This window comes from Rheinheimera sp., assembly GCF_037442345.1.
Lineage (GTDB): Bacteria > Pseudomonadota > Gammaproteobacteria > Enterobacterales > Alteromonadaceae > Pararheinheimera.
This window is the reverse complement of the sequence record NZ_JBBIQL010000003.1, coordinates 57,672-173,014: the sequence shown is the minus strand read 5'-3', so window position 1 is coordinate 173,014 and position 115,343 is coordinate 57,672. Positions and strand designations below refer to the sequence as shown.

Sequence of the window (115,343 nt, the reverse complement as noted above, 5' to 3'; positions counted from 1 at the left end):
ACCTGACTGTGTCTCAAAAATTCGCGGGCACTATCGACGTAGCTCAAGGCCGTAAAGCTTTTGTTTCTAGCACAAGCCTGCCTTTAGTGTTTAAAGCTTCTGAAGTAGCTTCCCTGGTTGCACCTGCAACTGTTACCAGCACTGTAGTTAAAGTGAACGCTGATTTGGGTGAGTTAACTACTGCTGCTGTTTCAGTATCAGGCGGTTCTCCAACTAAGGCGTATGACGCAACTAACAAAGTACTGACTCTGACCTACAACTCAGCTGTTACTACTGACCAAACTGTAACTATTACTCCTCCAACTGGTTCTGCTGCTAAAGTTCTGGTTGCTGGTGACTTCAAGCTGGCTGGTACAGTGAACTACGGTACTGCTTCAGCTGAATCAATTGGCTCTTCAATCGACGCCGGTGAGTGGACACTGAATGGTGCCATGGTTAACGTTCCTTACGTACCATTCGGTGCCAACGTAAGCCGTGTATTCACCGTAACGAACACTGGTTCTCTGGATGCAGACGTAACTCTGACAGCCATCGATGAGTCTGGTGTGACTTATGACGTTGGCACAATCGCTGTTGCTAAAGCTAACTCAGTAACTTCTCTGAGCGCTGCAGTTTTCGACGCGCTGAACGGTGCTGTTCCAGGTCTGAATGGCAAGAAACTGTCTTTGACATTTACTATCAATGCTGAAAACAAAGACGTTACTGTATATGCTATGTACAACGTTGGCGGTGCAGACCGTGCAACTGTTCCTACTTCTCAGTACAAAAACTAAGACGTAGTTATAGCTTGATAAAGGAAGCGGGTTTTGCCCGCTTTCTTTTTTACTTTTTTATGCGATGTGGTGACAAGGATGATAACTTTCAGGCAGCCTGCTGCGGTACTATTGGCATTTGCTTCTGTAGTTATAGTGGCGGTTTTTGTAGGGTATTTTCCTGGCCTCAGCGCACCGTTTTACCTAGATGACCGAGTGTCTATTGTCGAAAACCAGGCTTTTGCAAAGCATGATGTTTTGCTGTTATGGCAATTATTTGGTAGTCGTTTTATTGGTTACTTTAGTCTTTATTTGAATTACTTAGTTTCTCCAGAAAACACGGTTTTCTACCGCATTACAAACCTCATTATTCATTTTCTAAATGGCTTGCTATTGGGGCTGCTTTATAGGCGACTCTGTCAGTTTTTAAAAGTCAAAGCGCATTTATGGCTAGCTGTCGTCCTTATTGCACTTTGGTTAGTCCATCCGCTGCACAGTGCGGCCGTGACTTATATCGTGCAGCGCCTCGCTGCGCTTGTTACGTTCTTTGGTTTACTGACGTTGTATAGTTATATGCGATTTCGGAATGACCATAAAAAGACGTGGTTGATACTCGCGCTGCTTGCATTTGCAGCGGCAGTTATGACCAAACAAAATGCGGTTGTTTTACCCCTGATGATTTTTGTATTTGAATGGCTGTATGGCGGCAAACGACGTCAACTGAATTTCATTTTGGCCGGTTGTATCGCGTTAATCCTTATCTGTGGTTGGTTAGCTCCTGAGTTTAGTGAGTGGCTGGATGTACGTAGCAGAGAAACAACTTTGTATAGTCGTTGGGACTATTTCTCTGCACAAGGGTATGTGCTGCTGCTTTATTGGGCAAAATTGCTTTTTATCTATCCATTGCAGTTGGATATGACAATGCCCATTCAGTCTATCAGCATCGAAGTCAGATATAGCGCTCTTGTACTGCATGCGTTGTTGATGCTGCTGGCTGCCATTAGCTATAAAAGACTGCCATTATTTACATTAGGTGTCTTTTGGTTCTACTTATTGAATCTGGTTGAATCTGGTGTGATTCCTATTGTGGACCTTGCTTTTGAGCACCGAGCATATTTCCCTGATTGCGCACTGGTACTCGCACTGGTCGGGCTAATACCTTTAGGCTTTGGTGTTGTTCATCCGCGAATTTGGTTTCTGTTCGCTATTGGCACTTTAATCTTTAGCACAATTAAGCTTTATCAACGTAATGAGCTGTGGCAGCAGCCAGAACAATTTCATTTGCAAAATATATCTAACAATCCTACGGCAGCCAAAGCAATGGCGACCGTGGGAGCAATTTATGCCCGTGAAGGTAAGTTCACTCTCGCCAATGACTATATGACCAAATCTTTCGAATACCAGTTTGAGCAAGGGTCTATTTCCGTAGGCACCATCGTCAACATTATGAAGGTCAGATTTGAGATGAAAGAATATCAGTCAGGTGTTAATCTTGCTGTCTTAGGGCTGAAGAGTATAAATGAGCCAAGGTTGCGCAGTGACCTGCTTGCAGCAATGGCCGTAGGTTATATCAATATGGGCTACTGTGATTTTGCGAAAGGATTAATTCAAACCGCATTGAGTTTAAACCCATCAAACTCGCAAGCTTTGTTAATTAAAGATGTATGTAATTAATCAGGATATGCTGTTATGGACATAATGAATTCCGTTTTTCCTGTCATTTTATCTGGCGGCTCAGGCACAAGGTTGTGGCCTCTTTCTCGTAAACATTATCCTAAGCAGTTTTTAAAGCTGACCAGTGAACTCACCATGTTGCAAGAAACGGCATCCCGAGTGACTCACTTACAACCGCCAATTTTGGTCTGTAACGACAATCACCGTTTTATTGCTTCAGAGCAATTGCAACAAATAGGCGTGAAGCCAACGGCTACAATTCTTGAACCTATAGCTCGTAACACTGCACCTGCTATTTTACTGGCTGCTATTAAAGCGCAGCAATTAGATAAAGAGGCAATTTTAGTTGTATTGGCGGCAGACCATGTGATTCACGATAATCAACGCTTTCGCCAGGCCATGAACAAAGCGCTGCATGAAGCACAACAAGGTTACTTAGCAACATTTGGCGTAGTGCCAACGAAGCCTGAAGTTGGTTATGGTTATATTCAAGCCCGGGATATCAGTTCTGGTGTCAGTCCTATAGTGCGTTTTGTAGAAAAGCCAAATCTAGCAACCGCTGAAGAATATATCAGAGACGGCCAGTATTTGTGGAACAGCGGGATGTTTGTTTTCAAGGCGTCTGTTTTATTAGACGAAATGACAACTTTGGATCCTCAATTAGTAAGCAACGTTCAATTGGCTTTTGATGCAGCAAGCACAGATCTTGATTTTATCCGTGTTGACCAAGAGTTATTCGCACAATGCCCTGATATTTCCATTGATTATGCGTTAATGGAAAAAACTCAGAAGGGTGTTGTCGTCGCGCTTGATGCCGGCTGGAGTGATGTAGGTTCATTCGCTACCTTATGGGATGTCATGGATAAAGATTGCCAGGGGAATGTTTGCCTTGGGGATGTGAAAAATATCGAGAGCCGCGATTGTCTGGTGCAATCTGAAAATCAATTTATTGCCACTGTTGGCGTACGGGATTTAGTGGTGATTGGTACCAAAGATTCCATTCTGGTTGCGCATAAAGACAAAGTGCAGCAAGTGAAAGATGTCGTCACTTATTTGGCAAATACGGATCGCAATGAACATTTGCTGCACCGTGAAGTGCACCGTCCTTGGGGTAAATACGATTCGGTAGACAACGGTCAGCGCTATCAGGTAAAGCGCATTACTGTTAAGCCAGGCGCATCGTTGTCGAAACAAATGCATCACCACCGTGCAGAACATTGGATTGTTGTTTCCGGTACGGCAGTGGTCGAAATTGATGGCAAAGAAACCCTGCTCAGTGAGAATCAATCCATTTATATCCCTTTAGGGGCCGTACACCGCCTGACTAACCCCGGCAAAGTACAGCTTGAACTGATCGAAGTTCAAAGCGGAAGCTACCTGGGCGAAGATGATATTGTCCGGTTTGACGATGTGTATGGACGCTCTTAAGTTAATTCAGGAATTTCTTATATGTTGATGGTTAAAGCTGCCTGGGACTACAGGCACTTTATTATGTCGTCCATCAAGGCCGAAATGGGAGGTCGTTATGCACGCTCCCGCTTAGGTGCTTTGTGGTTTATTCTGCACCCTTTGGCCACCGCAGCAGTTTTGGCATTAGTACTTTCTCAATTTTTAGGGTCCAGGTTGCCCGGAATTGAAAGTAAATTTGCCTATGCTGTGTATCTGCTGTCGGGAATGGTTGGATGGAGTTTGTTTGCTGAGACAACTCAAGGTTGCATCACCATGTTCAGAGACAGAGCAAATCTGTTAAAAAAAGTCAGTTTCCCAAAAGTTTGTATTCCTCTGATAGTTGTCGGTTCCACTGTTCTCAATCATTTGTTGTTTATTCTGGTTGTTATTTTTCTGGTGTGGCTGCTTGGGGTAACTCCGTCTGTCAGTCTGCTGATGTTGCCAGTCTTTATTATGCTGTCATTAGGATTGGCCGTTGGCATCGGCCTTACGTTGTCTGTATTTGATGTGTTTAACCGCGATGTTGGCAATATCTGGCAGATAGTGATTCAGTTCTGGTTTTGGCTGACACCTATTGTCTATGTATTCAGTACCTTGAGTAACGACATTGCTGTTTTTATGCAATATAACCCAATGATGTGGGTGATTCAGGGCTATCAACAGGCTATTGCATACCAGACCATCAGCGCGTCGGTTGAATTGCTGTGGGTTGCTGGGTTGGCGCTCTGGTTTTTGGTCATTGGCTTTTGCTTTTTTATGCGGGCCAGCAGCGATATTGTGGACGAATTATGATACCGGTTATTCAGGTAGACAGCGTAACCAAGGAATACCGTAGTTACAGCAGTATGTGGAAACGCGTATTGGCTTGGTTTCGTGTTGGGAATCCAGCTAGTGTAAGTACCAGAGTACTGGATCAGGTTTCTTTTAGTGTGATGCCAGGCGAGGCTGTTGCACTGGTTGGTCAAAATGGAGCAGGGAAAAGTACCTTGCTTAAAATCATTACCGGGACTATTCAGCCGTCTGCAGGGCAAGTACATGTGCAAGGTAAAGTGTCTGCTATTCTGGAGCTCGGTTTAGGCTTTAATCCTGAAATGACAGGCAGACAGAATGTATACCTGGCTGGGGCAGTGATGGGGTACAAAACTGCAGAGCTCGATGGCTTTATTCCTTTTATTCTAGATTTTTCTGAGTTAGGCCATTACTTCGATCAACCGGTACGGACTTATTCAAGCGGTATGCAAATGCGACTGGCTTTCAGTATCGCTACTGCAAGTCGTCCTGAAGTGCTTATTGTGGATGAAGCTTTGGCTGTTGGTGATGTGGCCTTTCAGCGCAAGTGTTTTAGACGTATCGAATATTTTCAGGAAAACGGGACAAGTTTACTTTTTGTCAGCCATTCAACTGAAAGTGTAAAAAAACTTTGTGAGAGGGCGATTTACCTTCGTGGTGGGCAAGTGGTTATGGATGGGGCTTCCTACAGAGTATGTAATGAATATGAAAAGGCTCTTTTAACTAACGTTAAGGATACTGACTCGGACATCATTTCGGCAGCATCTTCCCCAGCCACATTTGATTTTAGCCTGATCCCAGTCAATGCGCTAAAGTACGGGAATGGCTATGCAGATATACAATCCTGTTGGATCGAAGACGAATCAGGTAATAAGATCAATGTCGTCGAAAGTAACCAAATGTTTGCTTGGTGTTACACAGTTAAATTTTTTAGGGATACAGAAAACCCTATTTATGCGATGAAAATGAAAACTGTAGAAGGGATATCTATTTACGGGACAGATACCAAATATGCTCATATAAATACTTCTGAAAGGAAATCAGGGGACGTCATCACTGTTAAATTTTTTTTGAAAAATAATTTGGCTCCTGCTGTTTATTATTTTAATTGTGGAGTTAAAGGCGATATCAATAATGAAGCAGAGTTTTATTCCAGACTAGTAGACTGTGCGATGTTGAAAGTTGTTTCTCATCGAGGTGCGACGTTAGGCGATGGTTTGATCGATTTAGATGCGCAGGTAAGTTTTTTGAGTTTTGTAGATTGATACTGAACTGCTTATTATATCTTTTTCTGTATCGTTTAGTGGGTGTAAGTATATGATTATCTCCGTTCACGTGCCTAAATGCGCAGGCTCGTCATTAAGAGCTTGGTATGAACAGCAGTTCTGCAACGGTCGCATCTTGTGGGATTATAATGATTTGCCAATGCAGCCGTGCTCACCGACCAACATGGATCCAGAGCGATTTCTCCATCAAATGGCGAAGCAGAATCGCAGTTATGATAACTATGACATCATTCATGGCCATTTTTGGGCAAAAAAATATTCACATATTTCCAACGCTAACTTGATTACATTTTTGCGTAATCCTATTAAGCGAGCCTTATCTAATTATTTTTTTTGGTTTCAAATTCCTCGTTCCGGAAATAGGTTGCATCAATATGTGATCGATAATCAACTCAGTTGGAAGGAGTTTGTAAGAATACCTGTTATTAGGAATCTTTACAGGGATATCTACTTTAGAGATGTGGATATGAGTTCGTTCAATTTTATTGGCAACTCTGATAATTTCAATTCCGAATTGAAGCGCCTTTCACATACACTTGGAAAGGATTTTCAAGTACATCATGAAAATAAAACGTCCGGTGAATACTGTAGCCGTGTAGAAGACATATTAAGTGAAAGTTCAAATGTTAACTTTTTGCTGAGTTGTTTTCATGATGATATGGTCTTCTTTGAAAGATATGTAAACGTATAAGACTGCCCAATGAAGAAAGATAATCGCCCAGTTTTTATCCATTCTCTTTTTCGGTCAGGAAGCACATACGTCTTTAATGTATTTAGGCGAAGTATTTCTGCCTATTGGTGCTACCAGGAATCCATCCATGAGATCGCTATTTTTGCTAAGGATGATAGTTCGATACTCCTTACAGATCATGGTCAAAAGAAAGTGGCGCAGTTACGCCACCCGGAAATGATGAAGGGCTATTTTCAAGAACTGTTGGATACATGGGAGTGCTGGCGGCATGTTATCACGGAACCCATGGTTTACGATGCGTATTTTGGTTCAACGGATGAGAGTGATTTGGGTGTACCGTACTGGAGAGCTCTAATTGAAGCAGCAAAAGAAAAGGGACGCCCCATTTTTCAAGAGTGTCGTACGAGTAATAGAATTGCCGATATTAAACAGAGTATTGATGCCCATCATATTTTTTTATGGCGTAACCCATGGGACCAGTGGTGGTCTTATAAAGTAGCTTCTTACTTTGACAGCGCGAATCAGTTGATTATTCACTCGAGTACTAGCCCTGATATTGTGAAAATACTTTGTTCTGAATTACAACTAGAAGCGTATCCAAATAGCGACATATCTGGAGCGTTTTATTTTTATTCAACCAGACCGCTGACTAGTGAACAAAGTTATTTGGTTTTTTATTTATTGTGGATTTTAGCTTTAAAACACGCTCTAGATCATGCCGACTTGATGATAAACATAGACCGTTTAAGTAGCTCAGCCGAATATAGGGATGAGATACTGTTGAAATTAAGACGTGACATTGGTGTTAGTGAGCTTAACTTTTCTGACTGCAAGATCCCGCAAGCTGATTATGTGTATAAAGACGAACAATTTTTCTTACCGCTTGAATCCCGAATTCACGAATTGCTGACTGCTAATGGCTGGGATGCTCATGAATTGGCCCAATTGCATCAATTGCGGAACGAGTTTGCGACAGTTTCTAGGCGTGATGCTGTTGAACCTGTGACTTTCACAGATATTGTTGATCAGTCAAGTCGAGCCAGAGAACTTGCTATTCGTTTTGAAACTGAGTTAGCGCTTAAAAGCCAAGCTTTGGCCGTCACTTTAGCACAGCAAAAGCATGTTGAGGCTCAGAAAGAGTTAGCATGGCAGCATGAGAGAGGCGAACTCCTCAATCATTTGGCTGGTCATGTGGAGCAAGCGCAAACTGCGAATTCGGAGTGTGAGCGATTAGAGGCTGAAATTAAGCGACTAGAAGCAGAATTGCACAGATTTGAAATAAGACAAGCGGAATCTATGACTGTGATCGCTTTAAAAGATGCATTTTTGAAACAGTTTGAAGTCAAAAACGAGCATCTTCAGCAACGACTGACCGATGTATCTGTGCTGCAAGGCGTCACTCTGGCAGAAAAGAGTTTGATTGAAGAGCAAAAAAGCAATCTCGACGCCAAACTTCTGTCCGCTGAGCATACAAGTCAGCTTCTTACCCGTGACAACCAGCGATTGGAGTTACAGTTACTGGCCCTCACAAAAGATAGTGAGATCAGTGAATTGCGCATGCAGCTGGCCAGGGAGAAGGATGCATTGGCTGCTGAGAGAATCAGTCAAAAACAGGCGGATGATTACCACAAACTAAAACAAGAATTTGACGCGCTTCAGAAAGCGCATCAAGTTCATTTACGAAATAAGCTTACTACGGACAACGACTTATTAGCTGCAGAGAAAATAAGTCAAAAGCAGACGGATGATTACCACAAGCTCAAACACGAGTTTGAAGAACTACTGCAAGTTAATCATATTCATTTTTCCCAGTTGCAAGCAGCTCAGGCTGAATTAGCTCAACTGCATGCAGCAAATCATCATCATTGGCTGCAGGCAGAACAGAGACTTAAGCAAATCCAGGCATTGTCGGATAGTTGGTCATGGCGTTTAACAGCACCTTTGCGGTATTTGGGCGGTGCCGTGCTCAGAGTCGGCACTTCTATGAAGGCTGCCTTGAAATGGCCTTTGGTGACATTAGGCAAAGTACTTATAAGTTTTATATTGGGGAAACCTGAATATGCTATCCGTCTCAATGGATGGCTAATCAAGTATTGCCCTTTCATTTACAGACATTTAAGGCAGTTTGCTTTACATCGCCAATTGATTGAGTGCTCCCTGAGCACTATACCGCCCAGATCAGACCTTAACAACGAGACTCTCATCGATGTGGTGGATCTTAAATTAGCTAACTTGAGCCCACAGGCCAGAGCAATTTATCGAGCTTTGCAGATTGCTATTGAAACAAATGAAGGTAAGCAGTAATGCGTATAGTGATTGATATGCAAGGCGCGCAGCAGGACTGGAACGACGATAGCGTTGGAGCAGTCCGTGCTTTGGTTCAGAGTTACGCTGAGCATGATGTGTTTTTGGCATTGAGCGGCTTACAGCCTGGTTCGATTGCTGCCATACGCAAAGCATTACAAGGCATATTATCTCAAGAGTTTATACGGGTTTGGCATGGCCTCGAAGAAAATGAAGCTTCAGGAAAAGCCCGAGACATTGCTAATCAGCTTATGTACGACGGATTTTTAGTAAGCCTCAAACCAGATGTGGTGCATTACACGCATGCTGGCTCGATTGATGACATCTTTATTGCTGCTCCTTTGAAAAACGAATATGTTCTGTCAGCGCATGTAACCCCGAAGTCGTTGTCATCTCTGCTATTGGACTGGCAAGGAGTTAAAACTTATGCGGTATTTTTTTGTGATCCAGCAGAATTCGAGCAGTGCGCTAAGTTACTGCACGAGTTTGGTTCAGAACATAAGCTTTGCAAGCTAAAGACTGATTGCTCATTTGGGGCAACTGAAATCCAACAGATGCTGAGTCTTTGTGAGCAACTAACGGCTCAATCAACAGCGGAGCGAAAAAAAGCGGGAAAAAAGCGTTTGGCGAATGTATCTCCTTTGCCTCCAATGCGTTCCGGTATTGCCGATTACTGTGCCGAACTATTGCCTGTTTTAGCTGAGTTTTATCAGATTGATGTGGTTGTTGATCAAGATGAAATCACGTCACCTTGGATTAAGCAACATTGCCGGATTTTAAGTATTGAAGAGTTCAAAGCCTCTGCTGCGCACTATGACAGGATCCTTTATCATGCCGGAAACAATCCTCTGCACGCACAAATGCTGGGGTTAGCTGAGCTCCATCCTGGCGTCGTAGTTTTGCATGATTTTTATCTTGGCGATGTGCAATGGCACCGTAGCAGCCGAGGAATGCGTAAAGACGGTTTTTGGAAGGAGCTTTATGGTTCCGGCGGATATTCAGCGGTAAAAATTTGTGCCGATAAAGGGGATATGGCCGCAATTTTACAATTTCCTTTAGCGTTCAGCCTGTTTGAAAATGCAAAAGGGATGATTTTTCACTCGGAGCACGCTGCAAAACTGGCTCGCGATTGGTATAGCCAGACGGATGACATTTCCGTATTGCCTTTGTTAAGACAGCCGGCTGAGTTAGTGGAACGCAGGGAAGCCCGACGCATTCTTGGATTTAACGAGGATGATTTTATTCTATGTAGTTTTGGGTTTCTTGGTTGGAATAAATTAAACCACCGTTTATTGGATGCTTGGGAAGACAGTCCTCTGCTTAACCAGGACCCGTGTTGCAAGCTTGTTTTCGTAGGTGAACATGGTGGTTTGGAGTATGGCCTTGAACTGGAAAAAAGGATCCGTCAGTCTCCTGCGTTGAACTCTGTCGAAATCAGTGGTTGGGTCGATGCCAGCAAATACAGGTTGTTTCTTAGTGCCGCTGATGCTGCCGTGCAACTGAGAACGCACTCCAGAGGTGAGACATCTGCAGCTGTTCTTGATTGTATGAACTACGGCTTGGCGACCATCATTAATGCGAATGGTGCTATGGAATATATTTCTGATGACTTAGTACTGAAGCTTGATGATGATTTTGCGTTAGCTCAATTAACAGCTGCGTTGGAATTATTAAGGCGCTCTCCAGCACAACGCAAGGCTTTGGGGAAAACAGCCCAAGATTACATCCGGGACATTCATGATCCAACGAACTGTGCCTCTATGTACTCTGAACATATTGAACGCTTTTACAGGGGGCTTAATTTTGACCAGCTGATCGGAAATTTAGCTGCGGAGTTAAATGGTCAAGTTGAACAGCTCAATCTATTATCACTATCCAAAAAGCTTTCACTAAACTTACCCAAGAAACAACCGTGCAAGACTTTGTTTTTAGACGTGTCAGCTGTTGCCCGAACTGACTTAAAAACGGGGATTCAGCGAGTCGTGCGTGCCATTTTGCTTGCCTTGTTTGAATCGCCGCCTACAGGTTACAGGATCGAGCCCGTTTACATTTCCGATGCTAACGGTGAATGGCATATGCGACATGCGCGTGACTACACACTTGGACTACTGAATTGTCCTAAAGGTTGGATCGAAGATGAAACTGTTGAACCTCAAGCTGGTGATATTTTTCTTGGATTAGACTTAGCCTGCGGTTATGTTATTGAAAGTGAAAAGAATACTCGCCTGTTTGAACAGATGATGAACCGAGGGGTTTATGTCTCATTTGTTGTGTACGATTTGCTGCCTGTTCAGTTTGAACAGTTTTTCCCTAGTGGAGCAAAGTCTGCCCACGAAAAATGGCTAAGCGTTGTGGCGACGGCAAATTCTGTTCTCTGTATTTCCAAGGCTGTAGCCACAGAATTTTCGGCGTGGGTGGCGAAAAACGCTCCTGCCCGCCAAGGGGAAATCGACGTAGGCTGGTTTCATCTCGGGGCAGATCTCGACACCTCATCTCCTAGCCAGGGATTTGCTGACAATGCCAAAGAGGTTATTAAGCAACTTAGCACAGTTCCCAGTTTCCTTATGGTAGGAACAATCGAACCTCGCAAAGGTTACGGTCAGGCATTGGATGCCTTCAGTCTGCTGTGGGCCGACAACATTGATGTGAATTTGGTCATGGTGGGCAAAGAAGGTTGGATGATGAGCTCATTTACCGAACAAATTAAACAGCATCCCGAATTTGGTAAGCGACTTTTCTGGTTAGAGGGGATTAGTGATGAGTATTTGCTAGAAGTTTATGCGAATGCATCCTGTCTTCTGATTGCATCAGTAGGCGAAGGGTTCGGTTTGCCATTGATTGAAGCTGCTCAGCATCAGATTCCGTTACTGGTACGTGACATTCCTGTATTCAGGGAAGTCGCAGGTAATTATGCATTTTACTTTGACGGTGCTACCCCAGTAGAACTTGCTCACTCGGTTCAACAATGGATCGCGCTCTACTCCAAAGGCATGCATCCGCGTTCAGATGATATGCCTTGGCTGACATGGAGTGACAGCGCTAAGCAACTGATCTCGGTACTAATAGAAAAAAACAAAATATCCAAGGCAAAAAGTGGTATCAAAAATTAAGGCGCTAGATATGTTTGAGCATTTATTACCTTTCGAGAAGCAGTTAAATGGAAAACGAATATTTGTCACAGGCCATTCCGGTTTTACCGGCAGTTGGGTGTCTCTGTGGTTGAAGGCTATAGGTGCCATAGTTGCTGGTTTTTCATTGAAACCGGATACTCAACCTGCGATGTTCGATGTGGTTGCTGCTGGCGAAGGTATGGAATCAGAGTTTGGTGATATCTGTGACTTCGAGCAGTTATTAGCCGCGGTTGAACGGTTTAAACCAGATCTTATTTTGCATTTGGCTGCTCAGCCTTTAGTGCGCAAATCTTATCAGGAACCACTCTCAACTTTTCTGATCAATGCGCAGGGCACAGCTCATGTCCTGGAGGCTGCCCGCCGCGTAAAGACTGTGAAGGGGGTGGTATGCGTTACCACGGACAAAGTGTACAAGAATAATGAATGGAGCTGGCCTTACAGAGAGAATGATCCGTTAGGTGGGAAAGACCCCTACAGTGCTTCAAAAGCAGCGGCGGAGATGATTATTCAAAGTTATGCTGCGTCTTACCCCTATCAGGATGGTCTGGGGCCAGCGATTGCGACTGCCCGTGGCGGTAATATCATTGGGGGAGGAGATTGGTCAGAGGATCGGTTAATTCCTGATTTTGTCAAAAGTGTGGTTGAGGGGAAAAGCCTAACGTTAAGATACCCTGATGCGACCAGACCCTGGCAGCACGTTTTAGCGTTGGTACATGGGTATCTTGTGCTGTTAGCTGGTCTTTGCTCAGAACAACCATCTTCCTATGCCAAAGCATGGAATCTCGGCCCGCACGATGCCAAGCAGTATTCTGTGCGCAGTGTTTTGGAGCTTATGAGTGATTTCTGGCAACGCCCAGCATTGGATTACATGAACAACCCGTTACCAGAGGCGCAGGCACTCGCTTTGGACAGTTCCATGGCTCGCAACCAGTTAAACTGGAGTCCGGTATGGGACACCGCCCGTGTCGTTCGGGAGACTGCTGCATGGTATCGTGACTACTACGCCAATCCTGAGTCTGCCCGAACCATTACTATGGCTCAAATTGGCGCTTGGCGCGGAGACATTCAATGACGTTTTATGTGATTGGCGGCCGTGGGCGTTTAGGCGCAGCTATTGCCAGCGAGTTCTGCGCAGAAGACATGGTGTTACCGCTCAGGAATGAATATGTGTCATGGTCTGAAGCTGGCGCTGCAGACCATGTTGTTCGTTATTTAGAGAAAAATAAAACGCCTGATGCGACCATTTTTGTTGCTTCGGGCATATTAGATCCGAATCAGGGCGATGAAGAACTTCGAAAGGTTAATTATTATCTACCGAAAAATATCATTGATGCCGCATGCACTTTGGGTATGAAGGTTGTGACCTTTGGTACTGTCATGGAGAGCTTGTCGTCCGCTCCTAATTTGTATGTGCAATCGAAGCTGGCTATTGCTGAACATGTTAGAAAAAAGGCTGCTGCAGGAGCTTCAGTTACCCATATTCAGTTACATACACTGTATGGTCGAGGTAACCCCAGCCCATTTATGTTTTTAGGTCAGGTACTGTCTTCACTCCGCTCAAAACAGATGTTTAAAATGACTTCAGGACAGCAATTGCGTGAATATCATCATTTTGACGACGATGTGAAGGCGATTCGGGCAATTATACAGGCAGGTGAGCACTCCGTTGTAAATCTCAGTCATGGTGAGCCTGTAAGCCTGAGACATTTAGCCGAAAGCATTTTTGATGCGTTTGATCTGAGAGACTTGTTAGAAATTGGAGCTTTAGCTTCTTCTGAGTATGAAAATTTCGACCGGATAATGCTACCGGATGGAGCCGTTCAAACTGTATCATTCCGTAACTCTGTTTCGGGAGTTGTTACCTATTTAAGGGATTGTTTTAGCCGAAGTGAGCTGCATGCTGATGAACATTAAAAGACCTCTGATTTCTATCTCAATTCCTGTTTTAAATGAAGAAGGTAATATAGAAAATCTTTATAAGCGTTTGGATGCACTGGGACACAAAATGCATGACCGGTGTGACTTGGAGTTTGTGTTTTCCGATAACCATTCAACTGATAGTACATGGCTAATGCTGAGCCAACTGGCTGCAAAAGATCCGAGAGTTAAGGCTATTCGGTTTTCTAAAAATTTCGGATTTCAGCGTTCGATATTGGCGAATTATTTGCACACGACTGGCGATGCCGTCATGCAGATTGACGCCGACTTACAAGACCCACCTGAATTGCTGGAAACATTTTTTGAGCAATGGCAAAACGGTGCCCAAGTCGTTTACGGTATAAGGAAAAAGCGACCTGAAAATGTGTTCCTGCATGCATTTAGGAAACTGGGGTATTGGGCGATAGATAAGATAAGTGAACACCCAATTCCCAGAGATGTAGGCGATTTTCGCCTTATTGACAGAAAAGTGGTTCAGTCGTTGGTTCAAATCAAAACCGCCAACCCTTATTTACGTGGGATGATTGCTGGCTTGGGGTTTAACCAAATTGGCGTGCCTTATGACAGGGATGCCAGAGTTGCTGGCGAAAGCAAATTTAATGTATCCCGACTACTGCGTTTAGGCTTAACCGCTGTTTTTAACCACTCGACGGTTCCGCTTCGTGCAGCCTCATTTTTAGGTAGCGTTATTTTAGCCGCAAGTATTGTAGGTGCGTTGTATTACGTAGCACTTAAATTACTTTATCCCGAAATTCCACAGGGTTTAGCCAGCATCCATATTCTTGTGTTGTTTGGTATTGGATTGAACTCCTTTTTGTTGGGAATTATTGGTGAGTATTTATTACGCATCTATCTGGTTCTTCGAGCTGAGCCGGTCGCTATTATTGCTCAAAGTCTGAATATTAAATCGTCCGAATTAAAACTATAAATGGAGTTTGCATGAAAGCTGTTATTCTTGCCGGTGGTTTGGGAACCCGGATTGCTGAAGAGTCAGATACAAAACCTAAGCCAATGGTTGAAGTTGGAGGTCGACCGCTGTTATGGCACATCATGAAAAATTATGCTCATCATGGCATTAATGATTTTGTGATTTGTTTAGGTTACAAAGGCTATATAATTAAAGAGTTTTTCTTTAATTATTATCGCCACATGTCTGACATGACCATTGATTTAAAAACGGGTGAGCATGTGATCCATAACAGTCAGGCAGAAGACTGGCGTATCACTCTGGTCGACACTGGACCAGAAACTATGACCGGGGGGCGATTGAAGCGCGTGGCGCCTTATCTTGGTAACGAAACCTTCTGTATGACCTACGGCGATGGTTTATCCAATATCAACATTGCTGCTGAAGTTGAGTTCCACAAACGTCATGGCAAATTGGCCACGGTTGCAGCGGTGCAACCGCCTGGCCGTTTTGGCGTTTTGAATATTACTACCTCCAATCAGGTGTCCAGTTTTGAAGAAAAACCCAGCGACGAAATTGGTTGGATTAACGGTGGTTTTTTTGTACTGGAACCAGAAGTGATTCCATATATCGATGCGGATTCGACTTCATGGGAGCGGGAGCCACTTTCTAATCTTGCTAAAGACGGACAACTGGTTGCTTTTCATCATACCGGATTTTGGCAGCCGTGCGACACACTCAGAGATAAACGTGAACTTGAAGCGTTGTGGGCCAGTGGACGCGCGCCTTGGCAAAGTTGGAGAAACTGATGGGCAAAACTGTTGGTTTTGCCCTGCAGGGAAAACTGAAGCATCTGCTGGGTTTCGGCATTACCCTTCTGTGCCTATTTGTGTTGTATAGACAAGTCAACATAGCTGACGTGATTCAGGCATTTGAAGGCTTTAACAGCCTGTACCTGATTGCCGGTGCGGTTTCGCTGGCTTTCGGGTATGCCATGCGGGTTCTGCGTTGGTCATTAATGTTAAAATCAGCGGGTGCCGGGCTCCGGTATTCGCAATGCATCGCCCCATTTTTAGGTTCTATTGCATTGAACAATGTGTTGCCGTTACGTCTGGGCGACGTTGTGCGTGCTCTGGTGTTCCCTGCCTCCATGGGAATCACTAAAGCCACGGCGACCAGCAGTCTGGTGATTGAACGTTTGGTTGATCTGGTGACACTGGTGTTTTGTCTGATGATAGGACTGGGTGTTATTCAAAGCTTTCAGATCCCTCCAAATTACCAAACTCTGGCAATGACCCTGGTCTCGCTTGGTAGCGGTTTGCTGTTGGCTGGGATTCTGTTTAGCGGTTCTTTAAGTCACTGGCTGCTGCATTGGTCTGCTCAGGCCAATCTATCCGAAACCAAAACAAAACTGTGCAAGGCTTTTGCTGAGTTTTTCTCAGGTTTAAACCAAATGTCCAGGCCCGGGATGCTGACAGCAGTGCTGGTTTTGTCGATGCTGATCTGGGCTGGAGAAGCCGGGCTGTTTTATTTCATCTTATTGGGGTTTGGCATTGATGTATCGCCGGCAGCGGCGTTATTGATTATGGCATTGGCGACATTGTCTACCTTAGTACCTTCATCGCCTGGTTATGTTGGTCCGTTTCATCTGGCAGCGTATACGGCTGTTTTAATGACGGGTGTATCTAATGCTGAGGCAGCGAGTTACGCCATTGTTGTGCATCTGGCGTTGTGGCTTTTGACCACAGTGGCTGGATTAGTCGCATTGCTGGCTCGCCCTGAGCTTTTCACTGCCGCAAAACTGCAGTCTGTGCAAAATTGAAGTATTCGTAGGATTGAGAATGAAAAAATATGATGTAGTGATTGTTGGTGGTGGTTTTACGGGGCTGACAGCTGCTTATGTACTGTCTAAGCAAGGAAAGTCAGTGCAGGTGATCGAAGCTGATGATGGCCCTGGTGGACTTGGCGGAACCTTTAGTTTCAATGACGGTGTGAAAGTAGAGAAGTTTTATCATCACTGGTTTAACAATGATTTATATGTGCCTGAGTTAGTAAAAGAGTTAGGGCTTGAAGGTGATGTCATCCTGCTACCAACCCGCACTGGGATGTATTTCAACGGTCGTATGTGGAAACTTTCTACACCGCTGGATTTGCTTCGGTTTAAAGCCTTATCTTTTATTGATCGTATTCGGCTAGGCTTATTGGTATTTCAGGTGCGTCGTATCAAGGACTGGAAAAGCATCGAGCACCTGAGTATTCGCGAGTGGTTGGAGCCATTATGCGGTAAGTCGGTGTATCGAACCGTCTGGGAACCTTTGATTACAGCCAAGTTTTCGGTTTTTGCCGAAGCGGTTAATGCTGTATGGATGTGGAAAAAACTGGTATTACGTGGCAGCACCAGAAATGACAAAGGTGGTGAAGAGCTGGCATACTTCAAAGGCGGATTTGGGCGTTTAGCAGACAAAATGGTGGAAGCTATTCGTCAGCTGGGTGGTGACGTGAGCTTTGGCCAAAGAGTGTCTGCTGTTGAAACGGCAGACAACAAAATCACCTCCGTTCTGACCAATGAAGGACGGGTGGAAGGTGACAAGTTTTTGTTCACAACTTCATTCCCTATCATCGCCGATATTTTGCAACAAAAAGCTGAACCTGCCTGGCTTGAATCTTTACGGCGGGTGAAATACCTAGGGAACGTCTGTCTGGTGCTGCGTTTAAAGCAGAGCCTGTCAGAAACCTATTGGTTAAATGTGAACGACCCTGGTTTCCCTTTTGTCGGGGTGATTGAACATACCAATTTTGATACACCAGACAACTATAAAGGGACTCATATTGCGTATCTGTCTAGATACCTCGCTGTTGAAGACCCAGTCTGGGAGTACTCAGATGAGGAGTATTATCAGTTTGCAATGGGACATTTAAAGCGAATGTTTCCAAATCTGGATGAATCTTGGGTGGTAGATTACAAAGTGTGGCGCGCTGAGTATGCGCAGCCTGTTACTGAGCGTGGTTATTCAGAGTACGTACCAGGTATCACTACTCCATTTGATAATGCTCTGATTTCTACAATGGCCCAGATCTATCCTGAAGATCGCGGAACCAACTATGCCATCCGAGAAGGCAGGGCTATTGCTGCCAAGTTAGGTGATTAATGTTGACTCGTGTATTAAGCAGTCTTTCACTTTATTGGCTGTATTTGCTGGTGTTTGCAGGGCTGGGAGGGGTATTTATTTACTTGTCCCAGCAGGCAGCCATTCGTGTTGGTGATGGTAGCGAATATTATGCGTTATATTATGCGTGGGCCGATACCTTTCGACCTTGGATGACTGACTCTGCTTTTGCTCACTATCAAGCGTTAGTTGACACCCACCTAGTTGAATATATGCCTTCTCTTCAGCACGTTATGGAGAAATTTCCAGAATTACGAATTGGAAAAACGGCTGATTTTAACCACTTTTGGTTTTATAGCTTTCTTGCATTTTTAGTCGCGTTACCTTTCAACGCTGTCGGATTGGGCTTGCAGGTACATCACAGTTTTCTGTTGTTGCACTTTGTGCTTTTGATGGCATTGTTTGTGGTGTTTATCCGCCTTTATGGAAGGCGAGGGCTGGCAGTGGCGTTCATTATGACGCTGTTGTCACCTATGTTATGGTACTTGGATAAGGTTCATACTGAACTTCTGACAGTTGTGCTCTGCATGTTAGCAGTGGCTTGTGTACATCGCAGATTTTATTTGGCAGGTTCGTTTTTTTTCGCGATGGCTTCAACCCAAAATCCATCCTTTGCCTTGGTGGCATTTCTTCCGTTTTGTTACCGGATACTTATTAAACGAAGGGAAGCTTTGACATTGTTTGAGGTCGTATTAACTCTCGGCACTGCAATTCTTGTCTTGCTTCATCCAACGTACTATTTCTTTCGATATGGTGTTGTCACACCACAACTATTGACAATGGGTGCAGATTTAGGCTTGAACCTATCAATATTTTATATATGGTTGCTTGACCCTGATGTGGGACTGTTACCCTTCTGGCCGATAGGAATGCTTATCCTAGGCTTGTGTTTTTATTTTAGGTTTATAGAGAAGCCTACAACAACAGAACAAGACAACCGTTTTTTCATTTTGTTTATGATGGCATTTCTTGCGATCAATTTATATGCTCATTCATCAACAGAGAATCTAAACTCCGGAGCCGGAGCTGGTCCTGCCCGTTACGCCCTGTGGTATTTGCCTCTTTTTGTGCCGTTGCTGGTTTATGTGCTGAAGCACTTGGATGGTCATCGGGTTTTGGCGCTGGTGTGTGTGGTGCTTTTAGGGGGTAATACTTGGTATAACTTTGCTGTGAGTGCACCGTCCAATAAGGAAAATTTACCCTATCCAAGTGCGTTTTCCACATTCGTGCAGTCGAACTTGAGCAGATGGTATTCGCCGCATCCTGAAATTTTTATCGAAAAATTCGGTGGTTACGGTGAGGAAATAGGCCAAGTGAACCCTCTGGCCATCATTGGACCTGATTGCGCAAAGACCTTGGTTATTCCCGGTGGTGGTCGAAATAGGGTGCTGGCGCCAGCTTCATGCTTTTTCGATCAGGGAAAAATTTCAGATGTGCTTCAAACCGTCGCTGCTAGTCGACAGGATACACAGCCTTATTATATTAGGTTGACAGGGCAACAGGTGGATGCGTCAGAACTGGAATTATCAGTTGGCGAGTATTTAGTGGGAATAGACCAACGGGGTAATGCAGGTTTGGCATCTGGTTGGAGCGGTATTGAAGCTACAGGAGTCTGGTCAATTGGTAGCAAAGCTGTTCTCAGTTTACCGTGTAGTGAGAAACAATTTTATTTCCAGCAGGATGTCCTGCGTATACGTTTGCAACTGACACCTTTTGGCCGTCAATCTATTGAAATTAAACATCAACAAAAGACCTTATATAAAGGGGATATTGAAGCTGCTGTGGATTTGGAAGTAGAGGTAGCTCCCGAACAATGCAGTAACAGTAGCATTGAATTGGAGCTCCACATAGCCGCTCCTAAATCGCCATTTGAAATGGGGATGTCTGAAGACCGCCGAAAACTAGGTATTTGGTTGAGTAGATATTCATTGCATTAAAATAGCATCATTCTAATTTGAGATGTTTAACGGATCTATGCAGATCAAGTATTTAGTGTAAAAAATAGAATTTAAACGAAAGGAACTGGTAGGAATGAAAGCGATTGTTACGGGAATTACTGGCCAAGATGGCGCATATCTGGCGGAGTTATTATTGGCAAAGGGCTATAAAGTGTATGGTACCTATCGCCGGACCGCGTCAGTAAATTTCTGGCGTATAGACGAATTAGGGATACGTAAGCACCCGAATTTGCATCTCGTTGAGTATGATTTGACGGATTTGTCTGCCAGCATTCGATTATTGCAGCAAACTGAAGCGACAGAAGTGTATAACCTGGCGGCGCAGAGTTTTGTCGGTGTCTCTTTTGAGCAGCCGTTAACCACTGCGGAGATTACGGGCATAGGGCCGGTAAATTTGCTTGAAGCCATTCGGATTGTGAATCCAAAAATCCGTTTCTATCAGGCCTCGACCTCTGAAATGTTTGGTAAAGTTCAGGCAATTCCTCAAATTGAAGACACCCCTTTTTATCCGCGCAGCCCTTACGGTGTTGCTAAGCTGTATGCTCATTGGATGACTATTAACTACCGTGAGTCCTACGGTATTTTTGGTACGAGCGGCATTCTGTTTAACCACGAATCCCCACTGCGCGGTCAGGAATTTGTGACCCGTAAAATCAGTGACTCCATTGCCAAAATTAAGTTGGGCAAATTAGATGTGCTGGAACTTGGTAACATGGATGCAAAACGTGACTGGGGTTATGCCAAGGATTATGTCGAAGGCATGTGGCGTATGTTGCAGGCTGACGAACCTGATACCTTTGTGTTAGCAACAAACCGCACTGAAACTGTCCGTGATTTTGTATCTTTGGCCTGTAAAGCGGCTGATATTGCTATTGAATGGCAGGGGAATGGTGAAGCTGAAAAAGCCATTGATGTATCCACTGGAAAAGTCATTGTTCAGGTCAATCCAAAGTTCTATCGCCCGGCAGAAGTTGATTTGTTGATTGGTAACCCAGCTAAAGCTAAAGCTGTTTTGGGTTGGGAGCCGAAAACCACTCTGGAAGAATTGTGCCAGATGATGGTAGAGGCCGATCTGCGTCGCAATACCATCGGATTTTCATTCTGATGCAAAAAACTATGCTGGTAACAGGAGCGACCGGTTTTACCGGTCGCTGGATAGCCCGCCAAGGAAAAGAGTTGGGAATTCGTTTAGTCGGTACCAGCTTTAGCAAAGCGGTGCCGGATGCTGATTATTCAGAACTCTATGCCTGTGATTTAACGGATAAATCCAGCATTGAGGCTATATTGGCACAAGTGAAACCAAATTATGTGCTTCATTTGGCCGCAATATCGTTCGTCGCTCATGGTTCGGTGCAGGATATATACCAGACGAATTTGGTTGGAACGGTAAATTTGCTGGACGCTATAAAAACAACATGTCCGGCAGTACAGAAAGTATTGGTAGCCAGTAGTGGTAATGTTTATGGCAACAGTGCAGAGTTGCCAATTACAGAGCGGACTCAGTTATCGCCAGTCAATGATTACGCCGTATCCAAAGTTGCAATGGAATACGCCTGTCGTAGTCGGATGGCTGACTTACCTATCATCATCACCAGGCCTTTTAATTACACAGGTGTAGGCCAGGCCGAACACTTTTTATTGCCTAAAATTGTTGCCGCATTTAAGCGGCAACAAGCAGTGCTAGAGCTTGGTAATCTGGATGTCGCCCGGGACTTTACGGATGTCCGTGACCTAGCTACCGCATACCTGAAATTAGTTGAATCCAATGTAGATTCAGAGGAGTTTAATCTTTGCTCAGGTAAACCTGTCAACCTGATGCAGGTCATCGAGATGATGCAGCGGATTACGGGATTCAAACTAGGTGTGCAAGTAAATCCTGCCTTTGTCCGGTCAAATGAAGTTAAGCAATTGTACGGGTCGGAGGACAAACTCCGGGCCGTGATCGGTGACTATCGACACTATACCGATTTAGAGGAAACTTTAGCCTGGATGTACTCGAGCAAATGAATGCTAAAGGGCTGAAACTGATTTTAGGGGCCGATCCTTTACTGGGACCATTGACCGGGATTGGGCACTATACCCGGTGTTTAGCGAAAGCTTTTGCAGTGAATGCTGAAGTAGCAGAATTAAAGCTATTTGCTTTTGGACGTTTTTTTGACCATTCGCTGTTAGATCAATCGGCAATTCAATCCTCTACAGAGCAGGTGAAGCAAGGTGCCTTCTCATTGATAAGACGTAAATTAGCTTCTTCCAGATCAGCAGTTTATTGCTATGAAAAAGCAATGCCCCTGATTGAAGCAATTCGACTGACGAAACATACTGATCACCTGTTTCATTCTCCTAACTTTTTTATCCCCAAATTTTCTGGTCAGAAAGTTGTGACTTTTCATGACTTATCTACAGTGCTTTATCCGCAGTTTCATCCTGCCACCCGCGTCGCGTTGTCCAACCGTCAAATGGATAAAGCCATAAGAAGTGATGCACACATCATTTGTGACTCAGATATTGTTGCTGCGCAGTTGATCCAACATTATGGCTTGAGTAACTCTCGAGTGAGCAGGGTCTATTTGGCAGCGGATGATGAGTTCAGACCGCGCGTTCAAACTGAATGTCTAGAAGCATTATCGTTGTTTGGAATTAGCTACAACAAATTCTTTTTATTTGTTTCCACAATTGAGCCGAGAAAAAATATCTTGAGGTTGCTAGACGGTTATGAAAAGTATGCATCGACAACTGCTTCCCCTTTCCCGCTAGTTATCGTCGGTAGTGAAGGCTGGAATTCCTCAGCAGAACATCAGCGTATTACTCAGTTACAACGCCGCGGTCTGGTATTGTATAAAGGGTATCTGAGTCAACGATATCTGGTGCAGTTGTATTCTGCGGCGACGGCTTTGCTGTATCCCTCTGTCTACGAAGGATTTGGACTACCGGTATTGGAAGCGATGCAAAGTGGAACCGCTGTCATGACGACTCTGGGAACGTCAATGCAGGAGTTTGCAGGAGAAGCGGCTTCGTATGTCGATGCTGAGGATTCTGACGCGATGAGCTACTGTATTAAGCGCTTATCTGAAGATGCAGAGTGGCGTCATAAATCCGAGTTAAAAGGTATTGAATTAAGCGCATCCTACTCATGGCAGCATTGCGCCAACGAAACCCTGGCGGTCTATAAAAAGGTGTTGATGGGACAACATTACGCAACCAAAAGTGCAGGTAAGTAGTGATATGTGACAATGACAGAGGAGTTTCGGGTCCACGTTGTTGAATAATGGCTACTCACAGTTCTCTGAATCTGGCCTCATGAAAATCCGCACCATTCTTTATGTTGTCAGTTCAACGGAGAGAACTAGCTTTTCATCAACCAATTAGGTTTGTCAGCGAAAGCGGTAGCCGTGATTCTTAGCGTTCTTCAATTCAGCACTGCCTGCAAACGGAGTTACAGCACTTGGCACGCCCCTCAGAGAGGAATCTGTGCAGTGTCCTTTGTTGGTATGCCAGCTCCCTGGCTCATAAAGCGTATTTTGGATCTTGCCTTAAGGAGCGGTTGCTCAATCAGGTGAATTGAGATGGTCGATATCATGATGACGAGCAGAATTGATAGCAACAAACTATAGAATCCCCTTTCACTGTATTCGTGGAAGGCCTCACCGTACAGGATGTAAGAAGCAATCAAGCCAACTTGCCAATGCATCAGGTAAATGGGGTAAGCGTAGTCGCCCAGTCGCTGATCAAGAGAAATGCTGAGCGGGGCAATTTGAGTTCCATTTGCTATGGTAAAAATCAGCAGTGCACAGAAAATTATGTTCAGATAGACACCGATTTCAGATAGCAGTGTTTGTCCAACAGGAGCCAAACAACTGAAGAAGATACCGTTGGTTAGCAGCAATAAAAAGCAAGGCCCGGCAGATAGCCTCCAGCGCAACATAAACTTACTGAGCTTTATATTTTTTGATAGAAAGTACGTCGCTGCACCCACTGAAAAAGGTAGCGAGGCTGCGGCTGCCGGGCCATAACGCGCATTCCACGGGGCTCCAACATAATAGGTATATCCCACATAAATCAGTGAAACTATCAGCCAAACTTTTACCCGAAAAAAGGTTTTGGAAATCCCGACAACTATCAGTAAGTACATGCAGATTTCTACTGTGATAGCCCAAGTTGGAGGTACTAATCTGGGATTGACGGAGGCTGGAAACCAAGCAATAAATGCAATGAAAATATTTTGCAAGTAACTTTCGAGTGAGTCTGGTAAATAGATGCTTGCATGATATCCACGCACGAGCTCGGATCCAAATCCCAAAATCAATAAGACTGTTAACAGAAGTGCGACCCAATACACTGGGTATAATCGAAGAGCCCTGTTAGCTAAAAAACAAGCCATACCACGCCAACTGTAACCATAGCTTTCATGCATGATACGGGTCATCAGAAATCCACTCATGACATAAAAGCCAAAAACACAATAAATTCCTAAGGCAGCCAAGCCAGAAAATAAATGCATGAACATCACAATGGATGCAAAAATTAAACGGAGTAAGCCAAGCATTGGATTTTCAATATAATCCTTGTCAGTAAATTTAGCTGCCAGAGAAATGGATGCGACAGAACAGAATCGAAGATATGTTAACAACCAACTGATTTGCTGTCATTAACTTTAGTTGTAGTGGTAATGAACAGATAGGTTAGAATATGTCATCAGCGCGTAAATGAAAGCGTCTGTTAGGGCCTGTGGGAGATATGCCTGATGCGGGTCTTTGGCGTTTTGTCATATAGTCATCATTTTTTCATAGGACCTATTTTGATTCAGTTAAATGCATTTAACATCCAATTTGGCACTAGTGGTGCCCGCGGTCTGGTTGTCGATTTTAGTTACGAGGCCTGTTGGGCTTACACCGCAGCATTTGTACAACTCTGCCACGAACAAGCTGACTGCACTGAGTTAGTGATAGCGATGGATTTACGGCCGAGCAGTCCAGTTATTTTGCAGCATATTTGCAGCGCTTTGCGTCATTTAGGGGTGGAGCCATTGTTCTGTGGCGTATTGCCGACTCCTGCGCTGGCTGCTTATGCCAAACAACTGAATTTGCCTGCAATTATGATTACCGGCAGCCACATTCCCTTTGATCGTAACGGTCTGAAGTTTTATACCCGTGATGGGGAAATCACCAAGCAGCATGAAGCCGCGATGATATCGGCGCACTTACCCGATGCGCCGATCGCTTCAGTTCAGAATGTGGTAGTAAGCGACCACGCCAGAGCCTGTTATCTCAAGCGCTATACCAATGTATTTTCTGCTGATTTATTCAGAGGAAAACGAATCGGGCTTTATCAGCATTCGGCGGCTGGCCGCGATCTTTACACTGATTTGTTTCAGCAACTCGGCGCTCAGGTGGTGGAATTAGGGCGTTCAGAAACTTTTGTGCCCATAGATACAGAAGCGGTTTCCGATGAAGACAAAGCCCGTGCCAAGACTTGGTGTGCGCAATACCAACTGGATTTGCTTTTTTCTACGGACGGCGACGGGGATAGGCCTCTGGTTGCGGATGAGCAAGGCAATTGGTTTCGAGGGGACGTCTTAGGCGCTTTTTGCGCAAAAGCGTTAAGGATCCGTCATTTGGCTGTTCCGGTAAGTTGCAACACTGCTATTGAACTTTCGGGTTGGTTTGAGACAGTGGTAAGAACCCGTATCGGCTCCCCCTATGTTATAGAACAGTTTGAAAAAATTCAGGGTAGTAAAGCTGGATTTGAAGCCAATGGTGGCTTTCTGCTCGGTTCTGACTTGCCTATGAATGGGCAAATATTGCCTGCATTGCCTACGCGAGACGCCGTGCTTCCTTTGTTGGCTATAGTCCAGCTTGCAGATGGGGCTCCGCTGTCTGAGCTCTACCAGCAGCTACCAGCACGTTTTACCAGTAGTGATCGTGTGCAAAATATTGCCACAGATCTGAGTCGGACGCTGATCGCTTCTTGCCAGCAGTCACCTGAACTTTTGTTAAAGGCGTTGGCGTTGGAAACCGCGGTTTGCTCGCTTAATACGACAGACGGATTACGAATCAGCCTGGTCAATGGTGACATCATTCACTTGCGTCCAAGTGGTAATGCCCCCGAACTTCGCTGCTATGCAGAATCGGACAGCCAAGCGAAAGCTGAGTTTTTGGTTGATACGACGCTGAACTGGTGTCGTCAGCAGGCGGCTGCGCAAGGCGGAAACTGACAGGGCGGTAATGATGAGCATCGGAACAAACCGCATTGCTGCACTCAGGGTACTGCACGTAGGTAAGTTTTTTCCGCCATTTTTAGGCGGCATCGAAAACTTTATGGCGGACTTGCTCAACGCCCAGAATTCGGCGGGTGTGAAGGCTGATGCCTTGGTTCACCAGCATTTGTATAGCTGGCGCTCTGATATTCACCAGCATAATCAATCGCTGATTTACCGGGCCGCCTGTTTTGGGCGGCTGGTGTTTGCTCCGGTAAGTCCCTGGTTTTTGCGTGATTATCAGCGTTGCGCTGCGCTTACTAAGCCACAGGTGTTGCATCTGCATATGCCCAATACTTCAGTATTCTGGCTGTTATTGTCCTATCAAGCGCGTAAGCTACCTTGGGTTGTGCATTGGCATTCTGACGTGTTGGGGGAGAAGGCGCCTTGGTATTTACGGTTGTTGTACCCTTTCTACCGACCATTTGAGAAGGCTGTTCTGTCGAAAGCTGCTGCCATCATATGCACCTCTGAAGCTTATGTTCAGTCGAGCAAAGTGTTGGCGAGTTTTCGGGATAAAGTTGAGGTTATCCCGCTGGGGCTACCAGACGTTCCTTGCCTGAGTTCGGAAATCCGGCGGCCCGGGCCTTTGCGTCTGTTGATGATCGGACGATTGACCTATTACAAAGGGCACCGGGTGTTACTGAACGCTTTATCTGCATTACCGCGCGACTTAGTGCAACTGACGGTTGTTGGAGAAGGCGAATTAGAAGACGAAATTAAACATCAGATCCATCAGTTGCAGCTTAACAATGTGTATATGGCTGGTCGGGTATCTGGTGAGGATATCAATCAACTCTTGGAGCAATGTGATCTGCTCGTGTTGCCTTCCATTGAAAAAACCGAAGCCTTTGGATTGGTGCTGCTTGAGGCAGCACGAAGAGCCAAACCTGCGTTAGTGACGAGTGTAGAGGGATCGGCTATGTCTTGGGTTGTCCAGCACAATCAGACTGGATGGGTTGTTGCTCCAGGCTTGGTAGAAGAGCTCAAAGGGCAGATCGAACGATTGATGGCGGCGCCAGAAATCTGTATTGCTTATGGGCAGGCAGCCAGGTTGCGTTTTCAAAGTTGCTTCGACATCTCAACTGTTGCAGAAAAAATAAATTGTCTCTACGCCAGACTGACAAGTTCATCCTGATAAAGATCGCCTTTTTTGTTCTGGCTGGTTAGAATCGATGGTTTGTACTTATAAAACAATGCCAAAAGTGTTCGGTCCTATCCTAATTGTTATTCCGGCTGTTAATGAAGAAGCAACTTTGTTTGATGTGATTAACCGCTGCTATGCCTCAGTAGATGCAACAGTATTGGTTGTCGATGATGGCAGTACTGACGGTACCTCTGATGTGGCGAAGGGGTCTGGTGCAATTGTTGTCAGGCATTTACGTCAAATGGGGGCATGGCGGGCCATGCAGACCGGATTTGTTTATGCTGCATCCCATGGCTACAACACTGTTATTACCATTGACGCCGATGGGCAGCATCATCCAGAAGTATTGCAAGAGTTGCTGAATTGTCGAAATACTGACGCTGAACTTATCATAGGTTCATGCCCGGGGCGAGGCAGCCTGTATCGCCAATTTGCCTGGTGGTTGCTGCGACAATTATCTGGTGTGCAAATTCGTGATTTAACTTCTGGGTTGCGTGTGTACAGCAAAGATGCCATTGGCTTGATGATACAAAAAGGGGCATCCTTACTGGAGTTCCAGGATCTCGGCGTTTTGATGTTATTGCAACAACAAGGTTTTAAGCTGGTTGAAAAAGAAGTTCAGATGTCACCCAGGACTAAGGGAAAATCGCGCATCTTCTTTTCTTGGTCAAGGGTATCCTATTACATGCTGACAACCTGTTTTCTGTGTATTAGCAAGTTAAATCTCAGAACAAGGAAAAGAACTTAAAATGGTCTCGAGTGTTCAATTGGTTGCTGCTCTTATCGGCGTTTCAGTGTCTGCCTTTATTTTTTATCTGGTTCGTAAAGATCACTTGGTAACAAAAGACGGGCTGATTTGGCTGTTGCTGTCCTTGTTTATACTCCTCTTGTCTCTGTTTACTGATATCGTTGATAAAATCGGGCTTAGCCTTGGGATCTCTTATCCTCCAATCTTATTGGTGTTGGTCGGTATTGCAGGAATTTTGATTAAGCTCGTATTAAATGACGTAGAAAAGACGCAAATTAAAGCGGACGTTGAAAGGTTGTTACAACACAATGCGCTGTTGGAGGCCGAAGTCGCAGCTCTGCGTAAAGTTAAAGAGCATGCTACAGATACCTCTCCGAGTATTGCTGACAATGTTGACTTACGTGGTTGATCAAATGAAATTCTGTCAGATCGATCTGGTCTGGCTAATTTGTCTATGATGTCCGTAATGAAAACGACACTCCATGAGTGTCTGAATTTGGATATCGACTTGGAGCTGACTGCCTGTTTTGGTAAACCCAGCCAAATGCAGCATGGGTATTTGTTCGGCGCAGCTTTTGATGACGATGAGCTTTTATCCACTCATAAACTTGAGAACTGCCTGAAGCAGGCTATTGAAAACCGTGCTTTACCGGAATTGCTTGCCCGCTTGAATGGTTTTTTCTCAATCATCTTTTTCTATCAGCAAAAGCTGTACCTCTGCGTTGATAAACTCAGAAGCAAGCCGTTGTTTTACTGCCAGTGGCAAGGGAGGCTGTTGGTATCGGATTCTGCGCAACATCTGGTGACGCTGCATCCAGAGTTAGCGGATTACGATGACTTGCATGTGGAGGAGTTTCGTCACACCGGTTATGTCACCGGAGCCGGGACTTTGCTTGCGTCTATCCGGCAAGTGCCGTCGTGCAGTTATGTCGAGCATGATGGACACGTCATCCGACAGCAGCATTATTTTGCTTTACCTGTTTTAGGTGCTGCTGACGCCAGTCAGCCAATGCATGAGTTGGAACTGTGTCTGGACGCTTTACTGGTGCGTTGTATCCAGCGCCTGCTTCAATATGCAGGCGGCAGACAGATAGTGTTACCGTTAAGTGGTGGTTATGACTCCAGAGCACTGGCATTGGCGCTGAAGAAGTCTGGTTACACTAATATATTTACCTTTTCTTTTGGCCGGGCAGGCAGTCCAGAGGTAGCCAAAGGTGAAATGGTTGCTAAAGCCCTGGGTTTAGCTTGGACGCCAATCATTTATAGCCGAAAGGACTGGCGAGTTTTTGCGGGTGAGCAAGAGTTTTCCCGCTTTTTGCAGTTTGGTCACCAATATGCTTCGGTGCCGCCAGTACAGGTTATATTGGCGCTGCATCAGTTGAGGCGAATGGGGGTAGTGCAGCCTGATGCCGTATTCGTGCCGGGTCACACCGCGGATTTTTTGAGTGGTGGCCACAGGCCAATATTGCCCTCGTCTGTTACAGAGCATGAGTGCCTTGAGGCAGCCTGTCAGGCGATCATTCGTAGCCATTATGCGTTGAGTGCTGAAACACTGAGTCAGCCTTTAAGAGCAAAGCTTTATTCAGAACTGGCGGCACTGATGGATCAAGGGCAGTACCAGGATGCTGCGACCTTGTGCGAAGTATGGAATTTCAAGGAACGCCAGGCCAAATTCATAGTGAATTCAAACCGCTACTATGACTTTTACGGGTATGACTGGTGGATGCCATTTTGGGACAATGAATTTATTGAGTATTGGCAAAGTGTTTCTGCGGAATCAAGGTTAAATAAGCAGCTTTGGATCCACTTTATTGAACAGCAGATGCAGGTATTCAGCATAGGCGGACCTGTCTCGGGAAATGCAGATGTGAAAACGACCAAATGGAGTGCAAGGTTGTATCGCTACAGTGAATATTGGACAGATTTGAATTTGTTGTATGTGCTGGTACCGTTTAAACGCTGGTTCTTCTGGCGTTATGGTGTGTCCAAAAAACCGGGCAGCCTGTTTGGCTGGTTATGCGAACAACTGTTACCACCACATCGTAAACACTGACTTCTAACACAGGTGGCTCTGAGTGCTGAGAACGCTATTCGCAAATAACATAGTGCGTCAGCTGTCGCTGTTGGTCTCTGGGACTGCAATTGGCCAGCTGATCAACTATGCCGCCATGTTGGTGATCTTACGCATCTATGGGCCACAGGCGTTCGGAGAGTTTGGCGCTTTTAACGCGGTGCTGCAACTGCTGCTGCCTTTAGCTGCCTTCTCCTTGCCAGCGGCGCTTCCGCTGACCACCAGTCGGATCGAATCAAAGGCATTGGTCAGTCTGTCCAACCTGGTCTCCTTGGGTTTTAGCTTGATGTTTTTTGTTTTTTTATGCGGGTTCACGCCGTATTTTCTTGAACTGTTTTCATTGGAGAGCAGTGCGAATTTGGTGTATTTACTGCCTGTCGCTTTGCTTTTTTCGGCAAGGTTGCAGCTTGCACAGCAAACACTGTTGAAGCTTCAACAATTCACTGTTGTAGTGAAAGCGGAATTGATTCAAGCGATTGGGCTTAATGTGCTTCGTATCCTGGTTGGATACTGTTGGTCCGTTTCAGCGGTGTTGATAACCCTGACGAGCGTAGCGGGCTGGACACACAAAAGGTTACTGAGCTCTGTCGCCGGTGACCCCCTGCGCGATGCATGGCAACCGTTAGTTTTTCGTCCGCGTAGCTTTCGCTATTGGCGCAGGCTCAAACGGACTCTAAGCCACTATCGTGCTTTTCCTCTGTTTCAAACACCGCAACAGTTGTTGAATGGGGCAGCGCAAAGTGTGCCAGTACTGATTCTGGCTGCTTTGTTTGGAAGCAGTACCGTTGGCTTTTATGTGCTGGCCAAGACCTTGCTCGAGTTGCCAGCGATGCTGCTGAACCGGGCCATTGGCGACGCGTTTTACAGCCATTTTGCCATCGCTTACCGACAGCAGGGCGACAACAGCCATCTTTTGATCAAAGCTACGCTAGGGTTGGCATTGGCAGGGGTGGTGCCCTTTGGTGTTGTCGCTGTTTGGGGGGAGGCGTTGGTTGGCTGGCTTTTTGGTGCTGAGTGGCGTCAGTCCGGAGAGTACGCCGGGTGGATGGCGGTCTGGTTGTACTTTGCGTTCATTAATATACCCAGCGTAAAAGCGGTGATGGTATTGCAAATACAACACTGGGCCATTCTACTCAACCTCTTGACGCTAGGTCTCAGAGTGTCGGCGCTCTATTGGATGGCGTCCGTCACCGGTAACCCAGTGCATGCTGTTGCGGCTTTTGCCTTGGTGGGGGCGGCACATTGCCTGGTTTTTACCGCCATGGCGATTAGCGTCAGTAAATTGCGCGCTAATTTGACTCAAGTTGTAGATGCATAGGTTGGTAAAGAGTGAGAAAAATTAAAGCATTAGTGCCTCTGTCAGTCAAAACTGGCGTCAAGCAGCTCAAGGGATCCATCAGCTTGTTTTTCTCCAGACTGGCGGCCCGGTCAAACCTGACTGCGGGTTTGTATTATTTGTTCAGCTCACAGTTCTACCGTGAGCAGCGAGCCGTTTTGTCGGGGCGATTGGCCTATCAACAGCGCCTGCATCTGATAGGGCAAAGCAGCGCCTTGTTGCGCCGTAATATTCACCGGCTGGAAAAAGGCCTGATTATGCAGCCGCGCCGGGCCAGTTTTGCCTCCGACTATATTATGGAAACTGTGGTGATCTTCGAGCGGGCTGTGCAGCAGAAAAGCATATGTTCTGCAGAGCTCAAATGGGCCGCTGATGTGCTGAATAGTTATTTTGACTTTGTCACAGATACGGCAGAAATTGCGAAAGCCAGGAGCCTGTTTGGTCAAGTGTGGCAACAGCTTAGCCGGGAGCTAACTGAACAGGTTGGAGACGCAACTGAACCAGGCGCCAGCTCGGTTCCTTATCCCGCCAGTGCATTGCCTGATTGCCCCATAGTGTTTGCTGATCTGTACACTTTGTACCAGCGACGACGTTCTGTGCGTTGGTTTACCAAACAACAGGTAGACCCTGCGTTGATCCGTCAGGCGGTCAATGCGGCCAGCCTGGCACCTTCCGCCTGCAACCGTCAGCCGTACCGTTTTGATTTATTGCCCCGGCCTGAGGATGCCGCAAAAGTGGCTGATTTGGCGATGGGCACCACGGGCTTTGCCGGACAAATTCCCAGTCTGATTGTGGTGATTGGGGATTTAAGCTGTTATCCGGCCGAACGGGACCGTCATGTGATTTACATCGATGCCTCGCTGGCTACTATGCAGTTAATGCTGGCGCTGGAAACGCTTGGCCTCTCCACCTGCCCAATCAACTGGCCTGATATTGAAAGCCGGGAAAAAGCCATTGCCCAGACCTTGGGGTTGGAGCCTTATCAGAGGGTGGTGATGCTGCTGGCGATAGGCTATGCCGATCCGCAAGGTGGCATTGCGTTTTCTCAGAAGAAAACCGATGCACTGTTGGTGCGTGAGGTGACGTTATAAGCAGCTGTGTGTGTTTTTGTTCAGTAACAGGCTGGCTGGTTCAGGCCATAAACAAGGAATAATGTGACTTTTATAGAAATTCGTGGCGTGCAGTTTGTGAACAAGGGGGCAGAGCTGATGTTGCATGCCGTGTTGCAGCAGCTTCAGCAGTGTTGGCCACAAGCCCAGGTGGTGCTGCAAACAGGAGCGAACTCGCCTTATCAGGCCAGAGCCCTGTTAGGCGCTTATCAAAAGGCAGGTTTGCGGCTGTTTGGCATTGAAATAAATGCCTACAGCCACTATCTGCCAAAAAAGCTGCGGCAATGGCTAATCCGCCAATTCGGTATTGTCACGGAAGCGGATATTGATGTGGTGCTGGATGCCAGTGGTTTTGCCTATGGCGACCAATGGCCGGAAGCGCATGGTTTGTACCTGGCCGATGAATTAAAACGTTTTGCCAGACGCGGCAAGGCCTATGTGTTTTTGCCCCAGGCCTTTGGGCCCTTTAGCCGGGAAAAAGAACGGCGTGCTCTGGCAGAGGCGCTGCCTTTAGCACGGCTGGTGCTCGCCAGAGACCCACAAAGCCTGCAGCATTTGCGTGAGCTTTGCCCGCAAGGCAAGGTTCGGCAAGCGCCGGATTTTACCAATTTGGTGCAGGGGGAGTCGCTGGTGCCCGTCTTGCCTGCCAATACCCTGACGATGATCCCGAATTATCAGATGCTGAGCCCACGTAATTCGGATCAACGTTGGCAGAACAGTTATTTGCCGATGCTCACCCATCTGATGTTAAGGGCGTTGGAGCAGGGAATGCAGGTTCTGGTGCTGAACCACGAAGGCAAAAAAGACCAGCAATTGTGCGACGCGTTGGTCGCTGCCAGTCAGGGCCGGGCGATACTGCGTCAGGAAGCCGATCCTTTAGTGGTGAAAGCCTTGATTGGTCAAAGCAAAGCCGTGATCTGCTCGCGTTTTCATGGCTGTGTCAGTGCCTTGTCGCAGGGCATACCTTGTATTGGTACCAGCTGGAGCCATAAATACCAGGCCTTGTTCGCTGATTATCAGCAACAGCGGTTTTTGCTTGACCCAGGGCTGTCAGAGAATGAGTTGGCTGAATTAATGGATGAACTGCTGGCCTTACCGGCAGAACCACTATTGCAGGCCTCCGCGTTGCTCAAGCAGCAGTCAGAACAAATGTGGAACCTGGTGATGCAATCCTTGTCAGACCAACGGGACCTTGGTGCGGTGAATGGCTGAAGCCTTTGATTTCACCGCATTTACTGAAACCAGCTCTTGCCGCGAGGTTGTTTTTTCTCTATCCTGTGGGAGCTTTTTAAAAAGGGATGATAGTCATGACTAAATTAAATGCGTTATTAGCCGCCGCTCTGCTGGTTGCTGGTACTGCTTCTGCTCAGGAAGAAGCTGCTGCCGGTTCAGCTGCTGCTGCCAGCACTATTGGTGGTATCTCCACTGGTTATGTGGTTGCAGGTGCTGTCGCCGCTGGTGTGCTGGCCGCCATTATCAGCAACTCAGACAGTGATACTGTACCACCACCACCACCACCACCGGTTCCAACCTGTAATGGTTCAGACCCGCTGGTGAATGGTTCTTGTGTGGGTACAGCTGTGACTGTAACTGGTACCGGCACCGGCACTGCTACTACCACAGTAGCTGTTACTTTCACTTACGCACCAACACTGCAGTAATTGAACTGGTAATGAGAAAGCCGCCTTCTGGCGGCTTTTTATTCGCTGCGATCCCAAGAGTGACTGCTTATGATGATTTTCAGGTCTTGCCTGCTGGTATTGACGTTCAGCACTTTACTTTCCTGCTCCGCTACTTACTACAACTATGCCTATACCCTTGAACAAGCGTTCAGCCCAGACGTTGGTGTGACTTTATCCAAAGAAGATATTGCAGCGCAAAAATACGATGTGCTTTATATCACGCCAGGCAACAGATCCCGGGCCTTGGTGGTGCTTGCTTATATTGAGCACGGCGAGCGTAAATGGCTGTCACAGGACCACGCCATGCTGAACACCCGCAATGGTCGTTTGGTGAAAACTTCGGGGTTTGGCACAGATTTACTTTTTAGCCAGGAAGACACGCCAGACCCGCTGCAAAACCAGGCACAAGACATACGGCAGGGGTTAAGCTGGAGCAGCCGGACTGACTGGTCGAATAATGAAAGCTCAGTGCAAACCCAGTACCGCATCAGCGCTGTGCAAAACGAACAAATTGATATTGCCGGCATGACCCTGAACACCCGTAAAGTGACGGAGCAGGTTACATTTGGCAATGGTCAGACCGCAGAGAACCTGTTCTGGCTGGACCCGGCTTCAGGCCAGGTGTTGAAAAGTCTGCAACATATTGCGCCGTTTTTCCCACCCCTATTGATTGAACATGTGACTGCAGCTGGCCGCTTAAGCGGGCTGATCACCAAAGGAGCTGTCTGATGAGGTTATGGGCCAGCCTGCTTGGCTTGTGTTGTTTGCCGCTCTGGGCGGCAGAACCTGTTGTGCTGGTGGAATGGCAGGGCCAGTACCGGGGTTATTTTGAGTCGCCGCGGTTGGATGCTGTGCTGCAGCAGGCCAGCCAACCAGAGACGTATTGGCCTGCAGTGCGTTTGTACAAAACAGATGCGGACTCGTTAATGCAGGCAGAGCAACAAAAAATCCGGGTTCTGCAGTTATTGGAGCAGGCCCGCCAGCACTACCTGAAACAACAGGATGAGGCCGAAGCGCAGGCCATCGCCCGTTTGGCAGCCGAGATCCTGCAATGGCGCGTGGCATTACCTGTGCCGGGCAGCATGGACCTTGACAAGGTCAGAACCAAAGCGGTGTTGAACCCCAAACTGCCGCCCGGGCACTACAGACTGGTGGCCGGGAAAAGGCCACAAACATTACCACTGACAGGCTTCACTTCTGTTACTGAATGGCCTCTGACACAGGGCCTGACCTCCAGCCAGTTGAAGCCTGAATTCACTGCGGCAGCAGACAGGGATTATCTGTATCTGGTTACACAGGCCGAAGTACGTAAGGCAGGGGTTCGCTTCTGGAATGCCGAAACTGTACCGGTGTCTCCCTGGATGACAGCGCTGGTAGGTCTGGACACAGATGAACTGCCGGACGAGCTGGCAGAAATTAATACAGAGCTGGTGGCCTTGGTACGTTACAGGATAATGGAATGAAGAAGTTGAATTACTTGACGCTGAGCCTGTTGGCCTGTTCGGTTCAGCAGGCGCTGGCAGCTGATTATTTCTGGCAGTCGCCGGCAGGCTCTTCGCAAATGGCGCAAGGCGGCACCGGTCTGATCCAGATGCCGACCGCCCGGCACAGCACCGAAGGTGATTTTTATCTGAATTACAGCGACAGCCAGGAATACAGGTTCTGGTCAGCCTCTTTGCAGCTTTACCCCTGGCTTGAGACCACCATTCGTTATACCGATGTTCGCACCCAGCTCTACAGCGAAGACCCAAGTTTCAGCGGTAACCAGACCTACAAGGATAAAGGCATCGATGTAAAGCTGCGGTTGTGGCAGGAATCTTTGTATTTGCCGGAGCTGTCCGTTGGGGTGCGTGACTTTGGTGGGACCGGCTTGTTTGAAAGTGAGTTTATTGCCGCCAGCAAACGTTTTGGGCCGGTCGATGTACACCTGGGTTTAGGCTGGGGTTATCTGGGACGGCGCGACAATATCTCCAACCCCTTTTGCGATTTGAGCGACCGTTTCTGTGAACGGCCTGGTGGCGTGTCGGGTTCAGGTGGCAAGGTGGAATATAAAAAGTTCTTCCGGGGCCCGACGTCTCTGTATGCCGGTATTGAGTACCAAACGCCCTGGCAGCCGCTGCGGTTAAAAGCCGAATACGATGGCAATACCTATCAGCAGGACTTTGCCGGCGTATTGAAGCAGGACTCAGATTTTAACGTCGCCGCCGTCTATGCACTCAATGATGCTTTTGATCTGACCGTCAATTACCAGCGGGGCAATACCTTTGGTTTTGGTGTCAGCTACAAGCTGAATTTCAACAGTATCAGCCAGGTCAAGTTGGACCTGCCTCCTCCGGAAGTTTCAGAGAAACGTGCCGTTGACCGCATTGAGCTGATTGATAAGGCGGCTTTAGCCAGTGATCTCTACCACCATGCTGGTTTTGTGGTGAACAATTACAAGCTGACAGACGACGAGCTGGTACTGACCGGCCGTCAGGTAGCGTTTCGTCATGAAGATGTGGCGATGGAGCGGGTTGGCCGGGTGCTGGCCAAGTACTTGCCTGGATCGGTAAAAAGTTATCGGATTGTGATTGAATCGGCGCGTTTACCTGTTGTCGAAACGCATATTGACGCAGAACAGTTTATTGCGGCAAGCACTGCACAACAGCCTGGATTGAAGGTAACAGACTCATTTACACGTGAGAACCCGCAGCCGCACCAGTGGCAGACCGAGCAGGATTACACCGGATTAGGGCTTGGCAGCAACTTCTTCTGGATCCAGTCCTTTGGTAACCCGGAATCTTTTTATATGTATCAGGCCGGTTTGCTGGCCAATGCATCCTATAAATTAACGCCAAATTTTGGAGTGTTCGGCACGGCCAAAATTAACCTGCTAACCAACTTTGATGATTTCAACTACAAAGTGGATTCTTTTGACACCGGTGTACCCAGGGTTCGTACTTATGTTCGAGAGTATGTGACCCGCAGTGATGTAACCATGGAAAACTTGTTTACCCAATGGGCAGATGAATTGAGCCCCGATTGGTATGGTCAGCTGTATGCCGGTTATCTGGAAACCATGTTTGGTGGTGTGGGTGGCGAAGTGTTGTACCGGCCGGTGGATTCAAGTCTGGCTTTTGGTCTGGACCTGAACTATGTCAAACAACGTTCGTATGAGAAAGAACTGGCATTTTTTGACTACAAAACTGTGACCGGGCATTTATCGGCTTATTGGCAACCGCAATACAGCTGGCTGAAGGATTCTTTGGTGACGGTCAGTGTGGGCCAGTATCTGGCGAAGGACAAAGGGGTCACCCTGGAGTTCGCCCGCCGTTTTGACAGCGGTATTATTGTTGGGGCCTATGGCGCTTTTACCGATATGTCTGCTGAGCAGTATGGAGAAGGCAGCTTTACCAAAGGGTTTTATGTGTCCATACCGTTCGACCTGTTCTCATTAAAATCATCCACAGGGCGTGGCCGTTTGCCTTGGGTACCTATTTCACGTGATGGTGGTCAGGCCTTACACAGACCAGTGCGGTTAATGGACATCACAGAAGCCCGGGCTCCCTTTTATCGGTAAGGTCCGTACCACATGAAAATAAGTGCGTTACAGGGTTCAGAGCTGTTGGTATGTGAACCTGAATTACTCACAGACCCGCGAGGCTTGTTTGCTGAAGCCTGGCGGGAGTCTTTATTAAACGAAGCGGTCGGCCATTCTGTGCATTTTGTGCAGGAATCATTTTCCGTCTCCAGACAGTATGTGATCCGTGGGCTGCACTATCAGCTGAACCCGCCGCAGGCAAAATTGATCCGGGTGATCAGCGGTGAAATTTTTGATGTGGCGGTCGATTTGCGGCCGGATTCAACTCATTTTGGCCGCAGTTATGCTGTACCTTTACAGGCCAAAGACCGGCAATTGCTGTTTATTCCAGCCGGTTTTGCCCATGGTTTTCAGGTACTTTCCGCTGAAGCTGAGGTGCAGTACAAGGTTTCGGCTTATTATGACGCGCCATCGGATAGGGCCTTGCTGTGGAACGACCCGCAACTGGCGATTGCCTGGCCTTATCCGGCACAGGCTATCTTGTCGGATAAAGACAAAAATGCGCCGACTCTGGTGCAGGCTGAACTGTTTGGCGCTGGCTTATGAAGGTGCTGGTGCTGGGTGAACATGGTCAACTGGCGCAGGCGCTGGCCTATAGCCAGCCTGCACAGCTGAAGGTGACTTATCTGGGGCGTTCTGGCCTGGTTCCTCTGAACCAGGCACAGCTGAACTCTCAGCTGGATGCAGCGGCGCCGGACCTGATTATCAATGCAGCGGCCTGGACAGACGTTGATCTGGCCGAACTTGCCACTGAGCAGTGCTCGTTGCTGAATACCCAACTGGTGCGCTGGCTGGTGCAATGGGCCTCAGCGCTGGGGACACCCCTGATCCATATTTCCACCGATTACGTCTTTAATGGTCTGTCGACCGAGCCCTATACAGAAGAAGTCAGAGTGTCGCCTCTGAACCAGTATGGGGCCAGTAAACTGGCGGCAGAACAGCACTTGCTGCTTAGCTATGCACAGCATTCATTGATCCTGCGGACCTCATGGCTTTATTCTGGCTTTGGCAGTAATTTTCTGGTAAAACTGCTCGCTATTTTGCAGAAGGAACCGCAGCAAAAAGTATCGATGGTGACGGACCAGTGGGGCAGTCCGACGTCGGCTTTGGATTTCGCTGAGCGGATCTGGCAACTGGTGTTGCAGCCTTTTCGGCCTGGTTTGTATCACTATGCCGGGCCACAGTGTGTCAGCCGGTTTGAATTTGCGACATTCATAGTGCAACGGGCTCTGCATGCCGGGTTACTGGCCGGTAAGGTGGAGTTCAGTCCTGTCCGGCTGAATTCTTTTGCTGCGACTGCAAAGCGGCCATTGTATTCCTGTCTCGACTCGTCGTTGTTGTTGGGAATTCAAGGCTGGTCTCAGCTGGGGTTATCCGCAGATATTGATCGTGAATTGCAAGTGCTTTGCAGGCCAGAGTAACAGTTCATGCTGGCTTCAGCCAGAATACGCTTTACTCTCAGGCTGGATATACAAAAGCCTGTAAACAGGCTTGGTGTTGGAATACGACCTGAACGGATTCAAATAAAGAGGTCTTCGGCAAAAATAGAGCCTGTGTGGCAGCGTCGTCTGTTCGCCGATGTAGAAAGATGGGATGAATAAATGAAGAAAGTATTAGTGACAGGTGGTGCCGGCTATATTGGCAGCCACACTATTTTGGCGTTATTAAAAGCAGGTTATCAGGTGGTCAGTCTGGATAACTACTGCAACTCAAGCCCGGAAGCCTTGCTGCGGGTTAAAACCTTAGCCGGGGTGGATGACAGTAACCTGGCCATAGAACAAGGCGACATTCTCGATGCCAACAGGTTAAAGGAGGTCTTCTTTGCACACCGGCCTGCGGCGGTCATCCATTTTGCCGGCTTAAAGGCAGTAGGGGAATCGGTGCGTTTACCGCTGAATTATTACCAGACCAATGTGGCCGGTACTCTGACCCTGTGTCAGGTGATGCAGGAATTTAACTGCACAGATTTAGTGTTCAGCTCGTCGGCGACAGTGTACAGGCCTGAGCAGCAGATGCCGTTGTCAGAAGAAAAAGATCGCTTCGCTGTGAACCCTTATGGCCAGTCCAAACTGATGGTGGAGTACATTCTGGAGGATTTTGCGAAAGTCAACCCAGACTGGAATATTGCACTGTTGCGTTACTTCAACCCGGTAGGCGCAGACAGCAGTGGTCAGATTGGTGAAGATCCGAACGGGCTGCCGAATAATCTGATGCCATTTATCTCGCAGGTGGCCGTGGGCAAGTTAGCGCAGCTGAGTATTTTTGGAGGCGATTACCCGACACCGGACGGCACCGGCGTGCGTGATTATATTCATGTCAGCGATTTGGCGGACGGCCATTTGGCCGCGATGCGCTATCTGGAACGCAAGCCTGGCCTGGAAGCCTTTAATCTGGGCTCGGGTTCCGGCCATTCTGTGCTGGAAATTGTGAAAACTTTTGAGCAGGTGAATCAGGTTGCTGTGCCTTATCAAATTGTGGAGCGCCGCCCAGGGGATGCCCCCGTCAGTTATGCCTGCCCTGAAAAATCACAGCGGTTATTGGGCTGGAAAACAGAGAAAACGCTGACCGATATGGTGCGTGACAGCTGGAACTGGCAAAAACAGAACCCGGACGGTTATCCGTCATAGTCTTGTCTCTGCGGACACAGGCACTTCAACTGAAGTGCCTTTTTTATATCATCTGTTCAATTTGTTTACGGATGTACTGGTAACGCTTGCGCTGATCTTTTGGCAGCTCAGCTTCCTGCTCAATCACATTCATGCATTTATGCGCCAGAAACAATAAGTCTTCGTTCAGGCGGCCACGCTGACTGATGGCCTGCAACAGGTTCAAGGCAATATTGACATTGGCTGGCATGGCTTTTTGCGCTTCAATAAAATAGCTGATCGCTTCTGAGTACGAGCCTTGGCTATATGCCTCAATACCGGCGTTATGGCTCGACAGCATGGTACTGCGCTTTTGCGAGTACTTCTGCTGTTCGGACAGCAACATGGTGCTGATGGCTTTGTGGTACAGATCGGCGCTTTGTGATTGCGAGTTCAGCGCTTCCATATAATGGTCGCTCATCGCCAGATTGCCGCTTTCAAAATAAGCTCTGGCTCTGTCCAGCAACCCTGATGCACTGGGGGCTTTGAGCTGACTTAAATCTTCACTTTTTTTCAGATACTGCCGGGCTTGATCGGCTTTGCCTTCCAAGGCGGCCACCCGTGCATCCAGCACCAGTTTATCGGCTTCATAGGTGCTTGGATGAAAGCGCTTTTTGATGTCTTTCAGAAAATGTTCTACCCGCTGCAGCGTCTGGCGGCGCTCGCCGGGCTTTTGCTGTTGCGCCTGCTGCACCAGGGCCCGTGCGTAGTTCAGCATATTGTCGGCCGTATCATGAATGGAATAGCGGGCCGCTTCGAGTAAACGGCGGTGAATTTGCACTGCCAGTTCAGGCTGATTATTGACGACAGCCAGGTTGGCCAGCACATGCTGGCGCAGGTAGTTTTTCGGTGAGGCATCGGCGACGGTGCGCACTGTCTCAAAAGCCTGCTCCAGTTTATGTTGGCTCAGGTACAGACGGGTCAGCCAGTCCAGTGCTTCAATCCGGGTTTCATTCTGTTCGGCCAAATCGAGCAGCATCTCTTCGGCCTCCTCGCTTTTATCCAGGTAACCTTTGGCTACAGCCAGGCCCAGTTTGGCCCACGCCAGCTCCCGATCGTCCAGTTTATGCTGGTACAGCTGTTCAGCCTCACTGAAACGGCCGAGTTTGACCAGCAACTCGCCTTTGAGCCGGATGATGTAATTGCTGTGTTCGGGGTGGGCCAGTTCTGCTTCATCACAGCGTTGTAATGCGGGTTCAAACTGCTCATCGGCAATGGCCTGATAGGCATCTTTCAGGCTGTGTTTTATATGAAAGGCGCGGTCAATACGGCGTTGCAGTTCGGCATAACTGAAAGGTTTCAGCAGGTAATCGTCAGGCAAAAACTCGATCATGCCGTACACGGCCTGGCGCTGACGTTCGCCGCTGATCACAATAAAGCAGCAGGATGGCTGCAAACAACGCTCGGCTTTCATGGCTTCAAACAGCTGATAACCGTCGCGGCCTTCCCCCAGATTGTAATCACAAAGCACAAAATCAAAGTCGTGACGCCGACAGGCCGCAATGGCCGTTTCGGCATTGCGGGCAAAGATCATCTGCTCAAAGCCTATCAGCGTCAGCATGCTGCGCATATAAGCGATGACCTGCTCATAATCTTCAATGACCAGCACTTTTTTGCTGCGGTAAAAGCTTTGTTTCGATGCCACGCTGCAGTCCCTGTTTAACCTGGACCAGACTACCACAAAGTTATAGCTTGTCTGCAGCCGAAATATGTTACAAGGTTAGTTTTAACCTGTTGTTTACCACCAGCTTTTTGGGTCGAGCGAACTGGCTTCAGCCCCTTGGGCTATCCAGGTGGCGAGTCGCTTGGCCACGTTCGGGTACTGCACCTGCTGATAGAGGGCATCGCTGTGCAGCCAGTGGCCAATCTGCTGGCTGTTCAGTTGTGGCAAGGCACTGCCAAGCGCCAGCCTGGTCAGTGCCAGCGCATTGGATTCCTGTTCCATCTGGCGCAGCAAAGGCTTCACCAGAATACGCTTTTTCAGCTGCAAAGCTTCACTGACCAGCTCAAAACCGGCGTTGCAAAGGACAAAAGTACAGCGGTGTAAGTCCTGTTTAAAATCGGCCAGGCAAGGCGGGGAGGTTGAGATGTGACCCAGGTCTGCTTTGAGCAGGCCTGGACCATAGAGCCGGAATCTGAAACCTGTCAGGGGACGAAGCCAGTTCAGCACCTGTTCTGGCGCTTCAAAGGGCAGATACACCAGCACCAAATCGGCTTCAGGCGGCGGAGTATGGGCATCAAGATCCACAATTGGCGGCAGAATGGGTTGACCGAAATGGTGCCAGTGCAGGCCTATTTGTTGCTCGGCTGGCGCATAATGCCGGAATACACTGCGACTGATCCAATTGTCATGCGTCATCGGGATCGGATGTAAAAAGGCATACTGGTGACCAAAGGCAACGGCTCGAACCTGTTGACGACGCGCAGCCAGCGCTGTGACGGGCTCAAAATCGGTCAGCACCAGGTCATAGCTGCGACAATCCAGTTGGCGCACATCCTGCCACAGCTGGAAAGGGTGAGATTGCAGCGCAGTTTTCAGGTAATTGACCTGGCCTTGTTCAGTAACAAAACTCAGACCGGTACGGGTTTGATAGCGGCCGAATTGCTCCATATCAAACAGCTGGTCAGCTGGCCGGCCGGAAAACAGGTAATCCACCTGCACACCCTGCTGTTGCAGGTATTTGCCCATGGCCCTGGCTCTGCTGATATGACCGTTTCCAGTGGCCTGAATTCCATACAACACCCGCATTCATGCTCCGTTAGTCCCGCCAGACCAACTCCTTAAAATGGGCCCGGCACATCGAGACGTATTGATTGTTCCCACCTATCTGCACCTGGCTGCCGGTCGTCGCCGGCTGGCCATCTTGGTCCAGCCGCACCACAAAGTTGGCTTTACGGCCACAGTGACAGACTGTTTTTAATTCAATCAGTTTGTCGGCCCAGGCTAACAGAGCCTGACTGCCGGCAAAGGTTTCGCCGAGAAAGTCGGTGCGCAGGCCAAAAGCCAGCACTGGCACTTTCAGTGTGTCCACCACATCGGTCAGCTGACGGACCTGGTTTTTACTCAGAAACTGGGCCTCATCAATCAGCACACAATCCAATGGCCCTTCGGCAAGCAGGGCCCGGCAATGGCTGACAAAATCAAAACCGGCATCGAAAATCTGCGCGTCCATCGACAAGCCGATACGTGAGCTGATTTTGCCCACCCCAAACCTGTCATCAATAGCTGCAGTAAACAGGGCCACTTGCATGCCACGTTCCTGGTAGTTGTAAGCGCTTTGCAGCAGTGCCGTCGATTTACCGGCATTCATCGCCGAATAATAAAAATACAATTGCGCCATCGCGTCATTCCTTCTGAAAGTCCGGCGCACTATAACAAAAAACCAATCTAGCGGGGGAACATGACAGAATCACGACAAGCACGTACACTGCGTGCAATCTCAACAAGCTCTGGTGTGGAGTAACAAAAAAGATGGATAAGTGGCTGTTTGGTTCTGTGCTGGTGCAGGTGGTGCTGACGCTGGCTGTGATGGTGCTGATGGGACGGCGCCGTTTTGCCGCTGCACGTAATAAAGAATTTCCGCTGCAGGCTTTTCGTACCATGAATTTGACGGGGGCCAACGAAGCGGTGATCACCGCCAGCCGCAACTTTGACAACCAGTTTCAGTTGCCGGTGCTGTATTTCGCCGCTGTGGCTTTGACTTTGCCTGCCGGGCTGGCGGAATGGCCGCTGGTGCTGTTGGGCTGGAGTTTTGTGTTAAGCCGGCTGGCCCATTGCGTGGTTCATACCGGCAGCAATAACGTCAGGTTAAGATTCAGCCTGTATTTGCTGGGGGCTGTGTTTTTACTGCTGTATTGGCTGAGGCTCAGTGTACTGGTGTTGTTTGCTTAACCCAGTCTGCCGGGAGGCGGTGTAGCGCTGATGGGGTCTGAACTGCTGGCGTACGCCAGTCTGGCGCTGAGCGCTCTGGTATCGGCCACTCTGTTGCCGTTGGGTTCTGAGTTGGTGCTGATGGGCCTGTTGCAGCAAGGGTATGTCCCACTGCTGCTCTGGTGGGTAGCGACACTGTTTAATACCTTGGGTTCAGTGCTGAATTGGTATCTTGGCCTGAAGCTTAGTCTGTTTCAGCATAAAAGCTGGTTTCCTTTTAGCCCCGCACAACTGCAAAACGCCAGCACTCAGTTTCAGCGGTATGGCCTTTTTAGCCTGGTATTTGCCTGGTTACCTGTCGTTGGCGACCCATTGACATTGATAGCCGGAGTGCTCCGGACGCGTTTCCTTTGGTTTTTCCTGCTGGTTGCGACAGGCAAAGGCCTGCGGTACGCTGCAGTGATCTGGTTCTTCCCTTTGGAGATGACATGAAAAAATGGATACCACTGGCGTTGCTGGCTGCAGGTCTGACGCTTGGGGCGGCCTCTGCGCAGGCACAAAATAAACCTACCAACTGGCAGACGCTGCCGCAGCAGGATTTATTGTATCTGGACACTGATCAGGGCACGCTGGTGATCCTGCTGGCCAGCCAGTTTGCACCGCGTCATGTTGAGCGGGTGAAACAACTGACCAAGGCTGGTTTTTATGACGGTGTCAGCTTTTACCGGGTGATTGAAGGTTTCGTCGCTCAGTTTGGTGTACCGGAGCACGAATGGGGCAAACGGGCCCAACTTGAACCGATGAAAGCCGAATTCAGCTGGCCGGTGCGGCCTGGTGATGACTACCTGCTGGTGCAGAAGCCGGATTTACTGGCCGAAGAAACCGGCTTTAATCAGGGCTTTGCGGTGGCTCGGGAAAAAGGCCAGGAATGGCTGGTGCATTGTGCCGGTGTAGTGAATCTGGCGCGTGCCAATGAGCCAGACACCGGGGTGGCCGATTTAGCCATTATGATGGGGCAGGCGCCGCGCCACCTGGATAAAAATATGTCGGCTTTGGGCAAAGTGGTGTGGGGCCAGTCGGTGCTGAACCGCATCCGGCGTGGTGACACTCAACAAGGCGGTGTGATTTCCAATGCGGCGCAACGTACCCAGATTAAAAGTGCCCGGCTGGGGTCGGATTTGGCCGCAGACAAGCAGCTGCCACTGGAGTGGATGAACACCTCGGGGGCCGAATTCACCCAAGGACTGGCGGAGCGACGTTCGCGCACCCATGTATTTTATCAGCACAAAGGCAATGGCAATATTGATGTCTGTTATCCGCAGGTACCAGTGCGTCTTGCGGTCACCACAGCACCATAAAATTCGCTGGCGGGGCAGGCCACTTTCAGTCATGATACGCGCCTTTTCTGGCGCCTGAGGGGACAACCGATGAACTATGAATTAACAGCAGACGATCTGAACAAACTGGCTGAACTGGATGCAGAGCAGCGTTATGACTATTTCGTCAACGCCGTGGCTGATACAGAGCAAATCTGGATCCTGGTTGATGAAGAAGGTTTTGTGCTGGTGGACGCCGACGATGAGCGTTGTATTCCGGTCTGGCCTCATGCCGAGCTGGCAGAGCAGTGGATTAACGGCGACTGGGCTCAGTGTCAGGCGCAGGCGGTGGACGTGGCCGTATGGCTGGACAAATGGACGGCGGGTCTGAACGGTGACGAGCTGGCTATTGCCGTATTCCCACACGCACAACAACCAGGTGTGGTGATTGGCCCTGAAGAGTTTGCTGAAACGCTGATTGAAGCGACAGAAGACAACAACTAACTCTGAGTTTCCAATAAAAAAAACCGCCGTTTCGGCGGTTTTTTTTATTGGTGGACCTACTATTGCCTGGTCAGACGGAACTGCGGCACATCGGCCTGGCCTGAGCTTCTGAACGGATTAATATCCAGTCCACCCCGCCTGGTGTAACGGGCATACACAGTTAAAAATTCCGGGGCTGCCAGTTGCCAGAGATCGGAAAAAATCCGCTCGACACATTGTTCATGAAATTCATTGTGGCCGCGGAAGCTGATCAGGTACTTCAGCAGGCTGGCATGCTCCAGTGCCTGGCCCTTGTAGTGAATATACAGGCTGGCCCAATCGGGCTGGCTGGTGATCAGGCAGTTGGATTTCAGCAAATGCGAATGCAGTTTTTCTTCCACCAGAGTGGCGTTAGGTTGAAGTTGCAACAAAGCCGGATTGTAATCGTACTCGTCGACCTCGATATCCAGCTCATCAATACAGCGGCCAGGCAGCCAGGTCGGCTGGAAGGCGGACAGCTCATTGACATTGTGCAAGGTCACCTGCACCGAACCACCGGCACAGCGACTTAAGTCGTCACGCAAGGTGCGGTAGAGCTGACTGATATCGGCAAATTTGCTCTGATTTAAACTGTTCAGATACAGCTTAAATGACTTGGATTCAATCAGGTTGGGTGTATCAAAAGGCACCACAAAAGTGGCCAGCGCCACCATAGGTTTGCCTTTGGGGTTCAGCCAGGACAGCTCATAACCATGCCAGATATCCTGGCCGGTAAAAGGCAAATCAGCCGTTAAACCAATGGCCTGACGGCCCAAACTGCGTGGCACGCCCTGCAGCAGCGTCGGGCAATACTGGTCGATGTAAGTGGTGCTCTGGCCCAAGGTCAAACCGGCCAGTGCTTCTGTCTGGATTTTTGTCATCTGTGCGGGAACCAAGTTAGAATGGCGGCAATTTTAGCACAGAAGTGAGTTGTGATGCCGAGCGCCTTTCTTGTTCAGTACCAGCAGTTTATCGAAACTTACCTGCAGAAATACCCAGAGCTCTGGACCTGGGCCGATCCGGCGCAGTGTTCTCCTTGCCAGTTTGGGGAGGTCCTGGATCAGCAGGTCAGGTGGCAGCCTGTAGCGCAACAGCCCTTGCTGGATTTTTCGGCGCTGGAACAGGCACTGGCGCTGCCTTTCCCACAGCAGTTAAAAGAGTTTTATGGCGGCTGGCTGGGCGCTGGTTTGTCGGTGCAACATGAACGTGGCGCTGTGGAGTTGCTGATGGCCTGGCACCAGGCCGACTTTGAACGGCTGCAACAGAATATTATTGCGCACGTGCTGATGAAACGGCGGCTGAAACAGCAGGAGACGGTGTTTATCGCGGCCACCGATGACGATGATTACCTGATTTCCATTTTGCTCAGCACTGGTGAAATTTATCTGGAACAGGTGGGCCGGGAAGTCAGCGATTGCCTGGCGCCGGATCTGTCACAGTTTTTGACGCAACTGCGGTTTTGACGCCACCTCTCAACTGCATTCAAAAGCGATATTGGACAGCAGCTGGCAACGTTCACAGCGAAAATCAAACAGCTGGTGCCAGGGCTGCTCCAACCGCCACTGGCCGCCACAGCCAGGACACAGTTTGTGCGCTTCGCTGGCACAATCGGTGCTGCTGCCACTGTACAGGTAGTAATACACAGGCTTGTGTAATTCGGTGCTGAGCGCCCGGGCCTGGCGGTAGCCCATTTGATTCAGTGCACTGCCAAACTGTTGCAGGCTGAGCTCTGCCTGGCGTGGCAGCACCCGGTGTTGTTGCATCTGTATTTCATCCAGTGCCTGGTACTGCAGTTGCCAGCGGATCAGCGGTTCAAAATCATCTGCCCCCCGGCGCAGCCGGTACAAAGGGACGGGGGCAAAATGTTCGGCGCAGTAGAGGACGGAATTCATTGCACTGAAGCTGCAAAACTGGATCAGCGCTGCTGTTTCATTGGCCGGTGCAGTGTGGTTGGACATTAAATCCTGCCCAAGCAAGTGGATTTTTGGGTAGCCCAGACCCGCAGCGGCCAGCTGCTGCAATGCCTGCAGACCACGCTGACTATGAAACTGCTGGTGCAGTGCTTCAGGTTCGGGCAACACCACCCGGCTGTGAAAGCCCTGCTCAGTCTGGTAGGTTGGAAATTCACGGCCCAGCAACTGGCCCTGAAAAATCAGCGACTCCAGGTACTGACGAATGGCCTGTTCAGCCTGGCTCAGGCTGGTGTCGGCTATCAGCACAAATTCAAGTTCAGCCACCCACATCAGGGCGCCAGCTTCTGCAGCAGCAGATCCAGTTTGGCTTCAATCCGGTTCAGTTGTTGCTGCAAATCGCTGGCTTCAGCCGAAGCCGCAGCTGGAACTGCGGGGCCTACATCCGATTCGGCTGTGACTTGCCCATTGCGCCAGGCCTGATACGCCTGCAGCAAGGCAGGGCTCATTGCTAGGTGGCCCAGCCGGCTTTTGATCAGCGCCAGGCTGGGTTCTTTGCCTTCCTGCTGCAGGGCTTGGGCTGCTGCTGCGACTTGTTGGGATAATTGACTCATAAAGATTAAGATCCGGCTAATTTATGGTGAAATTTACCATCTGACTTGATGGTTTCACCAGTGTCTTAGGGTATATTATTGATTTTATTGAGGTTATATTTTTGGCCCGGGCTTTGCTTTGTTCCGCTAACTTTTTAAAACGACAAGGGAAAGCTCAATGAACTATTTAAAAGTAATTACTGTGGCCTGTGCGATGATGGCGTTGTCCGGTTGTGTGGTGGCCGTGGGGGGGCATGACGGTGACGACAGTTCAAAGTCAGCCTGGCGCAAAACACAAAAACACAACAACCAGGTGATCAGTAATTTGCAAACAGGGACGTCACTGGACAGCGTGCGGAGCCAGTTAGGAACGCCTGATTTCAGTGAATCTTTCACCAGCAACGGTGCTGACACTGTGGTGTTGTTTTACCGCACCCAGCATGAGCATAGCGATGGTGAAACCAGCAAAGATGAATGTACGCCGCTGATTTTCCGCAACGGCCTGTTAACAGGGTGGGGAGATAAAGCGTACCGCCAGTTGTAACCGCAATACGGACTCAGTGTGCTAGCGTAGCAGCACACTGAGTTCATCTATGATTTCTGACCAATCGGCATCGGCTTTGAGTTGTTCGGCCAGAAAAGCGGCCTGGGACTGATCCCAGAATGGCGCCCGTTCAATCGCCAGGTCGGGGGCCAGCTTGTGGTGTTCGATAAAGTTACGCATGCTTTGTTCTGAATTATCCAACCCCAGCTGCGCAAATAAACTGGGTAAGTCATGATTGATCTGGTGCATACCGCGACTCCTCTTGTTGTCACTCTGATGTATTTTGAACTCTGCTCTAACTATAGCCAATTCAACCCTGCCCCTGAAAAAACCTTGCCATTGGCAAGAATCTGCTTCACTGCTATGGTGTATAAAAACCAGAGGATAGTTCCATGACAAGTCCCGTTCCTTTAGATCTCAATAGCTTAAAAGCCCGTGTATTGGAGGCTGACGAGTTAAAACTGGCGGCCTCCCTGTTGTATCAGGCTTATCACGATGATCCGGTGTTTATGGACATCTTCAATGCCGAAAAAGCCGATTACGAGCAGCGTCTGCGTGCCACCATTCGTGAAGAACTGAATTTATTCTGGCAGGAGCAGCAACCGGTGATCGGCCTGTTTCAGCAGGAGCAGTTACTGGGCGTGGCCTGTGTGGTGGAGCCGGATTCCCCGCTAAGCGGTGACAGGTTCTGGCACTGGCGCCTGAAAATGTTGCTGACGGCAGGTTATGTGTCGATGAAGCAGTTGCTGGACAAAGAACAGCGTATTCACGCCGCCATGCCGGTGCAGCACTACCATATGCTGGCCTTTATTGCGGTGGCACCGGCTTATCAGCATTCAGGTTTGGGGCATTATTTACGCCATGCGGTGGATTCAGTGGTGGAGCAGGACCCGAATTCGCTGGGGGTCGGCGTGTTTGTCACGCTGGAGAAAAACCTGAAGTTCTTCAGTGACGATCATTACCAGAAAATTACCAAACTGAGTTTTTCCAAAGTGTCCGGTACCCTGATGTTCAGACCGCGGCAGACGTCGCCGTTAAAAGTGGTGGATTAGATGAGTCAGTTTAAAAGTTTCGCTGAATTTTACCCTTATTACCTGTCGGAACACCGCGACCCGCGCTGCCGTCAGATGCACTACGCCGGCTCGACCCTGGTGCTGTTGTTGCTGGTGGGTATTGCCTGGAGTGGCGCCTGGCGTTACTGGTGGTTGCTGTTGCTGGCGGGTTATGGCTTTGCCTGGGTTGGGCATTTTAAGTTTGAGCGCAATAAACCCGCCACCTTCAAATACCCTTTTTACAGCCTGCTGGCAGATTGGGTGATGTACAAAGATTTTTTGACCGGGCAGCTAAACCAGAAGCTGCGCCGGTTAAATTAAATTCGGTGGGGGGGCAGCTGAAAACTCAGGTAACGCAGGCCGGATAAACGCAGCTCGCCCTGATAACGGCTTTCACCGTCACTGGAAAAATCCACTTTGTAGCGGGTGAACCAACGGAATCTGTTGTCAATTCGGCTGAACTGATGGCCGTCACGGGCACATTCCAGAAATTGCAGTTGTTGCTGTTTGCAGAGCTGACGCGCCAGTTTTTCGGCCACTTCGTCTTGCTTGCGTTGTAATAAAAAGGTGTAGGCCAGCGCCATCACCGCCAATAATAACCAGACAAAATCCATCAGTTTCTCCTTTTATGCCGGGGAATAATGGCGACAGCAGCGCCCCTTTGCAAGGGGGGGCTGCGGCTGTGATACACTGCGGTCTTTTTGGAGGACCTATGAACCCGCAGGCAGCCTTGTTACTCGACCAGATTGAAGCAGAGCTGAAAGCACTGCAGTTATGGAGTTTGAACCCGCCAGACGCCGCTGCGCTGCAAAGTACCATGCCCTTTTGTTACGACACCATGCCCTTACAACAATGGCTGCAGTATGTATTTTTGCCCCGTATGCGGGCTTTGCTCGAAGGTGGTTTGCCATTGCCCGGTCAAATCAGTGTCTGCCCTATAGCGGAAGAAGCCTTCCAACCTATTGATGATGCCAAGCTGGCACTGATTAACCGTATCGGGGATTTGGATGAACTGCTCAGCGGACAACGCCAGCAACAAAGCCGCCGTGACTGAGCCGCTGAAGATTTTATACCGGGATGACGCGCTGGTCGCCATTGATAAACCCTCCGGCTTGTTGATGCACCGTTCTTTCCTGGATAAACACGAAACCGAATTTGCACTGCAAAAGCTGCGCGATCAGATAGGTCAGCATGTGTTTCCGCTGCACCGGCTGGACAGGCCAACCTCCGGTGTGTTGTTGTTTGCCTTGTCAGCCGATACGGCCAGGCTGATGACAGAGCAGCTGACCGCCAGGCACTGGCAAAAGTATTACCTGGCGCTGTGCCGGGGGTTTTTCCGGGCGCCGGGTTTACTGGATTACCCGCTGAAAGAAGAGCTGGATGCCATTGCCGATAAAAAAGCGGACCAAGACAAAGACAAACAACAGGCGCAGACGGCCTTCTGGCCCCTGGCTCAGGTGGAATTGCCCATTGCAGTGGGGAAATACCAGGCGGCCCGTTATTCACTGGTATTGGCGCAGCCGTTGACCGGGCGTAAGCATCAAATCCGCCGGCATCTGGCGCATTTACGTCACCCAGTGGTGGGCTGTGTGAACCACGGCGAAGGCCGGCATAACCGGCTGTTTCGCGAGCATTTTGACTGCCACCGGCTGGTGTTGCATGCAGCCAGGCTGGAACTGATGCATCCACTGACCGGTTTGCCGCTGCAGATTGATGCACCACTGACAGATCTGGCATCCTTGTTTTCGCGTTTGGGATTTCAAACCGACTGGTCCTGGTATCAGCAGCAAATGCTGAACTGCCAGCCAGCGTTAGCCCAGCTATCTGCATTAGGAGAGAACGGATGAAGAAAATCGCCATTATGGTCGGCACTGTGTACGGCGGCGCTCAGTATGTGGCTGAAGAAGCGGAAAAAATTTTGCAGCAAAAAGGCTATCAGACCTGGCTGTCGGTCGAACCCAAACTGAACGACCTGCTGGCCTTTGCGCCGGATATCTGGTTGGTGATCACCTCCACCACAGGCCAGGGTGATATTCCGGACAACCTGCTGCCGTTTTTTATCGACGTGAAAGACCGTTTCCCGTTACTGACCGGCAAAAGCTATCAGGTGATAGCGCTGGGCGACCGGGGTTATGGCGACACCTTCTGTGGGGCGGGCAGGCAATGGGCGGAACTGCTGGCTGAATTGCAGGGCAGGGCGCTGGCACCGACACTGGAAATTGATGCGGGCGAAACCCTGCAGCCGGAAGATCTGGCGTTGCCTTTTATCACTGAAAAGTTCTGATGCGCTGCTTTTAGCTATTGATAACCATTCTTGATTAGATTAAGATGCGCTCACTGAATCAAAGTGAGTGCATTATGTACGTTTGCCTGTGTAAAGCTGTCACCGACAAAGCCATTCGCCAGCAAGTTGCTGAAGGTGCCACCAGTATGCGTGAAATCCGCAAGCAACTGGGGGTGGGCAGCCAATGTGGTCAATGTGTCTGTGAAGCCAATCAGGTGTTCAGTGAAGCCTTAAACAAATACGCCGCGTTACAAATTCCCTGCCTGGTGCTGAGCGAAACCCGTCCTGCCGCCTGAGTTGAATTTTTATATTCATTTTTTGCATTTTTATTAAATAAGCTGCAATTTCATCTGTTTAGCGGCATACTAGGGCCATTCTGTTTGCGTTGAGGACTGCATCTATGACCCCTATCCGCACTGTCGCCATTGTTGGTGGTGTACACGGCAATGAATTCTCCGGTATTTACGCGATTCGCCGCTACCAGCAGCAACCAGAGCTGATCCAGAGGCCCAGTTTTTCGGTATCAACCTTATTTGCCAACCCGGAAGCGCACCATGCCAATAAACGTTATGTGCACAGCGATTTAAACCGGCAGTTTAAAACAGCCGACTTGAATAACCCGGCGCTTGCTAACTACGAACAAAGCCGGGCCAAAGTGATAAACCAGCTGCTGGGCCCAAAAGAAAACCCAAAAACTGATTTGGTCATAGACCTGCACAACACCACCAGCAATATGGGGGCATGCCTTATCATGACGCAGGCCGGGCCTTTTTATAACCAGCTGGCTGCTTATGTCAAAATGCAGATGCCAGAAGCCATTATTTCGCGTGATGAAGACCATTTGGCCCGTGAGGATCATGCGCTGTTGTGTACTTTGGGCACCTATGGGGTCATTGTGGAAGTGGGGCCGCAATCCCAGTCGGTGCTGCGTCAGGACGTGCTGGAGCAGATGCACGACATGACCCGGCATATTCTGGATTTTGTGGAGCTGTACAACACGGGCGCTTTACCACCACTGCCAAAACGCACTGAAGCTTATCTGTATCTGCGCAGCATTAAACTGCCGGTGAACGAAAAAGGCGAGCGTCTGGGCATGGTGCATAAAAATGTGCAGGACAAGGACTACCAGGCCATTCATCCGGGCGATCCGATTTTCACCTTGTTTGACGGCACCGAAGTGCCTTACGACGGCGACAGCGTGGTGTACCCGACCTTTATTAACGAAGCGGCCTATTACGACAATAATCTGGCGATGTCACTGAATGACAAAGTCTGGATTGAGCTGGACTAACGTGATTGGGGTCAGAGTAGTACTCTGACCCCAGCCTTTAGAGTTGGTTGTAGCTGGCTTTTTTCTGAATAAGCTCAATGGCGTAGTTATCCGGATCGCGGACAAAGGCTATTTCTGTGGTACCACCTTTCACCGGGCCGGGTTCACGGCTGATCACCCCACCTTTGCTGCGAATAAGCTCACAAGCCGCATAGATATCTTCCACTTCCAGTGCAATATGACCATAAGCATTGCCTAAGTCGTAACTTTCTACACCCCAGTTGTACGTCAGTTCCAGCACTGCGCCTTCGCTTTCTGGCTGAAAGCCAACAAAAGCCAGGGTGTATTTGTATTCGGTATTTTCTGAGGTGCGCAGCAGCGTCATGCCCAGCACCTCAGTGTAAAACTCGATGGAACGCTGCAGGTTTCCCACCCGCAGCATGGTATGCAGCATACGCATGTCAAACTCCTTGGTTTGTGCGCCAGTCAGGCGCTTTAGTCAGTGTTGTCGGCCTAGTCGGCTTTGTCAGCAAACTCGCATAGATCTTCAATCAGGCAGCTGCCACATTTAGGCTTTCGGGCCACGCAGGTATAGCGGCCGTGAAGGATGAGCCAATGGTGCACATCCAGTTTAAATTCAGCCGGCACCACCTTCAGCAGTTTCTGTTCAACTTCGTCGACGTTTTTGCCCGGCGCAAATTTGGTTCTGTTGCTGACCCGGAAGATGTGGGTGTCCACCGCTATGGTTGGCCAGCCAAAGGCTGTGTTCAACACCACATTGGCGGTTTTGCGGCCAACACCGGGCAAGGCTTCTAAGGCTTCGCGGTTTTCCGGTACCTCACCCTTGTGTTTATCCAGCAAGATACGGCAGGTTTTAATCAGGTTTTCGGCTTTGGAGTTAAACAGCCCGATGGTTTTGATGTACTCTTTCAGACCGTCCACACCAAGGTCCCAGATCTGCTGAGGCGTGTTGGCGACAGGAAAGAGTTTGCGGGTGGCTTTATTGACGCCGACATCAGTGGCCTGGGCCGACAACAATACAGCGGCCAGCAATTCGAACGGTGTGCTGTATTCGAGCTCTGTGGTTGGTTTGGGGTTATTGGCCCTCAGCCTTTCCAGTATTTCGCGTCTTTTATCTTTATTCATCAGTTGCTTACGTGAGTAACCCGGGCGCGGGATATTTTCTGTTCAGCCGGTTTGGCGCGGGCTTTGGCACGGATATCCAGCTGGTTTTTCCCGGCGATCAACAGGCCCATTACCAAAAAAGCACCGGGTGGCAAAATGGCCAACAGCATGGGGTTTTCCGGCGAAAATAGCTGTACTGTCAACACTTTGGCCCAGTCGCCCAGCAACAAATCAGCGCCTGCAAACAAGGAGCCTGAGCCCACCAGTTCACGTACGGCACCTAAAGTACAGAGCACCAGCGCAAAGCCTGTGCCCATCATCAGGCCGTCAAAGGCGGCAGGCCCCACCGAATTTTTGGAGGCATAGGCTTCAGCCCGGCCAATCACAATGCAGTTGGTCACAATCAGTGGAATAAAAATGCCCAGTGCCTGGTACAGGTTGTACATCCAGGCATGCATCAAGAGCTCGATCACTGTCACCACCGAAGCAATCACCATGACAAAAATAGGAATGCGGATTTCATTCGGCACAAAGTTTCGGACCAGTGACACCACGGTATTGGTGCTGAGCAGAACCAGCATAGTGGCAAGGCCAAGGCCTAAAGCGCTGGTCAGACTGGTGGTCACCGCCAGCAAAGGGCAGAGGCCCAATAACTGCACCAGGCCGGGGTTGTTTTGCCACAAGCCCTGGCGGACTATGTCTTTGTAGATGCTCATTTGGCTGCTCCGCAGTTGGCTGGCAGTTGCGCCAGTTCCGGGTGTTGCTGAATGTAAATAGCCGCATTTTTTACAGCCTTGACCACAGCCCTGGGCGTAATGGTAGCACCGGCAAACTGGTCAAACTGGCCGCCATCTTTTTTCACCGCGAAGCTTTTATCGTCGGCCGAAGCCAGCACCTTGCCAGCGAAACTCAAAATCCAGGGGTGACGTTTCAGTTCAATTTTATCACCCAGGCCAGGCGTTTCTTTGTGCGCCAGCACCCGCACCCCAAGCACTGTCAGCTCCGGGCTGATAGCGGCCAGCAATTCGATATTGCCGCTGTAGCCATCGGGCGCCGTGGTTTCCACCAGGTAAGCTTTTACGACCCCTTGCTGCTGGTAGCGGTAAATGCGCTGTGCTGCAGCTTTGCCCAGCAACACTGTGTCTTGCGCCAGCACGCAGCTTTGCAGAATATCGCTGTTGCCTTTGAGCTCTGGTAATACTTCCACCAGGGTGTTGAGCTTATTCTGCTCCTGTTGCCTGGCTATTTCCTGATAGGTTATTTGATTCACCACAGCCACCGCTAATACGCAGCTGATAGCCGCCACGCCAAGGATCAGCGCATTTTTTCCGATGAATTTCAGCATTAACGGCCTCCTTTGGCCTGATGGCCATAAGTACGGGGGCGGCTGTAATAGTCAATCAGCGGCACTGTCATATTGGCCAGCATCACGGCAAAAGCCACGCCGTCGGGATAACCACCAAAACTGCGGATCACAAACACCAGCAGACCAATCAGGGCGCCAAACACCAGACGGCCTTTGTCTGTGGTGGACGCCGAGACCGGATCGGTGGCAATAAAAAAAGCGCCCAGCATAGCGGCACCGGAAAACAGCTGAAACAGCGGGCTGGCGTGGGTATCGGGCGAAATCAGCCAGGCGAGCAGGCTGCAGCCGAACAGGGTGCCCAACATGGCAACTGGAATACGCCATTGAATCACTTTTTGCTGCAGCAAAACCAAACCACCCACTAAATAAGCCAGGTTAACCCAAAACCAGCCTTCTCCGGCGCCATAGGCAAACACAGATTTTTGTTGGCTTTCGCTGGTGGTGAGGCCTTTGCTTAAATCGGTACGTAAGGTATCCAGCGGGGTGGCCATACTCAGGCCATCGGCATCCTGCCGTAACTGGCTGGTGCTGTAGCCGGCGCAGCTGTAATTGGTGAAGATGGCGCAAACCGCATCCGCCGGGTTTAAGGCTGTGGATTGCAGTGGCGCGGCTGGTAACCAGCTGGTCATCGGCTGGGGAAAGGACACCAGCAACATCACATAGGCCGCCATGGCAGGGTTAAACAGGTTATGGCCCAAACCCCCATAAAGTTGTTTCACCACCACTATGGCGAATACAGTGCCAATAACCACCAGCCACCAGGGGGCGTAAGACGGAACAGACACCGCCAACAGGACGGCGGTGACCAATGCACTGTAATCATTCAGCCTGAGCTGAACCGGTTTGTTGCGAAGCACAAGCACCGCAGCTTCCGCCGCCAGAGCGGTGACAATAGCCAGCAACAGCTGCACCAGCACGCCATAACCAAACAACCAGGCCTGCACCGCAATACCCGGCAGGGCGGCTAAAACCACCCAACGCATCAGGCTGCTGGTTTTTTTCTGGCTGTGATGATGTGGGGAGCTGGCTACTCTGAAACTCATGATGGTTCGTTATCCTGTGCTTTTTTGGCTTTGGCCCTGGCAATAGCGGCGGCTATAGCCGCTTTTTTCGCCGCAGCCGGATCCGCGCTGGCAGACGTTGTTTCAGCCATTGCTGGCGCTGGCTGTTTGACTGCTGGTGTTTCTGAATCATCCGCCGCAGCGTCCGCATTCACACTGTCCGCAGACTGCTGCGCTTTTTTCGCTTTGGCACGGGCTATAGCGGCAGCCACCGCGGCTTTTCGCGGATCCTCCGCCTCTGCTGCGGCTGGTTCAGCGTCCTTGTCTTCTGGGGCTGGTGCAGGCGCTGCGTCATCATCAGACTGCTGCGCTTTTTTCGCTTTGGCACGGGCTATGGCGGCAGCCACAGCCGCTTTTCGCGGATCCTCCGCCTCTGCTGCGGCTGGTTCAGCGTCCTTGTCTGCTGAGGCTGGTGCAGGCGCTGCGTCATCAGACTGCTGCGCTTTTTTTGCTTTGGCACGGGCTAACGCGGCAGCAATAGCCGCTTTGCGTGGGTCTTCCGCTGTCGGGGCCTCAGGTGCTGCTGTGGGTGGCTGTGCGGCTGCCTCCTGGGTCGCGGCTTGTTCTGCGGCGCGTTTTTGTTGCTGGTAGGCCAGCGCCTCGGCTTTACGCCGTTCCCGTTCGGCCTGCACTGCGGCTTTGTCCAGTTCAGGCTGCGGCTGTTGCTGCACCCGCTCCAGCGCCTGTTGCACTTTAGCGGCAGCGCTGTCGGCTTCACCTTTGGCCTGTTGCGCCGCCAGGCGCTGGGCCGCCAGTTGCTGGTTTTTCTCCAGCCGTTCCTGTTTTTCCCGTTCCAGTCGTTCGGTGCGGGCATCAAAGCGTGCTTTGGCCTGTTCGGCTTTCAGCTCCTCGCGCTGCGTTTCGCGGATCTCGGCTTTGGCAACGCGGTAGTACTGCACCAGCGGAATTTCACTTGGGCAAACATAAGCACAGGCGCCACACTCAATACAGTCCGACAGGTTGTATTCTTTCAGTTTGTCCTGATCCCTGGCTTTGCTGTACCACAACAACTGCTGTGGCAACAGGCTGGCCGGGCAGGCGTCGGCACAGGCACTGCAACGGATGCAATCCATTTCATGCTGGGCGGCCGGCAGTTCGGCTTCAGTGGGGGCCAGAATGCAGTTGGTGGTTTTCACTACAGGAATACGCCAGTCGGCCAGGGTAAAGCCCATCATAGGCCCGCCCATAATAACCCGTTGTTGTTCCCCGGCCTGAAAGCCACAGGCACTGAGCAAATCACTGACTGGGGTGCCAATCAGGGTCAGCATATTCTGCTGCTGATTCAGGGTGTCCCCTGCGACCGTCACCACCCGGTGGATCAATGGAATATCGTCCAACACAGCCTGAGCTATCGCAAAAGCAGTGCCGACGTTTTGCATCACAATGCCAATATCGACAGGGCGGCGGCCTGCCGGCACTTCTTTGCTGGTCAGCAGCCGGATCAGCTGCTTTTCACCGCCGGACGGATATTTGGTTGGCACTTCGCGCACGAAGATATGTTCTTTCTGGCCAATGGCCGCTTTTAATGATGCCGCGGCAATAGGTTTGTCGTCTTCAATACCAATCAATACCGCTTTGGGGTTCAGCAGCTTCATCAGAATTTCAATGCCGGCCAGAATATCGCTGGCACGCTCCTGCATCAGCAGGTCGTCTGCGGTAATGTAAGGCTCACATTCCACCGCGTTAATAATCAGGTAGTCGACTGGCTGTTTGGCGCCGAGCTTCAGATGGCTGGGGAAACCTGCACCGCCCATACCGGCGATACCGGCATCCTGAATACGTTCGAGCAGACTGAATGCATCACAGTGATCCGGGTCCAGAGGCTGGCGGGGCCGCCATTCATCCAGACCATCCGGTTCCAGCACCAGTGTTGGCTCCGGCAGTGCCGAAGGGTGCGCACTGGGGTGCAGTTCAATAGCTTTGATCAGGCCCGAGGTGGGGGCATGCACAGGCACCGCCATGGCATTGCTGGCTTTGGTTAAAGCCTGGCCTTTTAACACCCGCTCTCCCACTTTCACCTGCAACTGGCCCGCCACCCCAATGTGCTGGCGCAACGGAATATACAACTGCGCCGGTATATCCATCAGCGCAACGGGTTTATGGTTGGTCCTTTCTTTGCGGCTGGGCGGGTGAATACCGCCGTGAAAATCCCAGAGTTCACCGGCTTGAATTTGCTGAAATAAGGTACCCAAATCAGGACTCCACCACTTTGACCGGTATGGCCTGTAAATCCCATTTCCACCGCTCCAGGCTGGGGGCAAGCGGACGCATTTCTATGCAGTCGACAGGGCAGGGTTCGACACAGAGATCGCAGCCTGTGCACTCGTCCACAATGACGGTATGCATTTGTTTGGACGCTCCGACAATAGCATCCACCGGGCAGGCCTGGATGCACTTGGTGCAGCCAATGCATTCCTCTTCGCGGATAAATGCAACCCGCTTTACCGCCGGCGTTTGCGCTTCGTTCAGCGGTTTGGCATCCACCCCCATTAAATCGGCCAGTTTTTTAATGGTGGCTTCGCCGCCCGGTGGGCATTTATTAATGTCGTCGCCATTGGCAATGGCTTCGGCGTAAGGACGGCAGCCGGGGTAACCACATTGACCGCACTGGGTTTGTGGCAGAATCTCATCAATTTGATCGACCAGTGGGTCGGCTTCCACTTTAAAACGAATGGCAGCATAGCCTAATAAGGCACCGAAGATCAGCGCCAGCATACCCAAGGCCCATAAGGCGGTCAGAATCGTCATACCGCTTTCACCAATCCGGTAAAGCCCATAAAAGCCAACGACATCAGGCCTGCAGTCACCATCGCAATGGCGGCCCCTTTAAAGCTGACCGGCACATCGGCAGCCGCCAGCCGCTCGCGCATTGAGGCAAATAAAATCAGCACCAGGGAGAAACCGGCCGCCGCACCAAAGCCATACACCACAGACGACAGAAAGTCGTGCCGGGCCTGAACGTTAAGCAGGGCCACACCCAAAACCGCACAGTTGGTGGTGATAAGCGGCAGGAATATTCCCAGCAGCCGGTACAGGGTGGGGCTGCTTTTATGCACCACCATTTCAGTAAACTGCACCACGACAGCAATCACCAGAATAAAGGCCAGTGTGCGCAGGTACAGTAAATCCAGTGGTTGCAGCAACCAGGTGTCGACCAGATAGCTGCATAAAGACGCCAGCGTCAGCACAAAAGTGGTCGCCATCGCCATACCTATGGCGGTTTCCAGCTTTTTGGACACCCCCATCACAGGGCAGAGGCCCAAAAATTTAACCAACACGAAGTTGTTCACCAGTACGGTACTGACCAACAACATCAGAAATTCGGACATAAGAGTTTCCCAGAAAAAACTGGCGGTATTATGCGGTCTTGCACTGCGACAGACAACAGTTCAGCGTTGAATCGCCTGTTATTCCAGCGCAGCAGGTTTATTCAGATAGTAGCCTTGCAGGCCATCAACCAGCAGGGATTCAAGCATTTGTTTTTCTGCCGCGGTTTCCACATTTTCGGCCAGCACGGCAATACCGATGCGGTGGGCCAGGTCCACCATCAGCCGGATAAAGTACTGGTTATTTTTGTCGTCTTCAATTTGCCGGGTATAGCTGCCATCCAGTTTAACAAAGTCCGGTTTCAGCTCACGGAAAAACTTAAAGGAAGTAATACCCATACCAAACCGTTCCACTGTGACCCTGGCCCCTTGCTGATGCAATAAATCCAGCAGGCGTTTGGACAGTCGCAGGTTGTGTTGCAAACCTTGTTCGCTGATTTCAAATACCAGCCGGCTGCACAGCTCAGGCTCGCGGCTCAGGCGTCGGTCCAGCCAGGCCACAAACTGTTCATCCTGCACGGCACCGGCGGACAGGTTGATCCCCAACGTCTGAGTGGGCAAACGGCTGGCCAGAGCCATGGCCTGTTCGACAATCAGTTTTTCCAGTTCGAGCAGCCGGTCCAGTTTGCCGGCCATCTCCAGCACCAGTGCCGTGGGCAGCAACTGCTCGTCTTTACTGCGAAAGCGCACCAACAATTCGGTGTAACTGCGGCTGCCTTTGTTCAGCGGCTGGACCATTTGACCCAGCAGGGTCAGCAACTGCTGCTCGATAATATCATCGAGCAACTGCCGCCAGTTCTGCGGGGAAAAACTGGTTTGATGGGCACTGTGTTCCTGATCATTGTATAAATAAAGCCGGACCGAACCTTTGCCGTGCTGCTGGCGGGCCAGACCAATGGCGGTGTCGGCCAGCGCCAACAGTTCGCCCAGTGCTTTGCCCTGATGGGTCAGCACCAGGCCCAGCAGCACAGGATGTGACAGGTTTTTTTGCTGCAAATACAGCTGGCACTGTTGCAATACCAGGTCTGCCAGCTGCTGCGCCTGCTCAGGGCTGGCGTCAGCCTGCAACAGGCAAAAGTCGGTGTGGTTCAGGCGGAACAGGCTGGGTTGTGGTGTCAGGGCCAATTGTCGCAGCTGATCCGCCATCTCTTTAATATAGAGATCACCGGCCAGGTAACCTTGCTGCTGATTAATGTCATTCAGGTTTTCACAGCGGATCACCACAAACAGGCTATGGTGCACTGCATTGGCATTTTTTAGTAAGGTCTCGTAACTGCGCACAAATTGCTGGCGGTTTGGCAACCCGGTCAGTTGGTCGACCAAAGCCAGCTCCAGCAGATAATCTGCTGCTGTGGTACCGCTGGTGGACGTCTGAGTCTGACTGACTGCTTGCCCTGTTGCCTGCTGGGCTACTTTTTCAAGCGGGTGCAGGGCATGGCTGGGTTTGCGTGCCGGCTGATTTTTCAGCCGGTAAAAAGGCAACAGCACCAATAAAGCAGAAGCAAAACTCAGCAACAGGCTTTGCCATTGCAACTGACGTAAAAGCTGTTGCAAAGCGGGCGAAAAGCTGACGGTCAGCCCATGCAGTTCATCCCGGATCTCCATTGGGTCCAGCGACACGGCAAAAAGCGCCAGTGCATAACGGGCCAGTTCAATACCGCTTTCTGCATTATCATGCTCGTGCAACACGGCGCCATCCAGTTGGCTGAGCTTTAAATAAGGCAGCTGAAAACTACTGCTCAGTTGCCGCGTCAGTATTTTGGTATCGCCGGTCAGATGATTGGCCAGCAATTGCTGGATAGCAGCCTGATGGGTCTGTTGTAACTGACTGATTTGCAGAGATGCCGCCTGCCAGAATAACCAAAAACTCAATACTGCAGAGAGCAGGGCACAACCCCAGGACAGCAGACTCAGACGCGTAGGTATGTTCATAAATAATTTCTGATCAGGATGCATCACTTCGGACCTAAGATCCTAAGAGTAAGATATTTCAGAGGAAAAACGAAAGAATTTATCAGGAGTATGGCTCCCCAGGTTGGACTCGAACCAACGACCTACGGATTAACAGTCCGCCGCTCTAACCGACTGAGCTACTAGGGAACAGCTTCACAACGGGGCGCAATACTAATGCCAGCCCCTACCCCTGTCAACACTTTCACCCGCGCTTTTTCAGCAAATAGATTCAGTTGCTGTTTGTTTCGCCAGGGCGCTTAAAAAATGGCAGATTCTGCAATTTCAGCAGCTATGCATTGCTTATTCATGGCCGCAACGAAAGAAGTTCAGGCGACGCAAGGCCTGGCTAAGGTTGTCCACAGATTCTGTGGATAAGTCTGTGAATTTGGGAGGCCTCAACAAGCAAACCCCTGAATCAATGCGGGGTAGCGCCAGATCAATAGCTTTGCGGTGAAATTTTTATTATATAAAAATCAATGGTTTATAAAAACAATACAATTGATAATTTATGCAGAAGAGCGCATAACTGCAAAAACTTTCGTTGCCCTTATGCTGTGAACACTTTTTACTAAATTTGCACAAATTTGCTGCGTTTTTGCCCAATTAAAAGCCTGCCGGGCGCTGGAGTCCAGGCCTGGTTTTGACTACAATGGCGGCCTCTTCGCCCTGAAGTAATAGTAATGACTGATTCTTCCTCCGCTAAGCCCGATTTGTTGCAAGGTGACATTCGCCAAACGCTGACACAAATGACAGTGCCGGTCCTGTTTGGCATGATCACCCTGATGTCGTTTAACCTGGTCGATACCTTTTTTATCAGTATGCTGGGCACGGCTGAACTGGCCGCCGTCAGCTTCACCTTTCCGGTCACCTTTACCGTGATCAGCCTGGCCATTGGATTGAGCATCGGCACCTCGGCAGTGATAGCCCGGGCTTTGGGAGCTGGGCAACAGCAGGACGCCAAAGCCGATGGTCTGGCGGCACTCTGGTTATCGGCGTATCTGGTGGCGGTGTTGTCCGTCATCGGCTATTTCAGCATTGACCCTTTATTCCGGTTGTTAGGGGCCAAAGCCGATACCCTGCCTTTTATTCATCAGTACATGGAAATCTGGTTTCTTGGCGCTGTGTTTCTGATCACCCCGATGATTGGCAATGCGGTACTGAGGGCCGCAGGGGACACCAAAACTCCCAGTATTCTGATGGCCTGTGCTGGTTTATTAAATGCGGTGCTGGACCCCATCTTTATTTTTGGCTGGGGGCCGGTGCCGGCTATGGGGGTGGCCGGTGCTTCCCTGGCCAGCCTGGTGTCCTGGCTGCTTGGTTTTGGCTTGATCCTGCATTTATTGGTGTATAAGCGGAAATTGGTGGAACCTGGCCACCAGAACTGGCAGGAATTTTGCCGCATCAGCCGGAAAATTCTGCATATTGGTTTACCGGCTGCGGGGGCCAATATGCTGACGCCGCTGGCAATGGCCGTACTGACTGCAGTAATGGCCAGTTATGGCGCAGAGGCGGTCGCGGCTTTTGGTGTCGGAGCCCGGCTGGAAAGTATTGCCTCTTTGGTTATTCTGGCTCTGTCGATGACCCTGCCGCCTTTTATCAGCCAGAACCTGGGGGCCTGCGCTTATCAGCGTATTGAGCAGGCCTACCGCACCTGCATTCGTTTTATTCTGCAGTGGCAACTGGCGGTGTATCTGCTGCTGTGTGCTGGTGCGCCCTGGATAGCCGCAGTCTTTACCTCAGACCCGCAGGTTGCGCAGTATATCCGTTATTTTATCTGGATCCTGCCTTTAGGTTATGGCCTGCAGGGCCTGATTATTCTGACCAATTCTTCTTTTAATGCGCTGCATCTGCCGCTCAGTGCACTGCAGTTGTCCGTGGTGCGGCTTTTTGTGTTTTATGTGCCTTTTGCCTGGCTGGGCGGGCTGATCGGCGGAGTGGTCGGGGTTTTTGCCGGTTGTCTGCTGGCCAATTGCTGCACATCCATGCTGGCCCGCATCTGGTTTAAACATAAAGTAGCGCAGCTTCAGTCAGAAGGAACTTCCGTATGAGCCGTGATTTTGAATTAGTGTCCAGCTATCAGCCAGCCGGCGATCAGCCCACTGCGATTCGACAGTTGGTGGACGGGCTGGAATCTGGTCTGGCGCACCAGACCCTGCTGGGGGTCACCGGCTCCGGCAAAACCTTCACCATGGCCAATGTGATAGCCCAGGTGAACAGGCCCACGCTGATTATGGCGCACAATAAAACGCTGGCCGCACAACTCTATGGCGAGATGAAGGAGTTTTTTCCACATAACGCGGTGGAGTACTTTGTGTCCTATTACGACTACTACCAGCCAGAAGCTTATGTACCGGCCAGCGACACCTTTATTGAAAAAGACGCTTCTATTAATGAGCATATCGAGCAAATGCGGCTGTCGGCCACCAAAGCACTGATGGAGCGGCGCGATGTGGTCATTATCGCATCGGTGTCGGCCATTTATGGTCTGGGCGACCCTGAGTCCTATATGAAAATGCTGCTGCATCTGAAAGTGGGCGATATTGTCGATCAGCGCAGCATTTTACGCCGCCTGGCTGAGTTGCAATACAACCGCAACGACGTAGCCTTTGAGCGCGCCACCTACAGGGTGCGTGGGGATGTGATTGATATTTTTCCGGCTGAATCGGATGAGATTGCCGTCCGGGTGGAACTGTTTGACGAAGAAATTGAACGCATCAGTCTGTTCGACCCCTTAAGCGGTGCGGTAGAAAAGGTCGTCAACCGTCACACCATTTATCCGAAAACCCACTATGTGACGCCCAGGGAAAAAATTCTGGAAGCAGTCGACAAGATCAAACTGGAGCTGAAGGACAGACGCGCTCAGCTGCTGGCCGAAAACCGCTTGATTGAAGAGCAGCGCATTGGCCAGCGCACCTTGTTTGATCTGGAAATGATGGTGGAACTGGGGTATTGCTCCGGCATCGAAAACTACTCTCGCTATTTGTCAGGCCGGGCCGAAGGTGAACCGCCACCAACCTTGCTGGATTATTTCCCGGCCGACGGCCTGATGTTTATTGACGAATCCCATGTGACCATTTCGCAAATAGGCGCCATGTATAAAGGGGATCGTTCGCGTAAAGAAAACCTGGTGAATTACGGATTCCGGCTGCCATCGGCGTTGGACAACAGGCCGCTGCGTTTTGAGGAGTTTGAAGCCATAGCGCCGCAGCGTATTTACGTGTCAGCCACACCCGCCGACTACGAGCTGAAGCATTCAGCCGGCGAAGTGGTGGAGCAGGTGGTACGGCCTACCGGCCTGGTGGACCCGCAAATTGAAATCCGGCCGGTGGCCACTCAGGTGGACGATTTGTTATCCGAAGCTTATCAGGCGGCGCAGCGGCAGGAGCGGGTGCTGGTCACCACCCTGACCAAAAAGATGGCCGAAGATCTGACTGATTACCTGGCTGAGCATGGCGTGAAAGTGCGTTACCTGCACTCAGACATCGATACTGTCGAGCGGATGGAGATTATCCGCGATTTGCGTCTGGGTGTCTTTGATGTATTGGTGGGCATTAACCTGTTGCGGGAAGGTCTGGATATCCCGGAAGTGTCGCTGGTGGCGATACTGGATGCCGACAAAGAAGGCTTTTTACGCTCAGAACGGTCACTGATCCAGACCATAGGCCGTGCTGCCCGTAACCTGAACGGCAAAGCCATTTTGTATGCCGACCGCATCACAGGCTCAATGCACAGAGCCATCAGCGAAACCGAACGTCGGCGCGCCAAACAGATAGCCTATAACGAACAACATGGGATTCAGCCGCAGGCCATTCGCAAAAAAGTGGCCGATGTGATGGACCTGGGCCAGGACAATGCTGAACCTAAAGTGGCAGAAAAACTGAAGCTGGCCAAAGGCAAAACCCCCTATCAGCTGCAGGCCGAAATTAAACAACTGGAGCAGAAAATGCTGGCGCACGCCAAGAACCTGGAGTTTGAACAGGCGGCTGCCGTGCGCGATCAAATTCATCAATTGCGCGAAGCCCTGCTTGAAATCTAGCCTTGTCTGCAGCCGGCCGGGTCAGAACTGACCCGGCCGGTTGTTTTTTATCCACTTGAAATATTTACATATTTTCACAATGTTGTTCAGAAATCATTAAGTTAACCCTTGGTACAGTGCCTGCGTTTTCTAACATAAAAGGAATGTTTGTATGAAAGGTTCTTTACTGGCATTAATGATTGCAGCTGTGTCTACCGGTGTGGCTGCCAACACTTATCAGAACGAAACGACACTGAACTATGGCTGGGGCGATATCGCCAATACAGATTCAGACCTGGATGCCTGGCAGTTAAGCCATCGTTTTTATCTGTCCCCTGTCGACACTTCCGGCAACGCGCCTCTGGCTGAAAGCGCATTTATCAATAAAAACGCCAGCGTCTTTGCTACCTTAGGCCGTTTTTCTGTTGATGGCGACGATCAGAACAACTGGTCAGTGGGCGGTGAGTTCATGTCGTCCCAGCATAATTTCTACGGTTCACTGGAATGGACACATTTCAGCAACACCAATGATCAGCAGGTCGATGCCAGCCTGGGTTACTTTATTACCAATGACTGGCTGGTTGGCGCTATTGCTGAGCACAGCAGCCCGGATGAAGGTGGCAGCACCACCAACTACGGCGTGATGACCAAGAAACTGTGGGACCTGGGCACAGGCGACATGATGAATCTGGAAGCCACTGTTCTGGATTACCGTAATTGGTCCACAACCCGCTACGGCGTTGGCGCCGATTATTACTTCGGTAAAAATTTCTCTGCCGGTGTGGGGTATCAGTGGTTATCGGATGGCGTGTTCAGCGAAAGCGAAGACAGCCTGAGCCTGCGTGCCCGTTGGTTTGCCATGCAAAACCTGTCGGTGCAGGCTGAAGTGGCCTTTGACACCCTGGAAACGGCAGATGATCTGTATTCAGTGGGGGTCAGCTACCGCTTCTGAGAGTAGCGCCCGACCGTTGATGTCCGAAGAAAAGGCCCGTGAGGGCCTTTTCTGTTGGTATTTACGACAAAAAGCCGCGGCTTGCTTAGCATCAAGAGTGCATTGTGGTAGCTTACAGCAAACTCTGTTAAGAGCCCTGTCAGGCTGAAGGATAGTTATGATTTTCCCTGTAATAATGGCCGGAGGAACCGGCAGCCGATTATGGCCTTTGTCACGTGATTTAATGCCAAAACAGTTTCTGCAACTGAGTGGCCATCACAGCATGTTGCAGGCCACAGTGGACCGCTTAGGTGGGCTGGACTGCTGTGCGCCGTTGCTGATTTGCAATGAAGAGCACAGGTTTGTCGCGGCGGAACAACTGCGGCAAATAGACCAGCTGAACCAGAACATTATTCTTGAACCGGCCGGGCGCAATACAGCGCCAGCCATCGCACTGGCCGCTTTTACTGCGGTGAACAAAGCGCAGGATCCGTTGCTACTGGTGCTGGCCGCCGATCATGTGATTGCACAGAACGACAAGTTTCAGCAGGCAGTGCGCCAGGCGGAAAAACTGGCGGAACAAGGTTTGCTGGTGACTTTTGGCATTGTGCCTACCGCGGCGGAAACAGGCTATGGCTATATCCGGCGGGGCATGGCTCTGGCCGGAGATGTTGCTGCGTACCGCGTCGGGCAGTTTGTCGAAAAACCCAAACAGCAAGTGGCTGAACAGTACCTGGCCAGTGGTGATTACTACTGGAACAGCGGTATGTTTCTGTTCCGTGCCAGTGTCTATTTACAGCAGTTGAAACAATTTCGCCCTGACATTTATGCCGCCTGTGAGCAGGCCATGGCTGAAGTGACTCCCGATTTGGATTTTATTCGCATCAATTCAGAGGCTTTTCTGGCCTGCCCGGACGACTCAGTCGATTATGCCGTGATGGAAAAAACCGACGCCGCTGTGGTCGTCCCATTGGACGCGGGCTGGAGTGATGTGGGTTCCTGGTCGTCGTTGTGGGACATCAGTCCGAAAGACGCCAATGGCAACGTGCACCAGGGCGATGTGCTGGCGGTTCAGAGCTCCAATAACTTTGTGATGGCCCAAACCTGTCTGGTGGCGACTGTCGGGCTGGACAATATGGTGGTGGTACAAACCAAAGACGCCGTGCTGGTGGCTGCCAAAGACAAAGTGCAGGACGTCAAAACCATAGTTCAGCAGTTAAAAGCGGCTGGCCGCACTGAGCACAGGATCCACCGCGAGGTTTACCGTCCCTGGGGGCATTACGATTCCATCGACAGCGGTGCCCGTTATCAGGTGAAACGTATTTGTGTGAAACCGGGCGAAAAATTATCCTTGCAAATGCATCACCACCGCGCCGAACACTGGATTGTGGTCTGTGGCACGGCCAAGGTCACAGTGGACGGCAAAGAAAGCTTATTGTCAGAGAATCAGTCAGTCTACATTCCGTTGGGGGCCGTGCATGCACTGGAAAACCCCGGCAAAATTCCGCTGGAATTGATTGAAGTGCAATCGGGGTCTTATTTGGGGGAAGACGACATAGTGCGTTTTTCTGACCGTTACGGCAGGGTGTAACTATGGCCTTGATGGTTTCGCAGCTTCTCAGCCAGAGTGGTATCGCTTTTGGTACCAGCGGTGCCAGGGGGCTGGTCAGTGATTTTAGCAACAACAACTGTGCCGCCTTTACTCAGGCATTTATTGAGGTCATGCGGCAAGGTTTTGTGTTTGACCGTATTGCACTGGGCATCGACAACAGACCCAGCAGCCCGCAGCTGGCCGCTGCCTGCGCTGGCATGGCCAGGGCCTGCGGTGTGCAGGTGGATTATTATGGCGTAGTGCCCACTCCGGCCCTGGCCTTTAAAGCCATGCAGGACAAGATCCCCGCTGTGATGGTGACAGGCAGCCATATTCCATTTGACCGCAATGGCCTGAAGTTCTATCGGCCCGATGGTGAAATCAGCAAAGCCGATGAGCAGGCGATCGGGTCAGTCTGCTCCCGGCTGGCTGACTATGAACCTGAATTGCCGCCATGCAGTGATGCGGCGGCGACTGCTTATATGACGCGTTATCTGCAGGCTTTTCCTGCGCGTTGCCTGCAGGGAAAACATATTGGGGTCTACGAGCATTCCAGTGCCGGCCGCGATATCTACCGTCCCTTGTTTGAACAGTTAGGCGCCCGTGTGACTCCGCTGGAGCGCACCGACACCTTTGTGCCTGTGGACACCGAAGCCGTGTCTGAACAGGACCAGCAGAAAGCCAGAGCCTGGTCGGCCCGCTTTGGTTTTGACGCCATTTTTTCCACCGACGGTGACGGCGACAGGCCATTGATTGCCGATGAACAAGGCCAATGGTTGCGTGGCGATATTGTCGGGCTCTTGTGTGCCAAAGCTTTGGGAATTGGCCGTTTGGCGGTGCCGGTCAGCTGCAATACGGCAATAGAAACTTGTGGTGCTTTCAGCCAGGTGGTGCGCACCCGGATAGGTTCGCCTTACGTGATAGCGGCTTTTGATGCCTGGCAGGGCGCTGCAGAGTCTTATGCGGGCTTTGAAGCCAATGGGGGTTTTATTCTGGGCAGCCCGCTGCAACTGGCATCGGGAGCGCTGGCCGCCTTGCCAACCAGAGATGCGTTGCTGCCGGTACTTGCATTGCTGCTGGCTGCAGGTTCGCAGCCGTTGTCTGCACTTTCGGCGCAGTTGCCTCAGCGTTTTACCGCCAGTGATCGATTGCAACAGGTGCCTGTCACACGCAGTAAAGCATTGTTGGCGCAGGCGCAGGCGGCACCACAGCAGCTGTTAAGCACCCTGGGGCTGTCTGGTATGCAGGTGGTCAGGCTTGATAACACAGATGGATTACGGCTGACATTAAGCAACGGTGACATTCTGCATCTGCGCCCTTCAGGCAATGCCCCCGAGCTGCGCTGTTATGTGGAATCTGGTCATCCGCAGCGGGCTGCTGCTCTGGTGTCTGAGGTTCTCAGCCGATTAAAGGCAGAGCTGGTGCAGGCCTAAGTCCCTGTGGCCAGTTGCTGCCAGATGGAATCGGCCACCGGGCCGGGCAATACATGCCTGTGCCGCACCAGATGTACTTCGCCGCCGATAAAACGCGGAAACTCGGTTGGGTGGAGCTGCATCAGGCGGCCGGATTCCAGTTCGGCCCGCACCTGGTACCTGGCAACCATACCCCAGCCCAAATGGGCCAGCAGAGCCTGTTTCATGCACAGGCTGTTGTTCACTTTCACTCTGTGAGGTGACTGCAGTGGCAATAACGCGCCCGCGTCAAAACTCAGCGCATCTGAATCGGCCACCAGCTGCGGCAAGCTAGCCAGCTGGGTGTGTTGCGTTAAAGGGGCATCCAGGCGGCTCAGTAATTCCGGGCTGGCGACACAGACCAGTTCAAAGCGGCCGACGGCGACAGACTCAAAATCACCCAAACCAATAAATACGTCGTTCCAGGGGCTGATGGCCAGGTCAGCTTGCTGCGCCTGCAGTTTTTCCAGTGCTTTCAAACGGTAATCACAACTGAGCTGCAGCTCCGTCTGAGGATAAGCTTGTTGCGCTGCGGCAATAACGGGTAAATACTCAGACAGGTTCACGGCTTCGTCAAAAGCGAGGCGTAAGCTGGGTTCGGCACCTGTACTTAAATACCGCGCCAGGGATTTCAGCTGGTGGCTTTGCTGTAACACCTGCTGTGCCTGCAGATAAAAACGCTGGCCTGCCGGTGTGAGCTGCAGCCGGTACTGGCTGCGGTCCAATAGAGCAAAGCCGCAATCCTGTTGCAGCTTTTTCAATGCCATGCTTAAGGCGGGCTGGGTTTTATGCAGTTTCTGTGCGGCCTGCTGCAGGCTGTCGCTATGCACTATGGCATCCAAAATATGCAGTTGTTGTAAGTTCATACACTCGGTTCGATGACGGCGCCAAAAGGTTATAAGTTTTTTTTATAAAGTAGAGAAATAAATATAAATTTTAACTTCGAAATGGCTTTTGTATAGTGCTGTTTTCTGGAAGGAATAAGGGAGATTTCCATGCGTTTATCATGCTGGCTGCTTGGCCTGACGCTGACCACTCTGGTTGGCTGCTCTAAACCTGAAACTGCAGAGACAGAAACTGGTCCCCGGCCCGTCAAGTTGTTTCAGGTCGATGATGGTTCAGCCCGGCTGAAACGTCAGTTTCCCGCTGTGGTGGAACCCACCGAAAATGCCAGGCTGACCTTCAGGGTCAGTGGCAAACTGACTCAGTTTTCCATCCGTCCGGGCCAGGAGGTAAAGCAAGGTCAGCTGCTGGGCCAGTTAGACCAGACCGATTTCAAACTGAAAGTTGAGCAGGCCAAAGCGCGTTTTCAGCTGGCGAAAGCCCAGTTTGACCGGGCGGATTCGCTGATTGGGCAAAAACTGGTGTCGCAGGCTGTTTATGATGAAGCCAAAGCCCAGTTGCAGGTGGCAGAAGCCGATTTAAAAACCGCCGAAACCAATTTAAGTTACACCAATCTGGTGGCACCTTTCAGCGGCATTGTGTCGCGCACTCTGGTGGAAAACCACGAAAATGTGGCCGCGCAGCAGGCCATTTTGGAGCTGCAATTAAAGGGCATGGTCGATGTGGTGATCCAGGTCCCGGAAGATGTGATAGCGCTGGTTAAAAAAGATCAGCAGTATCAGCCGGATGTGGTGTTTGATTCGTACCCGAGCTTAAGCTACAAGGCCAGCATTAAAGAGTGGGACACCCGGGCAGACAGTGCCACCAACAGCTTTAAAGTGGTGTTTTCAATGCCGCAACCCACCGAATTTAATGTGCTGTCCGGCATGACGGCCAATCTGATCGCCGATTTAAGTGCCCTGATGCAGCTGCCGCAAACTACTGTGCTGGTGCCTGCCAGCGCCGTGTTTTCTGCCAATGACCAGCCTGCGGACACTCAAGCGCAGTTTGTCTGGGTCTATCAGCCCGATCTGGGGCAAGTCAGCCGCCGTGCTGTCACTGTGGGTCGCCTGACCCAACAGGGGCTGGAAATCCGCTCAGGTCTGAGCGCCGGGGACCAGGTGGTGACCGCCGGGGTGCATCAGTTGCAGGAAGGGCAAAAAGTCCGGCCCTGGCAGCGTGAGCGGGGACTCTGAACCATGGATGTTGCACAGTATTTTATTCGCAATAAAACCTCATCCTGGATGGTGACCGCCATTTTGTTGATCGGCGGCATTCTGGCTTATCTGGGGCTGGGGCGGCTGGAAGATCCGCAGTTTACGCTGAAACAGGCGATGGTACTGACACAGTACCCCGGCGCTTCGCCGCTGCAGGTGGAAGAAGAGGTCAGTTACCCGCTGGAAAGTGCCATTCAGCAACTGCCTTATGTCGATCATGTCACGTCCATTTCCACTGCTGGCAGTTCGCAGATCATGGTGGAAATGAAAGGTATCTACCGCGCCAAAGAGCTGAAACAAATCTGGGACGAGCTGCGCCGCAAGGTCAATGACTTAAAACCCCAGCTGCCGCCCGGTGTGGGCACCCCTGTGGTCAATGATGACTTTGGTGATGTGTATGGCATTTTGTATGCCATCACTGGGGAGGGCTACAGCGACGAAGAAATCCGCGACTATGTCGACTTTTTGCGTCGTGAGCTGGTGCTGGTCGATGGGGTGGGCAAAGTGTCGGTCAGTGGCCGCCAGCAGGAGCAGGTGGTGGTGGAGTTTTCCCGCTCCCGCCTCGCCGCCTTAGGTATTCCGCCGGCACAAATTGCCAATCTGCTGCAAACCCAGAATGTGGTGTCCAACGCCGGCAGCATCAAAGTAGGGGAAGATCGGATCCGTATTCATCCGACCGGCGAGTTTCAGTCTGTCGAAGAGCTGGAGCAGCTGATTATCAGCAATCCAGCCGCGAAGGAGCTGATTTATCTGGGCGATGTCGCCAGGGTGTATCGTGATGTGATGGAAGCTCCCAGCCAACTTCTGAAGTTCAATGGCAAAAATACCCTGACGCTGGGCATTTCTTTTGCCAGCGGCGTCAATGTGGTGAATGTCGGGCAGGCGGTGGCAGAGCGGTTGCAGCAACTGGAATACGCCCGGCCTGTTGGCATGGACATTAATACGGTTTACAACCAGCCAGCCGAAGTGGAAGTGTCGGTGCAGGGGTTTGTGCTGAACCTGGTGGAATCCGTGGCTATTGTCATAGTGGTGCTGCTGGTCTTTATGGGGCTGAAAAGTGGTGTGCTGATTGGCCTGATTTTGCTGCTGACCGTGTTGGGCACCTTTATTTTTATGCAGCAAATGCAAATTGAGCTGCAGCGGGTGTCCCTGGGGGCACTGATTATTGCGCTTGGCATGTTGGTGGACAATGCCATAGTGGTTACCGAAGGCATTTTGATTGGTTTGCAGCGACGCCTGAGCGTGTCGCAGGCCGCGTCCGCCATTGTAAAACAAACACAGTGGCCTTTGTTGGGGGCCACTGTGATTGCGGTGACAGCCTTTGCGCCTATTGGTCTTTCCAGCGATGCCACGGGGGAGTTTGCCGGTTCACTGTTTTGGGTGTTACTGGTCAGTTTGTTGCTGAGCTGGCTGACCGCCATCAGCCTGACCCCATTTTTTGCCAGCCTGTTTTTCAAAAAAGAAATGGCACAGGCGGCTGAGGCCGAGCCAGAACTGTACAAAGGGGTGATTTTTGACGCCTACCGTGCCTTGCTTGGCGCTGCGCTCAAGTACCGGCTGATCAGCTATAGCCTGATGCTGGTACTGCTGGTGCTGTCGGTGCTGGGTTTTGCCAAAGTGAAACAAGTGTTTTTTCCGCCATCCACCACCCCTATTTTTCTGGTCGACTTGTGGCAACCGGCGGGTACCGACATCCGCCAGTCTGACCAGGACGCCCAGGAGCTGGTGCGTTATCTGCAAGGTCTGGAAGGGGTGGAAGCCGTCACGCTGACCAGCGGCCGGGGGGCAGACCGTTTTATGCTGACCTACCAGCCGGAGAAGTTTTATGCCAGTTACAGCCAGTTGATTGTGCGGGTGCAGAATTTAACTCTGTTGACCGAACGTATGAAAGACGTGCGCCGTTATGTCACTGAACAGCAGCCACGTTTGCTGCATAAACTGAAACGGCTGGAAGTGGGGCCGGCCACCACGGCGAAAATTGAAGCCCGTTTCAGTGGGCCTGAGCCGCAGGTATTAAGGCAACTGGCTGAGCAGGCCAGACAAATCCTGCAGCAAGACAGCGGTACCACCAATCTGCGGGATGACTGGAGCAACAGAGTGAAGGTGATCCGGCCGCAGTTCAATGAAGCCATAGCGCGCAGGGTCGGCATCAGCAAACAGGATGTTGACGATGTACTGCTGACCCATGTCAGCGGCAAAACAGTGGGTATTTACCGCGACGGCACCCATTTGTTGCCCATTATCACCAGAGCACCGCAAGCCGAACGGCACAATGTGGATGCGCTGACAGATATTCAGGTGTACAGCAGCAAACTGAACCGTTATGTGCCCATCAGCCAGGTGGTGTCGGGTTTTCATGTTGAATGGGAAGATCCGCAAATCATGCGGCGCGACCGCAAACGTACCTTAACCGTGATGGCTGACCACAATGTGCTGAGTGACGACACCGCTGCGGCTTTGTTGAAACGGGTGCGCCCAGCCATCGAAGCTATCCAGCTGCCACCAGGGTATCAACTGGAGTGGGGCGGCGAACTTGAAGCGCAGACCAAAGCCCAAAAAGCCTTGTTCAGCTCATTGCCTCTGGGTTATCTGGTGATGTTTGTCATTACCGTACTGCTGTTTAACTCCATGCGGGACGCGGCGGTTATCTGGGCCTGTGTGCCTATGGCCATTATCGGCGTCACTTGCGGTTTGCTGTTGCTGGGGGTGCCTTTTGGTTTTATGGCCTTGCTGGGTTTCCTCAGCTTGTCCGGTATGTTGGTGAAAAATGGCATTGTGCTGCTGGATCAGATTGAGCTGGAACTGTCGGAAGGCAAAGAGGCGTTTGCGGCCGTGTTTGACAGCGCGGTCAGCCGGGTCCGGCCTGTGGCAATGGCCGCAATCACGACAATTCTTGGCATGATCCCGTTGGTATCGGACGACTTTTTTGCCAGCATGGCAGTGGTCATTATGTTTGGTCTGGGCTTTGGGACTGTGCTGACCCTGGTGTTTTTACCACTGATGTACTGCTCCATTTACCGGATCAAAAGCCCGGCCTAACCTGTGCAACTCAGGCTGGTTCCGGCCTGAGTAATTTGTTATGGAAATTCATCGACAAAGTCCGGTTTTTACCGGACTTTTCTGTTACAGAATATGCTAACCTGAGCTCACTGCAGGCAACAGTTCTGTGCACTGCAGTGCCTTACAGTGGCTTGCGCCTTGATATGCCTTCTTCATCGGCCAGCCGGTTTTCAGGACAACGGGAGCCAGACCCTGGCTTCGCGATGGATACAATGCAATGAACAGAATAAAAATTTTAACTTTGTCCGCTTTTTGTTTTTCTGCCTTTGCGGCCGATCACTTGCCGCCTTTCCCCAACTGGTCCGGAGCATCCGCCCAACTGCAAAAAGAAGCGCAGCACCCTTGGGTGACGCCGGCGGAGTTGTCCGGTTTAACCACAACCCCCAGCTACGACGAAACCTTTAAATTTCTCGACCGTCTGGTGGCCAGCAGCCCGATGCTGCGCATGGACATGATTGGCGTCAGCCCGCAGGGCCGCTCTATTTATATGGTCAAAGCCGGCACCGATCCGGAGCAAATCGGCAAAGACGGCAAACCAGTGCTGCTGGTTCAGGCTGGTATTCACAGTGGGGAAATAGACGGCAAAGACGCGGGCCTGATGTTATTACGCGACATAGTGCAAGGTGAAAAAGCCGGGTTGCTGAACGACGTCAATCTGTTGTTTATCCCAATTTTGTCGGTGGACGGCCATGAGCGCAGCGGTAAATACCACCGCATGAATCAGCGTGGGCCTGAACAGCAGGGCTGGCGTTCCACCGCACAAAACCTGAACCTGAACCGGGACTATGCCAAAGCCGAAGCCCTGGAAATGCAGGCGCTGCTGAAAGTACTGAACAACTACAAACCCGATCTCTATCTGGATGTGCATGTCACGGACGGAGAGGATTACCAGTACGACATTACCTTTGGTTTTAATGAACCCATGCATGCGGCCAGCCCTAATGCCGCCAGTTGGCTGGCGTCTGTGTACAGGCCCGAGCTGAATCAGGCCTTGCGCCAGGCTGGGCATTTGCCGGGGCCGCTGGTATTTGGTCTGGACCCGCTGGATTTCAGCAAAGGCATCAGCGGTGCGCATTTTACGCCGCGGTTGTCCAACGGTTACGGCGATATCCGCCATATCCCGACCGTGCTGATTGAAAACCACAGCTTAAAGCCTTACCGTCAGCGGGTGCTGGGCACCTATGTCCTGCTGGAGCACAGCTTAAAGTTGCTGGCTGAACAGGGCAAAGTGCTGCAGCTGGCGAAGAAGGCCGACGAAAATGCCCGTCCGGCAAGCCTGACACTGGCTTATAAAGCCAGCGACACACCGGAACTGATCCGCTTTTCAGGTGTTGCCTCTGAAATTCGCACCGACAAGATCACAGGTTTACAGTACCGGGCCTGGACAGGGGAGCCAAAGTTATACGAAGAATTGCCACAATACTGGGAAAATGTTCCGGCTGTGGAAATTGATGTTCCCGCAGCCTATTGGGTGATGCCAGAACAGCACCAGGTGCTGGCCAAACTGGCACTGCATGGCATTGAAACCACTAGGCTGAAATCAGCCAAAACCATTCAGCTGCAGCAACTGACAGCCACCCAGTGGAGTTTTGCACAAAAGCCCTATGAAGGCCGCTTTACAACAGACGCCCAATTTAAACGGGACTGGAAAAAAATTCGCCTGCCGGCAGGCGCAGTGCGCGTCAGCACCGACCAGCCACTCGGCCGTCTGGCGGTGGCTTTGCTGGAACCTACAGCACCGGATTCATTGTTTCATTGGGGCTTTATGCCGGGCATGTTTGAACGCACCGAATACTTTGAACCTTACGCTATTGTTCCGCTGATTGAACAAGCCGCCAAACAGGATAAAGCGCTGAAGCAGGAATTTGATGACGCAGTAAAAGCCGACAAGGCGCTGGCCGGTTCAGCTGAAGCAAAAGTGCAGTGGTGGTATCAACGTTTGCCGTACTACGACCAACACTACCTGAAGTACCCGATACTGCTGGAGCATTAACAGGCCGGGGTTTCAACGCGTTTGTACGCAGGGCCCGTCAGAAACACCGCCTCAAGGCGGTGTTTCTTTTTGTGGTTCAGTTTCAGGTTCAATGTTGGATTGCCAAAAGTAATACCGGTTTTTCCCCAGATGTTTGGCTTGGTACATGGCTAAATCAGCCTGACGTAGCAGGCAGGCCGCATCTGCCGCCTGAGCTTGTGGATAAAAGGTCAGGCCAATACTGGCGCTGACGCAGACGCGGTGCTCGCCAATCTGAACCGCAGTGCTGGCTGCGGCAAGCAGCCGGTCCGCAAAGGGGATCGCATCCTCTGGTGAAGACAGCTCTGTAATCAGTGCAATAAATTCGTCGCCGCCTAAACGGGCCAGCGTATCGTTGTCACGCATGGCTGCACGCATCCGGTTTGCCAGTTCAATCAGCAGGTAGTCACCGGCTTCATGGCCCAGGCTGTCGTTCACCGCTTTAAAGCCGTCCAGGTCGATAAAAATTACAGCCATTCTGGTTTTTCTGCGTTTGGCCTGAGACATGCTTTGTTCTATGCGGTCGGTCAGTAACAGGCGGTTTGGCAAGCCGGTCAGCGAGTCGTAATGGGCAATAAAACGCAGTTTTTCTTCCTGAGCTTTATGCTGGGTAATGTCGGAAAACAGCGCAACAAAATGCTGCACGTGGCGCTCTGAATCGCGCACCGCAGACATGGTGATCGACAGCACCATGGTTTCGCCCGACTTTCTGCAACCCTGCAGTTCGCCTTCCCAAAAGCCTTCACTGACCAGTTTACGACGAACCTTCTGCTGGTAACTGTCGTCAGCCAGAGCTCCGCCCAGCATACTGATATGCCGGCCCACAGCCTCCGTTTCGGTGTAGCCGGTAATACGGCAAAACGACGAGTTCAGGTCCAGAATAGTGCCCTGGCTGTTGGTGATAAAAATACCTTCCCGCGCCGTGGTAAACACGCTGGCTGCCAGCTCCCGTTTCATCTGACTGAGCTGATTCTCTGTCACATCAATTTGAGAGCCGGTAATCTCGGTAACATTGCCGTGGTCATCCCGCACGGCACAAAGCTGCGTCTCTACCCATAACTGTGAATAACTGGGGTCGGTATTGTCACGATACAGGCTGTTTACCGTATAGCCACGCGCCAGCGGGTAGCTGTATTTAAACAGTCCCGCGTAGTTGGTTGCCACCCAGGCGCGGTATTGATTTTCGATATGCTCACGGTAATTGGCCGGAATGGCATGTTGCCACCAGTCTGGCGTGCGTAATATTTCGTGAGCGCTTTTCAGATGCAACGTAAAACAATTCGGGCTGATGTAGTTTAACTGCATGGTTTTCGGGTCAAACGCCAGGATCACGGCCGGGCTTTGCTCCAGCAACTGGTCCAGGCGTTGCACACTCTGTTGCAGTTTCTGTTTGATCGCTTTGCGGCGGCTGACGTCAGTCCCTATCAGTGCAAAGGTAGGCGTATCGGAACCACCCGCCGGTAGCAGGGTTAAATCTGCGTCCAGATGCAATAACTTACCATTGCTCAGTTGCAGGCAAAGTTCCATCGACTGCGTCTGCATTGGTCCGGACTGCAGTTTGTGCAGTGTCGGTAAAAAGGCCGCCTTCTGCTGTGGGTCGTGCAGCCAGTCCAGTACGGACGTCTGCCAGTTGTGCCCGTTGTCCGGGCTCAGAAGTCTGAGCGCATAATGGTTGCCGCTGAGGATCCGCGCCTGACTATCAAAGCGGATAAACAGCAATTGTTTGCTGCTGTTGAGCGCGGCATGCAGCTGCACTTGCTGCTGTTGCAGCTCGTCCCGGTTTCTGCTCAGCTCTGTCATGGTCTGCTGCTGGATCCTGTTGTGCCGCCTGAGCAGCAACAAACAACCGAGTGTCAGCACAGTGACACTGGCGCCTGCCAGCAGATACAGAGCATGCTGATGCAACCAATACAGTGGAGAAGGGGCGGCCAGTCCCTGATAAGGTGGCAATTGCATCGTCTGCAATGCATAGTCTGCACCGCTGTAGTCCGCTGGCGCCGAAAACCCATAACTTAACTGGTGCAGAGAGGCATAGAGGTTAAATTGCAATAAAGCCTGAACCACTTTTTCCTGCCATTGGGCAGGTACGCCGGGCATCACCAGCAGCGGCCAGTCCGGGTACAACCGGGTGGAGGCCGCGAATGGAAACGCTGTCAGTTGCTGCGGGTTTAATACCTGCAGCAGCGCCTGAGTTTCACTGTCTTGCAAAAACATCTCTTCCAGTGCGCCGCTACGGACAAACCCCAGGTCCACCACTTTATCAAGCACCAGTTCAATCACTTCCTGGGCGGAATGTGCATGCCTTAACTGCCGTGCATTCAACCGAATCCCCAATTGGTGCAGCTCCATGCGCTGAGCGGCGTGTCCTCCTAACGAATAATCACCACTGGACGCAATTTGCATATTGTTCACCTGGGTCAAATCACACAGCGGATTAAGTTTCAGGCAAAACATCACGCCGCTCATCTGAGCCAGCTGGCCGTCGGCACTCCGTCTGGTTTGCGTCAGCAGTGGCGGCGGCATGTACTGGCTGGATTTCAGCATCAGGTAAATATAAGGGTCTGCCAGCAGGAAATCGGCCTGATGGCTGAGCTGACGAATGCTGAGCTGATCCGCAGAGACAAAAACCAGTTCAGTTTTTAACGGCGCCAGCGCCTGCGCTAAATAGTTGCCAAGCGGTGCATATTGCAGCCGGGCTTTCAGATCGGTGGAGTGGGCCATCACGCCAAAACGCAGTGTCGCCGGCTCGGCCCGTACCTGCACAACCAGAACGCACAACAACAGCAGCCATCGGATCATAAGCGTTGCTCCTGAGACAACTGGTACAACGCTTCGGAATGAAACAGCTTCTCTGTGGCAGGCTGGCCGGAAAGATAATTCAGCAACAGCCGGCAGGACTGCGCCAATGCAGCGGCTGGCGACATCAGTTTGAGGTTCAGCTGAACATCCGGTATATCCACGGGGCGGAAATAGTCGTCACACTCATGCAGGCTCAGGTTACGCCACTGTGCAATACGGCTGATGCTGTCATGGTAAAACAGCCGCAGTTGCGATTGACCGGCGAGGCTGGTCTGCAGCAGGCTGAACAGAGTCTGCTGATCAGTCAGCAGGTCGGAGCGCACCACCAGTACCTGATACAAAGGAGGCAGGTCGCAGCTTTGTGGATACAGTGCTTTGGCTCCGGCCCGGCGGATGTAATTGGAGACGGGCGGGTTGGTGATCACCAGGTCAATCTGCCGGCTCTCCCAGACCATCAGTTGTTGCAGGTGGGGCAGGTAAGCCAGCTGTATCTCATCCCGGCCAATGTTGTATTTTTCCAGCGTCTGATCGAGCAGCATTTCAGTGACAGGCCGCTGCTCCAGCGCAACCACTTTGCCTTTCATTTCCCGCGGATGCTGCAACTCCGGGCGGCACAGCAGATAATCAGAACCGCAGGACTGAGACAGCACCTGAATCACAGTGAGGGGCAGGCCCTGTTCAAGGCAGAGCAGCACTTCGTCCAGCGCCAGCGTGGCGGCGTCCAGCTGGCCTTCCAGCATGGCACTGACCAAAAAAGACGCCGACTCCGTTTTACGCAAGGTGATGCCGGGAGCCAAGAGGCCAAACTGCTCGGCCAGATAAAAAGCTTCGTGCCCCGGGTGTGGGTAGGTGCCCAGAACAACAGCAGGTCTGTTGCTGCAACCGGCGGCAAGCAAGGGCACCAGCGGGCTCAATGCCAGCATCTGTAAAAAATGCCGGCGGCTAAAGTGACGGTTCTTCCCCATAAAACGCGCAATCCTTGCAACTCATGTTGCTAAATTCTTTCCAGCTTAACAACAGACAACACCCGTTCCTCAGGCTTCAGGCTGGGGCGGAACTTTGTGATTTATAATCTTTCCTGACATAAACAATGCTGCTCAGGCAAAGCAGCGTAATAAACAACACTGTATTGGCTGGTGCCTGCAGGTTAAAGTCCACCATATTATGGATAAGCATATGGACTATTGCCATAGCACAACCAAAGGCTAAACCACGGCTGAGCTTATTCTGCCGTTGTCGCATGGTTTGCATATTCAGCCACAGAAGCCAGAGTAACCAGCCGCCCAGCAGCAGGGTGACAGGCACACCAAGTTCAATGGAAAACTGCAGGTACTCGTTATGCGCATGGTCATAAAAACCACTGTAATGGCGCGGTTGGTAGGCCGGAAATACAGTGTAAAAAGAGCCGCCGCCATGGCCAAACCAAGGGGCGTCTGCAATGATCGGCAGGCTGTCCCGCACCACTTCATCGCGGGCTTCCGACGCAAATGACGTTTCTTCATAGCGCTGCTGTAACTTCTCCAGCCCAAACATGGAACCAATCACAATGCTGTCGATAATAAAAATACTGATCACCAAAGGTTTGAGCAGGGCAGGCCGGTTTTTATAAAACCAGACTGCATAAAGTGATACCACCAAAAGAGCGGCAAAAAAGGCGGCATTGCCCATGCGGGAGCGGCTCAGCACCAGGCCAATCACCATAATCACTATGGCCAGGCGCAACAAAATTTTGCTGCTCAGTAACGATTCCAACAAAGCCCGGCTGACGTTACGCCAGTTCCACTGCATGGCCCGGCTGGACAGTTCAGCCATCAGTAGCCCCAGCCCCAGCGCCAGCACCATGGCCAGATAATTGGCAAAATGGTTCTGATAGACAAAAGAACCTCTGGCTCTGTTGCCTTCGGGGACACCAAAGACAGGGGAAAATTCTGCACCCAATAAATTCAGAATGGAACCATAACTGGCCTGAAACACCCCACTGCCAACAATGCAGTAGCACAGCATTTTCAATTGCCGGTCATTGTGAAAGTAACTGCCAATCAGCCAGACAAATAAGGCGTAACACAAGGTTTTTAGGGCCATGATCTGCGTCTGATTCGGGTCCACTGTGCTGAGCCAGCTCACGGGGGAAAGCAATTGACCCAAAAGCGTCAGCAGCACCACAGCAAAAGGCGCTAAGGTCCAAAGCTGCCAGCGTGCAACATACCAGGGTTCGCGGCCACGCAGCACAGAAACTAAATGCAGGGCGAAGGTCAGGGTGATCAGCAATTCCAGAATGGACCAGGCCCAGGGTCTGTTACTTGCCAGCGGAATAGGAGACCAAATCAGAATAAAGCAGCACAAAAACCGGACCAGTCCGGATAACAGCGATGTACTCATTGAATCATGCTTTCCATGCTCTTGTTTTTGCTCAGCCAAAAACGCGTTCACTAACAGGACAGGAAAAAGGGCCCGAAGGCCCTTCATCAAACAGTTTGGCTTTAGTTGCCGGAAGATGTACCGCCGCCGCCACCACCGCCGCCGCCGAAGCCGCCGCCACCAGGAGCACCTACGTTACCACCAGCACCTGCGCCAGCACCACCACCAGCACCTGGGCCAGCCGCAGTCTGACCACCAGCTGCAGCAGTGACCGCAGCCACGTTCACACCTGGGGTTGCAACTGCAACAGCCACAATGGCGTCAGAGCTCATGCCGGCATTTGCAGCGCCTGCGCTTACCGCAGCCACAATGGCGTCACCCATAGTTGCGGCCGCTTCCAGTGCTGCCTGCAATAAGGCTTCTTTGGTCGCATCGTCCGGAGCTGATGCAATCAGCTGCTGAACTTGGGCTTCAATATCAGCTGCAGCGGCCGCTTGAGCTTGCTCGAGGGTCATATTCTGAGTCTGATACTGGGCAACCAAAGAATCGTATTGAGCTACAGCAGCTGTCACAGCAGAGGTATCCTGCGCGAAAGCCGGAGCAGAACTGAAAGCCGCTGCTGCAAATAAAGCTGCAGCAATTGTTACTTTCTTCATGTCGATCATCCTTCTTGGTTAAAATTTGGGCGAATGAGCCAAGTCTAGGTTAATGAGGTTTGGTGTCAAGGTAGATTTTTTCACCTGTACACCAGCCTTTTGGGGCGCCAATAACCAATTTCCCTGTACTGCATCCACCCCTGCAGCGAAACAACTGTCCATCATTTGCTCGCATTCAATATGCGGCGCCAGAACTTTAATTCCGAGGCCGTGGCAGATCTGGCACAAGGTCTTAATAAAGAACCTGTTTTCCTGATCTTCAATTGCAGTGCTGTAAGCGCCGTCAATTTTTACATAGTCCACATTCAACCCTTGCAGGTATTTGAAGGTGGTCATACTGGCGCCAAAACGCTCAATACAAATTTTGCATTTATTGCGTTTAATCAGTTCAAAAAGTGCCTTGGTCTCTTCGGGCGCTTTCAGCACTGAATACTCTGACAGCTCAAACACCAGCTTAACTTTTGCCGGCAACTGCTTTAACTCTTTATCCAGCCATTGGGCAAAGGCTTTGGAACCTATAGCGCCCAGCGACAGGTTAATTGCGTACATATGGTCAGGCTTATCTTTTACCTGCGCCAGAATAAAGCTGATCACCTGCTGATCCAGCTGCAGCGCCAGGCCCTGCTGTTCCGCCATAGCGTATGTTTCTGCCGTTGAAAGCGGGGAGTGGCGGTAAATAAAACGCACAAAAGTTTCAATATAGGCAATAGAGTTATTGGCGTTCACCACGGGCTGAGCCCAAAGCTCGAAATCGGCTTTGGCAACCAGCTCCTGGATCAGATGATTCCAGGCCATCCGGCCTTCGGGTTTCACCAGGCTTTCATTGCTGACCACAACAGGTAAATCAGGCTGTTGCTTACGCTGAATATTGGCGTTGTCCAGAGTAGACAGGCAGTGAGACAGCGGGTCTTTGGCGTCCACTTCCATCATCACCACAGCGCCAAAGCCTTCGGTGTAAAAATCACTGTCCATCAGCTTCAAACGGCCGCTCAGCATATTCAGTAACCGCTCCAGCACCGAGCTGTGCTCCTGACTTAAAAACACAATGTCACTGCCGCTAATGCGAAACAGCTCTATTTCAGCGCCTTTATCCATTAAGTCTTTAAATTCATTTACCGCCCGCAGAATGTACTGGTCGGCCGCTTCGTAGCCATGCAGATGGTTCACTTCGGCCAGCGAATGCAGGCTTAACATACCAATATGCAGGCTGGTTTCATGGTTCTGCATCTGCTTTTGTGCGGCGGCAAAATGCTGCTCCAGCAAACGGCGGTTGCCCAGGCCGGTTAAATGGTCAGTAAAAACTTTTACTTTCAGTTCATCCGCCTGTTTGCTCAGCGACGTAAAACTGCGCTGAATATTGCCGACCATGGCATTCATGGCTTTGACCACAGAGCGTAAGTCGGTGGTAAAGGGCAGTTTGTCCAGCAACATAAAGTTCTTTTTGCCCACTTCAAGCGCCTGGCTTTCAATCTGGCGCAGCGGCCGCAGTACCGCAAAAGCAATCAGCTGAATCACCAAAATGCTGAACAGCGTAATAGCGGCAATGCTGAAAAAGCTTTGTTTGGCCTGATGCCACAGCGTTTTATAGGCAATACCGGGGTTAGATTTTATCGCCAGTTTACCGGCCACCACCCAACCGCTGTTCACTTCCGAGCTTTCCATTGGCGGAGTCAGCGGAAACATCTCCACAAACCAGGGCGGTACTTCGTCATATTCCACCGGGTTTTTCCGGTGAATTTTTACCTCACCAGCCGTATTGGTGAAGGTCAGTTCTTCGTAATAGCCAGAATCAAAAATGGCACTCACCATGGTTTGGGCAATCACTAAATCCGGGTCGTCCATATAAGCAGAAATTGACAACCCCAGGCTGGTGGCGGCGTCCTGCGCATGAGATTTCATTTGAGTGTTCAGATACTGCTGGGTGCTTTGCACAGACAGGTACAGGCTGGAGGCAAAGGTAAAAAGAGCCACCAGCACTATCAGTAAATGCAGTTGAAGCCTGAGTGAAATGCCTGGGAATTTTCCCTTCAACGCTAACGCCATAACAGTTACATTCCCTTTTCTATTCTGCTAAGCAAATCCTGCCAGTTCGACCCGCCGGTTTTACCCTCTATTTTGCGGCCGAGCCCTTGCGCCTTAGCCAGCCATAACCCTTCAGCGTTAAAACCGTAAATTGGTTTTAAATCGGGCCTGCGGGTAGCGGGCTGTACTTTCTTAATCAGGTTGTCGAGTACCAGAGGTATCGAATTTTCGTTCTCTAAATACAGCAACACCATGTGGGGTTCGTTTACCGACATGGCCCGCACATACATAATGCGCAGCTTGCTGTCTGGCACGCCCATGGCCCGTAGCGACACATACTTGGCAATGGCATAGTCTTCGCAATCGCCGGCCGCCGTGCCCAGCGTTTCCACTGGCGTTGCCCAATAATCTGCTTTGCCCCAGTGTTGCTGATCAGTGCGGTAGGCTATCTGATCATTAAAAAACTGGTTTACTTTGTTCACCCGTATCCAGTCGGCCTCATTGCGGCCTTCTTCCAACAGCGCCTGCCATTGCTGAACCCGGCTGAGCGCTTCGTTGCCATATTTGTCGCGGATGCTGTTTAACAACTCAGGGGCAAATACGGCACTCAGGTAGCTGGCATTACCTAACAGCGATACAGAGAAAGACAGCAGCAAAATGCCTATGTACCTGACCAGCATAGTTCTCCCATCCATGTATAACGCCAACCGGACTTGCCACCAGGGACCCGCCAATCAACAGAAAAAGACAATCCCAGAGTAACTCATAAATAGCGGTTAATGAAACTGAGGCTCAGGCAGTCCACAGACTATGGCATATGGTGGAAAAATCACCGCTACTTTGCCAGCTCAGCCTGTTTTTGCCAAGCCAAAATGAAAAATTTAATTGTTCGGTCTTGAAAATGCTGCATAATGCAGCGCTTATGCACCAAAAATGAACTTTTGTTGCACTTTTTTGCAGATTTTGGTTCTATATTTATCAAATTTTGATGGCAGAGCCGGATGAACCGGTGTTTTCATGAGCTGGCATGAACTATGCTTCGAAATTCAAAATCAAGCCCAAAGGTAAAAACGGTGCGACAAAATCAGTTGATTGGCTGTCACTTCAGTGTCACAGAAATTGGCTTAGACTGAATAGCATTGTTGCCCCAACGGGCTGGCACGGAACCGCCAAAGCTGAGTTGTTGAGCGTTGTTGAAAGCGTTTCTGATTGTAATCAACCAGCAGGAGATAAATGGAGTTTGTTATGCAGAAAATACCAAGCCAGAAAGTAACCAAAGCCGTTATTCCTGTTGCTGGCTTAGGCACCCGTATGTTGCCCGCCACCAAAGCTATTCCAAAAGAAATGCTGCCAGTGGTGGACAAACCACTGATCCAATACGTGGTAGAAGAAGCCGCCGCTGCCGGAATTACCGAAATAGTGCTGGTAACCCACAGCAGTAAAAATTCCATTGAAAACCACTTCGACACCAGCTTTGAGCTGGAAACCCAGCTGGAGAAACGCGTAAAGCGCTCGCTGCTGGACGAAGTGCGCTCTATTAACCCCAAAAACGTGACTGTTATTTCGGTGCGCCAGCCGGTAGCGCTGGGCCTGGGCCATGCCATTTTGTGTGCCGCCCCTGTTATTGGAAACGAGCCATTTGCCGTGTTGCTGCCCGACGTACTGATCAGCAAATACGAAAGCGATTTAAAGAAAGACAACCTCAAAGCCATGCTGCAGCGCTACGAAGCCACGGGCGCCAGCCAGATCATGGTAGAAGCCGTGCCTCAGGCGGCTGTCAGCTCTTACGGTGTGGTCGACCTGCAAGGCGCCTCGCTGGCCGAAGGCCAGTCTGAAAAACTGTACGCCATGGTGGAAAAACCCAGTGTGGAAGATGCGCCGTCCAATATGGCTATTACAGGCCGTTATGTGCTGTCGCCCCATGTTATGGAGCTGTTGGGTTTTACCGGCCCCGGTGCTGGCAATGAAATTCAGTTAACTGACGCCCTGGCCCAACTGGTGCGTGAGGAAGAAGTAGAAGCCTACCGTATTGTGGGCCGCAGCCACGACTGTGGCAGTAAGCAGGGTTACCTGGAAGCCATTGTAACTTATGCCTTAAAAGACCCGAACCTGGGCGAAGAGTTTGCCGAGTTTTTAAAAACTGTGGTAACCGGCAAAAAACTTAGTTTAATTGCCTGATCCTAAGCGTAACCTGCATGGTATGACCTGGGTTTGTTTGTAGGGCGGGCTTACACAAAGCCAATGTAATAGCCGAATGTTGTAGGGGGGTACCCTCAAACCCAAGGTAATAAAGAGTTTCGTAGGGGCGGGGTTTACCCCGCCCGAAACCAACGCAGCCCGGCAGCGTAGCAGGTTAAATGTGTTGGGAAGGGGTTTAAGCACAAACCTAAGGTAATAAAGAATTTCATAGGGGCGGGGTTTACACCGCCCGTTGAATGCCAAAACAAACGGCAAAAAATTCAATTTGTAGCGGCGGCTGTTCAGCGGCCCACAGCGGTATAAAAGAGGTAAAGGGAATGAAGATTAGTATTTTTGGTACGGGTTATGTCGGGCTGGTTACTGGCGCATGCCTGGCCGATGTTGGGCACGACGTTATTTGCGCCGATATTAATCAGGCCAAAATTGACGGATTAAAACAAGGCATTATTCCTATTTACGAGCCGGGGCTGGAAAGTGTAGTTAAAAGCAACGTGGCTCAGGGCAACCTGCGTTTTACCACCAGTGCAGCCGAAGCAGTGCAGCATGGTGAAGTTATTTTTATTGCCGTAGGCACGCCACCGGATGAAGACGGCTCTGCCGATTTACAGTATGTAATGGCCGTAGGTAAAACCATTGGCGAGCTGATGCAAAGCTACAAAGTAGTAGTGAACAAAAGCACAGTGCCTGTAGGCACTGCCGACAAAGTAACAGCAGTGATCAGCCAGGCCCTGCAGCAACGTGGTTTTAATGCCGAGTTCGACGTGGTGTCTAACCCCGAGTTTTTAAAAGAAGGCGCCGCAGTAGCCGACTTTATGCGGCCAGACCGCATAGTGATAGGCACCAGTTCAGCCTTTGCCGAAGGCGTAATGCGCGAGGTGTACGCACCTTTTAACCGCAACCACGACAAAGTGATTGTAATGGACGTACGCAGCAGCGAGCTGACCAAATACGCCGCCAACTGCATGCTGGCTACCAAAATCAGCTTTATGAACGAAATGGCCAACATAGCCGAGCGGGTAGGGGCCGACATAGAAAACGTGCGCCGTGGCATAGGTTCCGACCCCCGTATTGGTTACCACTTTATTTACCCCGGTTGTGGTTATGGCGGCAGCTGCTTTCCAAAAGACGTGCAGGCGCTGGCGCGCACGGCGGGCCAATATGGCTATGAATCAAAAATTCTGAATGCGGTAGAAGCGGTTAACGACAAACAAAAAACCAAACTTTTCGAGCTTATTTGCAAACACTATGGCGCTTCTGAAACCGACACTTCGGCTTTAAAGGGCAAAACCTTTGCATTATGGGGCCTGGCCTTTAAACCCAACACCGACGATATGCGCGAAGCGCCAAGCCGGGTGTTAATGGAAGCTTTATGGGCTGCAGGGGCCACAGTAAAAGCGTACGACCCCGAAGCCATGGACGAAACCCAGCGTATTTACGGCAACAGAGCCGACCTGGTGTTATGTGGCACCAAAGAATCGGCCTTAAATGGTGCTGACGCCTTAATTATTTGCACCGAATGGAAAAACTTCCGGGCACCGGATTTCACCTTCATTAAAGAAAGCATTGCAGACCATGTGCTGTTTGACGGCCGGAACCTGTTTGAGCCAGCACAGGTGTACCGTAATGGGCTTGCCTATTACGCCATAGGCCGTGCGGACTCTATTAAACAGGCATGAGCGCTATGAAATTTCTGGTAACAGGCGTGGCAGGTTTTATTGGCAGCCGTGTAGCCGAGGAGCTGGCATTGCAAGGGCACAAAGTTGTAGGGTTAGACAACCTGAACGACTATTACGACCCTAAGTTAAAACTGGCCAGGTTAGAGCGCATTGAAAAACTGCTGGCGCAGCACAATGCCGAAGACAATTTTCGTTTTATTAAAATGGATTTGGCCGACCGCGACGGCATAGCAAAGTTATTTGCTGACGAGCAGTTTCAGCGGGTTATTCACTTAGCAGCCCAGGCAGGTGTGCGTTATTCCATCGACAACCCAATGGCTTATGTTGATTCTAACCTGGTGGGCATGATGACCATTCTGGAAGGGTGCCGCCACAACAAGGTAGAGCATTTGGTGTACGCGTCCAGCAGCTCTGTATATGGCAACCAGGACAAAGTACCGTTTTCAGAAGACGACAGGGTAGACCACCCCATTTCCCTTTATGCAGCCACGAAAAAAGCCAACGAGTTAATGGCCCATACCTACAGCCATTTGTATAAGTTGCCTACCACAGGTTTGCGCTTTTTTACTGTGTATGGCCCCTGGGGCAGGCCAGATATGGCGCCTTGGTTATTTACTAAAGCGATTATTGCAGGTTCGCCAATTAAAGTATTTAACCACGGCAAATTAATGCGAGATTTCACCTATATAGATGACATTGTTGCTGGTGTTACAGGTATTCAAAATGCCTTACCTACGGCACAGTCTGCTTATTATGCATTGTTCAATATTGGTAATAATAAGCCTGTGAACTTAGCTGACTTTATAGCAAGCATTGAAACCGCTGTTGGCAAACAAGCACAAAAGGAATATCTGCCGATGCAACCTGGGGATGTGTATCAGACTTATGCTGATACGGAGCGGTTAGATAAGGCGATATCCTTTAAGCCGAAAGTAAATTTAACTGAAGGTATTCAGAATTTTGTGCATTGGTTTAAAAGTTATTATGGAGAAATTAGTTAATGTTCCGACCTGAGTTTGACACGGTTAATGTAGGCGGAATTAAAACTGCTTGTGTGGGAAGAGCAGAGCTTGCAAACATAGTTGGTAGCATCTGCGCATCAAAATCTAAAGCCCATTCAATAACCCCATTTATTATCTTCAGCAATAATGGTCATGCGATCTCCATTTACAACTCTGACAAAGAAGCCAGAGAACAAATGGACCAAGCAGACTTGGTTCATGCTGATGGTCAAAGTGTTGTTAGTTTCTCTCGGTGGTTTAATAAAGGTACACCTGTGCCAGAAAGAACCGCAACTACAGATATGATCCATGATATCCCCAATTATTACTCCGGAACATTAAAGCATTTCTTGTTGGGTGGAAAGGAAAGCTCAGTTAGCAAAGCAGCTGAAATTTTGGGTAAAACTTATCAGAATTTTGAGGTTGTGGGTTATCAAAATGGCTATTTCAGTGAAGCTGAAGAAGACGAAATATGCGATGCAATTAATGCGGCCAAGCCAGACGTCCTTTGGGTAGGCCTTGGTAAACCCAAAGAACAAATTTTTTGCATTAAGAACAAAAGCAAGCTGAACGTGCCAGTGATTATATCTTGTGGTGGTTGCTACAACTACATAACAGGTGAATATCCGAGAGCGCCAATGTGGATGCAGAATGCTGGTTTAGAGTGGCTATTTAGAATGGCCAATGATCCTAAAAAGTTATTTGTAAGATATTTGTTGACTAATCCTCATGCAATATATTCTGTTGTAAAGCATGGGCTTTTTTCTAAGTAATTAAAGTAGGAAGTTATCAGATGGATGATTTATCGAAGTTCCCAAATGCGTTGATTATTCAAGGTGGCCAGGTTCTGAATGGTAGAGTAAGAGTCAGTGGGGCTAAGAATTCAGCTACGCGCTTGTTAGCTGCTTCAATGTTGACTAATGAAACCGTCACACTCAGGAACTTTCCTACCAAACTTGTTGATGCACAGCATAAAATAAAGTTTATGCGTAATTTAGGTGTTAGTATTGATATCCAACATGAACAGCAGCAACTGATTATAAAACCTGAATCAATTACAACAGCAGTATTGAATGATTACAACGTGCCAATCAGAACAACTTATCTATTGACTGCCGGACAAATTGTAAGAAATGGCATAGCACGCATTCCATATCCTGGAGGATGTAAAATTGGAAGCAGGGGATATGACCTTCACATAAAAGTGTGGGAAGAGTTGGGTTGTAAAGTTGAAGAAAAGCCAGACTTCATTGAAATTGTTGGCAACTTTAAAGGGAACATCATTGATTTCCCGATCTCAACAGTAGGCGGCACAGAGAACGCTTTGATATGCACAGCTGTTGCTGATGGTTATTCCGAAATAAAAAATGCTTACATTACACCAGAAGTTGATGACTTAATTGAGATGTTACGGCGCATGGGGGCAAGTATTGAAGTATTTGGTAACAGTCTTATCCGTGTCCAAGGCCGTGGTGGGTTGTTAAAAGGTACTCCAATGGACGTTATGCCTGACCGTATTGAGGCCTTAACTTGGATAACTCTGGCGCTTTTAACTAAAGGCACATTGGTTATAGATGATGTACCTTTTAAACATCTCGAAATACCATTGATCCACATCGAGAAAGCTGGCGTTGACCTGTACAAAAATTCTACCAGTGTATTCATTTCTCCTGATTGTGTAAAAGCAGGATATCTGCAACCTTTTGAAGTTGCTTGCGGGACGCACCCTGGTGTCATTTCAGATATGCAACCATTCTATGTTCTTTTAGGCCTTTTGGCTGGTGGAACGTCGCAAATTTATGATTATCGCTACCCCAAACGTATTGGCTATGTTGAAGAATTAAATAAATTGACTAATAACGCAATGATTGCAAAAGAAGGTCAGATTACCACTCAGGGCATTGCCAAATTTATAGGCGCAGAGGTTGAGTCAACGGATCTGCGTGGAAGTATGGCTGTAATTATGGCAGGAATAGCTGCTTCTGGAACTACAAGAGTTAATGGGGTTTCTATGGCTCTGCGTGGGTATAACGACTTAGTTGGCAAGCTGTCTCAGGTTGGGATAGAGGTTCAAGAAATTTATGAGTAGCGATATGGAAGTGACCCAAAGTTTGCTAAATATGAATGTTGTTGGCTCATCGTTAGAACTGATTAGCCCAGGTAACGTTACAGAAGATGCAGACTTGAAGTTATTATCAAGGTGGAGAATTGGAGGAAAGTGTAAATGGCTTATCCAACCAACATCAATTGAACAAGTTTCAGCTATTGTAACATTCCTTAATAAGAATAAAGTTCCTTATATTGTAATAGGTGACGGATCTAATCTGTTATTTGATAGCAAAGGTCTTGATGCTGTTGTGATTAAAATAGGAAGAAACTTATCAAAGTATTCAGTGACGGGCAACCGAGTTGTTAGTGAAGCAGGAGTTTGGGTACCAAAACTTGCAAGAAATATTGCAAGAAGTGATCTTGGAGGCATTCAACATACTATCGGAATACCTGGAACTCTAGGTGGGCTTACATGCATGAATGGCGGAAGTCAGCGTAGGGGTATTGGAGATAATATTATTTATGTCACGGCAGTAATGAGTGATGGAAAAGTTGTTCAGTTTAACAATGAGGAATGTCTTTTTGACTATCGTGAGTCAGTGTTTCAGAGGAACGGTGCAATAATAGTTGAAGTAGTAATGGAGTTCCCATCATATCGTTATTCAGACTCTAGAAAAGAGATGATAGATATTATGCGTTCGAGACGAACTCGTTTTCCTTTAAAGCTTCCTAATTGTGGTTCAGTTTTTGTTAGTAATCCAAAAATGTATGAAGTTATTGGCCCGCCAGGCAAGGCAATTGAAACATGTGGATTAAAGGGCCTATCTTTAGGCGGTGCAAAAATATCAGAAGCTCACGCAAACTTTATTGTAAATGTTAATAATGCAACTTCAGACGATGTTCTTGGATTGATTTCGCTAGCTAAAGAAACAGTATTTAAAAGTACAAACTTTAATATGGAAACGGAAGTCAGGTTTGTAACATATGATGCTCAAATAAAGCAGGCCGGAACATAATGAAGGTATGTTATTTAATTAGTGCAGTATCGTCAGACAACACTGGCCGGGGGGGGCACTATGAGTCGCTAAAGATACTGGCTGAAAGTATTTATGAAAACGGATTAGACGTCGAAATTGTTTCTCTAGGTGATATTTTCCCTCCGACTTTTGGTAACACATCTGTAAAAGTTAGATTTATACAGTTCAAAAAAAGTGATTCTTTGATTCAATATATAAAAAAGGTTGCAGATGAAATTTATGATATTTCACCGAATGTGATTCATTCATTTGATAACAAATCATATTTCTTTGCAAGACTAGCAAATGTCAAGATAAAATGCAAATTGGTTTTAACAAAACCAGGAGGGCCAAATCCTAAGTTATTCTTTCCGAGGTGTAACGATTTGATAGTATTTAGCCAAGAAAATTTTGCATTTTTTAAAAGCAGAAGTCGATACAAAGATGTGAATGTTCATTATTTGCCCAATAGAGCAAAGAAGATATTATGTGATGATTTGAGAATTAGGGAAATTAAAGAGTTATATGATATTTCAGGAAAGGTAATCTTAAGGATTGCAAGGATATGCGATAGCTACAAAGAGTCCTTCATTCAGTTAATAAATTTGGTGAATGGATTGAATGATCAAGGATTTTCTTGTACTGCTGTCATTATCGGTTTCATACAGGATCAGCACGTATATGATGAAATCATTGCTCTTGATTGCAAATATCTTCGGGTCGTAACTGAAGAACGATATACAAAAAACGCTTCAGCTTTGATAGATTTGTGTGATTATTTTTTAGGCACTGGTCGCGGGGTGTTTGAGGCTGCTCTGCTCAATAAACTTGTATTTACAACAATTAGTAGTTCTAGATATCCTGTAATTATTGATGAAGACAATATTGACGAACTGCAGCATAATAACTTTTCTCCTCGTTCCATTCTTAAAAATCGCACTGAAGCTTCCTCGAAAGAATTCTTATCTTCAGTTATTCAAATTTTAAGTGATGAAATAAAACTTAATGAAAAAAGAAAATATATATTATCAGTAGCTAAGCAACGGTTTGACATTTCTAGTGTTATGGATTCTTACATGGAAATATACTTAAATTGTTTCCCTTTTAAGCGGAATCTGATTTTTGATATTATTTTGAACTCACTGGTCGTTCTTAAAGTATATGCTCTATTGAAATTAAGTAAAAACAAAAAGGCAAAGGCATAGGCGATGGTTTTAACTAAGTGGTCATTTCTTACTTTATATTTTTTCTTACTAATATTTCTCGAATTTCAAGCAATAAGGATTGGTGATTTTAGACTAAATTTAATGATTTTTATTTTTTTTTCATTTTTGTCTTTTGTTTTTCTGTTGCTTCGAAGTAGTTATAAACTATTGTATAAAGATAAAGCTGTTTTTTTGTTTTTGCTTTATATATCATGGTGCACTCTAAGCTATAGGTGGTCTTTCATTGGTATCGAGTCTCTATTTCATTCTATCCCTATCTGGCTAACTTTACTTTTAGCAGTTTCATTTTCTAATTTGGAATTGGAGTATGTAATCAAGAAGTGGCTCCGAATGGGTGTGGTTATTATGGCATTTTGTTGGGTTTTAGCTTTTTTATTGCCAAGTTTTGCAGTGTTGCCTGATGTAGTCTGGAGGTTAAACGGCTTTTTTGCCCATTCTCAGCGATTGGCTTTGTTTTCAGCTGCTAGCGCGTTGATTGCAACGGTGTTTTATCTAAATGCATTAAAATCAAAAGAATATAATGATATTATATCGACAAGAATCCTTAAGTTTATAATTTTTTTCTCCTTTGTTACTTTGGCCGCCACGCAAGCAAGAGCATTTACAATGTCTTTCATGATCACATATGCATTGCTGCTTTACGCTCACTACAAGTCCCACGTTAAAGTCGTCTATATAATTTTTATTATAACTTCGTCATTTATTGTATATGCAAACATTGATTTTATAATGGAAACTTTCTCGAGGGGTGATGTTGCAGATGCATCTTTGACCGGGCGAGTGCCAACTTGGCTTTTTGCAATTGAGTTGATTGAAGAACAACCATTGTATGGATATGGATTTGGTTCGTTTTTCTCTGATTTGACAATAGAGCCTGGTAGGCAATATGTATCGCCGCATGCTCACAATTCTTGGATTAATGCTTCACTTGAGACAGGTTATGTAGGTGCAATATTAATGTCTCTATTTCTTGTCTTTTCTATTTCAAATGCAATTAAATATCAAAAAGTGACAAAAAAACTTTCTTATTCGCTGTTTATTATTATTTTTATATTGTTTTGCGGACTTACAGGTGTAGTTATAGGCGGAAAAGTGACCACCTTGCTAGGCTTTTCCCTATTAGTTTACTCAATAGAAATGAGAGCATTAAAGAATGCTTGTTAAAGTTTTTAAGACGGATGCTTTTCTTGTCTTTTTTGGAAGATTAATATCTCGCGGAGCAATGTTCTTTGTCCTGTTAATATTAACTGCTTCAATGTCATTAGAGGATATAGGTTTTTACGGTGTATTATCGAGTGCGATATATATTGCAGTTTTCCTATTTAGTTTAGGGCTCCGTCAATCGGTGGCATTTTTCTTTGCGAAGGAGATATTGTCACACCAGCATCTAAAAAGTACGACTTTTCTAACTTATTCAGCGCTATCTATTTTCGGATTTTTGGCACTTTGTTTTTATTCATTCTACTTTGTTGGCTGGAAGGATATTGGGATATCGACAGTCCTTATATTTTCACTTTCCATATTTCCAATGTTATTTATATACATTAATCAAGGTTTCTTTTTAGGATCTGGCGATGTATCTTCCTTTAATACATCTGAAGTTATTCCAAAGGTTTCCTTTTTTGTGGTGGTTTTATCTTTATCGTTATTCATGGATGATTTTACATTGCAGTTGGTGTTTTTCTCGTTTTTGTTGGCAAACTTAATTGGTGCTGGATATACTTTGGGTAAATCAGATCTTTCCGAATTAAAATTTCAATTTGGATTTAATATACTTCACGATATAAACTTGCTCGTCAAGCATGGATTCCCCTTCGCGATTACCTTAGTGTTGTTACTTGTCATACCATTCTCTACAATATTTATTGCTAAATATTTATATGGTGCAGCCGTTGCTGGAATCTATTTTCTAGCATATAAATTTGCTGATATATTTGCTGAAGTTGCTACAGCTACAGGTATGGTTGCCTTTTCTAAAGGTATAAGATCAAAAAACCCTAAGCGAAACATAGTGTCTGTCCTAACTTCTGCATGGATATTATTTATTATTTCTCTTGTCGCAGCGTTGGTTCTTTCAATTCTGTGTTATTTTTTTGCAGGAAATTATGTCAGTGATTATTCTAATGAGCATTTATTTTCAATAATCCTTATTTTGTTAAGCCTGCCTTTTTTGTGCTTCACTAGAGTTATTGGTCCAGCACTTTCAGCCTGCGGCCTCGCTTCAAGAGTTGCACTATCGCAGTTTTTGAGTTTTATATTTCTGGTTTTATCGACATTATCTGCTTGCTACTTATATTCTTATTCTGGCTTAGGAATTGGTTTCTTTTCAACACGAGTAATTTATTTTATACTGCTAAATTCAATTTTGTGTCGGAAGTTTTGCTTTTCTTTTGTTAATGTGGCAATTCCAAACTTTAGAAGATTATTTAGAAATGTACGTCGTTACTTAAACTGAATTGATTGATTTTATTCAATCATTGCGGTAGATAGTATGATGTCGTCAATCTCTATGTAACTTTTATCTTTGTCTGATGTGTACGGCTTCCAATTTATATTCCCACCGTAAAAAAATGAGAAGGTCGCTTTGTTTATGCCGTATTTTTTTGAGTATGAAAATGAATAGTTATCGTTGTGTATCACATTTTTCCCATTAATGAATACTTCAACTAACCCATCATTATTTTTATAGGAGTTCATTTTTACGCGAGTAACAATGAAATAGCCTGGTTTGAAGAATTCAGCCATCGAAGTTGTGCTCCTAGATATGTGACTATCAATCGATTTCCTTAGAAAGTCCAAAGGATAGCCGCCTAACCTATATGAGGTTTTATCTCCAGAACGGCCTTCCATATCTTCATGATAGATATAGGTATAAAGCTGAGGGTACCTGTTCACGTCCTGTTCTCTATTCCAATAGCCTCTAGTATAAAACATGCTACGAACACTAAATCCACTATCTCTGGTTACTTCGTTCCCATGTGCTGGGTACGGTTTCCCTTTTTCAATACCAATTAATCCTCCAGGGAGCTTCCCACCTTTTCCAAAACTGAAGTTGTCAGAAAACCTTATCCAATATCCTACGTATAATTCTTCATGATCTTCAAAGATGGGCGTCTCCAATTTTATGATATATCTATTATTCATTTGATGTTTATTCTGATATAGTCTGAGGGATTTGTTTTTTTCGGCTCGATCAATAATTTCTACATCAGAATATATTTCGCACTTTCCTTCGGGTGAATTGAAAATTTTTAGATGTAGACAAATTTCTGCTTTATTTGATCTATGTTCAAGACTGTCGAAGTTGTAATGAAAAATAACTCCAGGACCTGTCTTGGGGATTGTTTCTTTTTGAATTGTATATATTGGGTTGTGTAATTTTTTATCTTCTATGCACGCATTGAGAGGTATCATAATTAGGGTAATAAATATCATCCGCTTGGCGCTGAGTAAGTGCACTCTTCGTTTCCCCTTCTTTATATGCACAATTTAGGATTGATAATTTATTTTTTAGAATTTTTTTGTGATCTAAATTTATTAATTGCCGAATTAATACCCTGATTAGTTGATTGCTATTGCTCATTGATAAGAAATCATAGCTAATTTATTTAGTTTAGAGCATAGCTTTGTGCTTAGGTCAATTGTTTTTCTGGTTTTTACAAAAATCCTTTTTAACTTTTTTAAACTCTTGAAATGATAGTTCTGATTCGTTAGCCATAAGATATATGCATGCTAGCTTTTCGAGTCCGGTATTTCTTGTTATTTGAAGAGCTTGTTGACTTCCTGAGTAGTTACCTGATACAGCTAGCTTTAATGCTGATAAAGTTTTGGCTTTTTGTTCTATTGCTAGTTTATTCCAATGCCTGAATCCTACTGCTAATTGACGTAAATGGGTTTCTGTTGCAAATGGTCCCAGCTTCCATGCTTGGTCTAATTGCTGTAGGGCTTCAGTTACCCTGTACTGTGTGACACCTAAATAATAGGCATAATCTGCATATGCATTAGGCCAGGTTGGGCGCAGGGCTATGGCTTGTCGGTAATAGCTTTCGGTTTGTTCCAACTGTTTGCTGGTCATTAAGCCGCCATACCAGCCCCATTCGTTTATTTTGGCTTTTATTAATAAATAGTGGGGGTGAGTGGGGTGCAGTTGTACTGCCTTATCTATGGCGGTTGACGCCTCTTGCCAGCTTGGTTCGGTAAAGAGTTGTTCGTTTTTAACCCACAGGTCCAGGTAATGGTTGGCTTTAAAATACCAGGCGCTGGCCAGGCCCATATTCACCATATGCCAGCACAGCAGGCCAGCCAGCGCTAAAGCAGGCAGCGCCAGTAAACGGCTGCCTCTGTTGCCGTATTCGGTGTTCTGTGGTTGTGCTGTGCTGCTTCTGCGGCGCCTGGGGGTGAGTCTGAAGTCAGCGGCTGGCATGCTGGGTCCTTTAACTGAAGTGAAAGCGGCTGATTTGTGCAGGTTTGTCCTGGGTTAACAACCCGGCGTAGTCGTCACCACAGAGCTGTGAAATGGCAGCCCTGGCTTCGGCCAGCTTGGGTGGCCTGCGTTGCAGGCTGTGGCTGTCGGTGGCTACAATGTCAAAGGCTCGCTCTTCCAATAATTGCAGTGCTGTGTGCTGGCTGGCTTCGCCCATGTCACCCAATACAGAGCTGGCTGTCAGTTGTAACAGGCAGCCAAAGCGGCGAAAAGGCAGCAGTTTTTTAATGTCCTGCTGAATATCTCGGTTACGTTCCGGGTGAGCAATCATCGGCAAAATTTGTTTGGTCAGCAGCCATTTTACTAAACGGTCGGCACCGGCTGGCACATGGCTGTGCGGAAACTCCAGCAGCAATACTTTATAGCCCTGGTATTCGCCTAAAAAGGGCAACAGGCCACTTTCGGCCCAATAGGGCAGCTCGGCACACAGCCGCACTTCGGCGGCGGCGGCCAGTTGTATGCCAAGGCCTGCGGCTTTGGCCTGCTGCTTCAGCTCACTCAGGCCCTGCTGAATAATGGCCTGAGTGTTGTCGAAATAACCGGGGTTAATATGCGGCGTGGTCACTATATGGCTGATGCCATTTTGCTCCGCCAGCCGCAGCAGCTGCAGTGCCTCTTCCATGCTGCGGGCACCGTCGTCAATGCCCGGAATAAAATGGCAGTGCAGGTCGTACATCAGCTTTGCTCACTGCTGTAATAGTGGTAGTAGCCATAGTGGCTGTAATCGCCGTAACTTTGCGCCACTTTTTTCATATTCACTTTATTCAGTATTACGCCATACAGGTTGTTTTCGGTTTGCAGCAGTTTGTGAATGCCGCTTTGTATGGCGCCACCGCGGGTCTGGTCGGCTGCAACAACATAGAGTACGGCGTCTGCTGTTTTGGCAATGACCAAAGCGTCGCTTACCGCCTGCACTGGTGGCGTGTCAATAATAACTCTGTCGTAGCGCTGGGCCAGTTGCTGCAGTAACTCAGCAAAACGTGGTGAGCTTAATAACTCCAGCGGGTTAGGCGGCACATTGCCGGCTGGCAACAAGGTAATGCCAGATTTCTCGTCCACCACCAGGCAGTCGTCCAGTTGTTCGCGGCCGGCTATTAAGTTGGCCAGGCCCGGCTGGTAAGCCGGTAAACCAAAACGTTTGGCCAGGGTAGGGCGGCGCATATCGGCGTCAATAAGCAGCACTTTTTCCATTTGGCCAAAGGCAAAAGCCAGGTTTACCGCGCAGGTAGACTTGCCCTCAGAAGGCACAGAAGACGTTAGCTCAATCAGCTTCAGCTGTTTGTCCAGTGCCAGTAAGGTCAGGCTGGTTCTTATGCTGCGCACCGATTCAGCATATTGTTTATGCCCGTCGTCGAAAAAGCTGTACAGCGGTAAGTCAGTATTCTTTTGGTGCGGCAAATCGGGCATAAAACCTAAAGTGCGCTGGCCCAGCAGGTTTTCCACTTCGTTGGGCGATTTTATAGTGTCGTTTAGGGCGTCCAGCACAAAGGCCAGCATCATGCCCAGGCCCAATGTTGCCACAAAGGCCAGCACCACAATCAGTTTGCGTTTGGGGGCCACCGGCTCTGTGCCCGGCACGGCGAGGTCGGTAAAGCGGGCAATGGCCGAGTTAAAGTCGCTGGTTACTTCGGTTTCTTTTTGCCGCGCTAAAAAGGTTTCAAATAACTGGCGGTTGGTGGTTACCTCACGCTGCAGCCGTTGGTAGGTGGTTTCTTTAATACTGGTGTCCTGGTACTGCACTTTGGCTTTGGCCAGTTCAGCTTCCAGTGCTACCACATTTTCCTGAACCGAGCGGGCTTCGTTTTCTATGCCCGACACCAGCTTTTTAATCTGGCCGCGCAGGTTGTCGGTTACGGCGGTCAGCTCGCTTTTGGCGGCTATCAGTTTAGGGTGCCTGGGGCCATAAATTTTTGAAAGTTCAGACACTTTCTGTTCTGTGGCTGCCTGCAGGGTTTTAATGTCCTGCACGCCTTTGTGGGCAGTAATTTCCGGCAGGCTTTCCAGCTGCTCCATATTGTCAATGCCGTACTGGCGTATTACCCGGATAAAACCGTCCACCTGGGCTTTGCGCGAACGGGCTTCGGTGAGCTCGTCAGACAACCTTTCCAGCTCTTTGGCGCCTAAGCCGCGCACACCTTCTACGTCAATTAAGCCTTCTTTTTCCCGGTAAGCCTGCAGGCGGGCTTCCGAGTCGTCCAGTTGCTGGCGCAGCTCACCCAAACGGCCACCTAACCAGTTGGCGGCCTGTTGGGTAATGCCCAGTTTGGCTTCCAGCTGGCTGTTAATGTATTCATCACCCACTGCATTGGCCACCTGAGCAGCTAATTCCGGGCTGTAAGTGGTAAAGCTTATTTGCACCAGCTGGGTTTTACGAATGGGGTTAATGCTGAGCCGTTCGAGAAACTCATTCACCAGGCTTTCGCGCTGCTTAAAGGCAATTTGCTCAGGGGTTAATTCGGCTTCCGGGTTTGGAATAAAGGGCACTAAATCGCGCAGCCGCTGCATTAAGCCGGGTTTTACTTCAAAATCCGGGTGGTCTTTTAAATTCAGTTTGTCCACCACTTTTTCGGCAATGGAGCGCGATTTTAAAATTTCAAACTGGGTAAGGTAGTATTCCTGCTGGCCAGAGTTAATGCCATACACCTCTTCAATAGACACGGCCTTGGCCTGCTGGCTTTCAATCAGCAGGGTAGCGGTAGAGGCATATTTGCTTTGAATATTCAGCACCACCAGCACGGTCAGCACTGTCACCAGCACCGCCAGGGTCAGAATGCGCCATTTGTGAATATTGATAATGCTGATGTACTTGCGCAGATCAATCACGTCCTGCTGTTGCGGTACCGCTGCTGTGTCCATTACTGCCATAGTTAGAAGAATCTCTGCTCAATTGTCACTGTGTCGCCGGGGTTTACTTTGGTGTTCAGGTTGGCGTTTTCCTGCCGGCTTTTACTGGCTTCGCGGGTGATAAATATTTTTTCACGCGACGCCCGCTCGGTCAGGCCGCCTGCCAACGCCACGGCCTGGTTTACTGTCATGCCGGGTTTGTAAGGGTAACCGCCGGGTTGTTTTACTTCGCCATGAATAAAAAATGGCCGGTATTCCACAATACCAACAAACACATTGGGTTCAACAAAATAGTCACCTTTCAGGCCGTTATACACCAGGCCTTCCAGTTTTTTAATGGTTAAGCCTTTGGCAGTAATTTCGCCTAAAAAGGGGTAGTTAATTTTGCCGCTGTCGGTTAGCTGGGTTTCGATGGTCAGGTCGGGTTCACCAATGACCTGAATGATAATTTTGTCGCCGGGCCCTAATAAATAACTGGCGTCTTCCTGGGCCACAACCCAGGAAGACCAGCTAAAACACAGGGCAACAATAAGTACTACGAGTTGTTGCATAAAACGTTGATGTCCTTTTGTTTCGCCACAAATTACAGTGAGAAATCAAAGTTAAGGCCTATAACATTGCGGTCGAACTTAATGCCTTCTACGGACGAGGTTTTGTCGGTGACTGTGCCGTACAGGCTGACATCCATAAAACGACGGAACGCATATTTCACACTGGCGGTGTAGGAATCGTTTTCGTCTTTCCGCACTAAGCCAACGTAATCTTCTTCCATCCGGTTGTAAGACAGGTTGGTTTGAACCGATTCGCTCCAGTTATGCGACCAGCCTACAACATAGGTGGTTTCTTTAATGTAATCGCCGCCTTGCAATGGGTCTTTGGCTTTACGGCCTGTGCCCACATTAAAGCTGGTATACGACAGTGGCGACCAGTTGGCGTTAACTGTCCAGGCCACACCGCTGAAGTCTTCGCGCTCTTCATCGTCAAAGTCTTTTTTCTGGTAACCAATTTTGGCTTCGCCAGAGGTCAGTGCACTAATTTGCCACTCGGCACCCAGTTTAACATTGGTGTCTTTGCTGTCGCGTGGGGCGTCCGGGTCGACAAAGTCGTAGCTGATGTCGTCTACGCTGGTTTCCAGTACGGCCGTGGTGCCTGACTGGGTGTCGTAGTAAAAGTTCACACCACCTAACAGCGAGTCGTAATCGCGGAACTGCGTCACTTCACGCTGGTTCATGTATTCCTTGTTGAAGTATTTGGCGCCTACCCGAACCCGGGCTGGGGCTGCCTTGGCACCGTATTCGTAGTAACCAGAAACGGTCTGGTTGTTTAAGCGGGTTGGTTCGTCCTGGTCGTTATTTAAACCTTCAGTAATACCGGTACCGCGGTCTTCATGGCCCCAAACCAGGTCGGCTTTCAGGTTCACTTTGCTTTGTTCAGACAAGCGGGTGTCAAACAAACCACCAATATTGGTGTCAATAAAGTTGTCGTCGCTGCTGTCGAAGTAGGTGCCACTGAACACACCAGCATTGAACTCATACACGGTAACGCCGTCGTCAGCACGGGCCTTCAGTGTAGGCACAATGGTTAATACCCAACTGTCAATTTCGTTGGCGTTGGCACTGGTGATGTTGTCGTCATACTTCAGGCCTGTAGTTAATAAAGGCGTGATGTCGAAGCCAGATTCAGTTTGAATAGATTGCGGGTCAACCGCCAGCACCTGACTGCTGGCACAGGCCAGGGCAACCATAATCGCCAACTTGGATTTCATAGATAGTCCTTTTTTAGTAAACATTTTTTCCGGTAAAGCCGCGGAAAAAGGTTAAAAACACAATTTTTGCATCCCACCACAACGACCAGTTTTTGATGTAGGCCAGGTCGTACTCCACCCGCTTTTCCATCTTTTCCAGTGAGTCGGTTTCGCCGCGCCAGCCGTTGATCTGTGCCCAGCCGGTAATGCCTGGTTTCACTTTGTGGCGCAGCATATAAAACGCCACCAGCTTGCGGTATTCCTCGTTGTGGGCAACAGCGTGGGGACGGGGCCCAACGACCGACATGTCACCTGTCAGCACATTGATAAACTGCGGCAGTTCGTCCAGCGAGGTGCGCCGTAAGAAACCACCCAATGGGGTGATACGGCTGTCGCCTTTGGTTGCCTGAACAACCTTACTGCCGTTTTCCTGCACTGTCATACTGCGGAATTTATAGACCTTGATCGGCTTGCCGTCCAACCCGTACCTGTCTTGTTTAAATAACACAGGGCCGCGGCTTGTTGCTTTAATTGCTATGGAAATCACTAACATAGGAACGGCGAGCAGCAGCAGGGCAATGGAGCTGACCACAATGTCGAAGCTGCGTTTCAGCCAGTCGCGGGCGCCGAAGTAAGGCGACTCAAACACGCTGAGGGTTTCGACATTACCAACGCTGCCAAAGCGGGCGTGCATCAGGTTGTACAGCAGGAAGTCGGGCACTAAATGCACGTCAACCGTGGTGTCGCCCAGCCGTTGAATAATGTCGGCGATGCGTTTGTCGGCAGACATGGGCAGGGTTAAATACAGCTTGTCGATGGTGCCACGACGGGCTGCGTCGACACAGTCTTCCACTTTGCCAAGCATGCGTTCTGAGCAGCTGAATACACGCTCTGGTGCTCTGTCGTCGTAGATGCCACAAAACACCAGGCCAAGCTCTGGGCGTTGGTTAATTTCATTGATCAGGCGCTCTGCATTTTCGGTGCAGCCCACAATGGCAACCCGACGGGTGCTGATGCCTTTTTTATGCAGGGCATTTTTGATAATTCGCCCGCAAATGCGCCAGATGGCCAGCTGGCAAAAGGCAAGACAACCCCAGCCGCCCACCACCAGACGAGAAAAGTCTGCAGTAATTTTAAAGGCCCATGTCACTACGAGCATGGCGCTGAATGCAACAAACAAACAGGTGGCAACCAGCCAGATGCTGGTGCTCAGGCGGTTAACACGCCATGAGCGGTACAGCTGCAGAGATTCGGCCGTGTAGAGGTAGGCCACCAAGACCATTAGCAACAACACAACGTAGTTGGTTGTGGTGATTTGGTCTTGCAGCTTCAGGCTGATGTACAACGCAACGCTGATGGAAGCGATGTCAAAAAATCTGTTTATAAAGCAGGAACCGCTATCTTCTGCCTTGAAACCGGGTTGAGTGTTCATAGTTACGTCCTATTAACTACAGGCCTGCGCCTTTTTGGTGCGCAGAGGAGTTAGAGTTTACACTGTGAAAAATTTAATACAATTAGTAATTCGATTAAATTTTACCCGTGCCTTATAACGGTAACTGGTAAATATGACACCGTCTTTACGCAGGTTTGATTAAAAACTCTTAAAAATCAAACAGGTGAAAAATTTTAACTTATTGCAGTTTTTATCATATTTTGGGGGCGATTTTGGAGGCGTCGTTATAAGGGTTGATTTTTATACTGTTTTTCTCCCGCAATTTTTCTAATTTGAGAACATCCGTCATTCTCAAAACCGCTTCAGATGAAAAAATACACTCTATAAGCCTTTTGGCTGGCTGAGTTTGTTTGGGGCTGGGGGCCAGCCCTCAAGGAAGGCGTTATTTCAGCAATGCCGCAAAGTGCTGGCGGAATTTCGCCAGCTTGGGCGCTATCAGAATGCTGCAGTAGGGCTGTTGCGGGTTTTGTTCAAAATAGCCCTGATGGTAGTCCTCCGCCGGGTAAAAGGTACTGGCAGGACTGAGCTCGGTGACTATGGGTGCCGACCACTGCAATTGCTGGGCAGCTTTGGATTGCTGCGCCTGCTGCAGCTGCGATTCGTCATGATAAAACACCACCGAACGGTACTGGGTGCCTACATCGTTGCCTTGCCGGTTCAGCGTGGTTGGGTCATGTAAAAACCAGAAGATCTGCAGTAACAGGTCATAACTGATAACTGAAGGGTCAAATTGCAATTGCACCACCTCGGCATGGCCTGTGGTACCGCTGCAGACAGAGCGGTAGTTGGGTGAGGCGGTATGGCCGCCCATATAACCGCTGAGGGCGCTGACGCCCCGAACCTGGTTAAAGGCTGATTCAATACACCAGAAGCAACCGGCGCCAAAGGTAGCAAGTTCCATTGTTATCCCTCATTCAATTCAGAGCCTTGTTGGAGGGAAGTCTACCGGAATTCTGCCGGCAACACTAAGCCTGCCTTGCCAGCGACGGCTCTTGTGTTTTAGGCTGATGCCTTCAATGGAGGTGATTATGGGTTTGTTAGGTGCGTTATTGGGCAATGCCGGGGCCGCAGACTTAGCGGAAGTGGAACAGGATTTACAACAGATTCTGTTGGCGGACGAAAAAGTGCAGCAGGCGTACAAAGTGATCCGTGACCTGATGGTGTTTACGGACCGTCGTTTGATCCTGGTGGATAAACAAGGGTTAACCGGCTCCAAACGGGAAATTATGTCGGTGCCTTACCGGTCGATAGTGCGGTTTGCTGCGGAAACCAAAGGCCATTTTGATTTGGAGTCTGACCTGAAAATCTGGCTTGGCAGTACCGACAGCCCTATTGTCAAAACCTTCAGCAAGGACAGCTCTATTCTGGATGTGCAAAAAGCCCTGGTGCAGTATTGTTGCGCTTAAGCCAGCCCCCGTTATCGGCGGCGTTGCTGCTTCTGCTGTCGTCCTGTGTGCCAACTCCGGCCGCAGAGACGGCGCCGACTGAACAGCTTTTGCCTGTGGTACTGAATGAATCTTCAGCCTTAAGTTGTGCGGATGACACCTTATGGAGCCTGAATGATTCAGGCAATAAAGCCGAGGTGTTTCAGCTCAGTGTCACCGGGCAGTTGTTGCGTCAGCAAAAACTCAGGTTGCCCAATGTGGACTGGGAAGCGCTGGAATGGGCAGAAGGCCAGCTTTGGCTGGCGGATACCGGCAATAACGACGGCCAACGTGCTGAATTGCAGTTGTATGGACTGAGCTGGCAATTGACGCCGGAAAAAACCATTCGCTTACGCCTGCCGGACGAAGAACGGCAGATTTACCACCATGATCTGGATTTTGAAGCCATGGTGTTCTGGCAACAGCAACTCTGGCTGGTGAGTAAAAGCTGGAAAAGTGGCATAGCCCGCCTTTACCCGCTGGACCGTGCCAAAGCGGTGCAGCCGTTGCCTGCGGCCCGCTACGAGGTGCAACTGCCATTTCTGGTCACTGCCGCTTCTGCGGTGCCGGGCTCTGACCATTTGTTGCTGGTGGGTTATGTGCCGCCTCAGCAGCGGTTCTGGCAAACGATTGTCGGTAAATTTGAAGTCTGGATGGCGCTGCTGGATGCAGAGGGCAAGCTGATAAAACAACAACAGCTGCCTGTGGACACGCAGGTGGAGGGGGCCTGTGTGGATCCAGCCGGGCAGCTGTGGCTGAGCAGTGAAGTGGGGTATAAGCCGGCCAGTCTGTACCGGCTCCTTCACTGGTAATACTTACATCTTGGTCAGTTCGTCTTTGGTGTTCGCGGCAACGTCAGCTGCCAGTTCTTCATCCTTAGCAGGATTCAGAATAGATTCGCGGAAGCGGGCAAAACCGTCCTGGATCAGGCCGTAGGTTTTGTCGATATCGTCTGCCACTTTGCCGCTTAATACGCCAAGGCCATCCAGAATTTCACGGGCGTCGGCAAAGCCGGTATCGACGCCACCGCCGACTATGGATAAAAATTTATCCAGCCGTTCTTCTTCGGTCATGTCCGGGGTTTGTTCTTTGTACTTCTGATAAAAGGCCGTTGCAAAGCTGACAATACGGTCGGCTGTGGCTTCAGGCGAGGTATCGACGTCACTTTGTTTAATTTTTTCTGCGGCGTTGGGGCCAAATTCTTCTTCCAGCTCTCTGTTGATGCCTTCCAGCGCAGTTTTGTAAAGCAACTTCAGTGAGTTGTCATCCTGGCCTGTGGTCAGTTTCAGCTGGCTTTCCATAATGGATGCATTCAGCTGTTGCTTGTTCAGGCGGGACTGCTCATAGCCTGTCAGCTTTTTCTCTTTGCTTTCTTCGGTGGCATTGCTGCTGTTGGCGGACTGAGCATTGGTGGTGCTCAGACTGGTGATGGATGACATAAAGCTCTCCTGCGCTGTGGCTGTGGCTGCGGTCAGTATAGCCAGACCATGCCTGGGTTGTATCCCTGTTTCGGCCCGCACCGGCAAAACTTTAGCCCCATGCGGCAAAAAATTGCCGGGAGCAATTTTTCATTGTGCGAAGCACAACCCGAAGGGGCGCTGCCATGGATGGTGGCGCTAAAAAAGCCGGGAGCAATTTTTCATTGTGCGAAGCACAACCCGGAGGGGCGCCGCCATGGATGGTGGCGCTAAAAAAGCCGGGAGCAATTTTTCATTGTGCGAGTTTTTGATAAAACGACCGTGCCTTATCAATATCCTGACAAAGCCGTTCAACGCCCTGCAGCATCCGGGTTGTGGTGCGATGCAATAAATCAGAATCCGGTTTGCTGAACTGCTGGTATTTCACCGCGGGCAGCTCTGTCCAGCGTGACCAGTCAAACAAAGAGCGTTTCTCTTGCTCAGAATCTGGCTGAATAATCAACTGAGGCTGGCTGACCAGCACCTGCTCCAGGCCTACTGTGGGGTAATCGCCTGTGGCGCTGGCAAAGGGGTTTTCTGCACCGCAGAGCGCCAGTTGTTGTTGTGGCCAGGCCTGATTGGCGACTGTGGACAAGGGGTCGGCCCACAGCTCGTAAAATACCCGGACTTTGCTTTGCCGCTGGTAGCGTTGTTTTAAGGCCGACAGTTGCTGTTCAAACAGGCTGGCCTGTTGCTCCGCCTGGGCCTGATGACCGGTGAGCTGACCCAATAACCTGAGCTCTGCGGCTATGTCCTGCAGCTGTCTGGGGTTGGACTCCACCAGGTTCAGGCCCAGCGCCCGCAAACGGCTGATATCCCCCGGTGGATTGCCATCTGTCCAGGCCAGCACCAAATCAGGTTTGAGCAGCAGAATTTGTTCGACATTCAGCTGCATATAATTGCCCACCCGGGGCAGTTGTTTCGCCGCAGCGGGGTAGTCGGCATGTTCGGTGGCGGCCACCAGTCTGTCACCGGCACCAATGCTGTACAGCTGCTCCACCAAATGGGGGGACAAAGCAATAATGCGCTGTGCGTGGGGTTGTGCCTGAGCCTGCACCTGCCAGGCGAGCAGCGCGGCGAACCAAAGCAGGGCTTTCACCAGTCCACTCCTTTTTGCACCTGAATACCGGCATCAAAGGCGTGTTTAATATTCTGTATTTCGCTGACGGTGTCGGCCATGTCAATCAAGCGGCGATGGCAGTTGCGGCCTGTGATCACCAGATGCTGACTGGCCGGGCGCTGTTCAATTGCACGCACCACCCGGTCCAGATCCAGGTAGTGGTAACTCAGCATATAGGTCAGTTCATCCAGCAACACCAGCTGCAGCCTTTCGTCTTGCAAGAAGCGTTCAGCCTCTGCCCAGACCAGCTCAGCGGCAGCTATATCGGCTTCCCGGTTTTGGGTTTCCCAGGTAAAACCTGTGGCCATGACGGCAAATTCAACACCATGCTGTTGCAGCAGGTTACGTTCACCGCAGTCCCAGCTGCCTTTAATAAACTGCACCACGGCGGCGTTCAGGCCATGGCCGACAGCCCGGGCCACAGTGCCAAAACCAGCGGTGGATTTGCCTTTGCCATCTCCGGTCAGTACCAGCAATAAGGCTTTATCCTGGGTGGCGGCGCTGATTTTTTTATCCACTTCGGCTTTTAACTGTTGCTGGCGTTCTTTGTGGCGTTGTTGTTTGTAATTTTGATCCATGTTGTCTGACTCTCAGATTGAAGGGGGAAGTGGCGCTGCCATACAAAGCAGTTGCCAGGGCGCCCCGGCGTGGGGGCGCTGAATACGGCTGATGCTGCCATACCCGACCGACAGCTGCTGCCACCAGGGCAGGTGGTCCGGCGGGATATGCAAGACAGCGCCCAGGATCACCCGGATCACGCCGCCATGCAGCAGCCAGAGCTGGTTGCCTGTATGCCATTGGCTGTGTTGGTTAAAACCCGACACCACCCGCTGAATAAAGTCTTGCAGGGTTTCACCCGCAGGCGGTTTATGAACCAGCGGGTTTTGCCAGAACTGGCACAGGGCTGGCCAGTCCGGGTGCTGTTCTGAATAGCGCATGCCGTCCCAGCGGCCAAAATTCATTTCCATCAGCAAAGGTTCGGTTTCAAGCTGCAGTTGCAACCGGGCTGCATGCAGCTGCGCTGTGGTCTGGCAGCGTTGCAGCGGTGAGCTGAGCACCCGCTGGTAGGGCTGCTCCGCCAGCCAGTGCAGGCACGCAGGTTCAGGCTCGGCCAGCGCAATGTCGGTCTGACCAAATAAACCGGCTGGCCCCTGCACTGGGCCATGGCGCACTAAATCAATCTGCTGCATTGGCCTGACCTTTTAAGTACAGCGGCAGACCGGCACAGACCAGCACGACCTGATGGCAACAGGCCGCCAGTTGCTGATTCAGCCAGCCTTGTTCGTCAACAAAACGCCGGTTGATTGGCCCCAGAGGGACGACTCCGGCGCCCACTTCATTGCTGACCAGCACCAGCCGGCCGTCAAAATTGGCGACTGCGTCAGCAAGGCGCTGACGCAGCTGTTGAAAGTTTTGCTCGGGAAACCGGTAAAGCTGGTTATTCAGCCAGAGTGTCAGGCAATCGACCAGTACTGTGGCGCCCTGGCCTGATAAGGAGTTCAGGGTTTCAGTCAGCAACAACGGCACTTCCAGCACAGTCCAGTGGCCGGGTCTTTGCTGCTGGTGCTGTAAAATACGCTGTGTCATTTCATCGTCTATGGCCGTGGCGGTGGCGAGATAAAACACCTCGTCTGCCTTTGCCAGCAACTGTTCAGCAAAGCTGGATTTGCCGCTGCGGGCGCCTCCGAGGATCAGGGTTGTTGTGTGCGTCATCAGCTGTGAGTCCATACCAGTAACCAGATTAGATAAAGCGCAACCTCTGTAACTTGCTGCGCCGCACCGAGCAGATCCCCTGTGTAGCCCCCCAGCTGCGATTTGAAATAATGCCGGCACAAGCCAAAGCCAATCAGCAGGGTAACACACAGGCTGAGGCTCAACGGCCAGGGCAGCCAATACAGAGGCAGCAAGGCCACCAGCAGGTTGAGCCCCAGGTTCAGGCTGTCTCTTTGGCTGACCAGAGGTTTGCTTTTACTGACCGCGTCAGCCTGCTGGTAGTTCAGGCTGTTGATCAGCAATACCGGCACCAGGCGGGATAAGGCCGCGACCACCAGCACAGCCCAAACCGCCTGTGCCTGCAGCTCGTGCAGGCTTTGCCATTTCAGCAGCATCACCAGCACAAAAGCAGCGGTGCCGTAGCTGCCAATGCGGCTGTCTTTTAAAATACTGAGTTTTTGCGACAACTGCTGGCCACCGCCCAAAGCGTCGGCGGTGTCAGCCAGGCCATCTTCATGAAACACGCCGGTCAGAACAAGGCCTGCCACCAGCATCAGCAGTACCGCCAGGGCCGGGCTGAATAACTGCAACAGCCCATACAATAACAGCGCCTGCAAAGCGCCCAATAACCAGCCGACTAAACAGATATAACGGCCGGATTGATTGAGCCGTTCCTTACTGTAAGGCAGGCTGGCCGGAACCGGCAGTCGGCTGAAAAAACTCAGCGCCAGTAAAAACAGCTGCCATTGTCTGAGCAGGACGCTCAAGGCTGCACCACCACATTGGTGACGTCGGCACTTTGAAAGCTGGCCATGTCATTAAAGAAACTCTGGGCAGCCTGCAGCAGGGGCCAGGCCAGCACGGCTCCGGTGCCTTCGCCCAGACGTAATGACAAATCCAGCAGCGGCGAGGCCTGCAGCTGGGTTAAGGCGGCTCTGTGGCCGGTTTCAGCCCCCTGATGGGCAAAAATCAGGTAATCACGGCAGGCCGGGTTCAGCTGACAGGCCAGAATAGCCGCCACTGTGACAATAAAACCGTCGATCAGCACAGGGCTGCGCTGGCTGGCGCCACCTAAGATGGCCCCTGTCAGCTGGGCAATTTCAAAACCGCCAAACTCCGCGAGCAACGAGACTGGATCTTTGGCATAAGGGCGCGACAAGGCTAACTGGATCAGACTGACTTTGCGTTGGTACTGCGCGGCGCTGATGCCGGTGCCAAAGCCCACACAACTGTACAGAGGAATGTCGGTGGCGGCGCAGAGCAGGGCGGCTGCACTGCTGGTGTTGGCAATGCCCATTTCGCCCAGCAGCAACACATCATAACCGGAGTCCAGCTGCTGGCGGGCCAGCTGATAGCCCAGCTCCAGGCCTTGCCGGGCCTGTTGCTGACTCATGGCGCTTTGCAGGCTGAAATCTTCGGTGATGCTGCCAAGGCGTTGTTTAATCAGCCCATCCTGTTCCGGCAGGTCGGTCAGAATACCGCAATCCACCACCTTCAGCGCCACACCGGCGCTGCGGCAAAAACAATTGGCGGCTGCCCCACCGGCCAGAAAGTTGCGCACCATTTCCGTGGTGACCTGACTGGGCGCAATGCTGAGCTGATGCCGGTTAATGCCATGGTCACCGGCAAAAATAAGCAGCAGGGGGGCCTGCAGCGTCAATGGCAGACGTTGGCGGATCAGGGCCAGCTGCAGCGCCAGGTTTTCCAGTTTCCCCAAAGCGCCAAGCGGTTTGGTTTTTTGATCAATCACCTGCTGCAGTGTTGCTGCTTTGCGGTGATCCACAATGCTGATCTCAAACTTCATTGCCTCTCCTCAGCGCTGTTGTCTGAGCACTAAGCTGAAAAAAAACACACTGCCAATGGCTGAGGTCAGTACCCCAACGGGCAGCTCCTGGCTTGGAAACACCGAGCGGGACAAGGTGTCCACTCCGAGTAAAAAGACGGCGCCAAGACCGACAGAACCCAGCACCAGGGGGACGCTGGACAAACCAAACAGTCGCCGTACCAGATGCGGCACCATCAGACCAATAAAGGCAATGCCGCCACAGCAGGCCACTATGACCGCAGTGAGGGCGGCGCAACCGAGCAAAAACATCAGCCGCAGGGCTGCCACGGGCACCCCCAGACTACGGGCGCTTTCGTCGGTCAGCAACAAGGCGTCCAGCTGGCGGCGAAACAGCAGGCTGAGTACGGTGAGCAGTACCAGCAAGGGCAGACTCAGCTGCACGTCGGCATAACTGGCTTGCGCCAGGCTGCCAAGCAGCCAGAACATCACCCGGTTGGCGGCAAAGGGTTCGGAAATATACAGCAGGGCGCTGGACAGCGCGCTGAATAAAAAACTGATGGCCACACCACAGAGCAACAGCGTTTCCAGACGCTGGCCTGAGCCCAGCCGGCTGATTAGCAACACCAGCAGCACGGCGAGGGTGGAGCCGGCAAAGGCTGCAAACGCCAAAGCACCGGGCCAGGACGGCAGCAGTAACTGCTGCAAGGTGGCGCCCAAAGCCGCCCCGGACACCACACCAAATAAATAGGGGTCGGCCAGTGAATTGCGGCAGCAATTTTGCAGCAGAGCACCGGACAGGGCCAGACCCCCACCGGCGACCATCGCCAGCACAATACGGGGCAGGCGGATTTGCCAGAGCACGGTTTGGGTCATGGCGTCCTGTGCCTGCCATAAACCCGCCCAGCTCAGCGCCAGCGGCCCGGTCAGCAATGACCAGAGCGGCAGCAGCATCAGGGTGCCCAGCAACAGGCTCCAGCGCAGCCCCGTGTTCATTGCCACTCCGGATGGCCAAAGTTAACCCGGGGTCTGGCGACAAAGGGGTTCTGATCGACCAGGCAATGGCTGCGAAACACCTGTTGCAACAGAGGTTCGGTTAATACCTGCCCGACGGGGCCGTCGGCCAGCAGATGGCCTTGGTTGAGCAATAACAAGCGGTCGCAATAACAGGCGGCCAGGTTGAGATCATGAATGCTGGCCAACACGGCAATGCCCAGTGTTTTGCACAGGTGCATCATCTGGTGCTGGTAATAGGGGTCCAGGTGATTGGTCGGTTCGTCCAGCAACAACAGCCGGGGGCGTTGTACCAGCGCCCTGGCCAGCAGCACCCGCTGTTGTTCGCCACCGGATAAGTTGGCAAATGGCTGCCGCTGCCTGGACAGCAAACCAACCTGGTCCAGTTGCTGCTGCACCAGCAGCTGATCGTCCGCAGTGGTGGTTTGCCAGAGCTTTTTATGGGGCAGCAGCCCCATAGTCACCACATCCAGCACGGACAGGTTAAATAAATGGCCGGGCAACTGACTGACCACCGCCAGCTGTCTGGCCAGTTGAGGTCTGCTGTAATGGCTTAACGGGATTTGGTCCAGTTCAATCTGGCCGCTGCTGGGCTGGTATTCTGCCTGCAGCAGACGTTGCAATGAGGTTTTACCGGCACCATTGGGGCCTATCAGGCCAACAAACTGCCGCTCCTGCAGTTCAAAACTTAATGAATGCAATACAGGCTGTTGCTGAAGTTCAAGCCGGACTTGTTGAAAACGTACCAGAGCCACTGTTGTCCTTGATTGAGAAACACCAGCCGCTGACAGAATGATTCTGCTGAATGACGGCACAGTGTAGACCCGCACTGTGTACTGCTTGCGCAGCGCTTTTACTGAAAAGGTCAGGCCATCTGGCTCACTGCGGTGTCTTGGACTGTTGCAGTTTACAGTTGCGGGTACAGCAGAGGATTTTCACCCCTTTCCCTGTGAAGTCAGGCCTGGCCCGACACCCATGTTCAGCTGCAGGCCAGTCTAGCAGCTGGCTGGGAGCGGGTCACTGAAAATATCTGAGCATAAACAGTTTTTTCCTGAACTTAGCCTCTGGCGCTTTCAAAAGTACGCTGCCATAGTAGCCGGTGGAACATTAAATAGGGATTGTGATCGTGCCTGTACTCTGGTTGTTGATAGGGGTATTGCTGGTTGTGAAAACTGCATCTGCCTGTGAACTGTCTTTTGCCGCGGAAGCTGAGTTTCCGCCACACCTGATGCAGCAAGGTGAGGAATGGACAGGCCAAAGTGTCGTGCTGCTGAAGCGACTGGCGGAAAAAACCGGCTGTCGGCTGCGTTATGTGGACAGTCCCTGGCTGCGTTCATT

The 115,343-nt window shown here is 49.8% G+C and carries 109 protein-coding genes, 1 tRNA gene and 1 riboswitch (2 of these 111 cut by a window edge); of the genes, 67 read left to right on the top strand and 43 right to left on the bottom strand.

What is annotated here, in order from left to right; all coding sequences use genetic code 11:
- The 18 genes from WKJ04_RS02785 to WKJ04_RS02700 all read left to right on the top strand — a co-directional run.
- Positions 1 to 773, top strand: partial view of a hypothetical protein gene (locus WKJ04_RS02785; protein WP_337879020.1) — the 3' portion only. 526 nt of this gene lie to the left of the window's left edge; 773 of the gene's 1,299 nt are visible here — the last part of the coding sequence; its start codon lies beyond the left edge, outside the window; its stop codon occupies positions 771 to 773.
- A gap of 33 nt (positions 774 to 806) precedes the next feature.
- Positions 807 to 2,426, top strand: a complete 1,620-nt coding sequence (locus WKJ04_RS02780) for a hypothetical protein (RefSeq protein ID WP_337879019.1) — start codon at positions 807 to 809, stop codon at positions 2,424 to 2,426.
- Between the two features lie 15 nt (positions 2,427 to 2,441).
- The gene (locus WKJ04_RS02775) at positions 2,442 to 3,854 is read left to right on the top strand and encodes a mannose-1-phosphate guanylyltransferase/mannose-6-phosphate isomerase (protein WP_337879018.1); all 1,413 of its coding nucleotides are present in this window, start codon (positions 2,442 to 2,444) and stop codon (positions 3,852 to 3,854) included.
- Between the two features lie 21 nt (positions 3,855 to 3,875).
- A complete protein-coding gene (locus WKJ04_RS02770) occupies positions 3,876 to 4,667 on the top strand; it encodes an ABC transporter permease (RefSeq protein WP_337879017.1) in 792 nt (263 codons plus the stop codon).
- Positions 4,664 to 5,929, top strand: a complete 1,266-nt coding sequence (locus WKJ04_RS02765) for an ABC transporter ATP-binding protein (protein ID WP_337879016.1) — start codon at positions 4,664 to 4,666, stop codon at positions 5,927 to 5,929. The genes WKJ04_RS02770 and WKJ04_RS02765 overlap by 4 nt, the downstream gene beginning before the upstream one ends.
- Before the next feature lie 52 nt (positions 5,930 to 5,981).
- Positions 5,982 to 6,641 (top strand): hypothetical protein, encoded by a 660-nt coding sequence (locus tag WKJ04_RS02760; protein ID WP_337879015.1) that lies wholly within the window; start codon positions 5,982 to 5,984, stop codon positions 6,639 to 6,641.
- Between the two features lie 9 nt (positions 6,642 to 6,650).
- Positions 6,651 to 8,945 (top strand): hypothetical protein, encoded by a 2,295-nt coding sequence (locus tag WKJ04_RS02755; RefSeq protein WP_337879014.1) that lies wholly within the window; start codon positions 6,651 to 6,653, stop codon positions 8,943 to 8,945.
- Positions 8,945 to 12,055, top strand: a complete 3,111-nt coding sequence (locus WKJ04_RS02750) for a glycosyltransferase (protein ID WP_337879013.1) — start codon at positions 8,945 to 8,947, stop codon at positions 12,053 to 12,055. Before WKJ04_RS02755 ends, WKJ04_RS02750 begins: the two co-directional genes overlap by 1 nt.
- 10 nt (positions 12,056 to 12,065) lie before the next feature.
- Positions 12,066 to 13,148, top strand: a complete 1,083-nt coding sequence (gene rfbG / locus WKJ04_RS02745; protein WP_337879012.1) for a CDP-glucose 4,6-dehydratase — start codon at positions 12,066 to 12,068, stop codon at positions 13,146 to 13,148.
- Complete coding sequence (locus tag WKJ04_RS02740; RefSeq protein ID WP_337879011.1) at positions 13,145 to 13,990, top strand: NAD-dependent epimerase/dehydratase family protein; 846 nt, start codon at positions 13,145 to 13,147, stop codon at positions 13,988 to 13,990. Before rfbG ends, WKJ04_RS02740 begins: the two co-directional genes overlap by 4 nt.
- Positions 13,974 to 14,942 (top strand): glycosyltransferase family 2 protein, encoded by a 969-nt coding sequence (locus WKJ04_RS02735; RefSeq protein WP_337879010.1) that lies wholly within the window; start codon positions 13,974 to 13,976, stop codon positions 14,940 to 14,942. The genes WKJ04_RS02740 and WKJ04_RS02735 overlap by 17 nt, the downstream gene beginning before the upstream one ends.
- Positions 14,943 to 14,953: 11 nt before the next feature.
- Positions 14,954 to 15,730, top strand: a complete 777-nt coding sequence (rfbF, locus tag WKJ04_RS02730) for a glucose-1-phosphate cytidylyltransferase (RefSeq protein ID WP_337879009.1) — start codon at positions 14,954 to 14,956, stop codon at positions 15,728 to 15,730.
- A complete protein-coding gene (locus tag WKJ04_RS02725; protein WP_337879008.1) occupies positions 15,730 to 16,743 on the top strand; it encodes a lysylphosphatidylglycerol synthase transmembrane domain-containing protein in 1,014 nt (337 codons plus the stop codon). The genes rfbF and WKJ04_RS02725 overlap by 1 nt, the downstream gene beginning before the upstream one ends.
- 19 nt (positions 16,744 to 16,762) lie before the next feature.
- Complete coding sequence (locus WKJ04_RS02720; RefSeq protein WP_337879007.1) at positions 16,763 to 18,070, top strand: NAD(P)/FAD-dependent oxidoreductase; 1,308 nt, start codon at positions 16,763 to 16,765, stop codon at positions 18,068 to 18,070.
- Positions 18,070 to 20,025, top strand: coding sequence for a hypothetical protein (locus WKJ04_RS02715; RefSeq protein WP_337879006.1), 1,956 nt, complete (start codon positions 18,070 to 18,072; stop codon positions 20,023 to 20,025). Before WKJ04_RS02720 ends, WKJ04_RS02715 begins: the two co-directional genes overlap by 1 nt.
- Positions 20,026 to 20,119: 94 nt before the next feature.
- Positions 20,120 to 21,151, top strand: coding sequence for a GDP-mannose 4,6-dehydratase (gmd, locus tag WKJ04_RS02710; RefSeq protein ID WP_337879005.1), 1,032 nt, complete (start codon positions 20,120 to 20,122; stop codon positions 21,149 to 21,151).
- Positions 21,151 to 22,053 carry an NAD-dependent epimerase/dehydratase family protein gene (locus WKJ04_RS02705; protein ID WP_337879004.1) on the top strand — a complete coding sequence of 301 codons (903 nt, stop codon included), beginning with the start codon at positions 21,151 to 21,153 and terminating at the stop codon, positions 22,051 to 22,053. Before gmd ends, WKJ04_RS02705 begins: the two co-directional genes overlap by 1 nt.
- Positions 22,050 to 23,264 carry a glycosyltransferase family 1 protein gene (locus WKJ04_RS02700; protein WP_337879003.1) on the top strand — a complete coding sequence of 405 codons (1,215 nt, stop codon included), beginning with the start codon at positions 22,050 to 22,052 and terminating at the stop codon, positions 23,262 to 23,264. The genes WKJ04_RS02705 and WKJ04_RS02700 overlap by 4 nt, the downstream gene beginning before the upstream one ends.
- A gap of 236 nt (positions 23,265 to 23,500) precedes the next feature.
- Here the strand turns inward: WKJ04_RS02700 and WKJ04_RS02695 are convergent, their stop codons facing one another.
- Positions 23,501 to 24,673: an acyltransferase gene (locus WKJ04_RS02695; RefSeq protein ID WP_337879002.1), complete on the bottom strand. Its 1,173-nt coding sequence runs from the start codon at positions 24,671 to 24,673 to the stop codon at positions 23,501 to 23,503.
- A gap of 114 nt (positions 24,674 to 24,787) precedes the next feature.
- Between WKJ04_RS02695 and WKJ04_RS02690 the strand changes: the two genes are divergently transcribed.
- The 15 genes from WKJ04_RS02690 (at position 24,788) to galE (ending at position 40,599) form a co-directional block, all read left to right on the top strand.
- Positions 24,788 to 26,257 (top strand): phosphomannomutase, encoded by a 1,470-nt coding sequence (locus WKJ04_RS02690; protein ID WP_337879001.1) that lies wholly within the window; start codon positions 24,788 to 24,790, stop codon positions 26,255 to 26,257.
- Positions 26,258 to 26,270: 13 nt separating this feature from the next.
- Positions 26,271 to 27,437, top strand: coding sequence for a glycosyltransferase (locus WKJ04_RS02685; protein ID WP_337879000.1), 1,167 nt, complete (start codon positions 26,271 to 26,273; stop codon positions 27,435 to 27,437).
- Between the two features lie 37 nt (positions 27,438 to 27,474).
- Positions 27,475 to 28,194: a glycosyltransferase family 2 protein gene (locus WKJ04_RS02680; RefSeq protein ID WP_337878999.1), complete on the top strand. Its 720-nt coding sequence runs from the start codon at positions 27,475 to 27,477 to the stop codon at positions 28,192 to 28,194.
- A 1-nt stretch (position 28,195) separates the two neighbouring features.
- Positions 28,196 to 28,603: a DUF2304 domain-containing protein gene (locus WKJ04_RS02675; RefSeq protein ID WP_337878998.1), complete on the top strand. Its 408-nt coding sequence runs from the start codon at positions 28,196 to 28,198 to the stop codon at positions 28,601 to 28,603.
- Positions 28,604 to 28,660: 57 nt separating this feature from the next.
- A complete protein-coding gene (locus WKJ04_RS02670; protein WP_337878997.1) occupies positions 28,661 to 30,247 on the top strand; it encodes an asparagine synthetase B family protein in 1,587 nt (528 codons plus the stop codon).
- Between the two features lie 22 nt (positions 30,248 to 30,269).
- Positions 30,270 to 31,583, top strand: a complete 1,314-nt coding sequence (locus tag WKJ04_RS02665; protein ID WP_337878996.1) for an oligosaccharide flippase family protein — start codon at positions 30,270 to 30,272, stop codon at positions 31,581 to 31,583.
- 11 nt (positions 31,584 to 31,594) lie between these two features.
- Positions 31,595 to 32,692: a nitroreductase family protein gene (locus WKJ04_RS02660; RefSeq protein ID WP_337878995.1), complete on the top strand. Its 1,098-nt coding sequence runs from the start codon at positions 31,595 to 31,597 to the stop codon at positions 32,690 to 32,692.
- Between the two features lie 63 nt (positions 32,693 to 32,755).
- Entirely contained in the window at positions 32,756 to 33,922 is a 1,167-nt protein-coding gene (locus tag WKJ04_RS02655) for a polysaccharide pyruvyl transferase family protein (protein ID WP_337878994.1), read from the top strand.
- 95 nt (positions 33,923 to 34,017) lie between these two features.
- The gene (locus tag WKJ04_RS02650; RefSeq protein WP_337878993.1) at positions 34,018 to 34,371 is read left to right on the top strand and encodes a hypothetical protein; all 354 of its coding nucleotides are present in this window, start codon (positions 34,018 to 34,020) and stop codon (positions 34,369 to 34,371) included.
- A 69-nt stretch (positions 34,372 to 34,440) separates the two neighbouring features.
- Positions 34,441 to 35,121 (top strand): YjbF family lipoprotein, encoded by a 681-nt coding sequence (locus WKJ04_RS02645; protein ID WP_337878992.1) that lies wholly within the window; start codon positions 34,441 to 34,443, stop codon positions 35,119 to 35,121.
- A complete protein-coding gene (locus tag WKJ04_RS02640; protein WP_337878991.1) occupies positions 35,121 to 35,855 on the top strand; it encodes a capsule biosynthesis GfcC D2 domain-containing protein in 735 nt (244 codons plus the stop codon). Before WKJ04_RS02645 ends, WKJ04_RS02640 begins: the two co-directional genes overlap by 1 nt.
- Positions 35,852 to 37,951, top strand: coding sequence for a YjbH domain-containing protein (locus WKJ04_RS02635; RefSeq protein ID WP_337878990.1), 2,100 nt, complete (start codon positions 35,852 to 35,854; stop codon positions 37,949 to 37,951). The genes WKJ04_RS02640 and WKJ04_RS02635 overlap by 4 nt, the downstream gene beginning before the upstream one ends.
- Before the next feature lie 12 nt (positions 37,952 to 37,963).
- Complete coding sequence (gene rfbC / locus WKJ04_RS02630) at positions 37,964 to 38,518, top strand: dTDP-4-dehydrorhamnose 3,5-epimerase (protein WP_337878989.1); 555 nt, start codon at positions 37,964 to 37,966, stop codon at positions 38,516 to 38,518.
- The gene (gene rfbD / locus WKJ04_RS02625) at positions 38,515 to 39,393 is read left to right on the top strand and encodes a dTDP-4-dehydrorhamnose reductase (protein WP_337878988.1); all 879 of its coding nucleotides are present in this window, start codon (positions 38,515 to 38,517) and stop codon (positions 39,391 to 39,393) included. Before rfbC ends, rfbD begins: the two co-directional genes overlap by 4 nt.
- A 180-nt stretch (positions 39,394 to 39,573) precedes the next feature.
- Positions 39,574 to 40,599: a UDP-glucose 4-epimerase GalE gene (gene galE, locus WKJ04_RS02620; RefSeq protein ID WP_337878987.1), complete on the top strand. Its 1,026-nt coding sequence runs from the start codon at positions 39,574 to 39,576 to the stop codon at positions 40,597 to 40,599.
- A gap of 43 nt (positions 40,600 to 40,642) precedes the next feature.
- Here the strand turns inward: galE and WKJ04_RS02615 are convergent, their stop codons facing one another.
- The 3 genes from WKJ04_RS02615 to WKJ04_RS02605 all read right to left on the bottom strand — a co-directional run bounded on the left by WKJ04_RS02615 (position 40,643) and on the right by WKJ04_RS02605 (position 43,958).
- Positions 40,643 to 42,262 (bottom strand): response regulator, encoded by a 1,620-nt coding sequence (locus tag WKJ04_RS02615; RefSeq protein WP_337878986.1) that lies wholly within the window; start codon positions 42,260 to 42,262, stop codon positions 40,643 to 40,645.
- A gap of 93 nt (positions 42,263 to 42,355) precedes the next feature.
- Positions 42,356 to 43,366, bottom strand: a complete 1,011-nt coding sequence (locus tag WKJ04_RS02610; RefSeq protein WP_337878985.1) for an MJ1255/VC2487 family glycosyltransferase — start codon at positions 43,364 to 43,366, stop codon at positions 42,356 to 42,358.
- Between the two features lie 10 nt (positions 43,367 to 43,376).
- A complete protein-coding gene (locus WKJ04_RS02605) occupies positions 43,377 to 43,958 on the bottom strand; it encodes a thymidine kinase (protein ID WP_337878984.1) in 582 nt (193 codons plus the stop codon).
- 131 nt (positions 43,959 to 44,089) lie between these two features.
- Here WKJ04_RS02605 and WKJ04_RS02600 point away from each other — a divergent pair, with 131 nt between their 5' ends.
- From WKJ04_RS02600 to WKJ04_RS02585, 4 genes are all read left to right on the top strand, one after another.
- Complete coding sequence (locus WKJ04_RS02600; protein WP_337878983.1) at positions 44,090 to 44,509, top strand: MAPEG family protein; 420 nt, start codon at positions 44,090 to 44,092, stop codon at positions 44,507 to 44,509.
- 30 nt (positions 44,510 to 44,539) lie between these two features.
- Entirely contained in the window at positions 44,540 to 44,980 is a 441-nt protein-coding gene (locus tag WKJ04_RS02595; protein ID WP_337878982.1) for a YqaA family protein, read from the top strand.
- Positions 44,977 to 45,846, top strand: a complete 870-nt coding sequence (locus WKJ04_RS02590; protein ID WP_337878981.1) for a peptidylprolyl isomerase — start codon at positions 44,977 to 44,979, stop codon at positions 45,844 to 45,846. The genes WKJ04_RS02595 and WKJ04_RS02590 overlap by 4 nt, the downstream gene beginning before the upstream one ends.
- A 69-nt stretch (positions 45,847 to 45,915) precedes the next feature.
- Positions 45,916 to 46,308, top strand: coding sequence for a DUF2750 domain-containing protein (locus WKJ04_RS02585; RefSeq protein ID WP_337841028.1), 393 nt, complete (start codon positions 45,916 to 45,918; stop codon positions 46,306 to 46,308).
- 59 nt (positions 46,309 to 46,367) lie between these two features.
- On the opposite strand, the gene queF is transcribed toward WKJ04_RS02585, so the two are convergent.
- The gene (queF, locus tag WKJ04_RS02580) at positions 46,368 to 47,207 is read right to left on the bottom strand and encodes an NADPH-dependent 7-cyano-7-deazaguanine reductase QueF (protein ID WP_337878980.1); all 840 of its coding nucleotides are present in this window, start codon (positions 47,205 to 47,207) and stop codon (positions 46,368 to 46,370) included.
- 54 nt (positions 47,208 to 47,261) lie between these two features.
- Between queF and syd the strand changes: the two genes are divergently transcribed.
- A complete protein-coding gene (gene syd / locus WKJ04_RS02575; protein WP_337879037.1) occupies positions 47,262 to 47,789 on the top strand; it encodes a SecY-interacting protein in 528 nt (175 codons plus the stop codon).
- A gap of 9 nt (positions 47,790 to 47,798) precedes the next feature.
- Here syd and WKJ04_RS02570 read toward each other — a convergent pair whose 3' ends face one another.
- Both WKJ04_RS02570 and WKJ04_RS02565 read right to left on the bottom strand, forming a co-directional pair.
- On the bottom strand, positions 47,799 to 48,569 hold the full coding sequence (locus tag WKJ04_RS02570) for a DUF2310 family Zn-ribbon-containing protein (RefSeq protein ID WP_337878979.1): 771 nt from the start codon (positions 48,567 to 48,569) through the stop codon (positions 47,799 to 47,801).
- Complete coding sequence (locus tag WKJ04_RS02565; protein WP_337878978.1) at positions 48,569 to 48,850, bottom strand: hypothetical protein; 282 nt, start codon at positions 48,848 to 48,850, stop codon at positions 48,569 to 48,571. Before WKJ04_RS02565 ends, WKJ04_RS02570 begins: the two co-directional genes overlap by 1 nt.
- Before the next feature lie 157 nt (positions 48,851 to 49,007).
- On the opposite strand from WKJ04_RS02565, the gene WKJ04_RS02560 reads away from it, so the two are divergent.
- A complete protein-coding gene (locus WKJ04_RS02560) occupies positions 49,008 to 49,373 on the top strand; it encodes a DUF3192 domain-containing protein (protein WP_337878977.1) in 366 nt (121 codons plus the stop codon).
- 21 nt (positions 49,374 to 49,394) lie between these two features.
- Here the strand turns inward: WKJ04_RS02560 and WKJ04_RS02555 are convergent, their stop codons facing one another.
- Positions 49,395 to 49,622, bottom strand: a complete 228-nt coding sequence (locus WKJ04_RS02555; protein WP_337841022.1) for a DUF2789 domain-containing protein — start codon at positions 49,620 to 49,622, stop codon at positions 49,395 to 49,397.
- 143 nt (positions 49,623 to 49,765) lie between these two features.
- Between WKJ04_RS02555 and WKJ04_RS02550 the strand changes: the two genes are divergently transcribed.
- Both WKJ04_RS02550 and WKJ04_RS02545 read left to right on the top strand, forming a co-directional pair.
- Positions 49,766 to 50,425 (top strand): GNAT family N-acetyltransferase, encoded by a 660-nt coding sequence (locus tag WKJ04_RS02550; protein ID WP_337878976.1) that lies wholly within the window; start codon positions 49,766 to 49,768, stop codon positions 50,423 to 50,425.
- Entirely contained in the window at positions 50,426 to 50,746 is a 321-nt protein-coding gene (locus WKJ04_RS02545) for a DUF962 domain-containing protein (RefSeq protein WP_337878975.1), read from the top strand.
- On the opposite strand, the gene WKJ04_RS02540 is transcribed toward WKJ04_RS02545, so the two are convergent.
- Entirely contained in the window at positions 50,743 to 51,039 is a 297-nt protein-coding gene (locus tag WKJ04_RS02540) for a DUF3301 domain-containing protein (protein ID WP_337841019.1), read from the bottom strand. The two genes, WKJ04_RS02545 and WKJ04_RS02540, sit on opposite strands and share 4 nt — an antisense overlap.
- A 98-nt stretch (positions 51,040 to 51,137) precedes the next feature.
- Between WKJ04_RS02540 and WKJ04_RS02535 the strand changes: the two genes are divergently transcribed.
- The 5 genes from WKJ04_RS02535 to WKJ04_RS02515 all read left to right on the top strand — a co-directional run bounded on the left by WKJ04_RS02535 (position 51,138) and on the right by WKJ04_RS02515 (position 54,000).
- Complete coding sequence (locus WKJ04_RS02535; RefSeq protein WP_337878974.1) at positions 51,138 to 51,479, top strand: YqcC family protein; 342 nt, start codon at positions 51,138 to 51,140, stop codon at positions 51,477 to 51,479.
- The gene (gene truC, locus WKJ04_RS02530; RefSeq protein WP_337878973.1) at positions 51,433 to 52,272 is read left to right on the top strand and encodes a tRNA pseudouridine(65) synthase TruC; all 840 of its coding nucleotides are present in this window, start codon (positions 51,433 to 51,435) and stop codon (positions 52,270 to 52,272) included. Before WKJ04_RS02535 ends, truC begins: the two co-directional genes overlap by 47 nt.
- The gene (locus WKJ04_RS02525) at positions 52,269 to 52,709 is read left to right on the top strand and encodes a flavodoxin (RefSeq protein ID WP_337878972.1); all 441 of its coding nucleotides are present in this window, start codon (positions 52,269 to 52,271) and stop codon (positions 52,707 to 52,709) included. The genes truC and WKJ04_RS02525 overlap by 4 nt, the downstream gene beginning before the upstream one ends.
- 74 nt (positions 52,710 to 52,783) lie before the next feature.
- Positions 52,784 to 53,005: a bacterioferritin-associated ferredoxin gene (locus WKJ04_RS02520; protein WP_337878971.1), complete on the top strand. Its 222-nt coding sequence runs from the start codon at positions 52,784 to 52,786 to the stop codon at positions 53,003 to 53,005.
- A 104-nt stretch (positions 53,006 to 53,109) separates the two neighbouring features.
- Positions 53,110 to 54,000, top strand: a complete 891-nt coding sequence (locus WKJ04_RS02515) for an aspartoacylase (RefSeq protein ID WP_337878970.1) — start codon at positions 53,110 to 53,112, stop codon at positions 53,998 to 54,000.
- Between the two features lie 37 nt (positions 54,001 to 54,037).
- Here WKJ04_RS02515 and gloA read toward each other — a convergent pair whose 3' ends face one another.
- From gloA to WKJ04_RS02465, 10 genes are all read right to left on the bottom strand, one after another.
- On the bottom strand, positions 54,038 to 54,439 hold the full coding sequence (gloA, locus tag WKJ04_RS02510; protein WP_337878969.1) for a lactoylglutathione lyase: 402 nt from the start codon (positions 54,437 to 54,439) through the stop codon (positions 54,038 to 54,040).
- Between the two features lie 53 nt (positions 54,440 to 54,492).
- The gene (gene nth, locus WKJ04_RS02505) at positions 54,493 to 55,125 is read right to left on the bottom strand and encodes an endonuclease III (RefSeq protein WP_337878968.1); all 633 of its coding nucleotides are present in this window, start codon (positions 55,123 to 55,125) and stop codon (positions 54,493 to 54,495) included.
- The gene (locus tag WKJ04_RS02500; protein WP_337878967.1) at positions 55,125 to 55,820 is read right to left on the bottom strand and encodes an electron transport complex subunit E; all 696 of its coding nucleotides are present in this window, start codon (positions 55,818 to 55,820) and stop codon (positions 55,125 to 55,127) included. Before WKJ04_RS02500 ends, nth begins: the two co-directional genes overlap by 1 nt.
- Positions 55,817 to 56,449, bottom strand: a complete 633-nt coding sequence (gene rsxG, locus WKJ04_RS02495; RefSeq protein ID WP_337878966.1) for an electron transport complex subunit RsxG — start codon at positions 56,447 to 56,449, stop codon at positions 55,817 to 55,819. The genes WKJ04_RS02500 and rsxG overlap by 4 nt, the downstream gene beginning before the upstream one ends.
- Positions 56,449 to 57,513 carry an electron transport complex subunit RsxD gene (rsxD, locus tag WKJ04_RS02490; protein WP_337878965.1) on the bottom strand — a complete coding sequence of 355 codons (1,065 nt, stop codon included), beginning with the start codon at positions 57,511 to 57,513 and terminating at the stop codon, positions 56,449 to 56,451. The genes rsxG and rsxD overlap by 1 nt, the downstream gene beginning before the upstream one ends.
- Positions 57,510 to 59,723 carry an electron transport complex subunit RsxC gene (rsxC, locus tag WKJ04_RS02485; RefSeq protein WP_337878964.1) on the bottom strand — a complete coding sequence of 738 codons (2,214 nt, stop codon included), beginning with the start codon at positions 59,721 to 59,723 and terminating at the stop codon, positions 57,510 to 57,512. Before rsxC ends, rsxD begins: the two co-directional genes overlap by 4 nt.
- Before the next feature lies 1 nt (position 59,724).
- Positions 59,725 to 60,279, bottom strand: a complete 555-nt coding sequence (rsxB, locus tag WKJ04_RS02480) for an electron transport complex subunit RsxB (RefSeq protein ID WP_337878963.1) — start codon at positions 60,277 to 60,279, stop codon at positions 59,725 to 59,727.
- Positions 60,276 to 60,860, bottom strand: coding sequence for an electron transport complex subunit RsxA (rsxA, locus tag WKJ04_RS02475; protein WP_337878962.1), 585 nt, complete (start codon positions 60,858 to 60,860; stop codon positions 60,276 to 60,278). Before rsxA ends, rsxB begins: the two co-directional genes overlap by 4 nt.
- Positions 60,861 to 60,938: 78 nt before the next feature.
- On the bottom strand, positions 60,939 to 62,789 hold the full coding sequence (locus WKJ04_RS02470) for a GGDEF domain-containing protein (RefSeq protein WP_337878961.1): 1,851 nt from the start codon (positions 62,787 to 62,789) through the stop codon (positions 60,939 to 60,941).
- Positions 62,790 to 62,880: 91 nt separating this feature from the next.
- Positions 62,881 to 62,957 (bottom strand) — tRNA-Asn (locus tag WKJ04_RS02465).
- Positions 62,958 to 63,490: 533 nt separating this feature from the next.
- On the opposite strand from WKJ04_RS02465, the gene WKJ04_RS02460 reads away from it, so the two are divergent.
- The 5 genes from WKJ04_RS02460 to WKJ04_RS02440 all read left to right on the top strand — a co-directional run bounded on the left by WKJ04_RS02460 (position 63,491) and on the right by WKJ04_RS02440 (position 70,780).
- Complete coding sequence (locus WKJ04_RS02460; RefSeq protein WP_337878960.1) at positions 63,491 to 64,858, top strand: MATE family efflux transporter; 1,368 nt, start codon at positions 63,491 to 63,493, stop codon at positions 64,856 to 64,858.
- Complete coding sequence (gene uvrB / locus WKJ04_RS02455) at positions 64,855 to 66,846, top strand: excinuclease ABC subunit UvrB (protein WP_337878959.1); 1,992 nt, start codon at positions 64,855 to 64,857, stop codon at positions 66,844 to 66,846. The genes WKJ04_RS02460 and uvrB overlap by 4 nt, the downstream gene beginning before the upstream one ends.
- A gap of 151 nt (positions 66,847 to 66,997) precedes the next feature.
- Positions 66,998 to 67,777, top strand: coding sequence for a putative porin (locus WKJ04_RS02450; protein WP_337878958.1), 780 nt, complete (start codon positions 66,998 to 67,000; stop codon positions 67,775 to 67,777).
- A gap of 157 nt (positions 67,778 to 67,934) precedes the next feature.
- Positions 67,935 to 69,347, top strand: a complete 1,413-nt coding sequence (locus WKJ04_RS02445) for a mannose-1-phosphate guanylyltransferase/mannose-6-phosphate isomerase (RefSeq protein WP_337878957.1) — start codon at positions 67,935 to 67,937, stop codon at positions 69,345 to 69,347.
- Positions 69,348 to 69,349: 2 nt separating this feature from the next.
- Positions 69,350 to 70,780 carry a phosphomannomutase gene (locus WKJ04_RS02440; RefSeq protein ID WP_337841000.1) on the top strand — a complete coding sequence of 477 codons (1,431 nt, stop codon included), beginning with the start codon at positions 69,350 to 69,352 and terminating at the stop codon, positions 70,778 to 70,780.
- Here WKJ04_RS02440 and WKJ04_RS02435 read toward each other — a convergent pair.
- Entirely contained in the window at positions 70,777 to 71,664 is an 888-nt protein-coding gene (locus WKJ04_RS02435; RefSeq protein WP_337878956.1) for a LysR family transcriptional regulator, read from the bottom strand. The genes WKJ04_RS02440 and WKJ04_RS02435 overlap by 4 nt on opposite strands.
- Positions 71,665 to 71,793: 129 nt before the next feature.
- On the opposite strand from WKJ04_RS02435, the gene WKJ04_RS02430 reads away from it, so the two are divergent.
- The 3 genes from WKJ04_RS02430 to WKJ04_RS02420 all read left to right on the top strand — a co-directional run bounded on the left by WKJ04_RS02430 (position 71,794) and on the right by WKJ04_RS02420 (position 77,950).
- Entirely contained in the window at positions 71,794 to 72,876 is a 1,083-nt protein-coding gene (locus WKJ04_RS02430) for an efflux RND transporter periplasmic adaptor subunit (RefSeq protein ID WP_337878955.1), read from the top strand.
- A 3-nt stretch (positions 72,877 to 72,879) separates the two neighbouring features.
- Complete coding sequence (locus tag WKJ04_RS02425) at positions 72,880 to 75,936, top strand: efflux RND transporter permease subunit (RefSeq protein WP_337878954.1); 3,057 nt, start codon at positions 72,880 to 72,882, stop codon at positions 75,934 to 75,936.
- A gap of 238 nt (positions 75,937 to 76,174) precedes the next feature.
- Positions 76,175 to 77,950, top strand: coding sequence for a M14 family metallopeptidase (locus tag WKJ04_RS02420; RefSeq protein WP_337878953.1), 1,776 nt, complete (start codon positions 76,175 to 76,177; stop codon positions 77,948 to 77,950).
- A gap of 51 nt (positions 77,951 to 78,001) precedes the next feature.
- Here WKJ04_RS02420 and WKJ04_RS02415 read toward each other — a convergent pair whose 3' ends face one another.
- The 6 genes from WKJ04_RS02415 to WKJ04_RS02390 form a co-directional block, all read right to left on the bottom strand.
- The gene (locus tag WKJ04_RS02415; RefSeq protein ID WP_337878952.1) at positions 78,002 to 80,767 is read right to left on the bottom strand and encodes a diguanylate cyclase; all 2,766 of its coding nucleotides are present in this window, start codon (positions 80,765 to 80,767) and stop codon (positions 78,002 to 78,004) included.
- Complete coding sequence (locus WKJ04_RS02410; RefSeq protein WP_337878951.1) at positions 80,764 to 81,732, bottom strand: ABC transporter substrate-binding protein; 969 nt, start codon at positions 81,730 to 81,732, stop codon at positions 80,764 to 80,766. The genes WKJ04_RS02415 and WKJ04_RS02410 overlap by 4 nt, the downstream gene beginning before the upstream one ends.
- A 76-nt stretch (positions 81,733 to 81,808) precedes the next feature.
- Complete coding sequence (locus WKJ04_RS02405; protein WP_337878950.1) at positions 81,809 to 83,146, bottom strand: O-antigen ligase family protein; 1,338 nt, start codon at positions 83,144 to 83,146, stop codon at positions 81,809 to 81,811.
- A gap of 101 nt (positions 83,147 to 83,247) precedes the next feature.
- Positions 83,248 to 83,781 carry a hypothetical protein gene (locus WKJ04_RS02400; protein WP_337878949.1) on the bottom strand — a complete coding sequence of 178 codons (534 nt, stop codon included), beginning with the start codon at positions 83,779 to 83,781 and terminating at the stop codon, positions 83,248 to 83,250.
- A gap of 18 nt (positions 83,782 to 83,799) precedes the next feature.
- Entirely contained in the window at positions 83,800 to 85,824 is a 2,025-nt protein-coding gene (locus tag WKJ04_RS02395; protein WP_337840991.1) for an EAL domain-containing protein, read from the bottom strand.
- A gap of 5 nt (positions 85,825 to 85,829) precedes the next feature.
- Complete coding sequence (locus WKJ04_RS02390; protein WP_337878948.1) at positions 85,830 to 86,483, bottom strand: transglutaminase-like cysteine peptidase; 654 nt, start codon at positions 86,481 to 86,483, stop codon at positions 85,830 to 85,832.
- A gap of 347 nt (positions 86,484 to 86,830) precedes the next feature.
- Between WKJ04_RS02390 and WKJ04_RS02385 the strand changes: the two genes are divergently transcribed.
- The 10 genes from WKJ04_RS02385 to WKJ04_RS02340 all read left to right on the top strand — a co-directional run bounded on the left by WKJ04_RS02385 (position 86,831) and on the right by WKJ04_RS02340 (position 97,425).
- Positions 86,831 to 87,076, top strand: coding sequence for a hypothetical protein (locus tag WKJ04_RS02385; RefSeq protein ID WP_337878947.1), 246 nt, complete (start codon positions 86,831 to 86,833; stop codon positions 87,074 to 87,076).
- A complete protein-coding gene (gene galU / locus WKJ04_RS02380; protein WP_337878946.1) occupies positions 87,049 to 87,981 on the top strand; it encodes a UTP--glucose-1-phosphate uridylyltransferase GalU in 933 nt (310 codons plus the stop codon). Before WKJ04_RS02385 ends, galU begins: the two co-directional genes overlap by 28 nt.
- 338 nt (positions 87,982 to 88,319) lie before the next feature.
- Positions 88,320 to 89,678, top strand: a complete 1,359-nt coding sequence (locus tag WKJ04_RS02375; RefSeq protein ID WP_337878945.1) for a UDP-glucose/GDP-mannose dehydrogenase family protein — start codon at positions 88,320 to 88,322, stop codon at positions 89,676 to 89,678.
- Positions 89,679 to 89,683: 5 nt separating this feature from the next.
- The gene (locus tag WKJ04_RS02370) at positions 89,684 to 90,679 is read left to right on the top strand and encodes an NAD-dependent epimerase (RefSeq protein ID WP_337878944.1); all 996 of its coding nucleotides are present in this window, start codon (positions 89,684 to 89,686) and stop codon (positions 90,677 to 90,679) included.
- Positions 90,679 to 91,452 carry a WecB/TagA/CpsF family glycosyltransferase gene (locus tag WKJ04_RS02365; RefSeq protein ID WP_337878943.1) on the top strand — a complete coding sequence of 258 codons (774 nt, stop codon included), beginning with the start codon at positions 90,679 to 90,681 and terminating at the stop codon, positions 91,450 to 91,452. Before WKJ04_RS02370 ends, WKJ04_RS02365 begins: the two co-directional genes overlap by 1 nt.
- Before the next feature lie 20 nt (positions 91,453 to 91,472).
- Positions 91,473 to 92,768, top strand: a complete 1,296-nt coding sequence (locus tag WKJ04_RS02360; RefSeq protein WP_337878942.1) for a UDP-N-acetylglucosamine 1-carboxyvinyltransferase — start codon at positions 91,473 to 91,475, stop codon at positions 92,766 to 92,768.
- Between the two features lie 4 nt (positions 92,769 to 92,772).
- On the top strand, positions 92,773 to 93,744 hold the full coding sequence (gene murB / locus WKJ04_RS02355; RefSeq protein WP_337878941.1) for a UDP-N-acetylmuramate dehydrogenase: 972 nt from the start codon (positions 92,773 to 92,775) through the stop codon (positions 93,742 to 93,744).
- Entirely contained in the window at positions 93,744 to 94,949 is a 1,206-nt protein-coding gene (locus WKJ04_RS02350; RefSeq protein ID WP_337878940.1) for a hypothetical protein, read from the top strand. The genes murB and WKJ04_RS02350 overlap by 1 nt, the downstream gene beginning before the upstream one ends.
- A 351-nt stretch (positions 94,950 to 95,300) precedes the next feature.
- Complete coding sequence (locus WKJ04_RS02345; protein WP_337878939.1) at positions 95,301 to 96,134, top strand: O-antigen ligase family protein; 834 nt, start codon at positions 95,301 to 95,303, stop codon at positions 96,132 to 96,134.
- Positions 96,124 to 97,425, top strand: a complete 1,302-nt coding sequence (locus WKJ04_RS02340; RefSeq protein ID WP_337878938.1) for an oligosaccharide flippase family protein — start codon at positions 96,124 to 96,126, stop codon at positions 97,423 to 97,425. The genes WKJ04_RS02345 and WKJ04_RS02340 overlap by 11 nt, the downstream gene beginning before the upstream one ends.
- 11 nt (positions 97,426 to 97,436) lie before the next feature.
- On the opposite strand, the gene WKJ04_RS02335 is transcribed toward WKJ04_RS02340, so the two are convergent.
- From WKJ04_RS02335 to msrA, 8 genes are all read right to left on the bottom strand, one after another.
- Positions 97,437 to 98,429, bottom strand: a complete 993-nt coding sequence (locus tag WKJ04_RS02335) for a polysaccharide lyase (protein WP_337878937.1) — start codon at positions 98,427 to 98,429, stop codon at positions 97,437 to 97,439.
- Positions 98,430 to 98,607: 178 nt separating this feature from the next.
- A complete protein-coding gene (locus tag WKJ04_RS02330; RefSeq protein WP_337878936.1) occupies positions 98,608 to 99,393 on the bottom strand; it encodes a hypothetical protein in 786 nt (261 codons plus the stop codon).
- Between the two features lie 10 nt (positions 99,394 to 99,403).
- A complete protein-coding gene (locus WKJ04_RS02325) occupies positions 99,404 to 100,129 on the bottom strand; it encodes a CpsB/CapC family capsule biosynthesis tyrosine phosphatase (protein WP_337878935.1) in 726 nt (241 codons plus the stop codon).
- Positions 100,129 to 102,318 carry a polysaccharide biosynthesis tyrosine autokinase gene (locus WKJ04_RS02320; protein ID WP_337878934.1) on the bottom strand — a complete coding sequence of 730 codons (2,190 nt, stop codon included), beginning with the start codon at positions 102,316 to 102,318 and terminating at the stop codon, positions 100,129 to 100,131. The genes WKJ04_RS02325 and WKJ04_RS02320 overlap by 1 nt, the downstream gene beginning before the upstream one ends.
- A gap of 2 nt (positions 102,319 to 102,320) precedes the next feature.
- Entirely contained in the window at positions 102,321 to 102,848 is a 528-nt protein-coding gene (locus WKJ04_RS02315) for a polysaccharide biosynthesis/export family protein (protein ID WP_337878933.1), read from the bottom strand.
- Between the two features lie 32 nt (positions 102,849 to 102,880).
- Positions 102,881 to 104,062, bottom strand: coding sequence for an outer membrane beta-barrel protein (locus tag WKJ04_RS02310; RefSeq protein ID WP_337878932.1), 1,182 nt, complete (start codon positions 104,060 to 104,062; stop codon positions 102,881 to 102,883).
- Positions 104,063 to 104,075: 13 nt separating this feature from the next.
- Entirely contained in the window at positions 104,076 to 105,473 is a 1,398-nt protein-coding gene (locus WKJ04_RS02305) for an undecaprenyl-phosphate glucose phosphotransferase (RefSeq protein ID WP_337878931.1), read from the bottom strand.
- A gap of 403 nt (positions 105,474 to 105,876) precedes the next feature.
- On the bottom strand, positions 105,877 to 106,395 hold the full coding sequence (gene msrA, locus WKJ04_RS02300; protein ID WP_337878930.1) for a peptide-methionine (S)-S-oxide reductase MsrA: 519 nt from the start codon (positions 106,393 to 106,395) through the stop codon (positions 105,877 to 105,879).
- A 127-nt stretch (positions 106,396 to 106,522) separates the two neighbouring features.
- Here msrA and WKJ04_RS02295 point away from each other — a divergent pair, with 127 nt between their 5' ends.
- Positions 106,523 to 106,900, top strand: coding sequence for a PH domain-containing protein (locus WKJ04_RS02295; protein WP_337840966.1), 378 nt, complete (start codon positions 106,523 to 106,525; stop codon positions 106,898 to 106,900).
- Complete coding sequence (locus WKJ04_RS02290; protein ID WP_337878929.1) at positions 106,888 to 107,730, top strand: hypothetical protein; 843 nt, start codon at positions 106,888 to 106,890, stop codon at positions 107,728 to 107,730. The genes WKJ04_RS02295 and WKJ04_RS02290 overlap by 13 nt, the downstream gene beginning before the upstream one ends.
- A 3-nt stretch (positions 107,731 to 107,733) precedes the next feature.
- Here WKJ04_RS02290 and WKJ04_RS02285 read toward each other — a convergent pair whose 3' ends face one another.
- The 9 genes from WKJ04_RS02285 to WKJ04_RS02245 all read right to left on the bottom strand — a co-directional run bounded on the left by WKJ04_RS02285 (position 107,734) and on the right by WKJ04_RS02245 (position 114,760).
- Positions 107,734 to 108,357 (bottom strand): DUF5610 domain-containing protein, encoded by a 624-nt coding sequence (locus tag WKJ04_RS02285; protein ID WP_337878928.1) that lies wholly within the window; start codon positions 108,355 to 108,357, stop codon positions 107,734 to 107,736.
- 271 nt (positions 108,358 to 108,628) lie between these two features.
- Positions 108,629 to 109,474, bottom strand: a complete 846-nt coding sequence (locus WKJ04_RS02280; RefSeq protein ID WP_337878927.1) for a cobalamin-binding protein — start codon at positions 109,472 to 109,474, stop codon at positions 108,629 to 108,631.
- Positions 109,471 to 110,073: a cob(I)yrinic acid a,c-diamide adenosyltransferase gene (cobO, locus tag WKJ04_RS02275; RefSeq protein ID WP_337878926.1), complete on the bottom strand. Its 603-nt coding sequence runs from the start codon at positions 110,071 to 110,073 to the stop codon at positions 109,471 to 109,473. The genes WKJ04_RS02280 and cobO overlap by 4 nt, the downstream gene beginning before the upstream one ends.
- A 12-nt stretch (positions 110,074 to 110,085) precedes the next feature.
- Positions 110,086 to 110,685, bottom strand: a complete 600-nt coding sequence (locus WKJ04_RS02270; RefSeq protein ID WP_337878925.1) for a histidine phosphatase family protein — start codon at positions 110,683 to 110,685, stop codon at positions 110,086 to 110,088.
- Entirely contained in the window at positions 110,672 to 111,208 is a 537-nt protein-coding gene (gene cobU / locus WKJ04_RS02265; protein WP_337878924.1) for a bifunctional adenosylcobinamide kinase/adenosylcobinamide-phosphate guanylyltransferase, read from the bottom strand. The genes WKJ04_RS02270 and cobU overlap by 14 nt, the downstream gene beginning before the upstream one ends.
- Positions 111,208 to 111,975: an adenosylcobinamide-GDP ribazoletransferase gene (locus tag WKJ04_RS02260; RefSeq protein ID WP_337878923.1), complete on the bottom strand. Its 768-nt coding sequence runs from the start codon at positions 111,973 to 111,975 to the stop codon at positions 111,208 to 111,210. The genes cobU and WKJ04_RS02260 overlap by 1 nt, the downstream gene beginning before the upstream one ends.
- A complete protein-coding gene (gene cobT / locus WKJ04_RS02255; protein WP_337878922.1) occupies positions 111,972 to 113,012 on the bottom strand; it encodes a nicotinate-nucleotide--dimethylbenzimidazole phosphoribosyltransferase in 1,041 nt (346 codons plus the stop codon). The genes WKJ04_RS02260 and cobT overlap by 4 nt, the downstream gene beginning before the upstream one ends.
- Before the next feature lie 9 nt (positions 113,013 to 113,021).
- Positions 113,022 to 113,987 carry an iron ABC transporter permease gene (locus WKJ04_RS02250; protein WP_337878921.1) on the bottom strand — a complete coding sequence of 322 codons (966 nt, stop codon included), beginning with the start codon at positions 113,985 to 113,987 and terminating at the stop codon, positions 113,022 to 113,024.
- Positions 113,984 to 114,760, bottom strand: coding sequence for an ABC transporter ATP-binding protein (locus tag WKJ04_RS02245; protein WP_337878920.1), 777 nt, complete (start codon positions 114,758 to 114,760; stop codon positions 113,984 to 113,986). The genes WKJ04_RS02250 and WKJ04_RS02245 overlap by 4 nt, the downstream gene beginning before the upstream one ends.
- Positions 114,761 to 114,851: 91 nt before the next feature.
- Positions 114,852 to 114,997, bottom strand: a riboswitch (cobalamin riboswitch).
- A 134-nt stretch (positions 114,998 to 115,131) separates the two neighbouring features.
- On the opposite strand from WKJ04_RS02245, the gene WKJ04_RS02240 reads away from it, so the two are divergent.
- Positions 115,132 to 115,343, top strand: the 5' portion of a protein-coding gene (locus tag WKJ04_RS02240) for a transporter substrate-binding domain-containing protein (protein ID WP_337878919.1). Its footprint extends 538 nt past the window's final position; the window shows 212 of its 750 coding nt (coding positions 1-212); its start codon is at positions 115,132 to 115,134; its stop codon lies beyond the right edge, outside the window.

Coding starts and splice junctions, on each gene's coding strand:
- galU (WP_337878946.1), top strand. CDS start 87,049: ATGCAGAAAATACCAAGCCAGAAAGTAACCAAAGCCGTTATTCCTGTT.
- WKJ04_RS02250 (WP_337878921.1), bottom strand. CDS start 113,987: ATGAACACGGGGCTGCGCTGGAGCCTGTTGCTGGGCACCCTGATGCTG.
- WKJ04_RS02685 (WP_337879000.1), top strand. CDS start 26,271: ATGAGCATCGGAACAAACCGCATTGCTGCACTCAGGGTACTGCACGTA.
- WKJ04_RS02305 (WP_337878931.1), bottom strand. CDS start 105,473: ATGAACACTCAACCCGGTTTCAAGGCAGAAGATAGCGGTTCCTGCTTT.
- WKJ04_RS02720 (WP_337879007.1), top strand. CDS start 16,763: ATGAAAAAATATGATGTAGTGATTGTTGGTGGTGGTTTTACGGGGCTG.
- WKJ04_RS02500 (WP_337878967.1), bottom strand. CDS start 55,820: ATGAGCATCTACAAAGACATAGTCCGCCAGGGCTTGTGGCAAAACAAC.
- galE (WP_337878987.1), top strand. CDS start 39,574: ATGAAGAAAGTATTAGTGACAGGTGGTGCCGGCTATATTGGCAGCCAC.
- WKJ04_RS02670 (WP_337878997.1), top strand. CDS start 28,661: ATGAAAACGACACTCCATGAGTGTCTGAATTTGGATATCGACTTGGAG.
- WKJ04_RS02545 (WP_337878975.1), top strand. CDS start 50,426: ATGAGTCAGTTTAAAAGTTTCGCTGAATTTTACCCTTATTACCTGTCG.
- WKJ04_RS02330 (WP_337878936.1), bottom strand. CDS start 99,393: ATGCCAGCCGCTGACTTCAGACTCACCCCCAGGCGCCGCAGAAGCAGC.
- WKJ04_RS02400 (WP_337878949.1), bottom strand. CDS start 83,781: ATGAAGAAAGTAACAATTGCTGCAGCTTTATTTGCAGCAGCGGCTTTC.
- WKJ04_RS02775 (WP_337879018.1), top strand. CDS start 2,442: ATGGACATAATGAATTCCGTTTTTCCTGTCATTTTATCTGGCGGCTCA.
- murB (WP_337878941.1), top strand. CDS start 92,773: ATGGAAGTGACCCAAAGTTTGCTAAATATGAATGTTGTTGGCTCATCG.
- rfbG (WP_337879012.1), top strand. CDS start 12,066: ATGTTTGAGCATTTATTACCTTTCGAGAAGCAGTTAAATGGAAAACGA.
- WKJ04_RS02460 (WP_337878960.1), top strand. CDS start 63,491: ATGACTGATTCTTCCTCCGCTAAGCCCGATTTGTTGCAAGGTGACATT.
- msrA (WP_337878930.1), bottom strand. CDS start 106,395: ATGGAACTTGCTACCTTTGGCGCCGGTTGCTTCTGGTGTATTGAATCA.
- rsxG (WP_337878966.1), bottom strand. CDS start 56,449: ATGCTGAAATTCATCGGAAAAAATGCGCTGATCCTTGGCGTGGCGGCT.
- WKJ04_RS02635 (WP_337878990.1), top strand. CDS start 35,852: ATGAAGAAGTTGAATTACTTGACGCTGAGCCTGTTGGCCTGTTCGGTT.
- WKJ04_RS02560 (WP_337878977.1), top strand. CDS start 49,008: ATGAACTATTTAAAAGTAATTACTGTGGCCTGTGCGATGATGGCGTTG.
- WKJ04_RS02570 (WP_337878979.1), bottom strand. CDS start 48,569: ATGTGGGTGGCTGAACTTGAATTTGTGCTGATAGCCGACACCAGCCTG.
- WKJ04_RS02395 (WP_337840991.1), bottom strand. CDS start 85,824: ATGGCGTTAGCGTTGAAGGGAAAATTCCCAGGCATTTCACTCAGGCTT.
- WKJ04_RS02740 (WP_337879011.1), top strand. CDS start 13,145: ATGACGTTTTATGTGATTGGCGGCCGTGGGCGTTTAGGCGCAGCTATT.
- WKJ04_RS02555 (WP_337841022.1), bottom strand. CDS start 49,622: ATGCACCAGATCAATCATGACTTACCCAGTTTATTTGCGCAGCTGGGG.
- WKJ04_RS02370 (WP_337878944.1), top strand. CDS start 89,684: ATGAAATTTCTGGTAACAGGCGTGGCAGGTTTTATTGGCAGCCGTGTA.
- cobO (WP_337878926.1), bottom strand. CDS start 110,073: ATGGATCAAAATTACAAACAACAACGCCACAAAGAACGCCAGCAACAG.
- cobU (WP_337878924.1), bottom strand. CDS start 111,208: ATGACGCACACAACAACCCTGATCCTCGGAGGCGCCCGCAGCGGCAAA.
- WKJ04_RS02715 (WP_337879006.1), top strand. CDS start 18,070: ATGTTGACTCGTGTATTAAGCAGTCTTTCACTTTATTGGCTGTATTTG.
- WKJ04_RS02350 (WP_337878940.1), top strand. CDS start 93,744: ATGAAGGTATGTTATTTAATTAGTGCAGTATCGTCAGACAACACTGGC.
- WKJ04_RS02755 (WP_337879014.1), top strand. CDS start 6,651: ATGAAGAAAGATAATCGCCCAGTTTTTATCCATTCTCTTTTTCGGTCA.
- WKJ04_RS02325 (WP_337878935.1), bottom strand. CDS start 100,129: ATGTACGACCTGCACTGCCATTTTATTCCGGGCATTGACGACGGTGCC.
- WKJ04_RS02680 (WP_337878999.1), top strand. CDS start 27,475: ATGGTTTGTACTTATAAAACAATGCCAAAAGTGTTCGGTCCTATCCTA.
- syd (WP_337879037.1), top strand. CDS start 47,262: ATGCCGAGCGCCTTTCTTGTTCAGTACCAGCAGTTTATCGAAACTTAC.
- truC (WP_337878973.1), top strand. CDS start 51,433: ATGAACTGCTCAGCGGACAACGCCAGCAACAAAGCCGCCGTGACTGAG.
- WKJ04_RS02525 (WP_337878972.1), top strand. CDS start 52,269: ATGAAGAAAATCGCCATTATGGTCGGCACTGTGTACGGCGGCGCTCAG.
- rsxB (WP_337878963.1), bottom strand. CDS start 60,279: ATGACGATTCTGACCGCCTTATGGGCCTTGGGTATGCTGGCGCTGATC.
- rfbD (WP_337878988.1), top strand. CDS start 38,515: ATGAAGGTGCTGGTGCTGGGTGAACATGGTCAACTGGCGCAGGCGCTG.
- WKJ04_RS02610 (WP_337878985.1), bottom strand. CDS start 43,366: ATGCGGGTGTTGTATGGAATTCAGGCCACTGGAAACGGTCATATCAGC.
- rfbF (WP_337879009.1), top strand. CDS start 14,954: ATGAAAGCTGTTATTCTTGCCGGTGGTTTGGGAACCCGGATTGCTGAA.
- WKJ04_RS02515 (WP_337878970.1), top strand. CDS start 53,110: ATGACCCCTATCCGCACTGTCGCCATTGTTGGTGGTGTACACGGCAAT.
- WKJ04_RS02535 (WP_337878974.1), top strand. CDS start 51,138: ATGAACCCGCAGGCAGCCTTGTTACTCGACCAGATTGAAGCAGAGCTG.
- WKJ04_RS02420 (WP_337878953.1), top strand. CDS start 76,175: ATGAACAGAATAAAAATTTTAACTTTGTCCGCTTTTTGTTTTTCTGCC.
- WKJ04_RS02765 (WP_337879016.1), top strand. CDS start 4,664: ATGATACCGGTTATTCAGGTAGACAGCGTAACCAAGGAATACCGTAGT.
- nth (WP_337878968.1), bottom strand. CDS start 55,125: ATGAATAAAGATAAAAGACGCGAAATACTGGAAAGGCTGAGGGCCAAT.
- WKJ04_RS02540 (WP_337841019.1), bottom strand. CDS start 51,039: ATGGATTTTGTCTGGTTATTATTGGCGGTGATGGCGCTGGCCTACACC.
- gmd (WP_337879005.1), top strand. CDS start 20,120: ATGAAAGCGATTGTTACGGGAATTACTGGCCAAGATGGCGCATATCTG.
- WKJ04_RS02595 (WP_337878982.1), top strand. CDS start 44,540: ATGGGGTCTGAACTGCTGGCGTACGCCAGTCTGGCGCTGAGCGCTCTG.
- WKJ04_RS02445 (WP_337878957.1), top strand. CDS start 67,935: ATGATTTTCCCTGTAATAATGGCCGGAGGAACCGGCAGCCGATTATGG.
- gloA (WP_337878969.1), bottom strand. CDS start 54,439: ATGCGTATGCTGCATACCATGCTGCGGGTGGGAAACCTGCAGCGTTCC.
- WKJ04_RS02405 (WP_337878950.1), bottom strand. CDS start 83,146: ATGAGTACATCGCTGTTATCCGGACTGGTCCGGTTTTTGTGCTGCTTT.
- WKJ04_RS02550 (WP_337878976.1), top strand. CDS start 49,766: ATGACAAGTCCCGTTCCTTTAGATCTCAATAGCTTAAAAGCCCGTGTA.
- WKJ04_RS02605 (WP_337878984.1), bottom strand. CDS start 43,958: ATGGCGCAATTGTATTTTTATTATTCGGCGATGAATGCCGGTAAATCG.
- WKJ04_RS02435 (WP_337878956.1), bottom strand. CDS start 71,664: ATGAACTTACAACAACTGCATATTTTGGATGCCATAGTGCATAGCGAC.
- rsxD (WP_337878965.1), bottom strand. CDS start 57,513: ATGAGTTTCAGAGTAGCCAGCTCCCCACATCATCACAGCCAGAAAAAA.
- rsxA (WP_337878962.1), bottom strand. CDS start 60,860: ATGTCCGAATTTCTGATGTTGTTGGTCAGTACCGTACTGGTGAACAAC.
- WKJ04_RS02735 (WP_337879010.1), top strand. CDS start 13,974: ATGCTGATGAACATTAAAAGACCTCTGATTTCTATCTCAATTCCTGTT.
- WKJ04_RS02310 (WP_337878932.1), bottom strand. CDS start 104,062: ATGAAATCCAAGTTGGCGATTATGGTTGCCCTGGCCTGTGCCAGCAGT.
- WKJ04_RS02360 (WP_337878942.1), top strand. CDS start 91,473: ATGGATGATTTATCGAAGTTCCCAAATGCGTTGATTATTCAAGGTGGC.
- WKJ04_RS02760 (WP_337879015.1), top strand. CDS start 5,982: ATGATTATCTCCGTTCACGTGCCTAAATGCGCAGGCTCGTCATTAAGA.
- queF (WP_337878980.1), bottom strand. CDS start 47,207: ATGACAAAAATCCAGACAGAAGCACTGGCCGGTTTGACCTTGGGCCAG.
- WKJ04_RS02410 (WP_337878951.1), bottom strand. CDS start 81,732: ATGGGGAAGAACCGTCACTTTAGCCGCCGGCATTTTTTACAGATGCTG.
- WKJ04_RS02390 (WP_337878948.1), bottom strand. CDS start 86,483: ATGCTGGTCAGGTACATAGGCATTTTGCTGCTGTCTTTCTCTGTATCG.
- WKJ04_RS02440 (WP_337841000.1), top strand. CDS start 69,350: ATGGCCTTGATGGTTTCGCAGCTTCTCAGCCAGAGTGGTATCGCTTTT.
- WKJ04_RS02470 (WP_337878961.1), bottom strand. CDS start 62,789: ATGAACATACCTACGCGTCTGAGTCTGCTGTCCTGGGGTTGTGCCCTG.
- WKJ04_RS02700 (WP_337879003.1), top strand. CDS start 22,050: ATGAATGCTAAAGGGCTGAAACTGATTTTAGGGGCCGATCCTTTACTG.
- WKJ04_RS02365 (WP_337878943.1), top strand. CDS start 90,679: ATGTTCCGACCTGAGTTTGACACGGTTAATGTAGGCGGAATTAAAACT.
- WKJ04_RS02385 (WP_337878947.1), top strand. CDS start 86,831: ATGAACTATGCTTCGAAATTCAAAATCAAGCCCAAAGGTAAAAACGGT.
- WKJ04_RS02375 (WP_337878945.1), top strand. CDS start 88,320: ATGAAGATTAGTATTTTTGGTACGGGTTATGTCGGGCTGGTTACTGGC.
- WKJ04_RS02520 (WP_337878971.1), top strand. CDS start 52,784: ATGTACGTTTGCCTGTGTAAAGCTGTCACCGACAAAGCCATTCGCCAG.
- WKJ04_RS02690 (WP_337879001.1), top strand. CDS start 24,788: ATGCGGGTCTTTGGCGTTTTGTCATATAGTCATCATTTTTTCATAGGA.
- WKJ04_RS02315 (WP_337878933.1), bottom strand. CDS start 102,848: ATGCAACAACTCGTAGTACTTATTGTTGCCCTGTGTTTTAGCTGGTCT.
- WKJ04_RS02450 (WP_337878958.1), top strand. CDS start 66,998: ATGAAAGGTTCTTTACTGGCATTAATGATTGCAGCTGTGTCTACCGGT.
- cobT (WP_337878922.1), bottom strand. CDS start 113,012: ATGAAGTTTGAGATCAGCATTGTGGATCACCGCAAAGCAGCAACACTG.
- WKJ04_RS02725 (WP_337879008.1), top strand. CDS start 15,730: ATGGGCAAAACTGTTGGTTTTGCCCTGCAGGGAAAACTGAAGCATCTG.
- WKJ04_RS02285 (WP_337878928.1), bottom strand. CDS start 108,357: ATGTCATCCATCACCAGTCTGAGCACCACCAATGCTCAGTCCGCCAAC.
- WKJ04_RS02295 (WP_337840966.1), top strand. CDS start 106,523: ATGGGTTTGTTAGGTGCGTTATTGGGCAATGCCGGGGCCGCAGACTTA.
- WKJ04_RS02770 (WP_337879017.1), top strand. CDS start 3,876: ATGTTGATGGTTAAAGCTGCCTGGGACTACAGGCACTTTATTATGTCG.
- uvrB (WP_337878959.1), top strand. CDS start 64,855: ATGAGCCGTGATTTTGAATTAGTGTCCAGCTATCAGCCAGCCGGCGAT.
- WKJ04_RS02340 (WP_337878938.1), top strand. CDS start 96,124: ATGCTTGTTAAAGTTTTTAAGACGGATGCTTTTCTTGTCTTTTTTGGA.
- WKJ04_RS02750 (WP_337879013.1), top strand. CDS start 8,945: ATGCGTATAGTGATTGATATGCAAGGCGCGCAGCAGGACTGGAACGAC.
- WKJ04_RS02565 (WP_337878978.1), bottom strand. CDS start 48,850: ATGAGTCAATTATCCCAACAAGTCGCAGCAGCAGCCCAAGCCCTGCAG.
- rfbC (WP_337878989.1), top strand. CDS start 37,964: ATGAAAATAAGTGCGTTACAGGGTTCAGAGCTGTTGGTATGTGAACCT.
- WKJ04_RS02430 (WP_337878955.1), top strand. CDS start 71,794: ATGCGTTTATCATGCTGGCTGCTTGGCCTGACGCTGACCACTCTGGTT.
- WKJ04_RS02320 (WP_337878934.1), bottom strand. CDS start 102,318: ATGGCAGTAATGGACACAGCAGCGGTACCGCAACAGCAGGACGTGATT.
- WKJ04_RS02590 (WP_337878981.1), top strand. CDS start 44,977: ATGAAAAAATGGATACCACTGGCGTTGCTGGCTGCAGGTCTGACGCTT.
- WKJ04_RS02705 (WP_337879004.1), top strand. CDS start 21,151: ATGCAAAAAACTATGCTGGTAACAGGAGCGACCGGTTTTACCGGTCGC.
- WKJ04_RS02425 (WP_337878954.1), top strand. CDS start 72,880: ATGGATGTTGCACAGTATTTTATTCGCAATAAAACCTCATCCTGGATG.
- WKJ04_RS02675 (WP_337878998.1), top strand. CDS start 28,196: ATGGTCTCGAGTGTTCAATTGGTTGCTGCTCTTATCGGCGTTTCAGTG.
- WKJ04_RS02645 (WP_337878992.1), top strand. CDS start 34,441: ATGATGATTTTCAGGTCTTGCCTGCTGGTATTGACGTTCAGCACTTTA.
- WKJ04_RS02415 (WP_337878952.1), bottom strand. CDS start 80,767: ATGATCCGATGGCTGCTGTTGTTGTGCGTTCTGGTTGTGCAGGTACGG.
- WKJ04_RS02345 (WP_337878939.1), top strand. CDS start 95,301: ATGGGTGTGGTTATTATGGCATTTTGTTGGGTTTTAGCTTTTTTATTG.
- WKJ04_RS02650 (WP_337878993.1), top strand. CDS start 34,018: ATGACTAAATTAAATGCGTTATTAGCCGCCGCTCTGCTGGTTGCTGGT.
- WKJ04_RS02270 (WP_337878925.1), bottom strand. CDS start 110,685: ATGCAGCAGATTGATTTAGTGCGCCATGGCCCAGTGCAGGGGCCAGCC.
- WKJ04_RS02600 (WP_337878983.1), top strand. CDS start 44,090: ATGGATAAGTGGCTGTTTGGTTCTGTGCTGGTGCAGGTGGTGCTGACG.
- WKJ04_RS02585 (WP_337841028.1), top strand. CDS start 45,916: ATGAACTATGAATTAACAGCAGACGATCTGAACAAACTGGCTGAACTG.
- WKJ04_RS02640 (WP_337878991.1), top strand. CDS start 35,121: ATGAGGTTATGGGCCAGCCTGCTTGGCTTGTGTTGTTTGCCGCTCTGG.